Source organism: Enterobacter cloacae complex sp. P1B (assembly GCF_014982345.1).
GTDB classification, from domain to species: domain Bacteria; phylum Pseudomonadota; class Gammaproteobacteria; order Enterobacterales; family Enterobacteriaceae; genus Enterobacter; species Enterobacter bugandensis.
This window is the reverse complement of sequence record NZ_JADCLF010000018.1, coordinates 1-81,123: the sequence shown is the minus strand read 5'-3', so window position 1 is coordinate 81,123 and position 81,123 is coordinate 1. Positions and strand designations below refer to the sequence as shown.

Below are 81,123 nucleotides of genomic sequence, written 5' to 3'. Positions count from 1 at the left end.
TTCAGAGTCAAGCGTTTATTTTGCTTTTCTCTGCTGACCCGGCGGCGTGTGTGCCGTTGTTCCGTGTCAGTGGAGGCGCATTATAGGGAGTTATTCTGAAGTGACAAGCACAAAATACAAAAAACTTTTCGTTCGCTCACTTTTCAAACTTAACGCTTATTTAAGTCGCGAATCGCCCGCTAAATGGGCAATTTCCCGCGCAAAACTGGCCACCTGCGACCAGTCGGTATAAACCACTTCTTTACGCGTATCGGTTTCGCCACCCGTCATCTTCATTATCAGGCGAATCATGAAGCGGTCATACCAGCGGTAGCGAGGATAGCGCAGCGCACCGGCAAAGACGGCGCACAGATCCGGTTGCCACGGCGAGCTGAGTAAAAACTTACGCGTGTAGCTGTTGGTCTGCGGCGTACGCTTCTCAGCTTTACGGGCAACCAGATTGACCGAGTAAAACGCGCCCGGCAATGTGTTGAGTACCGCCGTATGCTTTTTCACAAAGCGATCCAGCGCCGGATGGAAGTGTCCGTAACGAATGGAGGCGCCAATCACCACGCGATCGTACTCCTGCCAGGCAATCTCCTCCGCGCGATTCAGGTTCACCACATCTGAGTAAATGCCCAGCTCTTTTAATTCCGACGCCAGATACGCGGCAATCTCACGCGTTTGCCCGTCTCGCGTAGAGAAAAGAATCAGTGTTTTCATCAACGGCTCCTTATTCGCGCCAGAATGTTGGGGTAAACAGCACCAGCAGCGTAAAGACCTCAAGACGACCAAACAGCATATTGGCAATAAGGATCCATTTCGCAACCGGGTTCATGCTGGCAAAGTTATCCGCCACAACCCCCAGGCCAGGCCCGAGGTTGTTTAGTGTTGCGACGACGGACGCAAAGGCGGAGAAATCATCCACTCCCGTCGCGATGATCGCCAGCATGCTGACGATAAAGACCAGCGCATACGCCGAGAAGAACCCCCACACCGCTTCGAGGATACGTTCCGGCAACGCGCGGTTACCTAGCTTAATGCTGTAGACCGCATTCGGGTGGACCAGGCGCTTCAGCTCACGGTTCCCCTGTTTGAACAGCAGCAGAATACGAATCACCTTCAGGCCACCGCCCGTCGACCCGGCGCAGCCGCCGATAAACGCGGAGCACAGCAGAAGTACCGGCAGGAACAGCGGCCAGCGCGCGATGCTGTCCGTGGTAAACCCGGCGGTCGTCGCCATCGACACCACCTGGAAAAACGCCTGATTGAGCGTGGTCAGCGCCGAGTTGTAAACATCATGGAACCACAGCACCAGGGTGCAGATGACGACCAGGGTAAGCTGGACGCCAATGAACATGCGAAACTCAGGATCGCGCCAGTACACCTTCAGGCTACGTCCGCTCAGTAAAGAGAAGTGCAGGCCGTAGTTACAGCCGGAGATCAGCAGGAAAATCGCAATGATGGTGTTAATCGTTGGGCTGTCGAAGTACCCCACGCTGGCATCGTGAGTGGAGAACCCGCCAATGGCAATCGTCGCGAAGCTGTGCCCGATAGCATCAAACGCAGGCATCCCGGCAAACCACAGCGCCAGCGCGCAGGCTACCGTCAGCAGAACATAAATCAGCCACAGGGTTTTCGCCGTCTCGGCAATACGCGGGCGCATCTTATTATCTTTCAGCGGCCCCGGCATTTCAGCCCTGTACAGCTGCATCCCCCCGACGCCCAGAATCGGCAAGATGGCCACCGCCAGGACGATGATTCCCATCCCCCCGAACCACTGCAGCATCTGGCGATAAAAGAGAATAGCGTGGGGTAACGAATCCAGTCCTACCAGCGTCGTCGCACCGGTGGTCGTTAAACCGGAAAACGATTCAAAAAAGGCATCCGTGATGCTGAGGTTAGGCTGCTCAGAGAAGATAAAGGGCAGCGAACCGACACTTCCCAGCACCGTCCAGAACAGGACCACAATCAGAAAGCCTTCGCGAGATTTAAGTTCACCTTTCTGACGACGGTTCGGCCACCACAGCAGCGAGCCGATCGCCAGCGCGACAAAGAAGGTCTGGGTAAAAGCCCGCCCCGCGCCGTCCCGGTAGATAAGCGCCACCAGTCCAGGGAGAATCATCGTCCCCGAAAAGAGTATGACCAGCAGTCCAACGATTCGGGTTATGGCACGAAAATGCATCTCTGCCGCTTCCTTTGGTATTCAAAAAGTGAGGTGGGGATTATTCTTCAATCGGCAGCAATTGCAACGAACCGCGACTGAAATCAGCCAGTTTTGCTGAAAAAGCAGCCAGTTCTGCCTGAGGAAGCGCCACGCGTAATTGCACCATTGCCTGGTAATCACTGTGCGCAATCACGCCGTTAAATTGTTTGAGCAGTGTTTCAATGCCCGATAGCTGAGCGTAATCGCACAATAAAGTATATTCGGTGAGCGGCGTTTTGCGGGTGGTCGTCAGGATATTCAGTGCCTGCTGAACGCCGCCGCCATACGCTTTAACCAGCCCACCCGTACCTAACAGGATGCCGCCGTAGTAGCGCACCACCACGGCGGTAATTTCACCCACGCCGCTGCCCATCAGCTGGGAGAGCATGGGTTTACCGGCTGTGCCCGCCGGTTCACCGTCGTCTGAAAAACCGAGCTGTTGCGAATCGTCCGGTGGCCCTGCCACCCACGCCACGCAGTGGTGACGTGCGTCAGGGTGCTCCGCGCGAACGGACTCGACAAACGCTTTCGCCGCCTCTACGCCGTCGGTGTGCGCAAGCAGCGCAATAAAGCGGCTTTTCTTGATTTCCTCAACAAAGGTGACCGGTTCAGCCGGTATCAGCCAGCTTTCCATCAGGCCAGCTTCAGGTCTCGCGTCATATTCTCGATACCGTTCTCGTGAACCACCACGTTATCTTCGATACGAATGCCGCCAAACGGTTTCAGCGCGTCGATTTTTTCCCAGTTGAAGTGCTTGCTGAACTGCCCTTCACGCCACGGCGCCAGCAGGGATTCAATAAAGTAGATCCCCGGCTCGATGGTCAATACCATGCGCGGCTCAAGAATACGGGTGCAGCGCAGGTAAGGATATTTAGACGGTGCCGCCAGGTGCGTGCCGGTATCATCCTGCATGAAGCCCGCAACGTCGTGAACCTGCAGGCCCAGCGGGTGTCCGATACCGTGCGGCATGAATGGTCCAGTCAGGTCGTTTTCGACCATCGCCTCTTCGCTCATGTCTTTCACAATCTGATGCTTACGCAGCAGTTTAGCAATGCGCTGATGGAACTGGATGTGGTAATCCACATAGCTGGTTCCGGCCTTCATGGTGCCAATCAATGCCAGCTGTTCGTCGTTTACGTCCTTAATAAGCTGCGCAAAATCGGTATCCGCATTCGCCGCCCAGGTGCGGGTCAGATCGGCCGCATAGCCGTTGTACTCTGCGCCTGCATCCAGCAGGAAGCTGCGCATCTCAGACGGAACCTGATGATCCAGTTTGGTGTAGTGAAGAACAGACGCATGCTCATTCAGCGCGACGATGTTGCTGTACGGTACGTCGGTGTCACGATGACCGGTTGCGGTCAGGTAGGCCAGGTTGATATCGAACTCGCTCATGCCTGACTGGAACGCTTCGTGCGCGGCGCGGTGACCATTCACCGCCGTTTTTTGCGCTTCACGCATGCAGTAGAGTTCATAGTCGGTTTTATACGCGCGGTAATAGTGCAGGTAATCCAGCACGCCTTTCGGATTGAGTTTATCTGCCGGAATATCCAGACCGAGCGCACGTTCAGGTACAGGGCCAATGTAGCCGATGTTGCCGCGCGCCGCTGGCAGCTGGCTGCCAATGCCGTCCGCTTTTGGCAGGGCGATCACCTCAATTTCTTCGGTCCAGAAAGAGGTCGGCAGCGGTTCGACGTTGTGCCAGTAATCAACCGGCAGGTAGAACCACAGTTTCGGCTTGTTCACGCCGTCCACCAGAAGCCAGCAATTCGGAACCTGTGTCACCGGCACCCAGGCTTTAAACTGCGGGTTAACCTTAAACGGATAGGCGTGGTCATCAAGAAAAGTATTCATCAGCTCGCCGGAGTGGATCAGAAGAGCATCCAGCTTGAAGCGGGCCAGTACATCGCGGGTACGTTCCTGTAGGGTAACGATATGATTTTTATAAAGCGAAGCCAGTGAGTCCATCATTCTTCCTTTCGTTTTTTTGACCTCAAGTCATCGCATCTTAGCACACCTCACTCCGGCTGCGTGATTTCCACCGACCGTGATCAACGCAGCAATTTCTTAATGAGTAATTTGCATTTTATTAACATAAATTCCACACTCCGTCTCATCTGGTATGACCAGATCCACTTGCTGGATTCAGGAGACTGACATGCTTTACAAAGGCGACACCCTGTACCTCAACTGGCTGGAAGATGGCATTGCCGAACTGGTGTTCGATGCCCCCGGCTCAGTGAATAAGCTTGATACCGCGACGGTGGCCAGTCTTGGCCAGGCGCTGGAAGTACTTGAAAAGCAATCTGAATTAAAAGGGCTGCTGCTGCGTTCGAACAAAGCGGCCTTTATTGTCGGTGCCGATATCACCGAATTCCTCTCGCTGTTCCAGGTTCCGGAAGAACAGCTGAGCCAGTGGCTGCACTTTGCCAACAGCGTCTTTAATCGTCTGGAAGATCTGCCTGTTCCAACGATCTCTGCCGTGAACGGCTACGCGCTGGGCGGCGGCTGCGAGTGCGTGCTGGCGACCGACTATCGTCTGGCGACGCCGGACCTGCGTATCGGCCTGCCGGAAACCAAGCTGGGCATCATGCCGGGCTTTGGCGGTTCCGTGCGTATGCCGCGCATGCTGGGCGCCGACAGCGCCCTGGAAATCATTGCCGCCGGTAAAGACGTGGGTGCAGAACAGGCGCAGAAAATTGGTCTGGTCGACGGCGTCGTGAAACCAGAGAAGCTGGTTGAAGGTGCACTCGCCATTCTCCGTCAGGCGATTAACGGCGATTTGGACTGGAAAGCCAAACGTCAGCCGAAGCTGGAGCCGTTAAAGCTCAGCAAGATTGAAGCCACCATGAGCTTCACCATCGCCAAAGGCATGGTGATGCAGACGGCGGGTAAACACTACCCGGCGCCAATCACGGCGGTGAAAACCATTGAAGCGGCAGCCCGCTTTAGCCGCGACGAAGCCCTGAAGCTGGAAAACCAGAGCTTTGTTCCACTGGCGCACACCAATGAAGCCCGCGCGCTGGTTGGCATCTTCCTCAACGATCAGTTCGTGAAGGGCAAAGCCAAACAGCTGACTAAAAACGTTGAGACGCCAAAACACGCGGCGGTACTCGGCGCCGGTATTATGGGCGGCGGCATCGCTTACCAGTCGGCCTGGAAAGGCGTGCCGGTAGTGATGAAAGACATCAACGAGAAATCTCTGACGCTGGGCATGACCGAAGCCGCCAAGCTGCTGAATAAACAGCTTGAGCGCGGAAAAATTGACGGGCTGAAGCTCGCAGGCGTGATCTCAACCATCCAGCCTGTGCTGGAATACAGCGGTTTCGACCGTGTGGACGTGGTGGTTGAAGCGGTCGTTGAGAACCCGAAAGTCAAAAAAGCGGTGCTGGCGGAAACGGAAGACAAGGTTCGCCCGGACGCCGTCCTGGCCTCAAACACCTCCACCATCCCCATCAGCGAACTGGCGAGCGTGCTGAAGCGTCCGGAAAACTTCTGCGGAATGCACTTCTTCAACCCGGTACACCGTATGCCACTGGTCGAAGTGATCCGTGGAGAAAAAACCTCTGACGAAACCATCGCTAAAGTCGTGGCGTGGGCAAGCAAGATGGGTAAAACGCCGATCGTCGTTAATGACTGCCCAGGTTTCTTTGTGAACCGCGTGCTGTTCCCGTACTTCGCCGGCTTCGGCCAGCTGCTGCGCGACGGCGCGGACTTCCGCAAAATCGACAAAGTAATGGAAAAACAGTTCGGCTGGCCGATGGGCCCGGCGTATCTGCTGGACGTCGTCGGCATTGATACCGCCCACCACGCGCAGGCCGTCATGGCGGCGGGCTTCCCGCAGCGCATGCAGAAAGATTATCGCGATGCCATTGACGCCCTCTTTGACGCCAACCGCTTCGGACAGAAAAACGGCCTGGGCTTCTGGCGTTATAAAGAAGACAGCAAAGGCAAACCGAAGAAAGAAGAAGATGCGGCGGTGGATGGCCTGTTGGCCGACGTATGCCAGCCGAAACGCGACTTCACCGACGACGAAATTATTGCCCGCATGATGATTCCGATGATCAACGAAGTGGTCCGTTGCCTGGAAGAAGGCATTATTGCCAGCCCGGCAGAAGCGGATATGGCGTTGGTATATGGCCTGGGCTTCCCTCCGTTCCACGGCGGCGCGTTCCGCTGGCTGGATACGCTCGGCAGCGCCCGCTATCTCGATATGGCGCAGCAGTATCAGCACCTCGGTCCGCTTTATGAAGTGCCGGAAGGGCTGCGTAACAAAGCGCGCCATAACGAACCCTACTATCCAGCAGTTGAGCCAGCCCGTCCGGTTGGCGCGCTGAAAACGGCTTAAGGAGTCACAATGGAAAAGGTTGTCATTGTTGATGCGATTCGCACCCCGATGGGCCGTTCAAAAGGCGGTGCGTTCCGTAACGTGCGAGCGGAAGATCTCTCCGCGCACCTGATGCGTAGCCTGCTGGCGCGTAACCCGGCGCTGGACCCAGCAGCGCTTGACGATATCTACTGGGGCTGCGTGCAGCAAACGCTGGAGCAGGGCTTCAACATCGCCCGCAACGCGTCGCTGCTGGCGGAGATCCCGCATTCGGTTCCGGCCGTTACCGTCAACCGCCTGTGTGGTTCGTCGATGCAGGCCCTGCACGACGCGGCGCGCATGATCATGACCGGCGATGCGCAGGCCTGTCTGGTCGGCGGCGTTGAACACATGGGCCATGTGCCGATGAGCCACGGGGTCGATTTCCATCCGGGCATGAGCCGCAACGTGGCGAAAGCCGCAGGCATGATGGGCCTTACCGCCGAGATGCTCTCCCGCCTGCACGGCATCAGTCGTGAAATGCAGGATGCTTTTGCCGCGCGCTCTCACGCCCGCGCCTGGGCCGCCACGCAGTCCGGTGCCTTCAAGAATGAGATCATCCCGACCGGGGGCCACGATGCAGACGGCGTACTGAAGCAGTTCAGCTACGACGAAGTTATTCGCCCGGAAACGACGGTCGAAGCGCTTTCTACCCTGCGTCCGGCATTTGATCCGGTCACCGGTACGGTAACGGCAGGGACGTCGTCGGCGCTGTCCGACGGTGCCGCCGCGATGCTGGTGATGAGCGAAAGCCGCGCCCGCGAATTGGGCCTGACGCCACGCGCTCGCGTGCGTTCGATGGCGGTGGTGGGCTGCGATCCTTCAATCATGGGTTACGGCCCGGTTCCGGCCTCGAAGCTGGCGCTGAAAAAAGCGGGCTTAACTGCCAGCGATATCGATCTGTTCGAGATGAACGAAGCGTTTGCCGCGCAGATCCTGCCGTGCATTAAAGATCTGGGGCTGATGGAGCAGATCGACGAGAAGATTAACCTCAACGGCGGCGCGATCGCCCTCGGTCACCCGCTGGGCTGTTCCGGGGCGCGTATCAGCACGACGCTGATTAACCTGATGGAACGCAAAGATGCCCAGTTTGGTCTGGCAACGATGTGTATCGGCCTGGGTCAGGGTATCGCGACGGTGTTTGAGAGAGTGTAAGTAAGGAAAAGTATCTCAAAGCCAATGACGTCAGAACAAGGCGGCAAGCGAGCGAATCCCGATGAGCTTACATTAGTAAGTGATTCGGGTGAACGAGCGCAGCCAACGCAGTTATGGCGTCATTGGCGAAGAGAGACAGTTTAGTTGCCGTTCTTCCCGCCTGTCAGGGGCGGGTTTTTTATTTAAATGAAGGCAAACGCATCGCCAAACAGGCGATCTTCACGCGCATCGCGTTCGTTACAGAACAGGTCGCGGGCAATTTTCGCCATCTCGAAACGGCCTGCAATGTAGATATCATGTCCCGCCAGCGTGCCGTGATCCTGCAGTACCGCCGTCAACACCGTCCCGCTACGTCCACGCCAGCCCTCTTCCGGCTGCTCGACCACTGGCTCAATGCGCAGGTTAGGATGGTTAACGCTCAGCGCTTCCAGTTCAGACAGGTCGTACAGGTGCTTCTCTTCACGGCCGCCCCAGTAAATGGTGATGTCACGGTCTGGATTACGCGCCAGCGCGGTCAACAGAATAGAGCGCACATAGGAGAAGCCCGTACCGCCCGCGATCAGAATCAGCGGACGGTCTTCGTCATCACGCAACCACGCGTCGCCGTGAGGAATGTCGACCACAATCTCACGCTCTTTCAGGATGCGGTCCATCACGGCCATCGCGTACAGGTTAAGCTCAGACGCACCAATATGCAGCTCAATAAATTCCTGCTCTGCTGGCGTAGAGGCCATAGAGAAAGGACGCTTATCACGCTCATCCATCACCACCATCAGGTACTGGCCGGCACGGAATGAGAATGCCGCTTCAGGAACCAAACGGACGCGATATACGGTGTCGGTAATAGCATCTACCGACGTCACTTTACAGCTTAAGGTTGTCATTCGCTCTCTCTGTCGGGAAGTCTATAGGGCTTAACGGTCAGCTCAGGGTTTACCGTTATTCATTATGGCCAGTTCGTCCCAGATCGCGTCAATTCGCGCGGTCACAGCAGGATCTTTTTTGATCGGGCGACCCCATTCACGGTCGGTTTCGCCAGGCCATTTATTTGTGGCATCCAGTCCCATCTTTGAGCCAAGACCGGAAACCGGCGAGGCAAAATCCAGATAATCTATCGGCGTATTTTCGACTAACACCGTATCACGCGCAGGATCCATTCGCGTGGTTATCGCCCAGATAACGTCGTTCCAGTCACGGGCGTTAACGTCATCATCGCAGACAATAACAAATTTGGTATACATAAACTGGCGCAGGAAAGACCATACGCCCATCATCACGCGTTTAGCATGTCCGGGATACTGCTTCTTCATCGTGACCACCGCCATGCGATACGAGCATCCTTCAGGCGGCAGATAAAAATCAACGATTTCCGGGAACTGCTTTTGCAGGATCGGCACAAATACTTCGTTCAGCGCCACGCCGAGCACCGCCGGTTCATCCGGTGGGCGGCCAGTATAGGTGGAGTGATAAATCGCATCTTCACGCTGAGTAACATGCGTGACGGTAAACACCGGGAAGTTATCCACTTCGTTGTAATAGCCGGTATGGTCGCCGTATGGGCCTTCTGGCGCCATTTCACCCTGCTCAATGTAACCTTCCAGCACAATTTCGGCGCTGGCCGGCACTTCGAGATCGTTGGAGATACACTTCACGACCTCGGTTTTAGTCCCGCGCAGCAGGCCAGCAAACGCATATTCAGAGAGCGTATCCGGTACGGGCGTGACCGCCCCCAGAATGGTGGCCGGATCGGCACCTAACGCGACAGACACCGGGAACCGTTCACCCGGATGTGCAGCACACCACTCCTGGAAATCCAGCGCGCCGCCGCGGTGCGACAGCCAGCGCATGATGAGCTTATTCTTGCCAATCAGCTGCTGGCGATAAATACCGAGGTTTTGCCGCTCTTTATGCGGTCCGCGCGTCACGGTGAGGCCCCAGGTGATCAGCGGCGCAGCATCTTCAGGCCAGCACTGCATGATAGGGATTTTGGTGAGATCCACCGCATCGCCTTCCAGCACTTTCTGCTGACACGGCGCGCCGCGCAGGCGTTTGGTGGGCATGTTCAGCACCTGCTTAAACTGCGGCAGCTTATCGAACAGATCGCGGAAACCTTTCGGTGGCTCAGGCTCTTTCAGAAATGCCAGCAGTTTCCCCACTTCACGCAGCGCGGTAACGTCTTCCTGCCCCATTCCCAGCGCGACACGACGCGGGGTGCCAAACAGGTTGCACAGCACCGGCATTGAGTAACCTTTTGGATTTTCAAACAGTAATGCAGGGCCACCGGCACGCAGGGTGCGGTCAGCAATTTCTGTCATTTCCAGATAAGGATCAACAGGAAGTGTAATGCGTTTCAGTTCACCCTGCTTTTCCAGCAGCGTCAGGAAGTCGCGGAGATCGTGGTATTTCATGCAGTTAGTCATGGCCTCTCTGTAAGCGCTTCATTATACGGCGTAAGCCTGCTTGATGCTGTAATTTTGTTAAATTAGCGTGAACTTATCCGCTGTGTTCGAATTTCCCCCATTATAATCAACTTAGCGATCCCTCCAGGGTTTTGATATGCTTGCGCCCCGAACTAAGGGAAAGAGTGATTATGCAGGCCTGGTATTTACTGTATTGCAAACGCGGGCAACTTCAGCGCGCGCAGGAACATCTTGAACGTCAGTCTGTAAATTGTCTGACACCCGTGATCACGCTTGAAAAAATGCAGCGCGGGAAGCGCACAACCGTCAGTGAGCCTTTATTCCCGAACTATCTGTTCGTGGAGTTCGACCCTGAGGTGATCCACACCACTACCATCAGCGCAACGCGCGGCGTCAGCCACTTCGTTCGTTTTGGTGCCCACCCAGCAACCGTTCCGTCGACCGTCATTCATCAGCTGTCTGTTTATCAACAGCCTGAAGGGATCACCGACCCGGAAACCCCTTACGCGGGCGATAGCGTCGTCATTACCGAAGGCGCATTCGAAGGCCTGCAGGCGATTTTCGCCGAGCCGGACGGTGAAGCGCGCTCCATGCTGTTGCTCAATCTGCTGAACAAGCAGGTGCTGCAGAGCGTGAAAAACACCGACTTCCGCAAAGTTTAAACGTTTATCCCGAACAGGCGACGCACGTTGTCATCCGTCTGCGCGGAAAGCCAGTGCGGATCCTCTCCGCGCCAGTGCGCTACGCGCTCAACAATGTGCCCCAGCAAGGCGGGCTCGTTTCGCCGCGATGCCGGTTTGGGCTTCATATCTCGCGGCAGCAGGTATGGCGCATCGGTTTCAAGAAGCAAACGGTCTGCCGGGATTATCGGCAGCAGCTCGCGAAGCTCAAGCCCGCGGCGCTCATCACACACCCAACCGGTGATCCCCAGATACAAACCGCGGTTCAGGCAATCCAGCGCTTCCTGGCGAGACCCGGTGAAGCAGTGGAGCACTGCGCCGGGCAGTTTATCCAGCCACGGGTCCAGCAGTGCGAGAAAACGTTCATGCGCGTCGCGACAGTGCATAAAGACGGGCATTTCAAGCTCTGCCGCCAGCGCAAGCTGGGCAGTGAACGCCTTTTCCTGTTCTTCAGGCGTGGAGAAGTTGCGGTTAAAATCGAGCCCGCACTCGCCAATAGCCACCACCTCTGCCGTTTTTGCCAGCATGCGCAGGTTTTCTACGCTCTCCGCCGTCCACTGGCTGCTGTCATGAGGGTGGACGCCGGCGGTTGACCAGCAGTGTTGATAGCGTTGCGCCAGCAGCAGCGACTGCTCGCTCTCATGCAGGTTGGTCCCGGTCAGGAGCAGCCCTTTTACGCCAGCCTCAAAAGCACGCGCAACCACCTCGTCACGATCTTTCGCAAACTGCGAGCTGGTCAGGTTGAGTCCGATATCAAACATGCGATTCCCCATAGAACAACCGCCCTGACGGGCGGCTGGTTTTACTCTTCAGTGGTCTTTTCGGACGCATCGTCTTCATCGTCCGACCGGCGTCCTTTTCCCACGTAGAAACGCGAGAAGAATACGCCAACCTCAAACAGGCAGTACATCGGTATTGCCAGCAACGTTTGTGAGAAGACGTCCGGCGGCGTCAGCAGCATGCCGACTACGAAGGCGCCCACCAGAATATAGGGACGCTTCTTACGCAGGTCATCAGGGGTGGTTACCCCAACCCAGCAGAGCAGCACAATGGCCACCGGCACTTCAAACGCCACACCGAACGCCATAAACAGCGCCATCACAAAGCTGAGGTAGCTGGCGATATCCGTCGATACCTGAACCCCTTCCGGCGCGGTATGCGTCAGGAAGCCAAAGGCCAGCGGGAAGACAACAAAGTAGGCAAACGCCATGCCGATATAGAACAGCAGCGAACTGGAGACCAGCAGCGGGATCACCAGTTTACGTTCGTGCCTGTACAGTGCTGGCGCCACAAATGCCCATACCTGATAAAGGATGACGGGTGCAGACGCAATCAACGACACCCAGAAGGTGAGCTTAATCGGGGTGAAAAACGGTGATGCAACGTCTGTTGCAATCATCGTTGCCCCCAGCGGCATCTGCTTGATCAGCGGCGCAGAAACCACCTGATAAATATCGTTGGCGAAATAGACCAGGCACAGGAATATGAGGAATACCGCAATAATGCAGTTTAACAGGCGCTTACGCAGCTCAATCAGGTGCGTAATAAGCGGTTGAGTATCATCTACTGCCATGGTTACGCTTTATCACTCGACGAGGGGGATGATTCGGAAACGGGCGCGGCGGGTTTCGCTTCAGCCGCTTTTACAACCGGCTCTTCCGGCTGCGCCTGTTTTTTCAGTTCAGTTTCCTGCGGCGTTTGTTCAGGCGCTGCGGCCTGGTGCTCCGCACTCGCTGGCGTCACGCCCTCACGCTGCGCTTCGCTGTCCTTCACCACCGGGTTATGAATAGTGTTCGCTTCATCGCTCGCTTTTTCAGGATCGTTAACGCTGTAAGAGCGCTTCATGGATTCCGCCGCTTCGCGCAGCTCATCCATTGAGGCTTTCAGTTCCGGCGTCAGGTTATCCATGCTCGCCTTCTCAACCTTTTTCAGGCTTTCCTGAAACTCCTGCAGCTTAAGTTCCTGCGCCAGCTCGTTCTGAACGGTCGAAGCCAGCGATCTTAGCGCTCGAACCCAGCCCACGACGGTTTTCACCGCTACCGGCAGACGTTGCGGCCCCAGCACGATCAGACCAATCACAAAGACCAGCAGCAGCTCACTAAAACCAATGTCGAACACGACTTACACCTGCTCTTTATCGTGGCGTTTAGCGTCTTCCTTTTTGGCATCTTCCTGCTTATCGGAGATGGATTTAGCAGTAAAGTCAGCGTCCTGGCTGGTTTTATCCTGCTTGCTCTCATCATCGCTCATTGCTTTCTTGAAGCCTTTGATAGACGCGCCCAGATCGGAACCAATAGAACCGAGCTTTTTGGTGCCAAACAGCAGCACAACGATGACGGCAATAATGACTAATTGCCAGATACTGATACCACCCATACATATTCCTCAGGGATAGATGATTAATTGGTCAGGTCGCATTATACGTATGCGACCTGTCGATGGCGATGCAAACTCAGCGCGTTTTTCTCCATCCTGCAAGCCAGACAACAACCCCGCCAGCCATCAGCCAGGCGGGCATCATCTGCCAGTCAGGACGGTTGATCAGCAGCAACGTACCGCTCAGCAGCAGCGTTGCGCCAATGCCAAAGAGGTAGCGTGACTGTCCCTGGCGCACACGGCTGGACTGAAGCTCGCGGGCGATTTTATCCATGCTGTGCTGAAGATTCTTGCTCTGACGCAAACTGTCGTAAACCAGTTCAGGAATTTCAGGCATTTTTTCGATCCAGAACGGTCCTTTCTCTTTCAGCGAACGCACCAGCGCTGGAAGACCAACCTGATCCTTAATCCAGGATTCCAGGAAAGGTTTAGCCGTCTTCCACAAGTCTAACTGAGGATAGAGTTGTCGACCTACACCCTCAACGTAAAGTAATGTTTTCTGAAGTAAAACTAACTGTGGCTGAACTTCCATATTAAAGCGGCGGGCCGTATTGAACAGGTTTAACAGCACGTGTCCAAAAGAGATCTCTGCCAGCGGTTTTTCAAAAATCGGTTCGCAAACGGTACGGATAGCAAACTCGAACTCTTCGACGTTGGTGTCTGGCGGAACCCAGCCGGAATCCACATGCAGCTCGGCCACCTTACGGTAGTCGCGGTTGAAGAAGGCGATAAAGTTCTCAGCCAGATAACGTTTATCTTCTTTATTCAGCGAGCCCACAATTCCGCAGTCGATACCGATGTATTTCGGATCCTCAGGATGCTCATAGCTCACGAAGATATTGCCCGGATGCATGTCCGCATGGAAAAAACTGTCGCGGAATACCTGGGTAAAGAAGACCTGCACGCCACGTTCGGCCAGCAGCTTCATGTTCGTTCCCTGCTTCTCCAGGGCCACCACATCCGAAACCGGAATACCGTAGATGCGCTCCATGACCATCATGTTCTGGCTGCAATAGTCAGAATAGACTTCAGGCACGTAGAGCATCGGGCTGTTTTCAAAATTGCGGCGCAGCTGAATGGCGTTTGCCGATTCTCGCAACAGATTAAGCTCATCAATCAGCGTTTTTTCATATTCCCGCACCACTTCCATCGGGCGCAATCGACGGCCGTCCGGCAGCAGACGCGGAACCCAGCGCGCCAGACGATAAATTAGCTTCATATCGGCTTTGATAATCGGCAGGATATCCGGGCGGATCACCTTGATCACCACCTCTTTGCCGTTCTCTTTCAGACGCGCAGTGTGCACCTGAGCGATAGAAGCCGACGCCAGCGGTTCTATTTCGAAATCGTCAAACCAGGTTTCAACGGGAAGGTTACCCATCGCCTCCTCGATCTGTTTCTTCGCTCTCACCCCGTCAAACGGGGCGACACGGTCCTGCAGCATCGCCAGTTCATCGGCAATGTGCGGCGGGAAGAGATCGCGGCGGGTTGAGAGCATCTGTCCGAACTTAATCCATACCGGGCCGAGCTCCTGCAGTGCCAGACGCAGGCGTTCACCCAGCGGCTGACCTTTATGTCGATTTGGCATCCAGAACAGCGTCCGCCGCCAGATCCTGAGCGGCAGCGTGATACGCATTTTGGGGATGAGCTCGTCGAGCCCGTAACTCAAAAAGGTGTGGATGATAAAATAGAGGCGCCGAATTTCACCAGGCGTCATTTGCCCTCCAGTTTTTCCAGCCGTTTGCTTAGGGCATCAACCGCACGTTCAACCGCGGCCGTCTCTTCTGCGAACCACGCAACTTCCAGCGGCCCGGGCGCCATGCGCCACTCTTCGGTCAGCACTTCCGCGGCATAACGCTGTTGGCGTTGCAGATTTTTGCGCAGGAACGCCGTGCCGCCATGAATAACTTTCCCGATCCCTTCAGCGGCGATGTCGCCAATAAAAGGCGCCAGCAGCTCTGCCGGGTCAAACTCAGCCAGATCGCTGAGCGCAACGAAGTTCTGCACGACCTGGATGTCGCCTTCCACTTCCAGCTCACCGCTGCGGATAAGCGCCGTTAATTGCTGGCGATCGCGCAGTTTTGGCAGCACGCTCATATGGGTAATGACCGAGCAATCAGCTTCACCTTCCCACTCACCCAGAACGTCAAGCTGACGTTCGCTGAAAACCAGCACGAGCGGCGTCGAGAACTCTTTTAACACAATGCGCAGTACCTTCCCGTTTAGCCGCTGACGTGCGGCTTTCAGCGCCGGAGCGCGATACAGGAAGGCATTCAGCACATTCTCGATGCCTGCGGTGACTAAGGGTTTAAAGGGCACGGGACACCTCCACTCAGAATTTGTAACCGCGATGCAGCGCGACGACACCCGCCGTCATGTTGAAGTACTCAACGTTCTCAAATTCCGCATCCTGCATCATGGCTTTTAAGGTGTCCTGATCCGGATGCATGCGAATTGATTCCGCCAGATAGCGATAGCTTTCCGCGTCGTTTGCCACAAGTTCGCCAATACGCGGCAGCACGTGGAAGGAATAGGCGTCGTAGGCTTTGCTCAGCGGGTCGATAATCGGTTTAGAGAACTCGAGCACCAGCAGGCGTCCACCCGGCTTCAGCACGCGGTACATGGAACGCAGTGCTTTTTCTTTATCGGTGACGTTACGCAGACCGAAGGAAATCGTGATGCAGTCAAAAGTATTGTCCGGGAACGGCAGCGCTTCGGCGTTGGCCTGCACGTATTCCACGTTACCCACCACGCCGATGTTACGCAGCTTTTCGCGTCCCATTTTAAGCATGGAGTCATTAATATCAGCCAGTACAACGCGACCGGTTTCGCCCACCAGACGGGAGAATTTCGCCGTCAGATCGCCCGTACCGCCAGCCAGATCGAGAACCGTTTGTCCACGACGCACACCGCTGCAGTCGATGGTGAAGCGCTTCCACAAGCGATGAATGCCGAACGACATCAAGTCATTCATCACATCGTACTTCGCCGCCACGGAATGAAATACGTGGGCCACCATGTCAGCTTTCTGCGCTTTGGCTACAGTCTGAAAGCCAAAGTGCGTCGTGTCTTGTGAATCGTCAACCATCTCAGAGCCTGCTAATCAGTCAAATGTTCGTGAAGTGTAACAGATTGGGCGCAATTGCCCTACGATTCAACCACCGCGAAAGAAACGCGCTGGCTGCTCGTCTGGCGATAAATCCGCCGCTAAATCGTTGTCCTGGTTGGGGGTATTTTGTTCATCCCCGCCCTCACGCAGTCGGAACTCTTCGTCCTGCGCTGTGGCCTGTTCGACCAATTCCGGATTAATCTCGCGTTTAACCTCCACTCCCAGGCTGCGGAATGCTTCAGCCTGCGCAAGCAGGTTGCCACGCCCGGAGGAGAGCTTTTTCATCGCCTGGCGGTAGTTATCCTGCGCACGATCCAGGCTTTGCCCGACGGAGGACATGTCGTCCACGAAGAGGCGCATTTTGTCGTACAGCTTGCTGGCGCGGTCGGCAATCTGCTGCGCGTTACGGCTCTGGTGCTCATAGCGCCACAGGTTCGCAATGGTGCGTAAGGCCACCAGCAGCGTGGTGGGGCTGACCAGCATAATGTTATTTTTCAGCGCTTCGGTGATCAGTTCGGGCTGTCTGTCGAGCGCCAGCAAAAACGCGGGTTCGACCGGGATAAACATCAGCACGTAGTCCAGCGAGCGCAGCCCCGGCAGTTGCTGATAATCCTTTCTACCCAGCAGGCGAATATGGTTACGCACGGAGGCAATGTGCTCCTGCAGCGCCGATTCGCGCGTATAGTCGTCTTCAGCGTTGAAGTAGCGCTCATAGGCCACCAGCGTCATTTTGGCGTCAATGACCACATCTTTGCCCTGCGGCAGACGCACAATCACATCCGGCTGCATTCGCGAGCGGGCATCGTTTTCGATACTCACCTGCGTTTCGTATTCATACCCTTCCCGCAGGCCAGAGGCCTCCAGCACGCGGGTGAGCACCACTTCCCCCCAGTTACCCTGGGTTTTGTTATCGCCTTTCAGCGCCCGCGTCAGGTTGACCGCCTCCTGCGCCATCTGGGCATTCAGCTGTTGAAGATTGCGGATCTCATGCGCCAGCGTGTGGCGTTCGCGGGCTTCCTGACCAAAGCTGTCCTGTACCTGACGGCGAAAGCCGTCCAGCTGTTCGCGCAGCGGCGTCAGCAGGCTGTTCAGGCTCTGGCGATTTTGCTCATCAACGCGGCGGTTGCTGTGCTCGAAAATACGGTTGGCGAGGTTCTCGAACTGCTCGCTGAGGCGCTGCTCGCTGTTGATCATCTGGCGGATTTTGTCTTCGGCATGCAGCTGGGTGGATTCAAGGCGGGTAGTCACTTCACGGAGATCGGCCTCCAGCGAGGTGTTGATGTCGCGCAGGTTACGCAGTTCGTTATTGAGCAATTCACACTCGTCGCGCCAGTGGTCGCTTAGGGCAAGCTGCTGTTTTGCGGCGCTTAAATCGGCGACGATCTCTTCGCGTTCAGCCAGTTGTTCGGCCTTCTGCTGTGCATGCTGATAGCTGGATATCAGCCAGCCTATCGCCACGCCAGCCAGCGCAATTACCGCATAAATCAGGATTGAGATATCCACAACGCCCCCTGCATCAACGTATTACCCGCACAAAATAAGATTGTGCTGTATAAACGTCCAGTTTGAAAGGGTTTTCCTGCGAGGCGCTACGCAAAAAATAAAGGCCGAACGCGTCGGCCTTTTATCTCAGAGAGGAGGACTAGATCAGGCGGCGAGCCGCTTCAACCACGATTTTCACCGCGTGACTTTCGGTCTGCTTCATGGTTTCGGCGTTCGGGATCTCCTGCTGGGTACGGTTGACGATAACGCCCGCCACCATACCGGCACGCAGACCCTGGCTTGCGCACATGGTCAGCAGCGTTGCGGATTCCATCTCGTAGTTCATCACGCCCATAGACTGCCACTCTTCCATTGAGCCTTTGAAGCGGCTCACCACGCGGCCTGAGAAGGTGTCGTAACGCTCCTGGCCCGGATAGAAGGTATCAGAAGAGGCAGTTACGCCCACGTGAGTGGTTGCGCCCACGGATTTCGCCGCTTCAACCAGCGCGGTGGTGCACTCGAAGTCAGCCACTGCCGGGAATTCCATCGGTGCAAAGTGCAGGCTTGCGCCGTCCAGACGCACGGAAGCGGTCGTCACCAGCACGTCGCCCACGTTAATGTGCGGCTGAATCGCGCCGGTGGTGCCGATACGCAGGAAAGTACGAATGCCCAGCTGCGCCAGCTCTTCCACGGCAATAGAGGTAGACGGGCCACCGATACCGGTAGAGCACACAATCACCGCTTTGCCATCCAGCTCTGCGCGCCAGGTGGTGAATTCACGATGGGCAGCCAGCTTGACCGGCTTATCCATCAGCGCGGCGATCTTTTCCACACGCTCTGGGTCGCCAGGGACGATAGCGAGCGTAGCCCCTTGTAAATCGTTTTTAGTGAGGCCGAGATGAAAAACATCAGACTTAGACATAGGTGACTCCTCTGTGGGTCGGTTAGTCAGAAGAAGTAAAACGGTACTTTACAGAAGCGGTAAGCATAATTTCGTGACGCATCTCACCATGAATGAAAATGATTGCATTGAATTTCCATCAAAAAGTGATTTACATCACATTAACAAGTTATATCGTCGGGTGCTGCACAAAAGATAGACCGTTTAAGGCACTGTGAGTTGTTAACCTGGTGTCTATATTTACCTTTGCGCTAACTCATTGGTACGGAGAATGCCATGACTGAAAAAACCGGATTTGCACCTGCTGCGGCTCCGCATGCTTCAACCATCGTCTCAACCTCAGAAGAGGCCATTACGGCGGGCGAGACCTCCATCCCCTCTCAGGGGGAAAATATGCCTGCATATCATGCGCGGCCAAAGTCAGCAGACGGCCCGCTGCCCATCGTGATTGTGGTTCAGGAGATTTTCGGCGTTCACGAACATATTCGCGACCTCTGCCGCCGCCTGGCGCAGGAGGGTTATCTGGCCGTTGCGCCAGAGCTCTACTTCCGTCAGGGCGATCCGAATGACTACAGTGATATCCCGACGCTCTTCAGCAACCTGGTCAGCAAAGTGCCGGACGCGCAGGTGCTGGCAGACCTAGACCACGTCGCCAGCTGGGCGGCGCGCAACGGCGGCGACCCGCACCGCTTAATGGTCACCGGTTTCTGCTGGGGTGGACGCATTAGCTGGCTGTATGCCGCGCATAACCCGCAGCTGAAAGCCGCCGTTGCCTGGTACGGCAAACTGGTGGGCGAAAAGACGCTGAACTCACCGAAGCATCCGGTTGATATCGCTACCGATCTCAATGCCCCGGTGTTAGGGCTATATGGTGGCCAGGATACCGGCATTCCGCTTGATACCGTCGAGACGATGCGCCACGCGCTGCGGGCGGCGAACGCGAAGGCCGAAATCGTGGTGTATCCCGATGCCGGACACGCGTTTAATGCCGATTATCGTCCGAGCTATCACGCGGAATCCGCGAAAGATGGCTGGCAGAGAATGCTGGCATGGTTTAGCCAGTACGGTGGGAAGAAAGCATAAAAAAAGCCCGGTGGCGACTGCGCCTTACCGGGCCTGCGTGTCATCAAGCCTGACGCAAATTCTGCGCCGCCTTCACCATGTTGGCGAGCGCCGCACGTGTCTCCGGCCAGCCGCGGGTTTTCAGGCCGCAGTCCGGGTTTACCCACAGGCGTTCTGCCGGGATACGCTGGGCAGCTTTCCTCAGCAGCGCTTCAATCCACTCCACGCTCGGCACGTTCGGGGAGTGAATGTCATATACGCCCGGCCCAATTTCATTCGGGTAGTCGAACTCTTCAAACGACTCCAGCAGCTCCATGTCTGAACGCGAGGTCTCGATGGTGATCACGTCTGCATCCAGCGCGGCAATCGAATCCATGATGTCATTAAATTCGCAGTAACACATATGGGTGTGGATCTGGGTGTCGTCCTTCGCCACTGCGGCGTTGATGCGGAACGCTTCCACGCCCCACTGCAGGTAAGCATCCCAGTCGCTGCGGCGCAGCGGCAAACCTTCGCGCAGCGCCGGTTCGTCAATCTGGATGATGCCAATCCCCGCCGCCTCCAAATCCGCCACTTCATCACGCAGCGCCAGGGCGATCTGTTTGGCGATGGTTTCACGGGTCACGTCTTCGCGCGGGAACGACCAGCAGAGAATGGTCACCGGGCCGGTCAGCATGCCTTTTACCGGCTTGTCGGTCAGGGACTGGGCGTACTTCGCCCACTCCACCGTGATCGGTTCCGGGCGGCTGACGTCCCCAATGACCACCGGCGGCTTCACGCAGCGGGAGCCGTAGCTCTGCACCCAGCCGTTCTGGGTAAAGACGAAGCCGTCCAGGTGTTCACCGAAGTATTCGACCATGTCGTTACGCTCGGCTTCGCCGTGCACCAGCACGTCCAGCCCGAGGCGTTCCTGCTCGATAATCGCCTGCTTGATGTGTTCCGCAATGCCGGTGCGGTAATGATTCGCGTCCAGATTGCCCTTTTTGAAGTCCAGACGCAGGCCGCGGATCTCGGTAGTTTGCGGGAATGAACCGATGGTCGTGGTCGGCCACGCGGGAAGATTGAAGCGGGCGCGCTGGGCTTCGGCACGTACCTCGTACGGGCTCTGACGCTGGCTGTCCCGGGCGGTGATGGCCGCCAGACGTTTTTCTACCGCCGGGTTGTGCACGCGAGCCGAGTGACGACGCGCCTGAATCGGTGCGCTCCAGTCGGTAATCGCCGCCGTGTCGCCGCTGTTGAGCGCGTCGCGCAGCAGTGCCAGCTCTTCACATTTTTGCAGGGCGAAGGCAAACCAGCTTTTCACTTCAGGGTCGAGACGGGTCTCCACGCTCAGATCGATCGGACTGTGCAGCAGCGAGCAGGATGAAGCCACCCACAGCTCGCGTTTACCGACGATGTCTTTAATTTGGGCGTATTTCTCGCTCAGATCGGCGCGCCAGACGTTACGGCCGTTGACCAGACCGGCGGAGAGCAACCACTCCTCAGGCAGGCGCTCGTGCAGCTCTGCGACATCGTCCTTACCGTGAACCAGGTCAACGTGCAGGCCCTGAACCGGCAGCGCGGTGATAGTGTCGAGGTTTGGCGTCACGCCCTCGAAATAGGTGGTCAGCAGCAGCTTCACCTGGCCGGTGAGCGCGTCATACGCCGGTTTGAAGGCGTCGAGCCACTCCTGCGGCAGCTCCAGCACCAGCGCGGGTTCGTCGATTTGCACCCACTGAATGCCGCGCTTGCCCAGCTCAATCAGCACCTGCTTATATACCGGCAGAATATCGTTCAGCAGGCTGAGGCGGTCAAATTGTTCGCCCTTCTCTTTACCCAGCCACAGGTAGGTTACCGGCCCCAGCAATACGGGCTTCACCTGGTGGCCCAGCGCCAGCGCTTCATCCACTTCGTCCAGAAGCTGCGTCCAGGTCAGCGTAAACTGCTGACCTTTGACGAACTCCGGCACCATATAGTGATAGTTGGTGTTAAACCACTTGGTCATTTCCGCCGCTGCCGCTGGCTCACCCGTTGGCGCGCGGCCACGGCCGATGCGGAACAGGGTGTCGATATCCACCGATCCATCTTTGTTCTGATGACGAGCCGGCACGTTGCCCAGCAGCAGGCTGGTCGTCAGAACATGGTCGTACCAGGCGAAATCGCCCACCGGCAGCAGGTCAATACCCGCCTGTTTTTGCTGATCCCAGTGACGGGCGCGCAGCTCCCGCCCCACCGCCAGGAGTTCTTCACGGGTGGCGTTGCCCGCCCAGTAGCTTTCTTGCGCTTTTTTCAGCTCGCGACGCAGGCCAACGCGAGGAAAACCGAGAGTGTGAGTGCGGATTGTCATGGTATGCCCCTTGTGAAATTTGTTATTTAGACGTCCAGATGTTTACACATCTATAATTGGCAGGTACTGTATATTCCTCAAGCGCAAAATGTTCATGGCGGAGTGAAGGACTTTCATGATCGAGATTAAACACCTGAAAACGCTACAAGCGTTGCGGAACTGCGGTTCGCTCGCGGCGGCGGCGGCCACGCTGCACCAGACCCAGTCCGCCCTTTCTCACCAGTTCAGCGATCTGGAACAACGCCTCGGATTTCGTCTTTTTGTGCGTAAGAGCCAGCCTTTGCGCTTTACGCCGCAGGGTGAAATTCTTCTTCAACTGGCGAATCAGGTACTGCCGCAGATCGCCAGCGCGCTGCAGGCGTGTAACGAGCCGCAGCAGACCAAACTGCGGATCGCCATTGAGTGCCACAGCTGTATTCAGTGGCTGACCCCCGCGCTTGAGAACTTTCGCCAGAAGTGGCCGCAGGTGGAGATGGACTTTAAATCCGGCGTGACGTTCGACCCGCAGCCCTCGCTCCAGCAGGGCGAGCTGGATCTGGTGATGACGTCCGACATCCTACCGCGGAGCGGCCTGCACTATTCGCCGATGTTCGATTTTGAGGTGCGTCTGGTGCTGGCGCCGGACCATCCGCTGGCGGCCAAAACGCGCATTACGCCGGAAGATCTGGCGACAGAAACGCTGCTGATTTACCCGGTTCAGCGCAGTCGCCTGGATATCTGGCGTCATTTCCTGCAGCCGGCAGGCATCAGCCCTCAACTGAAAAGCGTGGATAACACCCTGCTGCTGATCCAAATGGTGGCGGCCAGCATGGGTATCGCGGCGCTGCCGCACTGGGTGGTGGAGAGCTTTGAACGCCAGGGTCTGGTGGTCACCAAAACCCTGGGGGAAGGACTGTGGAGCCGGTTGTACGCCGCCGTGCGCGATGGCGAGCAGCGTCAGCCGGTTACGGAGGCGTTTATTCGCTCAGCGCGGAACCACGCGTGCGACCATCTTCCGTTTGTGCGGAGCGCGGAGCGACCCAGCGGCGATGGACCCACAGTGAAGCCAGGATCACCGCCCCCCCAATAAGGAAGCTCGGCCAGTGCGGCTGTTCCTGCCAGATGGCAAGGTTCACCAGCAGCCCCGCCGGGACGTGCACGTTGTTCATGATCCCCAGCGTACCGGCGTCTACCTGCGTAGCGCCGTAGTTCCACATAAAGTACCCCAGCCCCGACGCCACCACGCCCAGCCAGACCAGAACGCTCCACTGCACGGTGGTGGTCGGCAGCTTTTGCGGGTTGCCGAGCATAAACCACGCCGCCACCGCGACGATCGCCGCGCCCATATAGAACCACGCAAACGCGTTGTGCTGCGGCATCGGGCGGGTTTCCATCAGGCGCTTGTATCCCACCATACCAATGGCAAAGCTGATGTTGGCAAGCTGGACGAACATCAGCCCTGTCCAGAAGTGATCGCTCACTTTATCGTAGCGAATGATCGCCGCGCCAATAACCGCCAGCGCGGCGCTCAGCAGATATCCCCAGCGCAGACGGCGCCTGCTGAGTAGGTCGTAGATCAGGGTGATATAGAGCGGCGTCAGCACGGTAAAAAGCAGGAATTCGGAGACGGACAGGTAGACGTAAGCCCGGAAGCTGAACAGATACATGATGCCAAGCTGCATCGCCCCCACCAGCATGTACAGCAGAATGGTTTTCAGCGATTGCCCGCGCGTGCGCAGGAACGGCAGGAACACCAGCGCCGCCAGCCCGACGCGCATCAGCACCGAGAAGTAACTGTCGACCGAACCGGCAAGGTATTCGCCAATCAGGCTAAAGGAGAAGGCCCACAGGATAGTGGTGATAATGAGTAGCGCCACAATGCTTGTCTCTCAGAAAGAAGGACAGGCATTGTAGCGAACTCTTTAGTTGACAACTGAACAATAAACAACCGAATGAAGATTATTCAAGGAACAGTTTGCGCAGGTATTTCGGTACCGCGTTGTCTGCGTTGGTGCCGATGACTTCCAGCTCCGGATGCAGGTCCTTCAGGCGCTGGTGCGCGTTTTCCATGATGCAGCCTTTGCCCGCCATAGAGAGCATCTCGGCATCGTTCATGCCGTCGCCAAAGGCGATACAGTCTTTAAGCGCGAAGCCCAGACGCTTCGCAACCGCTTCGAGCGCGTGACCTTTAGAAACGCCGCCCGCCATCACTTCCAGACAGGTCAGGGTGGAGAAGCTCACGTTGACGCGATCGCCCCAGCGGGCGTTGATCGCCTGCTCAAGCGGCAGCAGCTCTTCGTGGCTGTCGCAGGTGAAGAACACCTTGCTGATCCCCTCTGGATCCAGCAGGCCCGGCTCATACAGGGAGTAGTTGAATACCGCTTCCTTGAAGAAACGCATTTCATCCGGGCGGTGGCGGTTCATGAACCATTCGTCGTCGCGGTATACGTTGGTGACGATAGCCGGGTTGTTATGCACCACGCCGAAGAGATCGGCGGCAATATCGCGATCCAGGTTATGGGTGAAGATCAGGTTGCCGTCGGTATCATGCACGCGCGCACCGTTGGAGGTGATCATGTACGACTTGATCTCCAGATTATCGCGGATCTGCCCCACGTCCACGTGGTGGCGGCCGGTAGCGAACACAAAGTTCACGCCACGGGCGGTCAGAAGCTTTAAGGTCTCTTTCGCATAAGGCGACAGGGTGTGGTCGGGGGAAAGCAGCGTGCCATCTAAATCAGATGCAACAACCTGGTACATAGGAAAATTTAACCTCAATAGAAAATCAGTTATGCCGGTCGAAAAACTCGACGATGGCGTTAAGCGCGACTGAGCGCATAGCGTCCTTTTCAAAAAGGATCTCATGGTACGCGCCGTTGATGACCAGCGGTTTACCCCCTTCACAAGGGTGACCGGCGGCAGCGCGCAGTTCACAATAGCGGTCATGCATGCGGTTATCCACCACACGCTCTTCTTCCGCCTGAATCAGAAGCGTCGGCGTGTCATCATCACCTACGCCTGCCAACACCTGCTCACCGGCCAGAATACCCTCACGCACCCAGTGCCAGGTCGGGCCGCCGACGCGCAAGCGCGGTTCATCGGCATAAAAGCGCAGGTTGCGGCGATAGCGCTGCCGACTGTGAGTTAAGACGTTGATGGCGAACGGCAATGCGCGCCAGCGTCCGGTTCCGATGGCATAGCCTTCACGAATGCGCTGATGGCCCTCAGCCCAGTCGAGAAGATGGCGCACCATCCAGTCGGGAAAACGAATGACAATACCGTACATCGGCGCGGTGAGCGCAATGGCGTCGCACTGGTGCTCATACCGCTGCAAAAACAGCGTCGAAATGGCGCCGCCCATGGAGTGCGCAAGGATGTACCGCTTGCGCCAGGGGCCGGGCTGAACTTCCTGCTGCCAGAACGCGGCAAAATCGTCGACGTAATCGCTGAAGTGATCCACGTGCCCGCGGTGCGTATCCGGCAGCATGCGCCCGGACAGCCCCTGCCCACGGTGGTCGATGATCAGCACGTCAAACCCCATGTTGACCAGGTCGTAGGCCAGTTCGGCATATTTAACATAGCTTTCGATACGCCCGGGGCAGACCACGATCACCCGGTCATTTTTTTCATTGCGGAAGCGAACGAAGCGCACCGGGATGCCACCGACGCCCGTAAACTCGTCTTCCTCACGCTGCCGCCAGAAATCGGTCAGCGGCCCCATTGAGAAAGCAGCAAACGCGTTTTCTCGTGTTTCCCAGTCCTTTTTCTGCTGAAACATTGGGTTTCCACTCACGTAATCCAGGGAATATCGTTTTTTTTCGTCACTGGTCACAAAATGACTCAACAATAGCGTATTGTGGCATAAAAATAGACGGTTCGGGAGCTTCAAATGACCTTCGAGTGGTGGTTCGCCTACCTGCTGACATCAATCATCCTTAGCCTTTCACCCGGCTCTGGCGCCATTAACACTATGACCACTTCCATCAACCACGGCTATCGCGGTGCGGCGGCGTCCATTGCCGGTTTACAGACCGGGCTCGGCATTCATATTGTGCTGGTGGGGATTGGTCTGGGGACGCTGTTCTCTCGTTCGGTGCTGGCGTTTGAAGTGCTGAAATGGGCCGGTGCGGCGTATCTGATTTGGCTCGGTATCCAGCAGTGGCGCGCGGCAGGCTCGATTGACCTGAATACGCTCTCCAGGACGCAAACGCGCGGCCATCTGTTTAAGCGCGCGGTGTTCGTGAACCTGACGAACCCGAAAAGCATCGTGTTCCTCGCCGCCCTGTTCCCACAGTTTATCGTGCCACATCAGCCCCAGGTGATGCAGTATGTGGTGCTGGGCGCGACAACCATCATCGTCGATATCATCGTCATGATTGGTTACGCGACGCTGGCGCAGCGGATAGCGGCGTGGATCAAAGGGCCTAAGCAGATGAAGGCCCTGAATAAAGTCTTTGGTTCGCTGTTTATGCTGGTTGGCGCGCTGCTTGCGTCAGCGCGTCATGCTTAGCGAGAAATGATGAGATGAATGCCGAAGCCGGCGAACAGCGCGCCGGCAAAGCCGTCGATCCACTTCGCGATGCGCTGATAGCCGCGGCGCATCGCCGGTAAGGCGAACAGGCTGGCAACAATAGTGAACCAGGCGAACGTCTCAACAACGATCAGCAGGAAGATCCCCCAGCGCGCGCCTGCGCCGACGCTGTCACCCACAAACAGCGAGAACACGGATCCGAAATAGATAATCGCTTTCGGGTTTGCCAGGTTAGTCAGGAGCCCTTTTACAAAGCTGCGGCCGCCCGTTGCCAGCTCTACCTTTGGCTCTTCCGGTTTTTTCTCTTCTTTCTTCAGCGCCCCGCGCAGCATCTGGTAGCCCATCCAGCACAGGTACAGCCCGCCGCCAACCATAATGATGTTATGCAGCCACGCCATCTTCGCCAGGATCAGGTTCAGACCGAGCAGCGCGACCGCCGCCCAGACCATAACGCCCATGGTAATACCGAGCACGCCCATCATCGCTTCTTTGCGGGAGCGGCTGACGGCAGTTTGCGACACGAAGAAAAAGTCTGGGCCAGGGCTCATCAGCGCAACGATGTGCACTAACGCCACGGTGAGAAATAGCATTAACATAATTAGCTCGCGGGGAAATAATTCAGTGAGTCATCATCCTGGCACTTTTTCGCCCGTCTGACTACTCCTCATCATCACCATCGGCGTGAGAGCGGATAAGCGCCATAAACTCTTTACCGAAGCGCTCCAGCTTGCGCGTCCCCACGCCGTTAACGCTGAGCATTTCGCTGGCGCTGAGCGGCATCTGCTCGGCCATCTCAATCAGCGTCGCGTCGTTGAACACCACGTATGGCGGGATGTTCTCTTCGTCAGCGATAGCTTTACGCAGCTTGCGAAGCTTGGCAAACAGCTTGCGGTCATAGTTACCGCCGTAGGATTTCTGCATCACGCGCGGCTTGAGGGCGACCACGCGCGGCACGGCGAGCTTGAGCTCAACGTCACCGCGCAGCACCGGACGCGCCGCTTCGGTCAGCTGTAGCGCGGAGTGCTGGGCAATGTTCTGAGTGGCAAAGCCGAGGTGGATCAGCTGACGAATAATGCTGACCCAGTGCTCGTGGCTCTGGTCTTTACCGATGCCGTAAACCGGCAGCTTGTCGTGCCCCATGTCGCGGATACGCTGGTTATTGGCACCGCGCAGTACTTCCACCACGTAGCCCATCCCGAAGCGTTGATTCACGCGGTAAATGGTCGAGAGCGCTTTGCGCGCGTCCATCAGGCCATCGTACTGCTTTGGCGGATCCAGGCAGATATCGCAGTTGCCGCACGGCTCCTGTCGCCCCTCACCAAAGTAGTTGAGCAGCACCAGACGGCGGCAGGTTTGCGCTTCAGCGAAGGCACCCATCGCGTTGAGCTTGTGGCGCTCAATGTCCTGGAGTTGTCCCTGCGGCTTCTCTTCCAGACAGCGGCGCAGCCACGCCATATCGGCCGGATCGTAAAACAGCATCGCTTCCGCAGGCAGGCCGTCACGGCCGGCACGGCCGGTCTCCTGATAGTAGGATTCGATATTGCGCGGAATGTCGAAATGCACCACAAAGCGCACGTTGGGCTTGTTGATGCCCATCCCGAACGCCACCGTCGCGACGACGATTTGCAGGTCGTCGCGCTGGAATTTCTCCTGCACGTCGGCGCGGATGTGGTTCTCCAGCCCGGCGTGATAGGCCGCGGCGCTAAAGCCGCGATTTTGCAGACGCGCGGCGGTGTCTTCCACCTTCGCACGGCTGTTGCAGTAGATGATACCGGACTTGCCGCGCTGCTCCTGAACGTAGCGCAGGAGCTGGTCCAGCGGCTTGAATTTTTCCATCAGCATGTAGCGGATGTTCGGGCGGTCGAAGCTGCTGACCTGAATATACGGGTCGTTCAGCCCCAGCAGGCGAACAATGTCCAGACGCGTGGTGTCGTCCGCCGTGGCGGTAAGCGCCATAAACGGCAGTTCAGGGAAGCGCTGACGCAGCTGGCCGAGGGCGGCATATTCCGGGCGGAAATCGTGTCCCCACTGGGAGATACAGTGCGCTTCATCCACCGCCAGCAGAACCGGATTCCAGTGCGCCAGGTGGTCGAGGAAGTTATCCAGCATCAGGCGTTCCGGCGCGATATACAGCAGGCGGATCTGCCCGGTGCGGCACCCGGCCATCACCTCTTGCTGCTGCTCGCGGGTTTGCGTCGAGTTCAGGCAGGCCGCCGCCACGCCGTTGGCGAGCAACTGGTCAACCTGGTCTTTCATCAGGGAAATGAGCGGGGATACCACGACCGTAAGGCCGTTAAGCACCAGCGCGGGCACCTGATAACAGAGGGATTTACCGCCGCCGGTCGGCATCACCACCAGGCAGTCTCGGCCTTCCAGCACCGTTTCAATGATGGTTTCCTGGCCAGGGCGGAACTGCTGGTAGCCAAAGGTTTCATGCAAAACCTGTTTAGCCAGCGACTCCTGATTCAATACTTCCGCCTGCGCCACGTTAACCCCATTTGCGAAAAATAAAACAGGCGCTATTTTCAGCGCCTGAGAGAGAAACTTCAACGTTTAACGCAAAAACATTCGAGCAGCTTAGAGAATATCGTTCAGCATTACGCCCACGCCAACGCGAGTCTGATTGAAGTTGTAGTCGATCAGCGACTCGCCGTAGCCGCTATACACCTGGGTATAGAGACGCACGTGCTTCGTCACCGGGTAGCTCAGACCGAGCTCCGCACCGCCGTAGCCGGTGTTCCAGTTGTACTGCCCCTTCGCGCTCAGCACGGCATCACCAAGCTGGTAGCCAACTTTGAGCTGGTAGTAGCCCATATATTTGGTGATATCCGGGTTGTCATCGGTGCTACCGACCACATACCACGGCTTCACTTCCACCATCCAGTTACCGTTCTGCGCCATCAGGCGCGTATAGGCGCGGTTCCAGCTACGGGAGGTTGGATCGGAACGTCCGTTAGAATCATGGTTAAAGCCCACTTCGACGTCGCGCAGCGTCCAGCCAGCAAATTCATAATCCGTTGCGAAGCCGAGGAAAAGCTGCGGCTCATAGTTGGTTTCACGGAACGGTGAAGATTCCCCGCTGTTGGAGAGCTGCCACCAGGATTTCTGCGTATAAGACGCGCCGAGCACCGAGTTTGGCCCCAGAATACCGCGCCAGAACGGGAACGCGAGGCTAAGCTGGAACTTCACCTCATCCTTACGCGCATTATCAGACCAGTTATAGGAGCTTATCGCTTCTTTGTTGAGATCGCTGGTTTGGGTATAAATCACGTAGTTCGTGTCATACGGGTAGAGCGTGAACGGATTGTCATGCTCCTGCAGCATATTGGCGATAATGCTGCCCTTAACGGCAGGTTTATCATGGACTTCTTTAATCGTCGCTTCCTGCGCATATGCTGTGAGGGGCAGCGCAACCGCCGCCAGTAACCAGGCCAGATACGTCCGCATCGGTGGTGTTCTCCTGCAAAGAGTAAAATTACCTGAATAGTTATGAGGCGAACATTCTACAGACTTCTGCGATAACTGCTGCATCCTCGTTTCTGAAAGTGGAATTCCTTATTGCTGAAGCATAAAATCAACATTTCATTAACAATAAGGATGTAATGTCTCATGTCAGCCATGCTTACCGCCGAAGAAGTGTTAAAACTCGTGGGCGAGATTTTTGTTTACCATATGCCGTTTAACCGTGCGCTGGGTCTTGAGCTGGAGCGTTATGAGAAAGAGTTTGCCCAGCTGAGTTTCAACAACCAGCCGATGATGGTGGGTAACTGGGCGCAAAGTATTCTGCACGGCGGGGTGATTGCCTCCGCGCTGGACGTGGCGGCAGGCCTGGTCTGCGTGGGCAGTACGCTGACGCGCCATGACACCATCAACGAAGATGAACTCCGCCAGCGTCTGGCGCGCATGGGCACCATTGATTTACGCGTCGACTATCTTCGCCCGGGGCGCGGAAACCGCTTTACCTGCACCAGCAGCCTGCTGCGTGCCGGGAACAAAGTTGCCGTTGCCCGCGTTGAGCTGCATAACGAGGAGCAGGTTTATATCGCCAGCGCAACCGCCACTTATATGGTGGGTTGAGGCGGCAAATTCGGGTAAAATTGATTCACTTTTTTGTAACGGATTTTCCCGATGGATGCTAAACAGACGCGGCAGGGCGTTTTACTCGCCCTTGCCGCTTATTTTATTTGGGGTATCGCCCCGGCGTACTTCAAATTTATCGCCTATGTTCCGGCCGACGAGATCCTCACTCACCGCGTCATCTGGTCGTTCTTCTTCATGATCGCGCTAATGAGCATCAGCCGTCAGTGGTCCGGCGTTAAAACGCTGCTGCAAACCCCTAAAAAGGTCTTCCTGCTGGCGCTTTCTGCGGTGCTGATTGGCGGCAACTGGCTGCTGTTTATCTGGGCGGTGAATAACCACCACATGCTCGAAGCGAGCCTGGGGTACTTCATTAACCCGCTGGTGAATATCGTGCTGGGGATGATTTTCCTCGGCGAACGCTTCCGCCGGATGCAGTGGGTGGCGGTGATTCTGGCCTTCTGCGGCGTGCTGGTGCAGCTGTGGACGTTTGGCTCGCTGCCGGTTATCGCCCTCGGTCTGGCGTTCAGCTTTGCTTTTTACGGCCTGGTACGTAAGAAAATCGCGGTGGAAGCGCAAACCGGGATGCTGTTTGAAACCCTGTGGCTGCTGCCGGTGGCGGCGATCTATCTGTTCGGTATCGCCGACAGCGCCACCAGCCATATGGGCAGCAACCCGTGGTCGCTGAACCTGATGCTGATGGCGGCGGGCGTAGTGACCACCATTCCGCTGCTGTGCTTCACCGGTGCGGCAACGCGCCTGCGCCTCTCCACGCTGGGCTTCTTCCAGTACATTGGCCCGACGCTGATGTTCCTGCTGGCGGTGGTGTTTTACGGCGAAGTGCCGGGTGCGGATAAGATGGTGACCTTTGCCTTTATCTGGGTGGCGCTGGCGATTTTCGTCGCCGATGCGATTTATACCCAGCGCAGAACCCGCAGAGGAATGTAGGTGTTTTGTAGGGCGGGTAAGCGCAGCGCCACCCGCCAGATTTTACAGCCAGTTCCGACGCTTAAAGTACAGATACGGTGCCAGCCCGGCGAGGATCATAAAGATAATCGCCCCCGGGTAGCCAAAGCTCCACTTCAGCTCCGGCATAAACTCGAAGTTCATCCCGTAGCTGGACGCCACCAGCGTCGGCGGCAGGAACACCACGGACACTACCGAGAAGATCTTGATGATGCGGTTCTGCTCGATGTTGATAAAGCCCATTGCCGCCTGCATCAGGAAGTTCACCTTCTGGAACAGAGATTCGTTGTGCGGCAGCAGGGATTCGATATCGCGTAAGATCTCACGCGCCTGCTCCAGCTGACCGCCCGGCAGACGCGCCTTGCGCACCAGGAAGTTCAGCGCGCGCTGGGTATCCATCAGACACAAACGCACCTTCCAGCCGATATCTTCCAGCTCTGCCAGCGTCGAAAGCGCTTCGTCGTACTCATCCCCCTGATGGCCTTCCATGATCACGCGGCTCAGCTTTTCCAGATCGCTGTAGATGTTTTCAATTTCATCCGCCAGCTGTTCAATTTTAGTCTCGAACAGATCGAGCAGCAGCTCGTAAGCGTTGCCGTCCACCATCGCCTGGCTGCGGGCGCGCATGCGGTAGAGACGGAATGCCGGCAGTTCGCGTTCACGCAGAGTAAACAGACGACCGTCGCGAATGGTAAACGCCACGGTGGAGTTGCCCGCGTGATCTTCCGCATCTTCAAAGAAGAAGAAGGAGTGAATGTGCAGGCCGTCTTCATCTTCAAAGAAACGCGCGGAGGCTTCGATGTCTTCCAGTTCCGGGCGGGTTGCCAGGCTTTGCCCCAGCTCAGATTGTACGCGAAGGCGTTCATCGTCGTCCGGCTCGACCAGATCCACCCATACGGCATCAATGAGGGGCTGTGACTCTTCGGCTTCAAGCCGAGTCAGTCGGTTATTTTCGAGTTGAAATGCGCTCAACATGACCGGGACTCCCAATGCAAAAAATATCGGACAGTTCGGTGGGCACACAGAAACAAATTGGGTTTCAGACCATTAAACAGCCTGACTCAGCGCGACGGGAATAATGCAGTCGCTGACAACCACTAAGGCCATCAGCAAGAGGAGATAGCCTTAGGAGTTGTTCCTGGATGACAGGGAATTGAGCCAGTATCTACTGGGTGTGTCCAAGGCGAATGTCCTCTTAGCGTAATCGTGCGCGCATGTTACGCCAGCTATAACTGTGGCGTCAACACGCAACGGAACGCTGAAGGGCATTAATTGACCTTCACTGTATAAGGCTAGCAGATTATTACAAAATAATGATATTTTTCTGAATGTTAGACTGTTTCCAGCTTCGCGTAGGCCGCCACCAGCCATTTGATCCCCTGCCCCTGGAACGCGACCTGCAGGCGGCTGTGCTCGCCACTGCCTTCCAGATTCACAATAGTACCTTCGCCAAACTTAGAATGGCGCACGCGCTGGCCCAGCTTGTAGCCGGTGTCGGTTTCAGAGATCGGCGAGCCCATGCGCGGATGGCTAACCGGACGGCTGATGCTCGCCCGCAGACGCACCTCTTCCACGCACTCTTCCGGCAGTTCACCGATAAAGCGCGACGGACGGTGATAGACCTCTTTACCGTACAGGCGGCGGGTTTCAGCGTAGGTTAGCGTCAGCTTCTGCATCGCTCGCGTCACGCCCACGTAGGCCAGACGACGTTCTTCTTCCAGACGCCCGCCTTCATCCAGCGACATCTGGCTTGGGAACATGCCCTCTTCCATGCCGACGATAAACACCTGCGGGAACTCCAGACCTTTGGCGGAGTGCAGGGTCATCAGTTGAACCGCGTCCTGCCAGGTGTCCGCCTGCCCTTCACCCGCTTCCAGCGCGGCGTGAGAGAGGAATGCCTGCAGCGGCATCAGGTCTTCGTCTTCTTCGTTGTAGCTGAACTGGCGCGTTGCCGTGACCAGTTCCTCTAAGTTCTCTATACGGGTCTGCCCCTTTTCGCCTTTTTCCTGCTCGTACATGGTACGCAGCCCGGAGTCTTTAATCACCCGGTCGGTCTGCACGTGCAGCGGCATGTCGGCGGTTTCCTGCGCCAGGGCATCAATTAATTCCAGAAAGCGCTGGAGCGCGCTGGCGGCGCGTCCGGCGAGGGCTTTTTCCTGCAGCAGCTCGCGGCACGCCTGCCACAACGTCAGCTGGCGATCGCGCGAGGCCTGACGCACCACGTCCAGCGTACGGTCGCCAATCCCGCGGGTCGGCGTGTTCACCACGCGCTCAAACGCCGCGTCGTCGTTGCGGTTGGCGATCAGGCGCAGATACGAAAGCGCATCTTTGATCTCCTGACGTTCGAAGAATCGCATGCCGCCGTAAATGCGGTACGGCATGCTCACCTGCAGCAGCGCCTCTTCCAGCACGCGCGACTGGGCGTTGCTGCGGTAGAGAATGGCGCACTGCTCCAGCGCGCCGCCGTTGTCCTGCCAGGTTTTGATGCGGTTCACCACGAAGCGCGCTTCGTCGAGCTCGTTGAAGGCGCAGTAAATCGAGATCGGTTCGCCGTCGACGCCGTCGGTCCACAGCTTTTTGCCCAGACGCCCGTTGTTGTTCTCAATCAGGGCGTTGGCCGCGCTCAGGATGTTGCTGGTTGAGCGATAGTTCTGCTCCAGACGGATGGTTTCCGCGCCGGGAAAATCGTTGAGGAAGCGCTGGATGTTCTCCACCTGCGCGCCGCGCCAGCCGTAGATCGACTGGTCGTCATCGCCCACGATCATCACCTTGCCGGTATCTCCGGCCAGCAGGCGGATCCACGCGTACTGGATGTTGTTGGTATCCTGGAATTCGTCCACCAGGATGTTGGTGAAGCGTTCGCGGTAGTGCTGCAGGATATGCGGTTTGTTGAGCCACAGCTCGTGGGCGCGCAGCAGCAGCTCGGCGAAATCCACCAGGCCGGCGCGGTCGCACGCTTCCTGATAGGCCTTATAGACGTTCTGCCAGGTCTGCTCGACCGGATTACCGAAGCTCTGAATGTGGTGCGGACGCAGCCCTTCATCTTTCTGACCGTTGATGTACCACATCGCCTGACGCGGTGGCCACTGCTTCTCGTCGAGGTTCATCGCCTTGATCAGGCGCTTCAGCAGGCGGAGCTGATCTTCGCTGTCGAGGATCTGGAAATCCTGCGGCAGGTTAGCGTCCATATGGTGCGCGCGCAGCAGACGGTGCGCCAGGCCGTGGAAGGTGCCAACCCACATGCCGCCCTGGCTGGTGCCCATCAGCTGGGCGATACGGTGACGCATCTCCGCCGCCGCCTTGTTGGTAAACGTCACGGCCATAATCGAGTACGGTGAGCAGTTTTCCACGCTCTGCAGCCAGGCGATACGGTGAACCAGCACGCGTGTCTTACCACTCCCCGCCCCAGCCAGAACCAGCAGGTTGGTGCGCGAGGCGGCAACCGCGTCACGCTGTTTGTCATTAAGGCTGTCGAGCAGGTAAGAAACGTCCATTGGCACCATCACGTCATGTCGGGCAGGTAAATGTTTCCACTCGCCAAAACCCTGTTAATTTATACAGAACAATTGATGATTATATCAGCGTCGTGAGGGATGCCAACCGCGAAATTTCCACGTGCGGCAGAAGACGGCTGTCTGTTGCGGTCATCAGCTCCGCATTTTCTGGCTTGATCCAGCAGGCCTGCATGCCACAGCGGATGGCACCGGCCACGTCTGTGGTCAGGTCATCGCCCACGTGCAGGATCTCACCCAGCGGCAGGTTAAGCTTCTCCGCTGCCAGATGGTACATGTCGCTGAACGGCTTCGCGCGCCCGTGCGGACCCGCGCGCAGCACGAATTCAAAATAATCGCTGAGGCCAAACAGCTCCGGCTGGGCATTGCCGTTGGTGATGGCCACCAGCGGCCACTTTTCGGCAAGCTTCGCCAGCGTGTCGTGGGTTTCCTGTGGCACGTCGATGCGGCTGCGCCATTTGGCGAAGTTTTCCATTGCCGCTTCGGCACCGACGGCGGCATCCTGTGCGCTCAGACCCGCGTTCAGCATCGCCTGCTCAACCGCGCGACGACGCCATTCGGTCACGTCGTGGTAAATGTCCGGCTCGGTCTCCCGCAGGGACTGACGCAGCTTCTGGAAGTCCTTGTTCTGCATCGCCTTCAGCGCGGGATGGTAGTTCTGCACAAACGCCAGCGACTCCTGCTCGGTACGCAGGATCACCTCGCGGTTGTCATAAAGGGTGTCATCAAGGTCAAACGTCAGGGCTGAGATCTGACCGAGTGGGCGGTAAAAACGCATTATTTCCCCCGTTTGGCGCGTGGATGCGCCGCGTCATACACCGAGGCAAGGTGTTGGAAGTCTAAGTGGGTATAGATTTGAGTGGTCGACAGATTCGCGTGGCCAAGCAGTTCCTGTACGCCGCGCAGATCGCCGCTCGATTCCAGCATGTGTGTCGCAAAGGAGTGGCGCAGCTTGTGGGGATGCACGTGGCTGTTCAGCCCCTGCTTGATGCCCCACTCCGCAAAGCGCTTCTGCACGTTACGCGCGGAGATCCGCTTGCCGAGCTTTGATAAAAACAGCGCATCCTCTTCCGCGCCAAACAGGCCGCGCAGATCCAGCCAGTGCTCAATCCAGGAGACGGCGTTGCGGCCAATCGGCAGGCGGCGCTCTTTGCTGCCCTTGCCCATCACCCACACTTCGCCGGATTCCAGATCGAGATGCTTTAAGTCGAGGTTCACCAGTTCGGAGAGACGCAGGCCCGCGCCGTACATCACCTCCAGCATCGCGCGGTCGCGCACGGCCAGCGGATCGTTCAGATCGATATCCAGCAGGCGGTTTACGTCGTCGACGTCAATATTTTTCGGCAGATGGCGCGGGGCTTTCGGCGTGGCGATCCCTTTTGCCGGGTTGGCTTTCAGGCCGCCCTGGCTGACCAGCCAGTCGAAAAAGCTGCGCAGGGCAGAGAGCCGGAGCGCAAGGCTCGCCGGGCTAAGATTTTTTTTACGGCTACGCACGACGAACCCGCGTACCGTGGCGGCGTCACATTGTTGCCAGCTTTTCAGGCCGATTTCTTCGGCAATCTGCATGATGGCATCAAGCTGACGCTGATAGTTAAGCAGCGTAATGGGGCTGAGCTGACGCTCAACGCCCAGATAGCGCAGAAACCGCGAGACGTCAGTGGCGAGCAGTCCGTCCGTCATACGCGTTCAATCCAGCGCTCCAGCAGCTCGGGCAGCATCAGGGCGATCTCCTGCAGCAGGTGCGTGGCTTGCCCCTGCTCATAGTGGTGCGCGTCGCGGCTGGTAAATAATATTACCCCCAGGTCGCCATCGCGCCCCATCAGCGACATCGCTACCGAGCCAATCGCTTTGGCTTCCGGCAGCACTACCAGCAGCTCAGGTCCGTTCAGCGGCCCCAGATAGTGATGCTCATGGCCCAGGCGCTGAATGCGCAGCGGCTCAAACGCCTGACGGCTGAGCGCCAGATGGGTGAACCCCGACGGTGCGCCAATGCGCCAGCGATCAGGGAACAGACGAATCGTTGCGCCCGCCAGCCCCAGTTCGCGCGCCCAGCGGTGGAAGCGGCTGAGAAACTCTTCAAGGCTGTGCGCCGAGGCCAGACGCGCCTGCAGGTGCAGAAGGCGATAGAACAGGCTTTCGTTGGTGCTGGCCTGCTCCATCAGCAGCGTCATGTTCTCTTCAAGCTGGTTGATGTGGTTACGCGCGCGCGCCATGTGCCATTCGACCAGCGACACGGTCCCGCGAACCGGATGCGGCACGCGCATTCGTTCGACGACGCGTGCATTGCGAATAAAAAACTCAGGATTGTTCAGCAGATAATCAACAACAGCGCTATCGTCCAGTTCCGTCACTGTTTCCTGCAGTTCTTCCCCTGGTTGTTTCATAGATGGATAAACCCGTCATAAACATGTGTCGCCGGGCCAGTCATGTACAGTGGATGACCCGCTCCTTTCCAGGCGATATCAAGACGCCCGCCCGGTAATTCCACGCGAACCTCTTCTGCCAGTAACCCCTGGGAGATACCGACGGCCACCGCCGCACAGGCGCCGCTTCCGCAGGCCTGGGTTTCGCCCGCGCCGCGCTCGTAAACCCGCAGACGGATGTGTTCACGCTTCACCACCTGCATAAAGCCGATGTTCGCCCGCTCCGGGAACCGCTCGTGGCTCTCCAGCACCGGACCGAGCGTTTCGACCGCCGCGGTTTCCACGTCATCCACCTGAATCACGCAGTGCGGGTTACCCATCGAGACAACGCCGCACAATACTGTCTGCTCGGCCGCCCGCATAATATAGGTCTTTTCCGCTTTGTTTGCGCGAAACGGCACGGCGGAAGGCTCGAAGTTAGGCTCACCCATATTGACGCGCACCAGCTCATCGTCGGTAACGCTGAGCACCATACGACCGTTGGCGGTACTGACGCGGATATCGCGCTTATTGGTGAGCCCTTTCAGGCGGACAAAGCGGGCGAAACAGCGCGCGCCATTGCCGCACTGGTTAACCTCACTGCCGTCAGCGTTGAAAATACGGTAGTGGAAATCGAGGTCAGGATCGTAGGGCGGCTCAACCACCAGCAGCTGATCGAACCCCACGCCCACGTGCCGATCCGCCAGGCGGCGGATCAGTTCCGGGGAGAAAAACACATTCTGCGTTACCGCGTCGACGACCATAAAATCGTTGCCAAGGCCATGCATTTTAGAGAACTGCATCATTTGCTCCATTGCGCGGGTACAGAACGTTGTCGTCAGAGGTTAACCTGAGTCGGACCGCCGTTATCGCCACGATCGTTAGTCTTTGGCGTGGAAGACTCGATGCCGCTGTTAACCGGTTTTGTCGGCGGCGGCGCGGTTTTATCCGCAGGCGGGAAGTACAGTGGTCCCTTCAGTCCGCAGCCGGTCAGGCTAAACAGCGTGATGAGAACGGCAAGCGTTCGGAAAGCGTTTTTCATTATAAAGTTGCCCGTAAGTTCAAATCTGTTTCTATCATCGCAGGAGAAGACACAAAAGCAAGAGTTTGCCGCTTTCCTGCAACGGGAATTATTTAGCGTTATACTGCCGCCATCACGAAAAACAGGAACAAAACCATGAACGACAGTGAATTCCATCGCCTTGCCGACACCCTGTGGATGACCATCGAAGAACGTATCGACGACTGGGACGGCGACAGCGATATCGATTGTGAAATCAACGGTGGCATTCTGACCCTGAGCTTCGAAAACGGCAGCAAAATTATTATTAACCGTCAGGAGCCGCTTCACCAGGTGTGGCTGGCGGCCAAACAGGGCGGCTATCACTTTGATTTGAAGGGTGACGAGTGGGTTTGCGATCGCAGCGGCGAAACGTTCTGGGATCTGCTGGAACAGGCGGCGACCGCGCAGGCGGGCGAGGACGTGCGTTTCAGGTAGTTTTGTTGCCCGGTGGCGGCTGCGCCTTACCGGGCGAAAAGCCTCAGGAAAAATACTGCTGCAACAGCGGTGCAGTATCCTGATTAGCAGGCGCCGCAGGGGTAATCGCCTGCGTACGGAACGGGATCACCTGCGCTCGGCCATCCACATTCACAATCTGGTAGAACTGCGGCAGATTGAAGTTGATAAAGCTGGAACCGTAGGTGAAACGGTCATGCGAGGAAGAGTAGAAGCGGCTGACGTCGCGCACCAGCTCCTCTTTGCTGCCTTCACAGTGGTGATACACCTCGGCGCGGTTGGTCTCATCCAGAATGTAGATGTTGAACCCGGCATCGTCGCCCGACTCTTCAAAGAAGAACTGAATAATCCCTTCACTGGCAAAGCCATCCACCACCTGCGGCAGCTTGACGTGGTTGGTTTCCACTTGAACCGACAGGCCGTGCAGCTTGTTGTGTGAAATCGCGCCGTAGAACTCGATAGCGTTTTCCAGCTTCTGCACCGACACGTTCAGACGCTCGAAGAACAGGCCCCACGTCTGCCCGGAGACGCGCAGCGCTTTAAAGCGCCCGGTTTCCTGACGGGTGCTGGAGAGGCGCAGTTCGATGCATTCAGAGACCAGCTGCTGCACGCGGGTACGAATCAACCCACGCAGATGCTGGCTGTAGCAGAACACTTCCACGCTGTCCGGCGGCGCGGCGTCCTGGTGCATCTTGCCGAGAATGGTTTTCAGCGCTTCAATCATCGCCTGCTCGCCGTTGAAGTGCAGGGTACGCACTTCGTTCCACGAGTTGCGGTACAGCAGGTCTACGCTGCCCACCAGGCAGTTTTGCTGCTCGCCAAAGCTGAAGACGTCCAGCTTGCGGAAGTCAAAATGGACCACCTGATTGCGGAAGGCCGCCGTCGGGTCGTATTCCAGGTTGACGATGATCGCCAGATGGCGAATCTCACACGGGCTGTAGAGCGCTTTTGGCGTCGGCGCAGGCAGACGCAGCGGGAAGTGGTGCGACACATCCGCCACCATCTCCTGCAGCTTGGCTAAATCGACAACCTCATTGCCTTTGATAAACAGGCGCGTGCGCGAGGTCAGCAGGCCGTTAAACCAGGCCCACGCCACCAGCTTGTTCAGATAGCGGTTATATTCCAGCGGCTGATGGCTGATAATCGAATCCATGCTTGGCGCACGGTTGTACAGATACCACCCGGTGCGGTTTGCGCGGCCCGGCGGCACATAGATAAAGGTCAGGTTTGGTTCAGACAGGTCAGGCGAAATCTGCGGGTTAACCAGGGTCACTTTGCCCGGCAGCGCTTCAAACGCGGCGTACAGCTTACGGGTTAACACCCCGATATCCTGCGGGCTGGCGGAAACGCTAAGGTTATTGCGGCGCGCAAAGCGGATCAGGTTACGGTAGCTTTGCATCATCGCGTCGAGCAGTTCGTTGTGCGCTTCACGCACCTGATCGATCTTCCAGTTGGCGCGGTTATCAAGCATGGACAGACGCGCTTCGTCCCATCCCCACTCTTTCACTAGCTGACTGACCACTTCACGACGCCAGCCCACGCAGGCGCGCTCGCGGCTCAGCTTTTCACAGACCTTGAGATAGAAACATCGACGCACCAGGTCAAGACGCGTGGCGTCATCAATGGCTTTCAGGTATTCGGTAACGCGCTCCAGCATCATGCAGTAGGCGTCGAGCCCGTAGGAGACAATCTCGCCATCGTGCAGGCGCTGCTTGATATCTTTCGCCAGCAGGCGCGGCGTAGGGTATTCCCACGAGTAGGCTTCCAGCAGCAGGGTTTTCAGCACCGCTTTGTACGGTGAATCAATGCTCTTGTAGAGCTGCCAGAGGCTTGCGCCAAAGTACTCTTCGGCGGACAGGGAGCTGAGGCCGCCCAGATCCAGCCATTCGTTTGGCGTCAGTACGCCCTGCGCGTAAAGCGACATGACGTAGTCGTCGTAATGCTCTTCTTCTTCGCACGGGACCATATTCCACAGAATACGCTTCCCGGCCAGGCGAACGGCAGTACGGTAAAATTCATCCAGCAACAGGATGTGCTGAGTCGAGCCGCAGTCCTCACCACCCAGACTGCCGCTTTCATTATGGCGGAAACGGTTTTCATCAATCAGGAAGAAGCTCACTTCCACGCCAAGCGAGGCCGCCCAGCTTTCCAGCAGGCTGCATTTACGCTGCAGCAGCTGGCGCTCTTCGTTATCGAGCCAGGATTGATGGCAGACCCAGATATCCAGGTCCGAAGAACAGCTCTGCCCTACCGATGAGGTGCTCCCCATCGAGTAAACGCCGGTAATCGGCAGTTCACCTTTCGGAGAAACCTGAGGCGGCATGCCGCGGTAGAGTTCCAGCTCGTTCAAATAATGCTGTTGGGTTTCATCAGGCGTGAAGAGGCAAATGCCCTGGGGAACGTTACCATCAAGGTAGCCAGGCATCAGCGGGTGGTGATAGTGCAATAATGTCGGCAGCAGACTGTATACCTGCTGGAAAGCAGGGCCCATGGCAGCAAGCGCGCGATCCACACGCAGTTGATTTATGGCATCCAGTCTCTGTTTCAGAGTCTCAATATAGAGGTACAAGACGTATCGCCTGATGTTTCCGGGTGTCGTAAGCTATTGAAAACACGAATAACAGCGAGCCCGCAGTATTTCAAAAAGATAACCGTTAACCTTTTTTCGCCCTTGTCATTATGGTGGTACCGACGAAAAAATGGTCTAAAACGTGATCAATTTAACACCTTGCCGGTTGACCGTAAAGAAAGATGCGCTACATACAAGTGTAGCACCGTTCTGTACGTGTAAATTCCTGAATACGGCTATGGCTGACGAATACGCCGCCTTGTCCCTCTCACGCTTCATCAACCGTAAAACTGCCATCCCAGAGTCAACAATGTTAGGATGGTTAGCGATTGATAATGACGGTAACAAGCATGTTAGACAATGTTTTGAGAATTGCCACACGCCAAAGCCCTCTCGCGCTCTGGCAGGCACATTATGTTAAGCAGCGCCTTGAAGCCTGCCACAGTGGATTGCGCGTCGAGCTGGTGCCGATGGTCACGCGCGGTGACGTGATTCTGGATACGCCGCTGGCGAAAGTGGGCGGCAAGGGCCTGTTTGTCAAAGAGCTGGAACTGGCATTGCTTGAGAACCGCGCCGATATCGCCGTACATTCGATGAAAGACGTGCCCGTCGAGTTCCCGGAAGGGCTGGGGCTGGTGACCATCTGCGAGCGCGAAGATCCGCGTGACGCGTTTGTCTCGAACCACTATGACTCGCTCGACGCGCTGCCGGCGGGTAGCGTGGTTGGCACGTCCAGTTTACGCCGTCAGTGTCAGCTGGCGGAGCGTCGTCCTGACCTTATCATCCGCTCGCTGCGCGGTAACGTTGGCACGCGTCTGGGCAAGCTGGATAACGGCGATTACGATGCCATTATTCTTGCGGTTGCAGGCCTGAAGCGCCTGGGGCTGGAGGAACGCATTCGCGTGGCGTTGCCACCAGAGCTGTCGCTGCCGGCCGTCGGACAGGGCGCCGTCGGCATTGAGTGCCGTCTGGACGATGCGCGCACCCGCGAGCTGCTCGCTCCGCTGAACCATGACGAGACCGCAACCCGCGTAAAAGCCGAGCGGGCGATGAATACTCGCCTCGAAGGCGGGTGCCAGGTGCCGATTGGCAGCTATGCTGAATTAACAGACGGTGAACTGTGGCTGCGTGCGCTGGTGGGCGCGCCGGACGGTTCACAGATGGTGCGCGGCGAACGTCGCGGCAAGCCGCAGGATGCCGAGCAGCTTGGCGTGTCGCTGGCGGAAGAGCTGCTGAATAACGGCGCGCGTGAAATTCTGGCCGAGGTCTATAACGGAGAACCCCCTGCATGAGTATTCTTGTCACCCGCCCTTCTCCCGCAGGAGAGCAGTTAGTGAGCCGTCTGCGCGCACTGGGGCAGGTGGCCTGGAGTTTTCCGCTCATTGAATTCTCCCCCGGTCGGGAGCTCTCTGCGCTCGCCGACCAGATGAATACCCTGCAGGAAGGCGACCTGCTGTTTGCGCTATCGCAGCATGCCGTGGAATTTGCCCATGCGCAGCTGCTACAGGCGGGGACACGCTGGCCGACCGCTCCGCGCTATTTCGCTATCGGCAGAACCACCGCGCTGGCCTTACATACCGTGAGTGGAACAGACGTTCGCTACCCGTTGGATCGGGAAATCAGCGAAGTCTTGCTACAATTACCTGAATTACAAACTATTGCCGGAAAGCGCGCGCTCATTTTGCGCGGTAACGGTGGCCGCGAACTGCTGGGTGAAACGCTGCGGGAACGCGGGGCTGACGTCACGTTTGTTGAGTGCTACCAGCGCTGTGCGAAACACTACGACGGTGCTGAAGAGGCGATGCGCTGGCACGCGCGCGGTATTAATACGCTGGTGGTCACCAGCGGTGAAATGTTACAACAGCTTTGGTCGCTAATACCGCGTTGGTATCGCGAAAACTGGTTACTCCGCTGTCGGCTTCTGGTCGTCAGTGAGCGTCTGGCGAACCTCGCCCGGGAACTGGGCTGGCAGGATATTCGGATCGCTGATAACGCCGACAACGATGCGCTGCTGCGCGCATTACAATAACTCTCAAATGGGAAGCCATAATGACGGAACACGAAAAATCCTCCGCCGTGGTTGAAGAGACCAGGGAGACTGTGGAGACAACGCCACAGCCAGAGACGACTGAGAAAACCGCTGAGAAGAAAAACGGCAGCAATAAAACCAGCCTCGCGCTGAGCGCGATTGCCATCGCCATTGCGCTGGCAGCAGGCGTCGGCCTGTATGGTCTGGTAAAGCAACAGAGTGCTAACCAGACGGCCACCAGCGATACGCTGGTCAATCAGCTTACCTCCCTGCAAAAAGCGCAGGAAACGCAGAAAACCGAGCTGGAAGCGGTGATTAAGCATCAGGCCGCCGCGCTTGCCGAGGCGAACAGCAAACAGGAAGAGCTGACCAAACAGCTGGGCGAAGTACAGCAGAAAGTCGCCACGATCTCCGGCACCGATGCCAAAACCTGGCTGCTCTCGCAGGCCGATTTCCTCGTCAAACTCGCCGGGCGTAAGCTGTGGAGCGATCAGGACGTGACCACCGCCGCCGCGCTGCTGAAAAGCGCCGATGCGAGCCTGGCCGACATGAACGACCCGAGCCTCATTACCGCGCGCCGTGCGATTACCGAAGATATCGCCAGCCTCTCCGCCGTTTCACAGGTGGATTACGACGGCATTATCCTGAAGGTGAACCAGCTTTCGAATCAAATTGATAACCTGCAGCTGGCGGATAACAACGACGACGACTCCCCGATGGACTCTGACGGTACCGAGCTGTCCAGCTCCCTGAGCGAATGGCGCATAAACCTGCAGAAAAGCTGGCAGAACTTTATGGACAGCTTCATCACCATCCGCCGTCGCGATGAAACCGCCGTACCGCTGTTAGCGCCGAATCAGGATATCTATCTGCGCGAGAACATCCGTTCCCGCCTGCTGGTCGCGGCGCAGGCCGTGCCGCGCCATCAGGAAGAAACGTACAAACAGGCGCTGGATAACGTCTCGACGTGGGTACGCGCCTACTACAACACCGATGATGCAACGACCACCGCCTTCCTCGAAGATATCGACAAGCTGAGCCAGCAGAACATCACCATGAACGTGCCGGATAAACTGGCCAGCCAGCCGATTCTGGAGAAGCTGATGCAGACGCGCGTGCGTAACCTGCTGGCGCAGCCGGGCGTTCCGGCCGGGCAGACCGGCACAGCGGCGGCACCAGCGCCTGAAAGCGCGCCACAGGGAGAGTAATGATGCTAAAAGTCCTTTTACTCTTCATCCTGCTGATCGCCGGGATCGTCCTGGGCCCGATGCTTGCGGGTCATCAGGGATACGTCCTGATCCAGACCGATAACTACAACATTGAAACCAGCGTAACGGGTCTGGCGATCGTTCTGATCCTCGGCGTCGTGGTCCTGCTTGCCGTTGAATGGATCCTGCGCCGTATTTTCCGCACCGGTGCCCATACCCGCGGCTGGTTCGTTGGCCGTAAGCGCCGCCGCGCCCGTAAGCAAACGGAACAGGCACTGCTAAAGCTGGCCGAAGGCGATTACCAGCAGGTTGAAAAGCTGATGTCGAAAAACGCCGACCACGCTGAACAGCCGGTGGTGAACTATCTTCTGGCCGCCGAAGCGGCGCAGCAGCGCGGTGATGAAGCCCGCGCTAACCAGCATCTGGAACGCGCGTCAGAACTGGCGTCTGGCGACCCGATTCCAGTGGAAATTACCCGCGTCCGCCTGCAGCTCGCGCGCAATGAGAACCACGCGGCGCGCCACGGCATTGACCGTCTGCTGGAAATCGCACCGCGTCATCCGGAAGTCCTGCGCCTTGCGGAGCAGGCCTATATTCGTACCGGAGCGTGGGGCTCGTTGCTGGACATCATTCCGTCGATGGCGAAGGCCGAAGTGGGTGATGATGAACATCGTGATGAACTTCAGCGTCTGGCATGGATTGGCCTGATGGATCAGGCGCGCGCCGATCTGGGCAGCGAAGGCCTGAAAACCTGGTGGAAGAATCAGAGCCGGAAAACGCGCCAGCAGGTCCCCCTGCAGGTGGCCATGGCGGAACATCTTATTGAATGTGACGATCATGACACCGCCCAGGAGATCCTTCTCGACGGCCTGAAGCGCCAGTACGACGATCGCCTGGTCATGGTGATCCCGCGCCTGAAAACCAATAACCCTGAGCAGGTCGAAAAAGTGCTGCGCCAGCAGATCAAAACCGTCGGTGACCGTCCGCTGCTGTGGAGTACCCTGGGCCAGTCGCTGATGAAGCACGGCGAATGGCAAGAGGCGAGCCTGGCCTTCCGTGCGGCACTGAAACAGCGTCCGGATGCGTTTGACTACGCGTGGCTTGCCGATACGCTGGACAAACAGCATAAGCCAGAAGAGGCGGCCGCCATGCGGCGCGATGGGCTATTGCTGACGCTGCAAAATAACGGTAACCCGCAATAAATAAAAAGGAGGCCAGACGGCCTCCTTTTTTTATCGCCTTTCTCCTGCTACATTCTTTACACCCACATCTGCAAACGAACCCGCCAATGTAACGATGTCTTTTCATTAACCTTTTTTCACACACGCGCACTTTCTGCAGCGTGGATTAAATCGTTTTTGAAAGGAAATCTTCATGAACTCGCTTTTGTATGCGCTTATTGAAGCGCTGCGCTGCCACCGCTGGCTGCGCCTGCTTGCCTGTGCTTTTATCTTTTCTTCGCTGGGAAATGGTCTAACCCAGGTCGTGGTCTTTGGTTTACTGTTAGCGTGGTCGGCCCCGCCCGCCCTGCTCACCCTCGCTTTTCTTTTCGCAACGGTTCCGGGATTCATCGGCAGCGCGATCGGCGAAAAGCTGTGCTCGCGCTATTCTCCAGTATTCCTGCTGATACTGACCGAGGGGCTGGGATTGCTCGCCCTGCTCTTCCCCCTGCTCGGTGCGGGTTATCACAGTATTGCCTCGCTACTCGCCGTGCAATCCACCGAAGCGCTGCTCAGCGGGATGAGCTGGCCCGCGCTGACATTGCTCTTTAAACGCGGACTTAGCGAAACAGAGCTGCCTGCTGCGACCTGTCTGGAAAATGTGATTTTTGCTTCTCAGGTGTTATTAGGTACTGGACTCGGCGTGGTGCTATTCAAGCAGACCTCCGTGTTTACCTTGCTGGCTATTGATGCCGCCAGTTTTCTCGGGTCGCTGCTGCTGCTGTGGCTGGCTGGGCGGCGGTTTTCTGCGCCATTGCTACCTCTCCCCGGTGAAGAGGCAGCCCCCGCGCCACTGCGCTGGCGGACGTTGACCGTTCGGCAAAAGCGCAGCCTGCTCATTTTGCCGGCGCTGGCGGCCGTCGGCTCACCGGCTATGGCGCTACTGCCGGCCCTGGCGCAGCAGCTCCATCCTCAGGATGCGGCGGGCCTTGCTCTGCCTCTGCTTTTCGCAAGGAGCATGGGGCAACTTTGCGGCCCCATGCTGCTAAAAAAAGAGAGCCTGACGCGCTTTGCCGTCCACACGCCGCGAATCATCGTTTGTCTCGGTATTTTTCTTGCCGCTTATGGAATGCTGCCGTTGTTGTCCGGGTGGATGGCATGTGCGCTGGGGATGATCTTTATCGCGCATCTGGCCTCAAACGTTCTCTTCGCAGCCGGCACGTTTGGCGTACTCAGCAGTTTTCATATCACGCAAACCGCGTCAGCCAGCGGTAAAGCCTGGCGCTGGCAAACTCTCAGCGCCTCGCTTTTCACCGGCATTACAGCGATAGTGGCTGTTGGGCTTGGCTCAGTGCTGGCGCTCTATACGGTCTCGTCAGCCGCCCTGCTGTTGGTCGCCCTGATCATGCGTGGGTATCGGGAATAAGACATAAAAAAACGCCTGCTATAAAAGCAGGCGTTAAAACAGGTCTGTAAGACAACATATTTGGTGCTTCACTCAACGTTATGTCCATGGTGTCTGATGAGGCCGAAGCGACATCTGTCAGTGGACGATAAGCACCGTAAATGGCTCTGCGTCATTCCTGAGTTTATGAGGCACTAAGGCGAACATAAGAGATGGAATGAGCATCTACGCGTATATTATTGCACGTAACGTGCCAGATTTACACGCAGAACTTTTACATGGCGCAACATTTTAAGATAAAAGGAAATTATGCTGTTAAGTAGCCTCTGAAGCTTCATAGCGTATCGGCAAAAGCAGAAATATGTCGCCAGGAAGAGACAGTAAATCCCATAAATAATTATTTATCTTATTTTCAATGACTTGCATGTCACTGAATCGCGACAATGATACAGGGTGCTTTCTGGAGATAACGACAGGGGAGAAAACTTACAGAAAACAAAAAACCCCGCCGAAGCGGGGTTCAAAATTGGTCGGCGAGAGAGGATTCGAACCTCCGACCCACTGGTCCCAAACCAGTTGCGCTACCAAGCTGCGCTACTCGCCGATGTACTGCTTTTTTGAATTTTTAGTTCAATTCATTTAAAAAGTCGTGGTGCGAGGGGGGGGACTCGAACCCCCACATCCTAAGGACACTAACACCTGAAGCTAGCGCGTCTACCAATTCCGCCACCTTCGCAATTCACAACTCTTTCAATAATGGGGTGGCTAATGGGATTCGAACCCACGACAACTGGAATCACAATCCAGGGCTCTACCAACTGAGCTATAGCCACCACTGTATTCTTTCACGCGGTACTGACTACTTCTCAGACCACCGCAGCTCTAGCGCCGGGAACTAAAATGGCGCGCCCGACAGGATTCGAACCTGAGACCTCTGCCTCCGGAGGGCAGCGCTCTATCCAGCTGAGCTACGGGCGCTTAGCGCCGTTGCGGGGCTGGATATTACGTACCTCCGTCCCCGCTGTCTAGTGCTTTTTTGAAAAAAATGCGCGTTTGGTTATGGTTTGCACATTTTGCCGCTTATTCCTCCACTTTCTGCGTGGTGGCACGGCGACCCAGGCCAAAAAGCTTATACGCGGCCGTCACTGCCGCCAGGAAGATTAGCCCGACAAACAGCGACATGCGGGTATCTTCATTAAAGTACATTCCAATTAATACGCAAATCAGGAACGCCATCGTCAAATAGTTCGCATACGGGAAAAGGATCGAGCGGAACGGATGGCTGGCGATCGCTTTTTTATGCGCATGGCGAAAACGCAGCTGGCTGATGAGGATAACAAACCACGGCACCATGCCCGGCAGCACGCTGGCGCTGTAGACGTAAACAAACACGCGCTGCGGATTAGGGATGATGTAATTCAGGCAGGAGCCAATCAGCAGGATGACAATGGAGACCGCGACGCCCGCTACCGGCACGCCAGCACGTGAGACTTTACTCATTGCCGCGGGCAGCTGGTTATTTTTCGAGAGCGCGTAGAGCATACGGCCACAGCTGTACATCCCGCTGTTACAGCCTGACAGCGCTGCCGTCAGGACCACAAAGTTGATGATACCCGCTGCTGCTGTAATCCCAATCTTCGCAAAGGTTAATACGAACGGGCTCCCCGTCGTGCCGATTTCATTCCACGGGAAGATGGTCACAATAACGAAGATTGCGCCCACGTAGAAAATCAGGATGCGCCACAGCACTTTGCCCACCGCGCTACGCAGCGTAACCTGCGGGTTTTTCGCTTCCCCGGCGGTAATCCCGATCAGCTCCACGCCCTGATACGAGGCCACAACAATACACAGCGCCGTCAGGAAGCCCTTCCAGCCGCCGGCGAAGAAGCCGCCGTGTTCAGTCAGGTTGCCAAAGCCGATGGCGTGTCCGCCGTTGCCAAAGCCATAGAAAATCACGCCCAGGCCAATAACAATCATCACGATGATGGTGGTTACTTTGATCATCGCAAACCAGAACTCGATTTCACCGTAAAGGCGCACGGCGGCCAGGTTTGCCAGCGCCACCAGCCCCACGGCAATGAGTGCCGGTATCCACTGGACCATGTCCGGGAACCAGAACTGGACATAAACCCCTATGGCGGTGATTTCAGAGATGCCCACCGCCATCCACATAAACCAGTATGACCAGGCCGTCAGGTAGCCGAAGAACGGGCTCATATAGCGGTGTGCGTAAACGGCGAAGGAACCGGTCACCGGCTCCAGAAAGAGCATTTCGCCCATTGAGCGCATGATGAAGAAAACAAACAGCCCGGCGATGATATACGCCAGTAATACGGAAGGGCCTGCCCATTTGAGGGTGCTTGCGGAGCCCATAAACAGGCCAACGCCGATAGTGCCACCCAGCGCTATCAGTTCGATATGACGAGCTTCCAGCCCACGCTGTAGCTCCGGTTGTTTCTCTGCCATAGATCCTCGATTGTGTTTGCTGTTTCCCGGCTTAATACCGGTTATTGTTTTTTAGGGGTACTAAAATACGGTGCGAATGGTTTCTTAAAATCGGCCAAATGGCAAACGATGCATTAAAAAAATGAATGCATTGCACAAATTATCAGCAGTTTTGCAGGTGAGTTGCAGCGCGAACAGCATATCGCGCTACATTTTGATTACATTTTACCGGTATAGTGCCAGGTGAGGTAGCGAAGCAGTCGAATCTGTCGTTTAATGCGGGTGGGTTGGGAGAGCAGGCGGTAGAGCCACTCCAGCCCCATATTTTGCCAAATCTTCGGCGCGCGCTTCACGTGGCCGGTAAAGACATCGTAGGTGCCGCCGACGCCCATATAAAGCGCATCCGGGCAGACCAGACGGCAGTCGCGCATCAGGATCTCCTGGCGCGGGGACCCCATCGCCACGGTGACGATTTTTGCCCCGCTGTCTCGCACGCGGGCAAACAAAGCCTGCTGGTCTTCAGGCTTGAAGTAACCATTCTGGCTACCAACAATATTAACATTCCATTGACGACGCAGTTTCTCTTCAGTCTCGGCCAGCACCTCAGGCTTACCGCCAATCAGGAACACCGGCGTGCCCTCCGCACCAGCGCGGGCCATAAGCTGCTCCCAGAGATCGGCACCCGCCACGCGAGATACATTAGCGTCAGGATATTTTTTACGGATAGAGCGGACCACGCTGATACCGTCCGCGTATTTAAATTCAGCCGCTTCTATCAGGCTTTTGACTTCGGCGTTATCTTCCACCGCCAGCATCTTTTCCGCATTGATAGCGACCAGCGTACCGGATTTCATCTGCCCATCGGCGAACAGAAAATCCAGCGCGTGCTGCATGTCGCGCCAGCCAATCAGCTGCAAACCACGAAGCGCATAGCGCGGTGCAGAAGTTTTATCAGTCATTACTTTCCCTACTCAGACTTGCGACAGCGTTGTGCTGCCCTGTGGCTCACGCTTGTGCACAAGCCCTGCGCTGTCGAACAGCCAGTACAACAGTTTGGCCAGTAACAGGCAGATGCCAAAAACGACCATGAAGAACACCACGCGCGAAACGAACGAGTCCAGCCCCTCGCGCGCCAGAACGATCATATTGAAAATGGCACCAAAGCAGAAACTGTGCAAAATGGCCGCTTTATAGCGGTTGGTCTCTTCGTTACCACGCACGTAAAGCCAGTCAAACCACTTAATAATCAACCCTACGACAAACGCGCCCGGCAGGATAAACCAGCCTCCCCCCATCACCACCAGGGAACCAATCAAGGTTGGCGAGATCGCCAGGCCCGAATGGTTGTTCAGCACTTCCCAGGTAAAATAGTTCGCGGTATTGAGTACTACGCCAGGGCGGTCCGGCCAGAGCCAGCTCGGGATAAAGACGTAAAAATCGCGCACAATCGGCGCCAGCCCCTGGAAATCAATCTTGTCGTAGTTTTGCAGCAACAATGCCAGGTTTTCCCACGGCGAGAAGGTGTCGCGCGTCAGGTAGAGGAACGTGTAAAACGCCTCGTCGCCCGCCACGTTCATCCCGTAGCGCTTCAGCGCCAGCCAGAACATCCCCACAATGCCAAATACCCCTGCCGCAACCAGCATCCACAGCGAGATCCAGCCGCGGATGATGCCGATGAACAGGAAGATAGCGAAAGCGATGATAATGTTGGCACGCGTACCGCCCACGATCATGTAGGTCAGGATACCGAACGCAACCGTACTGACCAGGAAGAACAGCCATGCCTTGCTGTCCTGACGAAGGAAGAAGATCACCAGCATCGCCGGGATGAAGAAATAGAAGAATCGCTTAAGCGCCACGCCTGAGACTTCAGCCGAAAAAATCTGGCTGTAGGAGTGGAGCTTAAACAGCAGGAAGCCGTTATGCATGAAGAAGATGCCGACGCTGACCAGGGCGATGGTCATGAGCATCACCCACGTCAGATGGGCCTCCACCCGGTTCATGGTAAAGAGCGCCCGACGCGGGGCAGCGGCCTGCGCTGGTCGAAGACGCGTTTTATAGGTGACGTAGTAAACACCATAGAAGCAGGTCGCCGCCAGCAGGGCCTGGAGAAGAATTTCCGGCGGCGCGACGCTCACGTCAAAACGGAAGACCAGAATGCTGGTCAGCGGGAAGCCGAAAAAGAAGGTCAGCAAAAACAGCAACGAGAAGAACACGTTAAAGTTGAAGCGCACCCGGCGGAACTCAAACCAGGTGAGCGTGGCGATAAATAGCGTGCTCAGAAGCCAGACAACCAGTAAGCCGCTAAACTGCAACTGACTCATGCGTTGTCTCCTGAAGCGATACGCAGCGCGCGGTGCCACGGCGTGAGGTAATTCGGGCTGAAAAAGTCGATGCTATTTTTATCCACCAGCGTGAGCTGGCGTTGTGCTTCACGTACCACTTCGACATTCAGCGCGTCTGAGGTGAACAACACCGGAATATGCTGCTCGGCCATGTCCTGCCAGAACGGGTTTTCACGATTAAGCACGCACGGTACACCCGCCTGAATCAGCAGACACAGCGTACCAATCCCCTGCTGGCGAGCAAAGATGAAATAGCCCAGATCGCATTTTCGCAGCAGCGCAAGATAGTCATCAAACTCCAGCTTTTCGCTGAGAATGTGCAGATTTTCTTCGCTGAATAACGCACGCCCCTGCTGGCGAACCTCATCAATGTAGGAGTCGTTGTTGGCCGGATAACCCATCGGCACCACCACGTTCACCGTGTCGCCAAACTGCTGGTGTACCGCCCGGAGCGCGGCGACATGTTCGTTACTGCGGTCGCCGGAATTCCCCACCAGCACCGTCAGCTTGCCTTCGCGAACCGCGTCATTCGCCATGGTGTTCAGCGCCGGATCCATACGGGTTGGGAAATAGAGTAGCTCACCGCGCACGTTAGGGTGCTGCTTCGCAAAATAATTCAGATCGCCACGGGTGGCAAAAACGCGGCCCACCCTTCCCTGCGCCATGCGACGCAGCGGATAGAAAAGACGGAATTTCCAGCCGCGCGAGACTTCGTAGAGATCGGCTCCCCAGATATGCCAGCTGCACTGGGAGGGTTTAATTCCCCCGCTGAGCAGAGCCAGCCACAGGCCGGTATTGAACTGCCCGTGGAAAAAGAAACGTTGCTCACGATCCGCTTTGGCTTTGGCAATAACCGCCTTCGCCAGGGTAGCTTTATCCGGCCAGAAGGTGATTGTCAGCGCCGGAAACGCCGCGCTCAGGCCATTATCCTGACCTGCAACCATAAACTCGCGCGCATCAGGATTGCCCGATGCCAGCTCGTCGTTGAAGAACCGCAAAACGGTCTGGTTATGGTGTGGGATATCCGATCCCAGGATGTGAATCAGTGCAGTCATGCGCGTTTACGCCACAATAAAAATACGCCGCAGCAGGCAGCGAAATAAACGATATAGGTTGCCATGTAGGCCTGAGCCGCCCCCAGCGCACCGTGCGCGGGTATCAGCCAGTGTGAAAATGCTGTCAGCAATGCAAACTGGCTAACCTCCGCGAGGATATACAGCCGCAGCGAGGCTTTCGCAATCACCAGATAGCCGAAAACGTAAGCACCCACTTTCAGCACATCACCCACCAGTTGCCAGGCAAAAAGATCGCGCATGGCGGTAAACTTCGCCGAGAACAGCAGCCAGATGGCGACATCACGCAATAACCAGACGGTCAAACTGGCCGCCGCCACTGCGGGTAATACAAAAAGCAGGGAGCGGAAAATTTCGCGGGTAATATCCTGCCTGGACGTCAGACGCGATAAGGTTGGCAGCAAATAAACGCTAAAGGAAGCCGTTATAAACTGGAGGTAAGCATCGGAAATACTGCTTACGCCCTGCCAGATCCCCACCTCATCCCAGCTGTAATGCGCCGCCAGCAGGTTTCGCATCATCACGTAAGCCACCGGCAGCGTGACGGAAGTAATGAGCGCCATCAGGGTAAACTTACCCAGCTGGCTGGCAAGCACCTTGTCCCATTGCGGTTTCAGGTAGCTCAGAGGGATAACGCCCTGGCGCATCAGCATGAACGCCGCAGGCACAACAACCAGTGCCGGAACCAGCGCCAGCCCAAGCAGTGCGCCTTCATAGCCACCCAGGCGGTAGCAGAAATAATAGGCAATCACGCCGATGACGCTACCCAGGATGAGCGCAAGCGCGTTCCCGGCTGCATCGCGAAAACCTTTCATCAGCGCCAGCAGCAGGTTAGCCCAGGCAATGCCCATCTGGACCAGCGCGACCAGACGCACCAGCCCCTGATAATGGGTGTGCCCGAACAATCCCTGGCTAATGGGCGCCGCGGCCAGCAGAAACACAATCGCCAACAGGGTCGAAAAGCCCGTGACCATTGCCGACGCGGTGCCCACTACCCTGCGAAGCTGGGCCGCATCATCATGATACTGGGCAACGTATTTGGTTACGCCGTTGAAGATTCCGGCACCGGCCAGCACCCCAAGGACGGTAACAAGCTGGCGGAAGTTGCCCGCCAGTCCGACGCCTGAGGGGCCGAATGAGACGGCCAGCAGCTTGACGACCAGCAGTCCGGCACCAATTTTTACAAGCGTGGACGCGGCGGTCCACACCGATGCTTTTGCCAGAGACATATCAGCCGAAATAGCTCAGAAGGGTATTGATCACCGTACGCTGGTTAACTGGCGCGAGGTTAAAGAACAGTGGCAGGCGAAGCAAACGCTCACTTTCTTTCGTGGTGTAACGGTCTTCCCCTGCGAACATCCCAAACGCTTCGCCCGCCGGGCTGGAGTGCAGCGGAATATAGTGGAAGACCGCCATAATTTCGGCTTCTTTCAGCCAGGCGATGAGCTGGCTGCGATCGTCGTTATCGCGCAGCTTGATGTAAAACATGTGGGCGTTGTGGACGCAATCGGCCGGAATGGTTGGCAGTTCAATGCGTCCGGCTTTTGCCAGCGGCTCAAGCGCATCATAATAGGTTTGCCACAGGGACAGGCGCTGGAGATTAATTCGCTCTGCCGCTTCCAGCTGTGCCCACAGGTACGCTGCCTGCAGGTCGGCCATCAGATAGCTTGAGCCGATATCGCGCCAGGTGTACTTATCAACCTGACCGCGGAAGAATTGGCTGCGGTTGGTGCCTTTTTCACGGATCACTTCCGCACGCTCAACCAGGGCACGATCGTTAATCAACGTCGCACCGCCTTCGCCACCCGCCGTATAGTTTTTCGTTTCGTGGAAGCTGAAGCAGCCGATGTGGCCGATAGTGCCCAGCGCGCGCCCCTTGTAGGTGGACATCACGCCCTGCGCGGCATCTTCTACCACAAACAGGTTGTGCTTTTTGGCGATTGCCATGATGGTGTCCATTTCACAGGCCACGCCCGCGTAGTGAACCGGCACAATCGCACGCGTTTTGTCGGTGATCGCCGCTTCAATCAGCGTCTCATCAATGTTCATGGTGTCCGGGCGGATATCCACAAAGACGATTTTCGCTCCGCGCAGGACAAATGCATTCGCGGTAGAGACGAAGGTATAGCTCGGCATGATCACTTCATCACCGGGCTGGATATCCAGCAGCAGGGCCGCCATTTCCAGCGATGCCGTGCAGGACGGGGTCAGCAGCACTTTAGCACTGCGAAAACGCTGCTCCATCCACTGCTGACAGCGACGGGTAAAACCGCCGTCACCGCAGAGTTTGCCGCTGCCCATGGCAGACTGCATATAGTCGAGCTCGGTTCCCACGACGGGTGGTGCGTTAAATGGAATCATCTTGTCACCTGTATAACCAGTAGGCGGTGGCGTCGATGTTGGCACCACTCGCAATATAACGTTTAAGCGCGGCGGTGTTGCCCACCTGGGTCGCCACCCGCAGCGTCTCAACCTGCTGCAGCTGCGCCCAGTGCAGCGCCGCCTGCATGAGTTTCTCCCCCATGCCGCGCCCGGCTAATAAGCCAATACGCGCCTCGCGCTCGTTAAGCTTGCGCAGCGAGACAAATCCTTGGATCTGGCCGTTCGCTGCACGGAAAATCAGGCAGACGTGGTCAAAGGTACCTTTGACCGCATTCTCTACCCACTGGGCATAGAAACGTCCGCTATCGTCAGGCGCATACCAGGGCGTGCGAAAGCGGCTCTGCGCAAACGCTCGGGCCGCCATCTGGCGCAGCACAGGAATGTCCTGTTCCGTTGCAATTTCCGCGCCGGACGCATCGTGCCGGGTAAGGGTGATGGAAAGGTCTACCTCGCCTTCAACCAGTTGAAAACCATGTTGCTGGAGCGCGTCAAGCAGGTCGGCACGGTCCGCCGGGATCTTAGCCTGTACGCGCTGCCAGGCGCTGAAGTCAGCGTCCTGCAAAGCTGGCGCATTCTCGCGCCAGCGGACGATCGCCGAGGGGCGAGCAAAAAAAGCGCTTTCCCACTCAAGGGATTCCAGCACGCCGTGAAGTTTACTCAACGCCAGACGCCTTTGGTATCAACCACATACTGTTGACGCACCGCGTCACCGGACGTCGCTTTAAATTCTTTATGGTCCACCAGCAGCACCAGCACATCCGCTGTCGCCAGCGCGTCATCCAGCGCCGTCAGCGTGCAGTGCCCCGCCAGTTTTGCCGGCAGTTCATGAATATTTGGCTCGACCACCAGCGTTTCGCCCTTATGCCATTCGGCAATCATCTCAGCAATTTCCATCGCCGGGCTTTCGCGCAGATCGTCAATATTGGGTTTAAATGCCAGACCAAAGCAGGCAATTTTCAGCTCGCTGGCGCGCTTGCCGCTCTCTGCCAGACAATCCGCTACCGTCGCTTTAACCTGGTTGAGCACCCAGTGAGGTTTGCTATCGTTCACTTCACGCGCGGTGCGAATCAGACGCGCCTGCGCCGGGTTCTGCGCCACAATAAACCACGGATCGACGGCGATACAGTGACCGCCTACCCCTGGGCCAGGCTGGAGAATGTTGACGCGCGGATGTCGATTCGCCAGGCGGATTAACTCCCAGACGTTAATCCCCTGATCGGCACAGATCAGCGACAGTTCGTTTGCGAAGGCGATGTTAACGTCACGGAAGCTGTTTTCCGTCAGCTTGCACATCTCGGCGGTGCGGGAGTTGGTTACCACGCATTCGCCTTCAAGGAAAATCTTGTACAGCGCGCTGGCGCGTTCAGAACAGACCGGCGTCATGCCGCCTATCACCCGGTCGTTTTTAATCAGTTCGACCATCACCTGCCCCGGCAGCACGCGCTCCGGGCAGTAGGCGATGTTGATATCCGCCTGCTCACCGGCCTGCTGCGGGAAGCGTAAATCAGGACGCGCATCGGCCAGCCACTGCGCCATCTGCTCGGTAGCGCCGACGGGAGAAGTCGACTCCAGAATTACCAGCGCCCCTTTCTTCAGCACGGGGGCAATAGATTTTGCCGCCGCCTCGACGTAGACCATATCGGGCTCGTGGTCGCCTTTAAAGGGCGTTGGAACGGCAATCAGGTAGGCATCCGCTTCCACTGGCGTCGTGCTGGCGCGCAGGAAGCCGCCATCAACCGCCTCTTTCACCACGCGGTCAAGATCGGGCTCCACAATATGAATTTCGCCACGATTAATGGTTTCTACCGCACGTGCGTTGATATCCACACCAACAACCTGCTTTTGACGGGAGGCCAATGCCGCCGCAGTAGGCAGGCCAATGTAGCCAAGACCAATGACAGAGATGGTAGTAAAACTCATAGCGATACCCGATTGTGTTTAAGTGCTTGCAAGATACGGCCACAAGCCTGCCCGTCTCCGTAGGGATTGTGGGCCCGGCTCATCGCCTGATACGCTTCATCGTCGTGCAGAAGGCGCGTGACCTCTTCGACGATGAGCTGTGCGTTGGTGCCGACAAGACGCACTGTCCCGGCTTTAACCGCTTCCGGACGTTCAGTGGTTTCACGCATCACCAGCACCGGCTTGCCAAGAGAGGGCGCTTCTTCCTGAATCCCACCGGAATCGGTGAGAATCAGCCAGGCGTGGTTCATCAGCCAGACAAACGGCATGTAGTCCTGCGGTTCAATCAGCAGGACGTTTTCGACGTGTCCCAGGATGCGGTTGACCGGCTCGCTGACGTTAGGGTTAAGGTGTACCGGATAGACAATTTGCACATCGTCGTTCTGCGCGGCGATTTCAGCCAGCGCGTGACAGATTTGCTCAAAGCCCCGACCAAAGCTTTCGCGACGGTGGCCAGTGACCAGAATGGTTTTTTTGCCGTTATTCAGGAAAGGATAGCGGGCAGCGAGTTCTTTCTGCAGATCGCTGTTTGCCAGCACGCGATCGCGTACCCAAATCAACGCGTCAATGACCGTATTGCCGGTAACAAAGATGTTGTTATCGGCGACATTTTCACGCAGCAGGTTCTGGCGAGAGTTCTCGGTTGGCGCAAAATGGTACATCGCCAGATGCCCGGTAAGCGTACGGTTGGCCTCTTCCGGCCACGGAGAATAAAGATTGCCGGTGCGCAGACCCGCTTCAACATGGCCGACGGGAATACGCTGGTAAAACGCGGCCAGGCTTGTTGCCATCGTCGTCGTGGTATCCCCGTGCACCAGCACGACGTCGGGCTTGAATGACTCCAGGATCGGCTTGAGATCCTGCAGAATGCGGCAGGTTATTTCCGTCAATCCCTGTCCCGGCTTCATAATATTAAGGTCGTAATCCGGGACGATGGAAAAGAGGGTTAGGACCTGATCGAGCATCTCACGGTGCTGGGCCGTGACGCAGACCTTCGCTTCAATATCAGGATCGCTGGCCAGCGCATGAACCAGAGGCGCCATCTTAATGGCCTCCGGCCTGGTGCCAAATACGGTAAGTACTTTCACATCGATTCTCTTCGATTAGGCGATGAAGGCCGCAGCCTTCATCGTAAACGGCGTTCTTAGTTTGTACGACGACGCGTTAACGCCACGCCAGCACCAACGAGTGCACCCACAATACCCCACATGATCATCAGGAATGCGCGGCGCGGACTGTCGCGTTTTACAGGTTCTTCAGGCGTTCTCAAATAACGATAGGTCTGAAAACGCGGGTCCAGGGAGGGACCGACATTAAGCGTGTTAAGCATCGCGCGGTTTTGATCGTAGTCGAGATCAAAATCAGGCCCAACGGCCTGCAGGTTTTCCAGACGGGCCTGCAGCATTGGGCGACCAAGAAGGAACATTTCAGAATCAGGCAATTCATCAGCCGGAACATCCGTCTCAGTGCGGGAAATGTTGTGCTGTTCCGCAATTTTCAGCGCCTGCTGAATGTTATGCACGCGGCGCGCAAAAATGGCGTTTGCCACCTCTTCCTGACGTTTGACCTGCGCCTTCATTTGGATAGTGCGGGCTGCCCAGGCGCCTTTAAGCTCTTCATTCAGATGACTTGCGGCACGCTGGCTGGCAAACGCGACGTACTGGCGCAACAGGTTGTTTGCATCCGGCGCGGTTTCGGCAATCAGCTTGACGCTGTCGTTGACGTTACGCAGCACGTCGCCTGGCATGAACTGAATATTGTTAATCAGATCGTCCAGCAGCGCGGCATCGGCTTTGGTGTTATCAACCCGACGCTGCTTAAAGTAATCTGTCTGGGACCAGAAATCGCGGCGCGTATCCCACGAGGCCAGCTGCATCACAAACTCTTTGTAGGCCTCATCCATAACGGAAGCCTGGTCCGGGGTGGCAAGGCTGGCTTTAATATCCAGGTTTCGCAGGAACTGCTGCTGGGAGTAGTATCCTCCGAGCATGTTAACCGTGGGTCTGTCCGTGATTGCCGTGGCGCTCCACTCCTGTTTTGCAAAGAACGTGTAGGCTAGCGCTAACAGTGCAAACCCCAGCGCGATCCCCACAATCCAAAGTTTGCCTGCCCATAACACGCGAAACAAACCCCGAATGTCCAGTTCATTCTCTGTTACCACTGATTTCGCTCCCGCCAACGGTTGAGTCATCATAGTCCCGGTTTTACTTAGTTAATGTTGTGTTTTTGCTACTGTTACGTCGCATCCTGCGCTTCATACGTTTAATGAATCGCGCCACCTTCCATGCGCGCTTAATGCAGTAGCCGTAGAGAGAAAATGCTAGCAAGAACAATACCAACATGGCCCACTCAGGCACGAAGTGCGTATATTCCGCCGTCACGCCAATCCCCGCTAGAATAGCAGCCGCCAGCGTAATAAGCACAAATGCCTGCCGGGAAGTGAATCCGGCTCGCATGATCAAATGATGAATGTGCTGACGGTCAGCAGAGAATGGACTCATTCCTTTACGCAGGCGGCGATACATAATCGCAACCATATCCATTAAGGGGATGGCAATAATCCATAGCGCCGTTACCGGGCTGATGGGATGCACATCGCCCTGAGTGGTTTCCAGCAAGATCCAAATGACAGTAAAGCCGATAAGCGTGCTACCCGCATCGCCCATGAAGACTTTATAGCGTCGGCCCAATGCGCCGAGATTTAACAGGATATAAGGCAGGATGGCAGCAATCATGGCGAAACACCACATAGCAAGGCTGTATTGCCCATCGAACCATAAAATGAAACCAATGGCGGCAAATGAGACGCAGGACAGGCCACCAAGCAAACCATCAATACCGTCAACCATGTTGAACGCGTTAATCGCCACCCACACGGCAAAAAGTGTCAGGAAATAGCCGAATGGGCCGAGTTCCATCTCCCAGGCCCCGAAAATATAGCCCAGGCTACTCAGGTGCAACTTAGCAAACACCATCATTGCAATAGCGACAGCTGCCTGAACGAAAGCGCGGATTTTGACGCTGATGTCGTATCTATCGTCCAGCGCACCAATCACAACAAGAACTGTTGAGCATATGAGATAAAGCCTGGCATGCGGAATATAGTAATCTGCAATAGCAAAAGTGAAGCAGATCCCTGCAAAAACAGAGATGCCACCGACCAGAGGGATCATGCCTTGATGACGTTTACGGAAGTTGGGTTTATCCACTAAGCCCAGATATTTTGCAACCTTACGTGCCAGAAACAAAAAGCAGGTGGTAAACAAGAAAATACTGGTTAGTTCAGTAAACGTATCAAGTAGGTTCACAATGGATGTTCTCAACAAATGTTAGTCAAGGAAGTATAACCATCAAGGGGCCGCGCCTGAAGTTATAAAGCAAACCTCTTACAATTCCATTTGTTTATTATTCAAGCTATTAATGTTTTTACTGTGCGAATTATCTTATTGTCGCACTGACCGGTCAAAATTGGGAGTAGGCGATACTAGCGTATAGTCCATAAAAGAAAAACGCCACGTAAAAACGTGGCGTCCGCTGGCTTTATTTGCGTTACGAGCGTTTCATCATGTCGAAGAAGTCGTCGTTGGTTTTGGTCATCGCCAGTTTGTTAATGAGGAACTCCATCGCGTCAATTTCACCCATTGGATGGATGATTTTGCGCAGGATCCACATTTTCTGCAGCTCTTCCTGCGTGGTGAGCAGCTCTTCCTTACGGGTACCGGAACGGTTGTAATCGATAGCCGGGAAGACGCGTTTTTCAGCGATCTTACGAGAGAGGTGCAGTTCCATGTTACCTGTACCTTTAAACTCTTCGTAGATAACCTCGTCCATTTTGGAGCCGGTATCGATCAGCGCCGTTGCGATGATGGTCAGGCTGCCGCCCTCTTCCACGTTACGTGCCGCACCGAAGAAGCGTTTTGGACGGTGCAGGGCGTTAGCGTCCACACCACCGGTCAACACTTTACCGGAAGCTGGCACCACGGTGTTGTAGGCACGCGCCAGACGGGTAATGGAGTCAAGCAGGATGATCACGTCTTTCTTGTGCTCAACCAGGCGTTTCGCCTTCTCGATAACCATTTCCGCAACCTGAACGTGGCGAGATGCTGGCTCGTCGAAGGTAGAAGCAACCACTTCACCTTTAACCAGACGCTGCATCTCGGTCACTTCTTCCGGACGTTCGTCAATCAGCAGCACCATCAGCACGCAGTCTGGGTGGTTGTAGGCAATGCTCTGCGCGATGTTCTGCAGCAGCATGGTTTTACCCGCTTTCGGCGGGGCCACAATCAGACCACGCTGGCCGCGACCGATTGGCGATGCCAGATCCAGGACGCGCGCGGTTAAGTCTTCGGTAGAACCGTTACCACGCTCCATGCGCAGGCGAGAGTTCGCGTGCAGAGGCGTTAAGTTCTCAAAGAGGATCTTGTTACGCGAGTTTTCTGGTTTATCGAAGTTAACTTCATTGACTTTCAACAGCGCAAAGTAGCGTTCACCCTCTTTAGGAGGACGAATCTTACCTGAAATGGTGTCACCAGTGCGGAGGTTGAAACGGCGGATTTGGCTGGGGGATACGTAGATGTCGTCAGGGCCGGCGAGGTAGGAGCTGTCTGCAGAGCGGAGGAAACCAAATCCGTCTTGCAATATCTCCAGCACACCGTCGCCAAAGATATCTTCGCCACTCTTAGCGTGCTGCTTCAGGATGGCGAAAATGATGTCCTGCTTGCGCATACGAGCCTGGTTTTCCAGTCCCATATTTTCGCCGAGAGTGATCAGCTCAGAAACCGGCGTATTCTTTAATTCGGTAAGATTCATAATGGTGTGGGTTCTTAAACTCGGAGTGATTCTCGAACTTAATGTTGTGAATGGTATGGCAGGGTCATCCATGCCTGTTTAGCGGCCATCACCTCATGTCTGTTCGCTGTCTGGTCACAGGGAAAGAACGCAGAACTGAAACGACAAGACGGATTGAGTGACAAGCCCGGAATTTAGCCACTTCACGCATTGTTCATGTCAACAAAGGGAAGTATCGGGTAAAACAAGATTCAAACAATAGATATGTTTAAAACGAAGTCATAGCTAACTTAGCACGACTTCAGCCGGGCGTCCAGAGTTCCACATCATTTAGCCGGGGGCTCTGGACGCACAGCGGAGAAACCTTACGCCAGGTTAGCGTCCAGGAACTCTTTCAGCTGACCTTTGGACAGCGCGCCCACTTTGGTCGCCGCCACTTCGCCGTTTTTGAACAGCAGAAGGGTCGGGATGCCACGGATACCGTATTTCGGTGCGGTGCCCGGGTTCTGGTCGATGTTCAGCTTGGCAACCGTCAGTTTGCCCTGATATTCGTCAGCGATCTCATCCAGAATCGGGGCGATCATTTTGCAAGGACCACACCATTCAGCCCAGAAATCGACGAGGATCAGCCCGTCAGCCTTAAGTACGTCCGTGTCAAAACTGTCGTCAGTCAGGTGAATAATTTTATCGCTCATATATAACTCCACAGGAATAAGCCTGGTACGTTGGTTTTGTCTCCACCAACGACGTGTTGATGTCGCATTAACCAACTAAAGGTTGACTTTATTTCACCGGATACGCTTTCGTAAAGCAATAGTAAGCTGATATTCTACCACACTATGAGCAAAACACATTTAACAGAACAGAAGTTTTCCGACTTCGCCCTGCACCCAAAAGTGATCGAAGCCCTTGAAACAAAAGGGTTTCATAACTGCACGCCCATTCAGGCTCTCGCCCTGCCGCTGACGCTGGCCGGTCGCGATGTTGCAGGGCAGGCGCAAACCGGTACCGGCAAAACGATGGCGTTTTTAACGTCAACGTTCCATTATTTACTTTCTCACCCAGCGATTGCAGACCGCAAAGTTAACCAGCCGCGCGCGCTAATTATGGCCCCGACGCGAGAACTGGCGGTACAGATCCATGCAGACGCTGAACCCCTGGCACAGGCTACTGGCCTGAAGCTTGGCCTGGCCTATGGCGGCGACGGCTACGATAAGCAGCTGAAAGTGCTGGAAAGCGGCGTGGATATCCTGATTGGGACCACCGGCCGTCTTATCGACTACGCCAAACAGAACCATATCAACCTCGGCGCCATACAGGTTGTGGTGCTTGATGAAGCTGACCGCATGTACGATCTGGGCTTCATTAAAGATATCCGCTGGCTGTTCCGCCGCATGCCGCCGGCAAATCAGCGCCTGAACATGCTGTTCTCTGCCACCCTTTCTTATCGCGTACGCGAGCTGGCGTTCGAGCAGATGAACAACGCCGAGTATGTGGAAGTGGAGCCGGAGCAGAAAACGGGCCACCGCATTAAAGAGGAGCTCTTCTATCCTTCCAATGAAGAGAAAATGCGTCTGCTGCAAACGTTGATTGAAGAAGAGTGGCCCGATCGCGCCATTATCTTCGCGAACACTAAACACCGCTGTGAAGACATCTGGGGCCATTTGGCTGCCGACGGTCACCGTGTTGGCCTGTTGACCGGCGACGTGGCGCAGAAAAAACGCCTTCGGATCCTCGACGAGTTCACCCGTGGCGATCTTGATATTCTGGTCGCAACCGATGTGGCGGCACGTGGTTTACACATTCCGGCCGTGACGCACGTTTTTAACTACGATCTGCCAGACGACTGCGAAGACTACGTACACCGTATCGGTCGTACCGGTCGTGCGGGCGCAAGCGGTCACTCGATTAGCCTTGCGTGTGAAGAGTATGCGCTGAATCTTCCAGCCATTGAGACCTACATCGGTCACTCTATTCCGCAGAGTAAATACAATCCGGAAGCGCTGTTAAGCGAACTGCCGCCGCCTAAGCGTCTTTCCCGCCCGCGCTCCGGCAATGGTCCGCGTCGTTCAGGCGGCGCACCGCGTAATCGTCGTCGTTCAGGTTAATACATTATGCTCAGCTCCACCTCGCTCTATGCGGCAATTGATCTCGGTTCGAATAGTTTTCATATGCTGGTTGTGCGTGAGGTGGCGGGAAGCATACAAACGCTGACGCGCATTAAGCGCAAGGTCCGCCTCGCGGCGGGCCTGAGCAGTGATAATTACCTCTCGCCTGAAGCCATGGAACGTGGCTGGCAATGCCTGCGGCTCTTTGCTGAGCGTCTGCAGGATATCCCGCATGCTCAAATCACCGTTGTCGCCACAGCGACGCTCAGACTGGCGGTTAACGCCGTAGATTTTATTGCCAAAGCGCAGGAAATTCTGGGGTGTCCGGTTCAGGTTATCAGCGGTGAAGAAGAAGCACGCCTGATCTACCAGGGCGTTGCCCACACCACCGGGGGTGACGATCGCCGTCTGGTGGTGGATATCGGCGGTGCCAGTACCGAACTGGTAACCGGCACCGGCGCGCAGGCGACGTCGCTGTTCAGCCTGTCGATGGGCTGCGTGACCTGGCTTGAACGTTACTTTACTGACCGGAATCTGGGTAAAGAGAACTTCGACGAGGCGGAAAACGCCGCGCGCGCAGTGCTACGCCCGGTAATGGACGAACTGCGCTATCACGGTTGGAAAGTCTGCGTCGGGGCTTCGGGTACCGTGCAGGCCCTGCAGGAAATCATGATGGCGCAGGGCATGGACGAGCGGATCACGCTTGCCAAACTTCAGCAGCTTAAACAGCGTGCCATTCAGTGCGGACGTCTGGAAGAGCTGGAAATTGAAGGCCTGACGCTGGAACGAGCCCTGGTTTTCCCAAGCGGGCTGGCCATTCTGATCGCCATATTCACCGAACTAAATATCCAGTGTATGACCCTGGCCGGCGGCGCGCTGCGCGAAGGTCTGGTCTACGGCATGCTGCATCTGTCGGTGGATCAGGACATCCGCAACCGTACGCTGCGCAACGTCCAGCGTCGTTTTCTGGTTGATATCGATCAGGCTGGCCGCGTATCACAGCTGGCATCACGCTTTGCCGACCAGGTCGCTAACGCCTGGGATCTTGATCATCTGAGCCGCGATTTATTGCTGAGCGCCTGTGCGCTGCACGAGGTGGGGCTCAGCATAGATTTTAAGCAAGCACCTGCTCACGCAGCGTATCTGGTGCGCAACCTGGATTTGCCGGGCTACACGCCCGCACAGAAAAAGCTGCTGGCAACGCTACTGCTGAACCAGACCAACGCCGTCGATCTCTCCTCTTTGCATCAGCAAAATGCCGTACCGCCGCGCGTGGCCGAGCATCTGTGTCGTCTGCTGCGTCTGGCAATTCTGTTTGCCAGCCGCCGCCGCGATGATTTGTTACCCGCCATTAATCTGCTAGCCGATGATGAGAAGCTGACGCTGACGCTGCCGGAAAACTGGATTGAGAATCACCCGCTTGGGGCTGAGATGATCGAGCAGGAGTGCCAGTGGCAGAGCTATGTGCACTGGGTGCTTGAGGTGAAGTAATACGCTGAACACTGCCGGGTGGCGGCTTCGCCTTACCCGGCCTACTCATCATTATCCCTTCTCTTTGGCTTTTGCCAGCATGGCGCGAATGTTCGCCACGTTAGCCTGTCCTTTGTGCATCCGCTCTTCCGCGGTAATCACTTTGCGCTCCTGTTCCCAGATCAGATCGTCCTGCGGTAGTTCCAGCAGGAAACGGCTGGGTTCCGGACGCACGAGTTCACCGTACTGACGGCGCTCTTTACAGAGCGTGAACGTCAGCTCCTTTTGCGCGCGGGTGATCCCCACGTAGGCCAGACGGCGCTCCTCGTCGACATTATCTTCATCAATGCTGCTCTGGTGCGGCAATAAACCTTCTTCCATACCGACCAGATACACATACGGGAACTCCAGCCCTTTTGACGCATGCAACGTCATCAGCTGAACCTGGTCGGCCTCTTCTTCGCTCTCGCCGCGCTCCATCATGTCGCGCAGGGTAAAGCGGGTGACCACCTGCGTTAACGTCATCGGCTCATCTATCTCAGAGCCTTCCAGCATTTCGGTCATCCAGCTAAAAAGCTGGTTAACGTTTTTCATACGCATTTCTGCCGCTTTCGGGCTGGCAGAGGTTTCGTACAGCCAGGATTCGTAGTCAATGCCGTGGATCAGATCGCGTACCGCCGCCACGGGCTCGCGCTCAGCCAGGCGCTGCACTTCACCCAGCCAGTGAGTGAAGCGGGTTAAATTATCATACCCGCGCCCCGTCAGCGTCTGGCTCAGCCCCATATCAAAGCTGGCGGTAAACAGGCTCTTATTGCGGGTCATCGCCCATTCGCCCAGCTTTTGCAGCGTCGCCGGACCAATCTCGCGCTTTGGTGTATTCACGATGCGCAGAAACGCGCTGTCGTCATCCGGGTTCGTGAGCACGCGCAGATAGGCCAGCAGATCTTTAATTTCTGGCCGCGAGAAGAACGAAGTGCCGCCGGAAATTTTGTACGGAATGCGGTTCTGCATCAGCATCTTTTCAAAGACGCGCGACTGGTGATTGCCGCGATAGAGGATCGCGTAATCCTTGTATTCGGTTTTATTGACGAAGTGGTGGGCGATCAGTTCGCCCGTCACGCGCTCCGCCTCATGCTCTTCATTATTGGCGCTGAGCACCTTCAGCTCCGTACCGTAGCCAAGTTCGGAGAAGAGACGCTTTTCAAAAACGTGCGGGTTATTGGCAATCAGGATGTTTGCCGCCTTCAGGATGCGCCCGGAGGAACGGTAGTTCTGCTCCAGCTTAATCACCTGCAGCGCGGGGAAATCTTTGCTCAGAAGCACCAGGTTTTGCGGGCGGGCGCCGCGCCAGGAGTAAATTGACTGGTCATCATCGCCAACCACGGTGAAGCGCGCGCGATGCCCCACCAGCAGCTTCACCAGCTCGTACTGGCTGGTGTTGGTGTCCTGATATTCATCCACCAGCAGGTAGCGGATTTTATTCTGCCAGCGCTCGCGCACCTCTTCATTTCGCTGTAAAAGCAGCGTCGGTAAGAGGATCAGATCGTCGAAGTCCAGCACGTTGCACGCTTTCATGTGCGCGTCGTACAGACCATAGCAGTGGGCGAAGATCCGATCCCGTTCGCCTTTGGCGATCGCCGCAGCCTGGGCCGGTGTCATCAGATCGTTTTTCCAGTTCGAGATCGTTGAGATCAGCTGCTGCAACAGCACCTTATCATCCTCGATCAGCCCCTCGGTGAGCTCTTTGAGCAACGCCACCTGGTCGGTATCATCGAACAGCGAAAAGTTGGATTTCATCCCCAGCGCGGCGTATTCACGTTTAATGATATCCAGCCCCAGCGTGTGGAAGGTAGAGATCATCAGCCCGCGCGCCTCTTTGCGCCCCAGCGTCTGGCCAACACGCTCTTTCATCTCGCGCGCCGCTTTGTTGGTAAAGGTAACTGCCGCAATGTGGCGGGCCTGATAGCCGCAGCCGCGGATCAGGTGCGCAATCTTATTGGTGATGACGCGCGTTTTACCGGATCCTGCGCCCGCCAGCACCAGACACGGTCCGGTTACAAATTCGACGGCTTGTTGTTGTCCGGGATTTAAACGCATAAATGATCGCTCAATGAAAGTCAGGAGGGGAGAATAACAGCGTGGTAGTATAGCGAGCCTAATCCATACCACTCAAGGCACGATCATGGCAAAAACAGCAGCAGCACTGCATATTCTTGTTAAAGAAGAGAAACTGGCTCTGGATCTTCTGGAGCAGATCAAAAACGGCGCCGACTTCGGCAAGCTGGCGAAGAAGCACTCTATTTGCCCGTCAGGCAAGCGTGGCGGCGATTTAGGCGAATTCCGTCAGGGTCAAATGGTTCCGGCGTTCGATAAAGTGGTCTTCTCCTGCCCGGTGCTGGAGCCAACCGGTCCGCTGCATACTCAGTTCGGTTATCACATTATTAAAGTGCTGTATCGCAAATAAAAAAACCGGGTGGCGGCTGCACCTTACCCGGCCTACATCTTACGTTTTTGTAGGTCGGGTAAGCGAAGCGCCACCCGACAAGGTTGTTAACCTGCTACAGCAATACGTTTCATATCGGTCATGTAGCCACGCAGTTTGTGGCCCACTTTCTCGATCTGGTGGCTGCGAATCGCTTCGTTTACGTCGCGCAGCTGCGCGTTGTCTACCGCACCTTCCGCAATCGCTTTGCCCAGATCGCCCGTCTGCAGGGTGGTCATGAACTCTTTCAGCAGCGGTACGCAGGCGTAAGAGAACAGATAGTTACCGTATTCTGCGGTATCAGAGATAACCACGTTCATTTCGTACAGACGCTTACGGGCGATGGTGTTCGCGATCAGCGGCAGCTCGTGCAGAGATTCGTAGTACGCAGACTCTTCGATGATGCCGGAATCCACCATGGTTTCGAACGCCAGCTCAACGCCTGCTTTCACCATCGCAATCATCAGTACGCCTTTATCGAAGTACTCCTGCTCGCCGATTTTACCTTCATACTGCGGCGCAGTTTCGAACGCGGTTTTACCGGTCTCTTCACGCCAGGTCAGCAGTTTCTTGTCGTCGTTGGCCCAGTCCGCCATCATGCCGGAAGAGAATTCGCCGGAGATGATGTCGTCCATATGTTTCTGGAACAGCGGCGCCATAATGGTTTTCAGCTGTTCAGACAAAGCGTAAGCACGCAGTTTTGCCGGGTTGGACAGACGGTCCATCATGAGCGTAATACCGCCCTGCTTCAGCGCTTCGGTGATGGTTTCCCAGCCGAACTGAATCAGTTTTTCTGCGTATGCCGGGTCGGTACCTTCTTCCACCAGCTTGTCGAAGCAAAGCAGAGAACCCGCCTGCAGCATGCCACACAGAATGGTCTGCTCGCCCATCAGGTCAGATTTCACTTCCGCAACGAAGGAAGATTCCAGCACGCCAGCGCGGTGACCGCCGGTCGCCGCAGCCCAGGCTTTGGCAATCGCCATGCCTTCGCCTTTCGGATCGTTTTCCGGGTGAACTGCGATAAGCGTCGGCACGCCGAAGCCACGCTTGTACTCTTCACGCACTTCGGTACCCGGGCACTTCGGCGCCACCATCACTACGGTGATGTCTTTACGGATCTGCTCGCCCACTTCAACGATATTGAAGCCGTGGGAGTAACCCAGCGCGGCGCCGTCTTTCATCAGCGGCTGTACGGAACGCACCACGTCAGAGTGCTGCTTGTCCGGCGTCAGGTTAACGACCAGGTCCGCCTGCGGGATCAGCTCTTCATAGGTACCCACTTTGAAGCCGTTTTCAGTCGCTTTACGCCATGAAGCGCGCTTCTCGGCAATCGCTTCTTTACGCAGGGCGTAAGAGATATCCAGACCGGAGTCACGCATGTTCAGGCCCTGGTTCAGACCCTGTGCGCCACAGCCGACGATGACCACTTTTTTACCCTGAAGGTAGCTCGCGCCATCGGCAAATTCATCGCGCGCCATGAAGCGGCATTTGCCCAGCTGCGCCAACTGCTGGCGCAAGTTCAGTGTATTAAAGTAGTTAGCCATGGGTGATACCTCGTGATGTTGTGTGTCTTATTGTTCGGTTCGCGTTTCAGCGAGAATGTACCCACATTACAACAGGAAATTTATTGCGGAAATTGATATATTCACAACGTCACATTGCAATTTTTGCAATGTAAAAAGAGGGAGTGGAATCGGTGGATTTACGCGATCTAAAAATGTTCCTGCACCTGGCGGAAAGCCGTCACTTTGGCCGCAGCGCCCGGGCGATGCACGTCAGCCCGTCCACGCTTTCGCGCCAGATCCAGCGCCTTGAGGAAGACCTCGGCCAGCCGCTTTTCGTGCGCGATAACCGTACCGTTACCCTCACGGAAGCGGGCGAAGAGTTGCGCATTTTTGCCCAGCAGACGCTGTTACAGTACCAGCAGCTGCGGCACTCTATTGATCAGCAGGGGCCATCACTCTCCGGTGAGCTGCATATTTTCTGCTCCGTGACCGCCGCCTACAGCCATCTGCCCCCCATTCTCGACCGCTTCCGCGCAGCGCATCCGTCGGTTGAAATTAAGCTCACCACCGGCGACGCCGCCGACGCAATGGAAAAAGTGGTGACCGGCGAAGCGGATCTCGCCATCGCCGGAAAACCCGAAACCCTGCCGGGCGCGGTGGCGTTCTCGATGCTGGAGAATCTGGCGGTGGTGCTGATTGCCCCGGCCCTGCCCTGCCCGGTGCGTAATCAGGTATCGGTAGAAAAACCGGACTGGTCGACGGTGCCGTTTATCATGGCCGATCAGGGGCCGGTGCGCCGCCGCATCGAGCTGTGGTTCCGCCGTCAGAAAATCAGCAATCCGTCGATTTACGCCACCGTTAGCGGTCATGAGGCGATGGTGTCGATGGTGGCGCTCGGCTGCGGCGTGGCGCTGCTGCCGGAAGTGGTGCTGGAAAACAGCCCGGAACCGGTGCGCAACCGCGTGATGATTCTGGAGCGCAGCGACGAGAAGACGCCGTTTGAGCTAGGCGTGTGCGCACAAAAAAAGCGGCTGCATGAGCCGCTTATTGATGCGTTCTGGACGATATTGCCGAACCACTAGCCAGCCAGAAAGAACCTGAACGCCGGGTTGTGGGTTTCGTCGTGGCACTCATAGCCCAGCTCGTTCAGCCGCGTTTCGAAATCCGGCTCGTGCTCGCCCAGCTCGAACGCCGCCAGCACGCGGCCGTAGTCGGTGCCGTGGCTACGGTAGTGGAACAGAGAGATGTTCCAGTGCGTGCCCAGCGTGTGCAAGAACTTGAGCAACGCGCCCGGTGATTCCGGAAACTCGAAGCTGAACAGGCGTTCCTGGAGCGGCTTTGAGGGACGACCGCCAACCATATAACGCACGTGCAGCTTAGCCATTTCATCGTCGGACAGATCGACCACGCTGTAGCCGCCATCGTGCAGCAGGCTGAGGATCTCTTTACGTTCCTCCACGCCACGGCTCAGACGCACGCCGACAAAAATGCAGGCATCTTTCGCATCGGCAAAGCGGTAGTTGAACTCCGTTACCGAACGTCCCCCCAGAAGCTGGCAGAACTTGAGGAAGCTGCCCTTTTCTTCCGGAATCGTCACCGCCAGCAGCGCTTCACGCTGTTCGCCCAGCTCGCAGCGCTCGGAAACGTAGCGCAGACCGTGGAAGTTCACGTTCGCACCAGAGAGCACGTGCGCCAGCCGCTCGCCGCGAATGTTGTGCTGGGCGATGTATTTTTTCATCCCCGCCAGCGCCAGCGCGCCGGACGGCTCCGCCACCGCACGCACATCCTCGAACAGATCTTTCATCGCCGCGCAGATGGCGTCGCTGTCGACGGTGACGATATCGTCCAGATACTCCTGACACAGACGGAAGGTTTCATCGCCAATGCGCTTCACCGCCACGCCCTCGGCAAACAGCCCAACGCGCGGCAGGTCTACCGGGTGACCGGCGTCCAGCGCCGCCTTCAGGCAGGCAGAGTCTTCCGCCTCAACGGCGATGACTTTAATCTGCGGCATCAGCTGTTTAATCAGCACCGCCACGCCTGCCGCCAGCCCGCCGCCGCCCACTGGGACGAAGACGCGGTCGAGATGGGCATCCTGCTGCAACAGCTCAAGCGCCAGCGTGCCCTGCCCGGCAATCACCATCGGGTGATCGAACGGCGGCACCCAGGTGAAGCCCTGCTGCTGCGCCAGCTCGATCGCTTTGGCTTTGGCTTCGTCAAAGTTCGCGCCGTGGAGCAGCACTTCTCCGCCAAAACCGCGCACCGCGTCGACTTTGATATCCGCGGTGGCAACCGGCATCACGATCAGCGCTTTCAGACCCAAACGAGCAGACGAGAACGCCACGCCCTGCGCATGGTTGCCCGCCGACGCGGTAATGACGCCGCGCGCTTTCTGCTCATCCGTCAGCCCGGCCATCATCGCGTAGGCACCGCGCAGCTTAAAGCTGTGCACCGGCTGGCGGTCTTCGCGCTTCACCAGAATGACGTTGTCGAGGCGCGAGGAGAGTTTTTCCATTTTTTGCAGGGGCGTGACCTGCACAGCTTCATAGACCGGCGCGCGTAGCACCGCTCTCAGGTATTCCGCCCCCTCAGGGGCGGCGGATAAGGGTTGTGACTCGGCCATCATTAGCCCCCAAGTTTAGATTTATCGCGCACCGCGCCTTTATCTGCACTGGTTGCAAGGCTCGCATAGGCGCGCAGGGCGAAGGAGACTTCGCGCTGGCGATCTTTCGGCGTCCAGGCTTTGTCACCGCGGGCTTCCTGCGCTTCACGACGGGCCGCAATCTCCTGGTCGCTCAGCTTGAGCTGAATGCCGCGATTCGGAATGTCGATTTCAATCAGATCGCCATCTTCGATGATCGCGATGTTGCCGCCGCTTGCCGCTTCCGGGGAGACGTGGCCGATGGAGAGACCAGACGTGCCGCCGGAGAAACGACCGTCGGTGATCAGCGCACAGGCTTTACCGAGGCCCATCGATTTCAGGAAGGTGGTCGGGTAGAGCATCTCCTGCATGCCCGGGCCGCCTTTCGGCCCTTCGTAGCGAATGACAACCACGTCGCCTTCCACCACTTTGCCGCCGAGGATGGCATCTACCGCCTCGTCCTGGCTTTCGTACACTTTCGCCGGACCGGTGAATTTCAGGATACTGTCATCCACGCCTGCGGTTTTCACGATGCAGCCGTTTTCCGCAAAGTTACCGTACAGCACCGCCAGACCGCCGTCTTTGCTGTAGGCGTGCTCCAGCGAGCGGATGCAGCCTTCAGCACGGTCGTCATCCAGCGTGTCCCAGCGGCAATCCTGCGAGAACGCCTGGGTGGTGCGAATACCGGCCGGACCGGCGCGGAACATCTTTTTCACCGCGTCGTCTTTGGTCAGCATCACGTCGTACTGGTCCAGCGATTCCGGCAGCGTCAGGCCGAGGACGTTTTTCACGTCGCGGTTCAGCAGCCCGGCGCGATCCAGCTCGCCCAGGATACCGATGACGCCACCCGCGCGGTGCACATCTTCCATGTGGTACTTCTGGGTACTCGGCGCGACTTTACACAGCTGCGGCACTTTGCGGGAGAGCTTGTCGATGTCGCTCATGGTGAAGTCGATTTCGGCTTCCTGCGCGGCGGCCAGCAGGTGCAGAACGGTGTTAGTGGAGCCGCCCATGGCGATATCCAGCGTCATGGCGTTTTCGAACGCCGCTTTACTGGCGATATTGCGCGGCAGCGCGCTGGCATCGTCCTGCTCGTAGTAGCGTTTGGTCAGCTCAACGATACGTTTACCGGCGTTGAGGAACAGCTGCTTACGGTCGGCGTGGGTCGCCAGCAGCGAGCCGTTGCCCGGCTGGGAAAGGCCCAGCGCTTCGGTCAGGCAGTTCATGGAGTTGGCCGTGAACATGCCGGAACAGGAGCCGCAGGTCGGGCACGCGGAGCGTTCCACCTGATCGCTCTGTTCGTCAGAGACTTTCGGGTCTGCACCCTGGATCATCGCATCGACCAGGTCGAGCTTGATAATTTTGTCGGAGAGCTTGGTTTTACCCGCCTCCATCGGACCGCCGGAGACGAAGATCACCGGAATGTTCAGGCGCAGGGAGGCCATCAGCATCCCCGGGGTGATTTTGTCGCAGTTGGAGATACAGACCATCGCATCGGCGCAGTGGGCGTTGACCATATATTCCACCGAGTCGGCGATCAGCTCGCGCGACGGCAGTGAATAGAGCATTCCCCCGTGGCCCATTGCGATACCGTCATCCACCGCAATGGTGTTGAACTCTTTCGCCACGCCGCCGGAGGCTTCGATTTGCTCGGCAACCAGCTTACCGAGATCGCGTAGATGCACGTGGCCCGGTACAAACTGGGTGAAGGAGTTCACCACGGCGATAATCGGCTTGCCGAAATCGGCGTCGGTCATTCCGGTGGCGCGCCACAGTGCGCGGGCACCCGCCATGTTACGGCCGTGGGTGGTGGTGGCTGAACGATACTTAGGCATGCTTTATTGACTCCCGTCTGACTATTTAATGGGACGGTGCGTGCCGTCCCACATTTATACTTAGTGATTAACCTGATCCAACCAGCCGTATTTATCTTCTGTTTCGCCGGTGAAGAGGCCAAAGAACGCTTGCTGAATGCGCTTGGTGACCGGGCCACAGCGGCCTTCGCCCACCTGGATACCGTCTACGCTGCGAACCGGCGTGATTTCAGCCGCGGTACCGGACATGAACACTTCGTCTGCCAGGTAGAGGGATTCGCGGGACAGCACCTGCTCGCGCACTTCGATACCAAGGTCTTTCGCCAGCTTGATGATCGCGTCGCGGGTGATGCCCGGCAGCGCGGAAGAGGTGAACGGCGGGGTAAACAGAATGCCGTCTTTTACTTCAAACAGGTTTTCGCCCGCGCCTTCTGAGATGTAGCCGTTCACGTCGAGGGCGATGCCTTCCTGATAGCCGTGGCGGCGCGCTTCGCTGCCGACCAGCAGTGAGGAGAGGTAGTTACCGCCCGCTTTTGCGGCAGTCGGGATGGTGTTTGGCGCCACGCGGTTCCAGGAAGAAACCATTGCGTCGATCCCCTGATCCAGTGCTTCTGCGCCCAGGTAGGCGCCCCACGGGAACGCAGCAATGATCACATCGGTGTTGTAACCGGCCGGCGGGTTCACGCCCATGCCCACGTCACCCACGAAGACCAGCGGGCGAATATAGGCGCTGGTCAGTTTGTTCTGGCGAATCACTTCGCGGCAGGCTTCCATCAGCTCATCAACGCTTTGAGAGACCGGGAAACGATAAATTTTGGCTGAGTCATGCAGACGCTGCATGTGTTCGCGATGGCGGAACACCACTGGCCCTTTGTGAGAATCGTAGCAACGGATGCCTTCAAACACGGAGGTACCGTAGTGCAGCGCGTGGGACATCACGTGAACTTTCGCGTCTTCCCAGCGAACCATCTCACCATTGAACCAAATGTAATCAGCTTTTTTTGTCGTCATTTTTTCGTCCTGTCACGCTCAAGCGCGGATTTGTTGTGATGTGGTTGTGCTCTGGCAGATGGCAACATGGGCAACGTCTACCAGCTTTGATAACTGACTAAACAGTAAGTCGACCGGCCGCGGACTGGCAACGGTTAATTCGATACTGATGTTCTGGGCGTCGGTGGCCGTTTCCATATTCATAGAGCAAATCTGAAAACCACGGTGGCGGACCACACGCAAAACGCGTTCTAACGTTTCCGGGTTGAAGCGAGCCTGCACGGCGACCTGATGTTGCATCATGATAATTTCTCCAGCATTTGTGAGTTACTGGCACCGGGCGGTACCAACGGCCAGACGTTCTCAAGCTCGTCGATTGAGACATGAAGCAGGTATGGCCCTTCGCTTGACAGCATGGTGTCGAGTGCCGCTTCAACCTGGTCTTTACGGGTGATGTGCTGGCCAGGAATGCCGAAGGCGCTGGCCAGGGTGAGGAAATCGGGGTTATCGGTCAGGGTTGTCTCGCTGTAACGCTCCTGGAAGAACAGCTGCTGCCACTGGCGAACCATCCCTAAACGCTGGTTATCGAGCAACACGATCTTCAGCGGTAACTGCTTGCGCTTCACGGTGCCGAGCTCCTGAACGTTCATCATGAAGGAGCCGTCACCGGAGATACAGATCACGGTATCGTTCGGGCGGGCCACCTGTGCGCCAACGGCTGCCGGCAGGCCAAAGCCCATCGTGCCTAAGCCGCTGGAGGTGATGAAGTTCTCCGGGCGGGTGTAGGCCATATGCTGGGCTGACCACATCTGATGCTGGCCCACATCGGTCGTCACCACGCTGTCGGCGGGTTTACGGTCGGACAACTGCTTCAACAGCAGCGGCGCATAGATGGCATCGCCTGGGTGATCGTAACGCCAGGCATGCTCAGCGCGCATGTCTGCGGTGTGCTGACGCCATGCGTTGATATCCAGCGGCTGCTCCAGCGCCGGTAACAGCGCGTTAAGATCGCCCTGCAACGCCACGTGCGCCTGACGCAGTTTGTTCATCTCCGCCGGGTCGATATCTATATGGATCACTTTGGCATTCGGCGCGAAGGTATTCAGCTTGCCGGTGACGCGGTCATCGAAACGGGCGCCTGCGACGATAAGCAAGTCGCACTCCTGCACCGCCAGGTTTGCCGCTTTAGTGCCGTGCATTCCCAACATGCCGAGGTAGTACGGGTAGTCCGCGTCTACCGCACCCAGACCTTTCAGGGTGCAGGTGGCGGGCATTTGCGTGGTTGCAAGGAACGCGCGAAGCGCCGGAACAGCCTGCGCCATACCCACCCCGCCGCCGACGTACAGCATCGGCTGCTTCGCCTGCGCCATCATCTGACGCGCCTCTTCAACCTCTGCATGCGGAAACGCATCGTCGCTTTTCACGGTGGAGAAATGCGGCTCCAGATCGCCAAGTGCAACCTGGATATCTTTCGGGATATCCACCAGAACCGGGCCAGGACGGCCAGAACTGGCAACCTCGAACGCTTCGGCCATCACGCGCGGCAGCTCTTCAAGGGACTGAACGAGGAAGCTGTGCTTGGTGCAGGCCAGCGATAAGCCGAGGACGTCTACTTCCTGGAAGGCATCGGTACCGATGAACGGAGAGGCCACCTGACCGGTAATCGCCACGACAGGAACGGAATCGAGCAGCGCGTCAGCCAGGCCGGTGATCAGGTTCGTTGCGCCCGGACCTGAGGTCGCCATGCACACACCGGTTTTACCGGTCGCGCGGGCATAACCAATGGCTGCCATCGCTGCGCCCTGCTCGTGTCGGCACAAGAGGTGTTCCACGCCGCCGTCATACAGTGCATCGTAAATCGGCATAATTGCGCCACCCGGATAACCGAATACGGTTTCGACTCCCTGCGCGCGCAACGCATGTACTACCCATTGTGCCCCATTCATAGTTAGTTCCCCGTCATAAATCTGGAGAAACAGAATTTTGTGCTAGTCGTCATTCTCTGCTCCTCATTTAAGTTTTTTAGTCATAAAAAAACCCCCGGACCTTTCGGTGCGGGGGTCTTAGTTCGTTAAGGCTTGATTTCTAAGCCTTTCCTCGTCCAAGTGCAGCCCCGCACGGTGGGATAATAATCACCACCACGCTAATCACGACCAGGCTAATCACTCGTAGAAGGGCTGTCATTTTCAGTTCTTTTTGCATCTTGTTCGAAGGAATACCTAAAGAGTTATCACAGTTTTTAAATCAAACACAAGATTTATTTATGAAGGATTTGGTTAGCAAGCGAATCAAATTTCATGAACGCATTGTTTTATATGAGGAAATTTGGAAGTGAATATTTTTCATTTTTTTATTGCAGATCTAACCCTTAAAGCGCGTCTTTTTACATTTTGCGAGTGTGCTTCCACGGTGATGCAATGGTTTCAATGCACCCTGAAAATCTCTGAACAGGCGGCGTAAATACGTAAAAAGAGGCTAAACAGAGAAAACAGGCACTGGCATAGTCAGACCAGGAGGTAGTACAAATGTCACTGTCAGTTGTTTATACGCGAGCAGCTCTCGGGGTAAAGGCTCCGCTTATTTCCGTAGAAGTTCATTTGAGTAATGGGCTGCCCGGACTCACGCTTGTCGGGTTACCTGAAACCACGGTTAAAGAGGCCAGGGACCGCGTTCGTAGCGCAATAATAAACAGCGGTTATACCTTCCCCGCAAAGAAGATCACCATCAACCTTGCTCCCGCCGACCTGCCCAAAGAGGGTGGGCGATACGATTTACCTATCGCAATTGCGCTTCTCGCGGCTTCTGAGCAGCTTAATACGACCAGGCTAGGCTCGTATGAGTTCGTGGGTGAACTCGCGCTCACAGGCGCACTGAGAGGCGTTCCCGGTGCGATATCGGGAGCGCTGGAAGCCATACGTGCAGGGCGGCAAATCGTTGTGGCCAATGAAAACGCATCAGAAGTGAGTCTTATTGCAGAAAAGGGATGTCTCATCGCCGGGCATCTTCAGGAAGTGTGCGCCTGGCTGGAAGGCCGCCATGAACTGTCCGAGCCGGAAGAGTGCGACGAGGCTATAGCGGATGCGCCAGAAGACCTCAGCGAGATCATGGGACAGGAGCAAGGGAAACGGGCGCTGGAGATTACGGCAGCGGGTGGGCACAATCTCCTGCTAATTGGCCCGCCGGGTACGGGCAAAACCATGCTGGCGAGCAGGCTAAGCGGGTTGCTCCCGCCGCTTAATAACCATGAAGCGCTGGAAAGCGCCGCCATCTATAGCCTGATCGGTTCGACGTCGTTGCACAAACAGTGGCGTCGACGTCCCTTTCGTTCGCCGCATCATAGCGCGTCACTGACGGCAATGGTCGGCGGTGGGTCTATTCCGGGGCCGGGTGAGATCTCACTGGCACACAATGGCATTCTGTTTCTCGATGAGTTGCCTGAGTTTGAGCGCCGCGTGCTGGATGCGCTGAGGGAGCCCATTGAATCCGGTGAGATACATATTTCACGCACGCGAGCCAAAATAAGCTATCCCGCCCGTTTTCAGCTCGTGGCGGCGATGAACCCCAGTCCGACGGGGCATTATCAGGGCAACCATAACCGCTGTACGCCAGAGCAGACGCTGCGCTATCTGGGAAAGCTGTCTGGCCCGTTTCTCGACCGTTTCGATTTATCACTGGAAATCCCCCTTCCGCCGCCGGGCCTGCTCAGGCAGACGGATAAACTGGGTGAAAGCTCCGCGCATGTTCGCGAGCGGGTTATCGCGGCACAGGCGAGACAGTATGCCCGTCAAAACAGGCTGAATGCACGACTGGATAATGCAGGGATCCGACAGTTTTGTTCTCTTAACGTTGAAGATGCGGCTTGGCTGGAGGAGACGTTGACGCGCTTTGGGCTTTCCATACGTGCGTGGCAGCGCTTGTTAAAAGTAGCCAGAACCATTGCGGACGTGGAGGGCTGTACTGATATTGCGAGGAAACACTTGCAGGAAGCGCTGAGCTATCGGGCGATCGATCGTTTGCTTTTGCATCTGCAAAAGTTACTGGCATAAAAAAAGGGGCCGTAGCCCCTTTTTTTATTAGTCGTCAGACTCGGTGTAGTCTTCTGCACCTTCCATCTGCGGTTTACCGCCAGACAGCGTATGGAAACGTTTTGGACGCTTAATGCGAGCCATGTACTTGATCCATACACGTTCTGCTTCAGACTGCGGCTCACGCTCACCACGGCACACTGAGACAAACTGCTTTTCATCTTCAGTTGCAGGCTCACGTTTACCCAGATCCAGCTCGTTAAAGGCATAACCATGACGCTCAAGCAGCTGCGCCTCTTTGATGGTGAAATCGCCGTGACGAGAGAACCCGCGCGGATAATGTTTATTGTCGAAAAAACGATTAGTCGTCGTAAAGCTTTCCGCCATCCTACACGCTCCTAATTCTTTGGCCGAGCTATTTATGGCGCGGAGTATTAGTTACGCTTGACAGAGTGTAAAACAAAACATTTAAATCATAACGACAAATTATTTTGCGGAGAAAGATGTGGATACGGAATTGCTAAAAACTTTCCTTGAAGTGAGTAGAACGCGTCACTTCGGGCGAGCCGCTGAAGCCCTTTACCTGACGCAGTCAGCAGTCAGTTTTCGTATTCGACAGCTGGAAAATCAACTGGGTGTGAATCTTTTTACCCGCCATCGCAACAATATCCGCCTCACGCCTGCCGGTGAAAAACTGCTTCCGTATGCGGAGACATTGATGAATACCTGGCAGGCAGCGCGCAAAGAGGTTGCGCATACGTCGAGGCACAACGAGTTCTCGATAGGGGCCAGCGCATCTCTGTGGGAATGCATGCTCAGTCAGTGGCTTACCCGGCTATATCACTCCCATGGCCATTTACAATTTGAAGCCAGAATTGCGCAACGTCAGTCGCTGGTTAAGCAACTTCATGAGCGTCAGTTGGATCTGCTGATCACTACAGAAGCCCCCAAGATGGACGAATTTAGCAGCCAGATTGTTGGACAGTTCGGTCTGGCTCTTTATGCTTCTGAACCCTCAAAGATGAAAGCAGACCTGACCTATTTGCGGCTGGAGTGGGGACCTGATTTTCAGCAACATGAGACGGGATTGATCGCACCTGATGATGTTCCACAGTTAACAACCAGTTCTGCCGAGATTGCCTGTCAGCAACTCCCCTTGCTGAAGGGTTGCACCTGGTTACCAGTCCGTTGGGCAGATACCAAGCCTGGACTGCATACCGTGGTGGATTCCACTACCCTTTCGCGGCCGCTGTATGCGATTTGGTTGCAAAATAGCGACAAGCAATCGCAAATAAAAGATCTATTAAAAATCAATGTAATGGATTGATGCTGAGGCCAGCAGGGACGCTGGCTGCATTTAAGAATGCTGAAATCTCATCGGGTTTCAGGCAAAAAAAAATCCTTTGCCGAAGCAAAGGATTCTATATGGCAGGGGCGGAGAGACTCGAACTCGCGACACCCGGTTTTGGAGACCGGTGCTCTACCAACTGAGCTACGCCCCTAAAGTTTTTTGCCATTAAGCCTGCCATTACTGGCAGGCTTAACGTCTTAATAAGTGGCGGAACGGACGGGACTCGAACCCGCGACCCCCTGCGTGACAGGCAGGTATTCTAACCGACTGAACTACCGCTCCACCGAAGACTGCTTGTAACCACCGGATTAATGCACCGGCTTACTACTTAA

At 56.4% G+C, this 81,123-nt stretch carries 74 protein-coding genes and 6 tRNA genes; 20 read left to right on the top strand and 60 right to left on the bottom strand.

Going from position 1 to position 81,123, the window contains the following annotated elements; all coding sequences use genetic code 11:
* Positions 1 to 156: 156 nt before the first annotated feature.
* From hemG to pepQ, 4 genes are read right to left on the bottom strand one after another with little or no spacing between them, the layout of a single operon-like run.
* Positions 157 to 702 (bottom strand): menaquinone-dependent protoporphyrinogen IX dehydrogenase, encoded by a 546-nt coding sequence (gene hemG / locus INF77_RS21940; protein ID WP_048959733.1) that lies wholly within the window; start codon positions 700 to 702, stop codon positions 157 to 159.
* Between the two features lie 10 nt (positions 703 to 712).
* A complete protein-coding gene (gene trkH, locus INF77_RS21935; RefSeq protein ID WP_013099227.1) occupies positions 713 to 2,164 on the bottom strand; it encodes a Trk system potassium transporter TrkH in 1,452 nt (483 codons plus the stop codon).
* Between the two features lie 40 nt (positions 2,165 to 2,204).
* Positions 2,205 to 2,819 (bottom strand): IMPACT family protein, encoded by a 615-nt coding sequence (locus INF77_RS21930; protein WP_193532865.1) that lies wholly within the window; start codon positions 2,817 to 2,819, stop codon positions 2,205 to 2,207.
* The gene (gene pepQ / locus INF77_RS21925) at positions 2,819 to 4,150 is read right to left on the bottom strand and encodes a Xaa-Pro dipeptidase (RefSeq protein WP_028014769.1); all 1,332 of its coding nucleotides are present in this window, start codon (positions 4,148 to 4,150) and stop codon (positions 2,819 to 2,821) included. Before pepQ ends, INF77_RS21930 begins: the two co-directional genes overlap by 1 nt.
* A gap of 190 nt (positions 4,151 to 4,340) precedes the next feature.
* Between pepQ and fadB the strand changes: the two genes are divergently transcribed.
* Positions 4,341 to 6,530, top strand: a complete 2,190-nt coding sequence (fadB, locus tag INF77_RS21920; protein ID WP_193532864.1) for a fatty acid oxidation complex subunit alpha FadB — start codon at positions 4,341 to 4,343, stop codon at positions 6,528 to 6,530.
* Positions 6,531 to 6,539: 9 nt separating this feature from the next.
* On the top strand, positions 6,540 to 7,703 hold the full coding sequence (gene fadA, locus INF77_RS21915) for an acetyl-CoA C-acyltransferase FadA (RefSeq protein WP_008501515.1): 1,164 nt from the start codon (positions 6,540 to 6,542) through the stop codon (positions 7,701 to 7,703).
* 182 nt (positions 7,704 to 7,885) lie between these two features.
* On the opposite strand, the gene fre is transcribed toward fadA, so the two are convergent.
* Both fre and ubiD read right to left on the bottom strand, forming a co-directional pair.
* Positions 7,886 to 8,587, bottom strand: a complete 702-nt coding sequence (gene fre, locus INF77_RS21910; protein ID WP_028014772.1) for an NAD(P)H-flavin reductase — start codon at positions 8,585 to 8,587, stop codon at positions 7,886 to 7,888.
* A 42-nt stretch (positions 8,588 to 8,629) separates the two neighbouring features.
* Positions 8,630 to 10,123: a 4-hydroxy-3-polyprenylbenzoate decarboxylase gene (gene ubiD, locus INF77_RS21905; RefSeq protein ID WP_028014773.1), complete on the bottom strand. Its 1,494-nt coding sequence runs from the start codon at positions 10,121 to 10,123 to the stop codon at positions 8,630 to 8,632.
* 170 nt (positions 10,124 to 10,293) lie between these two features.
* Between ubiD and rfaH the strand changes: the two genes are divergently transcribed.
* The gene (gene rfaH, locus INF77_RS21900; protein ID WP_020882871.1) at positions 10,294 to 10,785 is read left to right on the top strand and encodes a transcription/translation regulatory transformer protein RfaH; all 492 of its coding nucleotides are present in this window, start codon (positions 10,294 to 10,296) and stop codon (positions 10,783 to 10,785) included.
* Here rfaH and tatD read toward each other — a convergent pair.
* From tatD to udp, 9 genes are all read right to left on the bottom strand, one after another.
* On the bottom strand, positions 10,782 to 11,564 hold the full coding sequence (gene tatD / locus INF77_RS21895; protein WP_193532863.1) for a 3'-5' ssDNA/RNA exonuclease TatD: 783 nt from the start codon (positions 11,562 to 11,564) through the stop codon (positions 10,782 to 10,784). The two genes, rfaH and tatD, sit on opposite strands and share 4 nt — an antisense overlap.
* A 41-nt stretch (positions 11,565 to 11,605) precedes the next feature.
* On the bottom strand, positions 11,606 to 12,376 hold the full coding sequence (tatC, locus tag INF77_RS21890) for a Sec-independent protein translocase subunit TatC (RefSeq protein WP_028014775.1): 771 nt from the start codon (positions 12,374 to 12,376) through the stop codon (positions 11,606 to 11,608).
* A gap of 2 nt (positions 12,377 to 12,378) precedes the next feature.
* Positions 12,379 to 12,921: a Sec-independent protein translocase protein TatB gene (gene tatB / locus INF77_RS21885; RefSeq protein ID WP_028014776.1), complete on the bottom strand. Its 543-nt coding sequence runs from the start codon at positions 12,919 to 12,921 to the stop codon at positions 12,379 to 12,381.
* Positions 12,922 to 12,924: 3 nt separating this feature from the next.
* Positions 12,925 to 13,179: a Sec-independent protein translocase subunit TatA gene (gene tatA / locus INF77_RS21880; RefSeq protein WP_013099238.1), complete on the bottom strand. Its 255-nt coding sequence runs from the start codon at positions 13,177 to 13,179 to the stop codon at positions 12,925 to 12,927.
* 76 nt (positions 13,180 to 13,255) lie between these two features.
* A complete protein-coding gene (gene ubiB, locus INF77_RS21875) occupies positions 13,256 to 14,896 on the bottom strand; it encodes a ubiquinone biosynthesis regulatory protein kinase UbiB (protein WP_028014777.1) in 1,641 nt (546 codons plus the stop codon).
* The gene (ubiJ, locus tag INF77_RS21870; protein ID WP_028014778.1) at positions 14,893 to 15,498 is read right to left on the bottom strand and encodes a ubiquinone biosynthesis protein UbiJ; all 606 of its coding nucleotides are present in this window, start codon (positions 15,496 to 15,498) and stop codon (positions 14,893 to 14,895) included. Before ubiJ ends, ubiB begins: the two co-directional genes overlap by 4 nt.
* Positions 15,499 to 15,511: 13 nt before the next feature.
* Positions 15,512 to 16,267 (bottom strand): bifunctional demethylmenaquinone methyltransferase/2-methoxy-6-polyprenyl-1,4-benzoquinol methylase UbiE, encoded by a 756-nt coding sequence (gene ubiE, locus INF77_RS21865; RefSeq protein WP_028014779.1) that lies wholly within the window; start codon positions 16,265 to 16,267, stop codon positions 15,512 to 15,514.
* 66 nt (positions 16,268 to 16,333) lie between these two features.
* The gene (rmuC, locus tag INF77_RS21860) at positions 16,334 to 17,791 is read right to left on the bottom strand and encodes a DNA recombination protein RmuC (protein ID WP_048959730.1); all 1,458 of its coding nucleotides are present in this window, start codon (positions 17,789 to 17,791) and stop codon (positions 16,334 to 16,336) included.
* Positions 17,792 to 17,930: 139 nt separating this feature from the next.
* A complete protein-coding gene (gene udp, locus INF77_RS21855) occupies positions 17,931 to 18,692 on the bottom strand; it encodes a uridine phosphorylase (RefSeq protein ID WP_003860792.1) in 762 nt (253 codons plus the stop codon).
* Between the two features lie 255 nt (positions 18,693 to 18,947).
* On the opposite strand from udp, the gene INF77_RS21850 reads away from it, so the two are divergent.
* Positions 18,948 to 19,754, top strand: coding sequence for a dienelactone hydrolase family protein (locus INF77_RS21850; RefSeq protein WP_063155598.1), 807 nt, complete (start codon positions 18,948 to 18,950; stop codon positions 19,752 to 19,754).
* 43 nt (positions 19,755 to 19,797) lie between these two features.
* On the opposite strand, the gene metE is transcribed toward INF77_RS21850, so the two are convergent.
* On the bottom strand, positions 19,798 to 22,059 hold the full coding sequence (metE, locus tag INF77_RS21845) for a 5-methyltetrahydropteroyltriglutamate--homocysteine S-methyltransferase (protein WP_193532862.1): 2,262 nt from the start codon (positions 22,057 to 22,059) through the stop codon (positions 19,798 to 19,800).
* A gap of 115 nt (positions 22,060 to 22,174) precedes the next feature.
* Here metE and metR point away from each other — a divergent pair, with 115 nt between their 5' ends.
* Positions 22,175 to 23,128, top strand: a complete 954-nt coding sequence (gene metR, locus INF77_RS21840; RefSeq protein WP_028014783.1) for an HTH-type transcriptional regulator MetR — start codon at positions 22,175 to 22,177, stop codon at positions 23,126 to 23,128.
* Here metR and INF77_RS21835 read toward each other — a convergent pair.
* The 3 genes from INF77_RS21835 to pldB all read right to left on the bottom strand — a co-directional run bounded on the left by INF77_RS21835 (position 23,016) and on the right by pldB (position 25,816).
* Complete coding sequence (locus INF77_RS21835; protein ID WP_032644934.1) at positions 23,016 to 23,915, bottom strand: carboxylate/amino acid/amine transporter; 900 nt, start codon at positions 23,913 to 23,915, stop codon at positions 23,016 to 23,018. The two genes, metR and INF77_RS21835, sit on opposite strands and share 113 nt — an antisense overlap.
* 82 nt (positions 23,916 to 23,997) lie before the next feature.
* Positions 23,998 to 24,798 carry a sugar/pyridoxal phosphate phosphatase YigL gene (yigL, locus tag INF77_RS21830; RefSeq protein WP_028014784.1) on the bottom strand — a complete coding sequence of 267 codons (801 nt, stop codon included), beginning with the start codon at positions 24,796 to 24,798 and terminating at the stop codon, positions 23,998 to 24,000.
* 25 nt (positions 24,799 to 24,823) lie between these two features.
* Entirely contained in the window at positions 24,824 to 25,816 is a 993-nt protein-coding gene (pldB, locus tag INF77_RS21825) for a lysophospholipase L2 (protein ID WP_041911835.1), read from the bottom strand.
* Positions 25,817 to 25,927: 111 nt separating this feature from the next.
* On the opposite strand from pldB, the gene rhtB reads away from it, so the two are divergent.
* Entirely contained in the window at positions 25,928 to 26,548 is a 621-nt protein-coding gene (gene rhtB / locus INF77_RS21820) for a homoserine/homoserine lactone efflux protein (RefSeq protein ID WP_028014786.1), read from the top strand.
* Here the strand turns inward: rhtB and rhtC are convergent.
* The 3 genes from rhtC to pldA form a co-directional block, all read right to left on the bottom strand.
* On the bottom strand, positions 26,545 to 27,165 hold the full coding sequence (rhtC, locus tag INF77_RS21815) for a threonine export protein RhtC (protein ID WP_010426287.1): 621 nt from the start codon (positions 27,163 to 27,165) through the stop codon (positions 26,545 to 26,547). The two genes, rhtB and rhtC, sit on opposite strands and share 4 nt — an antisense overlap.
* Positions 27,166 to 27,226: 61 nt before the next feature.
* The gene (recQ, locus tag INF77_RS21810; RefSeq protein ID WP_032644788.1) at positions 27,227 to 29,056 is read right to left on the bottom strand and encodes an ATP-dependent DNA helicase RecQ; all 1,830 of its coding nucleotides are present in this window, start codon (positions 29,054 to 29,056) and stop codon (positions 27,227 to 27,229) included.
* A gap of 90 nt (positions 29,057 to 29,146) precedes the next feature.
* The gene (gene pldA / locus INF77_RS21805; RefSeq protein WP_063944128.1) at positions 29,147 to 30,016 is read right to left on the bottom strand and encodes a phospholipase A; all 870 of its coding nucleotides are present in this window, start codon (positions 30,014 to 30,016) and stop codon (positions 29,147 to 29,149) included.
* A 162-nt stretch (positions 30,017 to 30,178) separates the two neighbouring features.
* Here pldA and yigI point away from each other — a divergent pair, with 162 nt between their 5' ends.
* Together yigI and rarD are read left to right on the top strand one after the other, a co-directional pair.
* Complete coding sequence (yigI, locus tag INF77_RS21800; RefSeq protein WP_028014789.1) at positions 30,179 to 30,646, top strand: acyl-CoA thioesterase YigI; 468 nt, start codon at positions 30,179 to 30,181, stop codon at positions 30,644 to 30,646.
* A gap of 51 nt (positions 30,647 to 30,697) precedes the next feature.
* Positions 30,698 to 31,594: an EamA family transporter RarD gene (gene rarD, locus INF77_RS21795; protein WP_048959726.1), complete on the top strand. Its 897-nt coding sequence runs from the start codon at positions 30,698 to 30,700 to the stop codon at positions 31,592 to 31,594.
* A gap of 42 nt (positions 31,595 to 31,636) precedes the next feature.
* On the opposite strand, the gene corA is transcribed toward rarD, so the two are convergent.
* The 8 genes from corA to INF77_RS21760 form a co-directional block, all read right to left on the bottom strand.
* On the bottom strand, positions 31,637 to 32,587 hold the full coding sequence (corA, locus tag INF77_RS21790) for a magnesium/cobalt transporter CorA (protein ID WP_008501540.1): 951 nt from the start codon (positions 32,585 to 32,587) through the stop codon (positions 31,637 to 31,639).
* A 150-nt stretch (positions 32,588 to 32,737) separates the two neighbouring features.
* Complete coding sequence (gene ysgD, locus INF77_RS23365) at positions 32,738 to 32,794, bottom strand: YsgD/CorL family protein (RefSeq protein ID WP_212743980.1); 57 nt, start codon at positions 32,792 to 32,794, stop codon at positions 32,738 to 32,740.
* A gap of 149 nt (positions 32,795 to 32,943) precedes the next feature.
* Positions 32,944 to 35,106 (bottom strand): DNA helicase II, encoded by a 2,163-nt coding sequence (uvrD, locus tag INF77_RS21785; RefSeq protein ID WP_045631335.1) that lies wholly within the window; start codon positions 35,104 to 35,106, stop codon positions 32,944 to 32,946.
* Positions 35,107 to 35,185: 79 nt separating this feature from the next.
* Positions 35,186 to 35,902, bottom strand: coding sequence for a 5-amino-6-(5-phospho-D-ribitylamino)uracil phosphatase YigB (gene yigB / locus INF77_RS21780; RefSeq protein WP_028014792.1), 717 nt, complete (start codon positions 35,900 to 35,902; stop codon positions 35,186 to 35,188).
* Positions 35,902 to 36,804 carry a tyrosine recombinase XerC gene (xerC, locus tag INF77_RS21775; RefSeq protein ID WP_032644794.1) on the bottom strand — a complete coding sequence of 301 codons (903 nt, stop codon included), beginning with the start codon at positions 36,802 to 36,804 and terminating at the stop codon, positions 35,902 to 35,904. Before xerC ends, yigB begins: the two co-directional genes overlap by 1 nt.
* Positions 36,801 to 37,508 (bottom strand): DUF484 domain-containing protein, encoded by a 708-nt coding sequence (locus INF77_RS21770; RefSeq protein ID WP_045260992.1) that lies wholly within the window; start codon positions 37,506 to 37,508, stop codon positions 36,801 to 36,803. Before INF77_RS21770 ends, xerC begins: the two co-directional genes overlap by 4 nt.
* Entirely contained in the window at positions 37,505 to 38,329 is an 825-nt protein-coding gene (gene dapF / locus INF77_RS21765) for a diaminopimelate epimerase (protein WP_041911831.1), read from the bottom strand. The genes INF77_RS21770 and dapF overlap by 4 nt, the downstream gene beginning before the upstream one ends.
* 35 nt (positions 38,330 to 38,364) lie before the next feature.
* Positions 38,365 to 38,568 carry a lipoprotein gene (locus tag INF77_RS21760; RefSeq protein ID WP_041911830.1) on the bottom strand — a complete coding sequence of 68 codons (204 nt, stop codon included), beginning with the start codon at positions 38,566 to 38,568 and terminating at the stop codon, positions 38,365 to 38,367.
* A gap of 135 nt (positions 38,569 to 38,703) precedes the next feature.
* On the opposite strand from INF77_RS21760, the gene cyaY reads away from it, so the two are divergent.
* Complete coding sequence (gene cyaY / locus INF77_RS21755) at positions 38,704 to 39,024, top strand: iron donor protein CyaY (RefSeq protein WP_063155593.1); 321 nt, start codon at positions 38,704 to 38,706, stop codon at positions 39,022 to 39,024.
* Positions 39,025 to 39,067: 43 nt separating this feature from the next.
* Here cyaY and cyaA read toward each other — a convergent pair whose 3' ends face one another.
* Positions 39,068 to 41,611, bottom strand: coding sequence for a class I adenylate cyclase (cyaA, locus tag INF77_RS21750; protein ID WP_048959723.1), 2,544 nt, complete (start codon positions 41,609 to 41,611; stop codon positions 39,068 to 39,070).
* A 350-nt stretch (positions 41,612 to 41,961) separates the two neighbouring features.
* On the opposite strand from cyaA, the gene hemC reads away from it, so the two are divergent.
* From hemC to INF77_RS21725, 5 genes are all read left to right on the top strand, one after another.
* Positions 41,962 to 42,903, top strand: coding sequence for a hydroxymethylbilane synthase (gene hemC, locus INF77_RS21745; protein ID WP_192979146.1), 942 nt, complete (start codon positions 41,962 to 41,964; stop codon positions 42,901 to 42,903).
* Positions 42,900 to 43,640, top strand: coding sequence for a uroporphyrinogen-III synthase (hemD, locus tag INF77_RS21740; RefSeq protein ID WP_028014800.1), 741 nt, complete (start codon positions 42,900 to 42,902; stop codon positions 43,638 to 43,640). Before hemC ends, hemD begins: the two co-directional genes overlap by 4 nt.
* Before the next feature lie 20 nt (positions 43,641 to 43,660).
* Positions 43,661 to 44,848, top strand: a complete 1,188-nt coding sequence (gene hemX, locus INF77_RS21735) for a uroporphyrinogen-III C-methyltransferase (RefSeq protein ID WP_193532861.1) — start codon at positions 43,661 to 43,663, stop codon at positions 44,846 to 44,848.
* Between the two features lie 2 nt (positions 44,849 to 44,850).
* Positions 44,851 to 46,050: a protoheme IX biogenesis protein HemY gene (gene hemY, locus INF77_RS21730; RefSeq protein ID WP_028014802.1), complete on the top strand. Its 1,200-nt coding sequence runs from the start codon at positions 44,851 to 44,853 to the stop codon at positions 46,048 to 46,050.
* Between the two features lie 172 nt (positions 46,051 to 46,222).
* A complete protein-coding gene (locus tag INF77_RS21725) occupies positions 46,223 to 47,434 on the top strand; it encodes a hypothetical protein (RefSeq protein ID WP_063155591.1) in 1,212 nt (403 codons plus the stop codon).
* A 506-nt stretch (positions 47,435 to 47,940) separates the two neighbouring features.
* Here INF77_RS21725 and INF77_RS21720 read toward each other — a convergent pair.
* The 17 genes from INF77_RS21720 to trxA form a co-directional block, all read right to left on the bottom strand.
* Positions 47,941 to 48,017 (bottom strand) — tRNA-Pro (locus tag INF77_RS21720).
* A gap of 46 nt (positions 48,018 to 48,063) precedes the next feature.
* A tRNA-Leu gene (locus INF77_RS21715) sits at positions 48,064 to 48,149 on the bottom strand.
* Between the two features lie 21 nt (positions 48,150 to 48,170).
* Positions 48,171 to 48,246: transfer RNA gene (locus INF77_RS21710), tRNA-His, on the bottom strand.
* 68 nt (positions 48,247 to 48,314) lie between these two features.
* Positions 48,315 to 48,391: transfer RNA gene (locus INF77_RS21705), tRNA-Arg, on the bottom strand.
* A gap of 102 nt (positions 48,392 to 48,493) precedes the next feature.
* Complete coding sequence (locus INF77_RS21700; protein ID WP_041911824.1) at positions 48,494 to 49,879, bottom strand: amino acid permease; 1,386 nt, start codon at positions 49,877 to 49,879, stop codon at positions 48,494 to 48,496.
* Between the two features lie 197 nt (positions 49,880 to 50,076).
* Positions 50,077 to 50,817 carry a lipopolysaccharide N-acetylmannosaminouronosyltransferase gene (wecG, locus tag INF77_RS21695; RefSeq protein WP_045631338.1) on the bottom strand — a complete coding sequence of 247 codons (741 nt, stop codon included), beginning with the start codon at positions 50,815 to 50,817 and terminating at the stop codon, positions 50,077 to 50,079.
* Positions 50,818 to 50,829: 12 nt separating this feature from the next.
* Entirely contained in the window at positions 50,830 to 52,182 is a 1,353-nt protein-coding gene (gene wzyE, locus INF77_RS21690; protein WP_193532860.1) for an ECA oligosaccharide polymerase, read from the bottom strand.
* Positions 52,179 to 53,258, bottom strand: a complete 1,080-nt coding sequence (locus INF77_RS21685) for a TDP-N-acetylfucosamine:lipid II N-acetylfucosaminyltransferase (RefSeq protein WP_193532859.1) — start codon at positions 53,256 to 53,258, stop codon at positions 52,179 to 52,181. Before INF77_RS21685 ends, wzyE begins: the two co-directional genes overlap by 4 nt.
* Positions 53,255 to 54,505 (bottom strand): lipid III flippase WzxE, encoded by a 1,251-nt coding sequence (gene wzxE, locus INF77_RS21680; RefSeq protein ID WP_192972114.1) that lies wholly within the window; start codon positions 54,503 to 54,505, stop codon positions 53,255 to 53,257. Before wzxE ends, INF77_RS21685 begins: the two co-directional genes overlap by 4 nt.
* A gap of 1 nt (position 54,506) precedes the next feature.
* Entirely contained in the window at positions 54,507 to 55,637 is a 1,131-nt protein-coding gene (gene rffA / locus INF77_RS21675) for a dTDP-4-amino-4,6-dideoxygalactose transaminase (RefSeq protein ID WP_041911819.1), read from the bottom strand.
* A 4-nt stretch (positions 55,638 to 55,641) separates the two neighbouring features.
* Positions 55,642 to 56,319 carry a dTDP-4-amino-4,6-dideoxy-D-galactose acyltransferase gene (gene rffC, locus INF77_RS21670; RefSeq protein WP_047366698.1) on the bottom strand — a complete coding sequence of 226 codons (678 nt, stop codon included), beginning with the start codon at positions 56,317 to 56,319 and terminating at the stop codon, positions 55,642 to 55,644.
* A complete protein-coding gene (wecC, locus tag INF77_RS21665; RefSeq protein ID WP_193532858.1) occupies positions 56,316 to 57,578 on the bottom strand; it encodes a UDP-N-acetyl-D-mannosamine dehydrogenase in 1,263 nt (420 codons plus the stop codon). Before wecC ends, rffC begins: the two co-directional genes overlap by 4 nt.
* Positions 57,575 to 58,705, bottom strand: coding sequence for a non-hydrolyzing UDP-N-acetylglucosamine 2-epimerase (gene wecB / locus INF77_RS21660; protein ID WP_028014812.1), 1,131 nt, complete (start codon positions 58,703 to 58,705; stop codon positions 57,575 to 57,577). The genes wecC and wecB overlap by 4 nt, the downstream gene beginning before the upstream one ends.
* Before the next feature lie 56 nt (positions 58,706 to 58,761).
* Positions 58,762 to 59,808: an ECA polysaccharide chain length modulation protein gene (gene wzzE, locus INF77_RS21655; RefSeq protein ID WP_028014813.1), complete on the bottom strand. Its 1,047-nt coding sequence runs from the start codon at positions 59,806 to 59,808 to the stop codon at positions 58,762 to 58,764.
* Positions 59,809 to 59,821: 13 nt separating this feature from the next.
* On the bottom strand, positions 59,822 to 60,925 hold the full coding sequence (wecA, locus tag INF77_RS21650; protein ID WP_193532857.1) for a UDP-N-acetylglucosamine--undecaprenyl-phosphate N-acetylglucosaminephosphotransferase: 1,104 nt from the start codon (positions 60,923 to 60,925) through the stop codon (positions 59,822 to 59,824).
* A 241-nt stretch (positions 60,926 to 61,166) separates the two neighbouring features.
* Positions 61,167 to 62,426 (bottom strand): transcription termination factor Rho, encoded by a 1,260-nt coding sequence (rho, locus tag INF77_RS21645; RefSeq protein ID WP_008501566.1) that lies wholly within the window; start codon positions 62,424 to 62,426, stop codon positions 61,167 to 61,169.
* A 344-nt stretch (positions 62,427 to 62,770) separates the two neighbouring features.
* Positions 62,771 to 63,100, bottom strand: coding sequence for a thioredoxin TrxA (gene trxA, locus INF77_RS21640; protein WP_006179218.1), 330 nt, complete (start codon positions 63,098 to 63,100; stop codon positions 62,771 to 62,773).
* A 144-nt stretch (positions 63,101 to 63,244) separates the two neighbouring features.
* Between trxA and rhlB the strand changes: the two genes are divergently transcribed.
* Entirely contained in the window at positions 63,245 to 64,513 is a 1,269-nt protein-coding gene (gene rhlB / locus INF77_RS21635) for an ATP-dependent RNA helicase RhlB (RefSeq protein WP_028014815.1), read from the top strand.
* A 6-nt stretch (positions 64,514 to 64,519) separates the two neighbouring features.
* Complete coding sequence (gene gppA / locus INF77_RS21630; protein ID WP_047366695.1) at positions 64,520 to 66,004, top strand: guanosine-5'-triphosphate,3'-diphosphate diphosphatase; 1,485 nt, start codon at positions 64,520 to 64,522, stop codon at positions 66,002 to 66,004.
* Between the two features lie 51 nt (positions 66,005 to 66,055).
* Here gppA and rep read toward each other — a convergent pair whose 3' ends face one another.
* Positions 66,056 to 68,080, bottom strand: coding sequence for a DNA helicase Rep (gene rep / locus INF77_RS21625; protein ID WP_069733811.1), 2,025 nt, complete (start codon positions 68,078 to 68,080; stop codon positions 66,056 to 66,058).
* An 85-nt stretch (positions 68,081 to 68,165) separates the two neighbouring features.
* Here rep and ppiC point away from each other — a divergent pair, with 85 nt between their 5' ends.
* The gene (ppiC, locus tag INF77_RS21620) at positions 68,166 to 68,447 is read left to right on the top strand and encodes a peptidylprolyl isomerase PpiC (protein ID WP_004886861.1); all 282 of its coding nucleotides are present in this window, start codon (positions 68,166 to 68,168) and stop codon (positions 68,445 to 68,447) included.
* 86 nt (positions 68,448 to 68,533) lie between these two features.
* Here ppiC and ilvC read toward each other — a convergent pair whose 3' ends face one another.
* Positions 68,534 to 70,009 carry a ketol-acid reductoisomerase gene (ilvC, locus tag INF77_RS21615; RefSeq protein WP_021242831.1) on the bottom strand — a complete coding sequence of 492 codons (1,476 nt, stop codon included), beginning with the start codon at positions 70,007 to 70,009 and terminating at the stop codon, positions 68,534 to 68,536.
* Positions 70,010 to 70,161: 152 nt separating this feature from the next.
* Between ilvC and ilvY the strand changes: the two genes are divergently transcribed.
* Complete coding sequence (gene ilvY, locus INF77_RS21610; RefSeq protein WP_008501572.1) at positions 70,162 to 71,052, top strand: HTH-type transcriptional activator IlvY; 891 nt, start codon at positions 70,162 to 70,164, stop codon at positions 71,050 to 71,052.
* On the opposite strand, the gene ilvA is transcribed toward ilvY, so the two are convergent.
* The 7 genes from ilvA to ilvL all read right to left on the bottom strand — a co-directional run bounded on the left by ilvA (position 71,049) and on the right by ilvL (position 77,599).
* Entirely contained in the window at positions 71,049 to 72,593 is a 1,545-nt protein-coding gene (gene ilvA, locus INF77_RS21605) for a threonine ammonia-lyase, biosynthetic (protein WP_032660750.1), read from the bottom strand. The two genes, ilvY and ilvA, sit on opposite strands and share 4 nt — an antisense overlap.
* 2 nt (positions 72,594 to 72,595) lie before the next feature.
* The gene (gene ilvD, locus INF77_RS21600; protein ID WP_047366694.1) at positions 72,596 to 74,446 is read right to left on the bottom strand and encodes a dihydroxy-acid dehydratase; all 1,851 of its coding nucleotides are present in this window, start codon (positions 74,444 to 74,446) and stop codon (positions 72,596 to 72,598) included.
* Between the two features lie 60 nt (positions 74,447 to 74,506).
* Complete coding sequence (gene ilvE / locus INF77_RS21595; protein ID WP_003860182.1) at positions 74,507 to 75,436, bottom strand: branched-chain-amino-acid transaminase; 930 nt, start codon at positions 75,434 to 75,436, stop codon at positions 74,507 to 74,509.
* A gap of 18 nt (positions 75,437 to 75,454) precedes the next feature.
* Positions 75,455 to 75,718 carry an acetolactate synthase 2 small subunit gene (ilvM, locus tag INF77_RS21590; RefSeq protein ID WP_003860184.1) on the bottom strand — a complete coding sequence of 88 codons (264 nt, stop codon included), beginning with the start codon at positions 75,716 to 75,718 and terminating at the stop codon, positions 75,455 to 75,457.
* The gene (gene ilvG, locus INF77_RS21585) at positions 75,715 to 77,361 is read right to left on the bottom strand and encodes an acetolactate synthase 2 catalytic subunit (RefSeq protein WP_150145484.1); all 1,647 of its coding nucleotides are present in this window, start codon (positions 77,359 to 77,361) and stop codon (positions 75,715 to 75,717) included. The genes ilvM and ilvG overlap by 4 nt, the downstream gene beginning before the upstream one ends.
* 2 nt (positions 77,362 to 77,363) lie before the next feature.
* On the bottom strand, positions 77,364 to 77,414 hold the full coding sequence (ilvX, locus tag INF77_RS21580) for a peptide IlvX (protein WP_166792073.1): 51 nt from the start codon (positions 77,412 to 77,414) through the stop codon (positions 77,364 to 77,366).
* Between the two features lie 86 nt (positions 77,415 to 77,500).
* Positions 77,501 to 77,599 carry an ilv operon leader peptide gene (ilvL, locus tag INF77_RS21575; RefSeq protein WP_001311244.1) on the bottom strand — a complete coding sequence of 33 codons (99 nt, stop codon included), beginning with the start codon at positions 77,597 to 77,599 and terminating at the stop codon, positions 77,501 to 77,503.
* A 341-nt stretch (positions 77,600 to 77,940) separates the two neighbouring features.
* Between ilvL and INF77_RS21570 the strand changes: the two genes are divergently transcribed.
* Positions 77,941 to 79,461 carry a YifB family Mg chelatase-like AAA ATPase gene (locus INF77_RS21570; RefSeq protein ID WP_048959813.1) on the top strand — a complete coding sequence of 507 codons (1,521 nt, stop codon included), beginning with the start codon at positions 77,941 to 77,943 and terminating at the stop codon, positions 79,459 to 79,461.
* A gap of 27 nt (positions 79,462 to 79,488) precedes the next feature.
* On the opposite strand, the gene INF77_RS21565 is transcribed toward INF77_RS21570, so the two are convergent.
* On the bottom strand, positions 79,489 to 79,827 hold the full coding sequence (locus tag INF77_RS21565) for a DUF413 domain-containing protein (protein WP_008501577.1): 339 nt from the start codon (positions 79,825 to 79,827) through the stop codon (positions 79,489 to 79,491).
* Between the two features lie 118 nt (positions 79,828 to 79,945).
* Here INF77_RS21565 and hdfR point away from each other — a divergent pair, with 118 nt between their 5' ends.
* Positions 79,946 to 80,767, top strand: coding sequence for an HTH-type transcriptional regulator HdfR (gene hdfR, locus INF77_RS21560; protein WP_028014823.1), 822 nt, complete (start codon positions 79,946 to 79,948; stop codon positions 80,765 to 80,767).
* A 99-nt stretch (positions 80,768 to 80,866) separates the two neighbouring features.
* Here hdfR and INF77_RS21555 read toward each other — a convergent pair.
* Together INF77_RS21555 and INF77_RS21550 are read right to left on the bottom strand one after the other, a co-directional pair.
* A tRNA-Trp gene (locus INF77_RS21555) sits at positions 80,867 to 80,942 on the bottom strand.
* A gap of 54 nt (positions 80,943 to 80,996) precedes the next feature.
* A tRNA-Asp gene (locus tag INF77_RS21550) sits at positions 80,997 to 81,073 on the bottom strand.
* Between the last annotated feature and the right edge of the window lie 50 nt (positions 81,074 to 81,123).

Coding starts and splice junctions, on each gene's coding strand:
- tatA (WP_013099238.1), bottom strand. CDS start 13,179: ATGGGTGGTATCAGTATCTGGCAATTAGTCATTATTGCCGTCATCGTT.
- wzyE (WP_193532860.1), bottom strand. CDS start 52,182: ATGAGTCAGTTGCAGTTTAGCGGCTTACTGGTTGTCTGGCTTCTGAGC.
- fre (WP_028014772.1), bottom strand. CDS start 8,587: ATGACAACCTTAAGCTGTAAAGTGACGTCGGTAGATGCTATTACCGAC.
- ilvM (WP_003860184.1), bottom strand. CDS start 75,718: ATGATGCAACATCAGGTCGCCGTGCAGGCTCGCTTCAACCCGGAAACG.
- ilvG (WP_150145484.1), bottom strand. CDS start 77,361: ATGAATGGGGCACAATGGGTAGTACATGCGTTGCGCGCGCAGGGAGTC.
- ilvD (WP_047366694.1), bottom strand. CDS start 74,446: ATGCCTAAGTATCGTTCAGCCACCACCACCCACGGCCGTAACATGGCG.
- hemD (WP_028014800.1), top strand. CDS start 42,900: ATGAGTATTCTTGTCACCCGCCCTTCTCCCGCAGGAGAGCAGTTAGTG.
- hemY (WP_028014802.1), top strand. CDS start 44,851: ATGCTAAAAGTCCTTTTACTCTTCATCCTGCTGATCGCCGGGATCGTC.
- ubiB (WP_028014777.1), bottom strand. CDS start 14,896: ATGACGCCTGGTGAAATTCGGCGCCTCTATTTTATCATCCACACCTTT.
- hemC (WP_192979146.1), top strand. CDS start 41,962: ATGTTAGACAATGTTTTGAGAATTGCCACACGCCAAAGCCCTCTCGCG.
- ubiD (WP_028014773.1), bottom strand. CDS start 10,123: ATGACTAACTGCATGAAATACCACGATCTCCGCGACTTCCTGACGCTG.
- rhtC (WP_010426287.1), bottom strand. CDS start 27,165: ATGTTAATGCTATTTCTCACCGTGGCGTTAGTGCACATCGTTGCGCTG.
- rhlB (WP_028014815.1), top strand. CDS start 63,245: ATGAGCAAAACACATTTAACAGAACAGAAGTTTTCCGACTTCGCCCTG.
- pldA (WP_063944128.1), bottom strand. CDS start 30,016: ATGCGGACGTATCTGGCCTGGTTACTGGCGGCGGTTGCGCTGCCCCTC.
- wecC (WP_193532858.1), bottom strand. CDS start 57,578: ATGAGTTTTACTACCATCTCTGTCATTGGTCTTGGCTACATTGGCCTG.
- wzzE (WP_028014813.1), bottom strand. CDS start 59,808: ATGACTCAACCGTTGGCGGGAGCGAAATCAGTGGTAACAGAGAATGAA.
- rep (WP_069733811.1), bottom strand. CDS start 68,080: ATGCGTTTAAATCCCGGACAACAACAAGCCGTCGAATTTGTAACCGGA.
- ilvC (WP_021242831.1), bottom strand. CDS start 70,009: ATGGCTAACTACTTTAATACACTGAACTTGCGCCAGCAGTTGGCGCAG.
- ilvE (WP_003860182.1), bottom strand. CDS start 75,436: ATGACGACAAAAAAAGCTGATTACATTTGGTTCAATGGTGAGATGGTT.
- fadB (WP_193532864.1), top strand. CDS start 4,341: ATGCTTTACAAAGGCGACACCCTGTACCTCAACTGGCTGGAAGATGGC.
- ppiC (WP_004886861.1), top strand. CDS start 68,166: ATGGCAAAAACAGCAGCAGCACTGCATATTCTTGTTAAAGAAGAGAAA.
- pldB (WP_041911835.1), bottom strand. CDS start 25,816: ATGTTTCAGCAGAAAAAGGACTGGGAAACACGAGAAAACGCGTTTGCT.
- xerC (WP_032644794.1), bottom strand. CDS start 36,804: ATGACGGACGGACTGCTCGCCACTGACGTCTCGCGGTTTCTGCGCTAT.
- ilvL (WP_001311244.1), bottom strand. CDS start 77,599: ATGACAGCCCTTCTACGAGTGATTAGCCTGGTCGTGATTAGCGTGGTG.
- hemX (WP_193532861.1), top strand. CDS start 43,661: ATGACGGAACACGAAAAATCCTCCGCCGTGGTTGAAGAGACCAGGGAG.
- INF77_RS21685 (WP_193532859.1), bottom strand. CDS start 53,258: ATGACTGCACTGATTCACATCCTGGGATCGGATATCCCACACCATAAC.
- INF77_RS21930 (WP_193532865.1), bottom strand. CDS start 2,819: ATGGAAAGCTGGCTGATACCGGCTGAACCGGTCACCTTTGTTGAGGAA.
- rho (WP_008501566.1), bottom strand. CDS start 62,426: ATGAATCTTACCGAATTAAAGAATACGCCGGTTTCTGAGCTGATCACT.
- pepQ (WP_028014769.1), bottom strand. CDS start 4,150: ATGGACTCACTGGCTTCGCTTTATAAAAATCATATCGTTACCCTACAG.
- INF77_RS21565 (WP_008501577.1), bottom strand. CDS start 79,827: ATGGCGGAAAGCTTTACGACGACTAATCGTTTTTTCGACAATAAACAT.
- metE (WP_193532862.1), bottom strand. CDS start 22,059: ATGACAATCCGCACTCACACTCTCGGTTTTCCTCGCGTTGGCCTGCGT.
- uvrD (WP_045631335.1), bottom strand. CDS start 35,106: ATGGACGTTTCTTACCTGCTCGACAGCCTTAATGACAAACAGCGTGAC.
- yigB (WP_028014792.1), bottom strand. CDS start 35,902: ATGCGTTTTTACCGCCCACTCGGTCAGATCTCAGCCCTGACGTTTGAC.
- gppA (WP_047366695.1), top strand. CDS start 64,520: ATGCTCAGCTCCACCTCGCTCTATGCGGCAATTGATCTCGGTTCGAAT.
- INF77_RS21760 (WP_041911830.1), bottom strand. CDS start 38,568: ATGAAAAACGCTTTCCGAACGCTTGCCGTTCTCATCACGCTGTTTAGC.
- trxA (WP_006179218.1), bottom strand. CDS start 63,100: ATGAGCGATAAAATTATTCACCTGACTGACGACAGTTTTGACACGGAC.
- cyaY (WP_063155593.1), top strand. CDS start 38,704: ATGAACGACAGTGAATTCCATCGCCTTGCCGACACCCTGTGGATGACC.
- corA (WP_008501540.1), bottom strand. CDS start 32,587: ATGTTGAGCGCATTTCAACTCGAAAATAACCGACTGACTCGGCTTGAA.
- tatD (WP_193532863.1), bottom strand. CDS start 11,564: ATGTTTGATATCGGACTCAACCTGACCAGCTCGCAGTTTGCGAAAGAT.
- wecG (WP_045631338.1), bottom strand. CDS start 50,817: ATGACTGATAAAACTTCTGCACCGCGCTATGCGCTTCGTGGTTTGCAG.
- INF77_RS21770 (WP_045260992.1), bottom strand. CDS start 37,508: ATGAAACAACCAGGGGAAGAACTGCAGGAAACAGTGACGGAACTGGAC.
- trkH (WP_013099227.1), bottom strand. CDS start 2,164: ATGCATTTTCGTGCCATAACCCGAATCGTTGGACTGCTGGTCATACTC.
- INF77_RS21725 (WP_063155591.1), top strand. CDS start 46,223: ATGAACTCGCTTTTGTATGCGCTTATTGAAGCGCTGCGCTGCCACCGC.
- INF77_RS21700 (WP_041911824.1), bottom strand. CDS start 49,879: ATGGCAGAGAAACAACCGGAGCTACAGCGTGGGCTGGAAGCTCGTCAT.
- INF77_RS21570 (WP_048959813.1), top strand. CDS start 77,941: ATGTCACTGTCAGTTGTTTATACGCGAGCAGCTCTCGGGGTAAAGGCT.
- dapF (WP_041911831.1), bottom strand. CDS start 38,329: ATGCAGTTCTCTAAAATGCATGGCCTTGGCAACGATTTTATGGTCGTC.
- ilvA (WP_032660750.1), bottom strand. CDS start 72,593: ATGGCCGAGTCACAACCCTTATCCGCCGCCCCTGAGGGGGCGGAATAC.
- rfaH (WP_020882871.1), top strand. CDS start 10,294: ATGCAGGCCTGGTATTTACTGTATTGCAAACGCGGGCAACTTCAGCGC.
- rffA (WP_041911819.1), bottom strand. CDS start 55,637: ATGATTCCATTTAACGCACCACCCGTCGTGGGAACCGAGCTCGACTAT.
- fadA (WP_008501515.1), top strand. CDS start 6,540: ATGGAAAAGGTTGTCATTGTTGATGCGATTCGCACCCCGATGGGCCGT.
- udp (WP_003860792.1), bottom strand. CDS start 18,692: ATGTCTAAGTCTGATGTTTTTCATCTCGGCCTCACTAAAAACGATTTA.
- rhtB (WP_028014786.1), top strand. CDS start 25,928: ATGACCTTCGAGTGGTGGTTCGCCTACCTGCTGACATCAATCATCCTT.
- INF77_RS21850 (WP_063155598.1), top strand. CDS start 18,948: ATGACTGAAAAAACCGGATTTGCACCTGCTGCGGCTCCGCATGCTTCA.
- ubiE (WP_028014779.1), bottom strand. CDS start 16,267: ATGGTTGACGATTCACAAGACACGACGCACTTTGGCTTTCAGACTGTA.
- rarD (WP_048959726.1), top strand. CDS start 30,698: ATGGATGCTAAACAGACGCGGCAGGGCGTTTTACTCGCCCTTGCCGCT.
- wzxE (WP_192972114.1), bottom strand. CDS start 54,505: ATGTCTCTGGCAAAAGCATCGGTGTGGACCGCCGCGTCCACGCTTGTA.
- hemG (WP_048959733.1), bottom strand. CDS start 702: ATGAAAACACTGATTCTTTTCTCTACGCGAGACGGGCAAACGCGTGAG.
- tatC (WP_028014775.1), bottom strand. CDS start 12,376: ATGGCAGTAGATGATACTCAACCGCTTATTACGCACCTGATTGAGCTG.
- metR (WP_028014783.1), top strand. CDS start 22,175: ATGATCGAGATTAAACACCTGAAAACGCTACAAGCGTTGCGGAACTGC.
- yigL (WP_028014784.1), bottom strand. CDS start 24,798: ATGTACCAGGTTGTTGCATCTGATTTAGATGGCACGCTGCTTTCCCCC.
- yigI (WP_028014789.1), top strand. CDS start 30,179: ATGTCAGCCATGCTTACCGCCGAAGAAGTGTTAAAACTCGTGGGCGAG.